This window comes from Pararhodobacter zhoushanensis, from assembly GCF_025949695.1.
GTDB lineage: Bacteria > Pseudomonadota > Alphaproteobacteria > Rhodobacterales > Rhodobacteraceae > Pararhodobacter > Pararhodobacter zhoushanensis_A.
On record NZ_JAPDFL010000001.1, the window covers coordinates 3,477,865 to 3,591,667 of the forward strand.

The following is a 113,803-nucleotide window of genomic DNA, read 5'->3' on the forward strand; positions in this document are numbered from 1 at the left end:
CACACCCAGCTGAACCCGGATCGGTGCGCGCGACTGCTGAAGCGCCTGCGCATCGGTGTTGGCGACGACGAAATCGACACCCTCGAGGTTCTGCTCGATCATGTTGTTGACGGCATTCCCGCCCGCTCCGCCCACACCGAAAACGGTGATCCGCGGAGTCAAATCTTTCTTCTCGGTCGCGATAAAGGTGAGTGCCATGCCTGTCCGCCTGTATTTTTCTGCCGGATTTTCCGGTCCGATGTGCTCGGGTTCGTCATCCGGTCGTTGGTGATTTGCCAGATTTACAACAATCTTAACCCGGCTGCGACTCCTCGTCATCAAAAAAACGAATCGGAACAGACAACGGGGCGATTTCCGTGCGGGAAATCGCCTGTTGCCGGGCGCAGACGCCTGAATTCAGAGCAAATTTAACGGGCTTTCGGGCGCACGCGGGCAGTCGAAAGGCTTACCAATTATCGCGGAACCACTTCATCGCGCGCTTCAGGGGACGCGCCGCAAAGCGCTGTGCCGGAATGTCGAAATCCCACCATTCGTCCTGCGGATGCGCCGCAAACTGACACAGCCCGACGATGGCCGCGTATTCCGGCCCGGTCGCGGCCTGTGGCAACCCCGGCACGCGGATCGGACGGCCCAGCCGGACCTGCGGCCCCAGAATGCGCGAGGCCATCCCGTCCAGTCCCGGCACCTGGCTGCCGCCGCCGGTCAGCACGATCTGCTGGCTGGGCAGATGGTCGAACCCGGCGATATCCAGCCGCGCGCGCACCTCTTCGAGGATCTCGGCCATGCGCGGACGCATGATGCCGATCAGCTCGCTGCGGGTGACGGTGCGGCGGTCCTTGTCCCAGTCGCCACTGTCGCCGCCGATCTCGATGCGCTGGCGGTCGTCTTGGCCCGTGGCATGCAAGCCGCCGTAGAAGGTCTTGATCCGCTCGGCGGTCGAATAGGGGATCTGCAAGCCCTTGGCGATATCGCCGGTGATGTGGTCACCGCCCAGCCGCACCGCGTCCGAAAACACCATGTGACCCTTGATGAAGATCGACAGGCTGGTGGTGCCGCCGCCCATGTCGATGGCGGCAGCGCCCAGTTCCTGCTCGTCCTCGACCAACGACGACCGTCCCGCCACATAGGACGCGGCGGCCAGCCCGGCGACTTCGACGTCGCAACGCTTGAGGCAATGCACAAGGTTCTGCACCACATCCGTATCGACGCTGAGCAGATGCATGTCGCAGCCCAGTTGCCGCCCCGCTTGGCCCCGCGGATCGGCCAGACCCGAGCGGTGATCGAGCATGAAGTTCACCGGCTGCGCGTGCAGCACTTCGCGACCCGAGCCCAGATCCGGCACCAGACAGCTATCGAGCACCTGCGCGATGTCATTCTCGGACACGCGCTCGGCCTCCAGCTCAACCAGACCCTCCAGCCCGTAGCTGCGCAGATCCCCGCCCGAGAAGGTCAGGATCGCATGATCAACCCGGGTCTGCGCCATTTTCTGCGCGTTCTGCAACGCGGTGCGCACGGCGCGCTCGGTCTCGCGCATCGCCGCGATCTCGCCGAAACGCACCCCGCGCGAACAGGTCGTTCCCGCCCCGATCACCCGGAACGCCGCCTGCCCGGCCATGGCCCCCACGCCCGAGCCTTCGCGCGGGCCGTCGGACACGCCGAATTTCAGGATCAGACAGGCAACCTTGTGGGTGCCGATGTCCATCACCGCGATAACGCCCCGCTGCATGGCTTGGCTCCGCATGCTCCGCATGGCGCGCTGCGATTGGTAGAGGTCGGTCATCGTGTGGGGGCTCCTCTTGCCAGGGTGCGGTTTCGGGTCAGTTCGGCCATCGCGTCTTGGGTCAGCCGCAGGGTCGGCCGGTCGGGGTTGCGCATGTCCACAACCGTGACATCGCGCGAAAGCAGTTGCTGGGCGCCTTCGGTCATCGCCACGACCAGCTCCAGCGCCGGGACAGCGCCCGTCGCGGGCAGCTGGATACGCTGGTTGCGGTCCAGCACCACATCCCAGCGGCGGTTGCCAACGCGAACCAGCCCGCGAATGCGCGGCAGGATCGGCGCGGCCGAGGCCAGCAGCGCGCGGGCCTCGGCAATGGCCTCGGGCGCACCGTCACCGGCAATCAGCGGCAGATCCGCACGGGCCGCGCGCGTCGCCAGACGCGCCACGCGGTGCCCGGTCGCATCGACCAGATCCAGCCCCCCGGCATTGCGCCAGACCATCGCCGGGACACGCTCGGTCACGCGCACTTCCAGCACGCCGCCGGTGCGGACCTGCAGCCAGGCGCGCTCGACCGCATCCAGTTCCTCGGCCCGGGCGCGCAACGCCCCCAGATCGAGATCCCAGCTCGACACCGGGAAACGGACCCCCAGCATCTGCGCCACCCCCTCGGCCACTTCGGGCGAGCGGGCCTGCACATCCAACGACGCAACTTCGAACATCGGCTGGTTCTGGATCGTGGTCTTGACCCCCTCGACCCATGTCACCAGCGCCGTCCGGTTCTCTTCTTGCGAGAACCATCCCCCGGCAAAGGTCGCGATCAGCATCAGCGGCAAGCCGATGCGCACAAAATGCCGCACCATCGGCGTCAGCCACAGCCGGTTCAGCCGGTACGACAGACGGCTCGGCGACGGATCGTTCACCGGACCACGCGGCTCGGCCGCATCGGGGATCGTCCACTCAAGCGACGCAATCGTCGGCGCTTCGGCCCGGTGGTCAGGCTCCAGCAGATCTGGCTCGGGCTGCACGCGGCGCACAGGCCCCGGTGCCGGACGCACCGGCCCGCGCGCGGTCACCGGCGGTGCAACCGGGTCATTCGCGGGCAGCTCTGCACGGCGCGGTGCGCGCACGGGGCGCTCAGCGTCGGGCAGCGGCGGCCAGGAATATTCCGGCATCTCATCGGGCCATTGCGCGGGCATCGGCTTGGCCGCCCGCAACACCCGCCCCGCCGCGACCGGCGGCGGCATCATTTCGTGGCGGTCCGGCCATTCACGCTGGCTGCTGTCGGCGCGACGCGGCGTGGCATCGACCCGCTCGCCCCGTGCGTCTCGGATCACCGTTGACATGAGGCATCCTCGACCAACCAGCGCATCAGCTCGGGAAAGCTGATGCCGCAATAGGCGGCCTGCTCGGGGCTAAGCGAGGTCGGCGTCATGCCGGGCTGCGTGTTGGTCTCCAACAGCACCAGCCCCGCCAAGCCGCGCGTCTCGTCCCAGCGAAAATCGGTGCGGCTCAGCCCCCGGCACCCCAGCGCCTGATGCGCGCGCAGGGCATAGTCCATGCAGGCATCGAAGATTTCCTGCGGCACCTGGGCCGGGATCACATGCGACGAGCCACCGGGCTTGTATTTCGCATCGTAATCATACCAGCCCTCGGTCACGATATCCGTCACCGTCAGCGCCCGGTCGCCCAGCACGCTGGTCGTCATCTCGCGCCCCGGCGCATAGGCTTCGACCATCACCACTTCGGGCATGGCGTCATCCAGTTGCGGCGGGCCGTTGTTCTCTTCCATCACCAGCCAGACGCCGACCGATGAACCCTCATTGAAGGGTTTGACCACATAGGGCGGTGGCAGCACATGCCGCGCGCGCACCTCGTCCTTGCAGGCCAGACGGCTCTCGACCACCGGCAATCCGGCGGCGCGGTAGGTGTCCTTGGTGCGCTGCTTGTCCATCGCCAGAGCCGAGGCCAGCACGCCCGAATGCGTATAGGGGATCTTCAGCCATTCCAGCAGACCCTGCACACAGCCGTCTTCGCCCCAACGCCCGTGCAGGGCGTTGAACACGACATCCGGCTTCATCGCGACCAGCTTTTCAGCCAGATCCCGGTCAGCATCGACCTCAACCGTTGTGTAACCGGCCTCCCGCAGCGCGATGGCGCACATATGCCCCGTCGACAGGGAAACCTCGCGCTCAGCCGAGGGTCCGCCCATCAAAACCGCTACTGTAGGGGGCGTCCTGCTCGACGTGCCCACCAACTCTGCCTCTCGTGGGGCTTTTGCCCCTTTTTTTATACGTGGAGGGCTGCTCAGGCCCCTTGATCCACGGTGCCGGGTCTATCGCCCGGTCAGTCCTGCGGCGGGGCTGCTTCGCCCAACCGCATGATTTCCCATTCTAGCGTAATCCCGCTGTTTTGGAACACCCTTTTTCGGACCTCCTCGCCCAGCCCCTCCAGATCGGCGGCCGAGGCCCCCCCGGTGTTGACCAGAAAATTCGCGTGCATCGGTGACATCTGCGCCCCGCCCCTCGTCGCGCCGCGCATGCCTGCGGCATCAATCACAGACCACGCCTTGAGGTCATGCACGTCATCGGCCCTACCGGTAGAGCTGAACCCCGCCGGATTGCGGAATGTCGACCCTGCCGTACGGTCCTTTGTCGGCTGCGAGGCATCGCGTTTTGCCAGCTGTTCGTCCATCCGCGCGGCCAGTTCAGCTGCGTCCCCCTGTGGCGCATTGAACACGGCTTCGACGATCACCCAGCCGTCGGGCAACGTCGTCTGGCGGTATTGCATCGCCAGTTCAGCCGCTTTGAGGCTGCGCGCCTCGCCGTTCCGCGTGATCACCCGCACCGACTCCAGCCGGTCGGCGACATACTGCCCATAGCAGCCCGCGTTCATCCGCACCGCGCCGCCGATGCTGCCCGGAATGGTGCGCAAGAACGTCAGATCGCTCCCCGCCTCGGCCGCCTTGCGCGCCACATGCGCATCCAGCGCCGCCGCGCCGGCAAAGACCTGGCCGCCCTCGACCCGGATGGTGTTGAACCCGCGCCCCAGCCGGATCACCACCGCCCGGATGCCGCCGTCGCGCACGATCAGGTTCGACCCCACGCCCATCGGGAACACCGCCACATCAGCCGGCAGCGCGGCCAGAAACGCCGACAGATCCTCTTCATCCGCCGGTTGAAACAGCCAATCCGCCGGACCACCGACGCGCAGCCAAGTCAGATCGGCCAGCGCCCGGTTGGGGGTCAGTGTGCCGCGGGGGTGTAGCTCAGGTCTTTCACGCAATGGCCTCATTCGTCGGAACCAGCGCTTCACAAACGCGTTCCTTCTGCAAAACACTCATAAAAGCGGTAAACATTATGCAAACCCTCCCCCCAGTTCTGCGCGCAGCGATGCCCACCCTCGTTGCGGCGGCGGTCGCTTGCTCTGTCGTTCTCATCGGCCTGAATGCCGGTGTCTATGATGGCCGGTTGATGGCCGTGGCCGTCGTCATCGGCCTGTCGGTCAACGCCGCTCTGGATCTGTGGCGCGTCTGGCAGCAGCGCGTGCCCGTCGCCGCCCAAACCACGCCAGCGCGCCAACCGCTGTCGCAGCCAGCGCCATAGGGGCGAGCAACAGCGCGCCCACGATGGTATAGCCCATGCCGTCCCATCCCTGCAGCCCCGAGCCGATCACCAGCGACACCGCCGCCGCGACCGCCAGAACCAGCCCGCCGATCATCGCGGCGCGCGGCGATGCGAACCGCGCCAAGAGCCCGCCGAGGATGCCCCCGCAACACAGCGCGCCAAAACCAAGGACCAGTATTTCCATGCGTCCTCCTCAGGTGTCAGCCGTCGAGTATGCCCGGCTTCCCCCTAAAAACAAGGCAGGCGGTTACCCCTTGGCCAACCGCCCGGGCAGCGCCTGCGCCCAGGCGCTGATCGTCCCGGCACCCAGACAGACAACCATGTCACCCGGCTGCGCCTCGGCCCGCACCAGCGCCTCAAGATCTGCCTCGCGCAAAAGCGCGTGGGCGGATTTATGGCCGTGCGCCGTGATCGCCGCGACAAGACTGTCGCGATCCACCCCGGCAATCGGCTCTTCGCCCGCCGAATAGACCTCGGCGATTGCGACGACATCGGCACCATCAAAGCAGGTGGCAAACTCATCAAAAAGCGCGCTCAGCCGCGTGAAGCGGTGCGGCTGATGCACCGCGATCACCCGCCCGGTACCGCCCAGTGCCTGCCGCGCCGCCTTGATAACGGCCGCAATTTCAACCGGATGGTGGCCGTAATCGTCGATCACCGTGACGCCGTTCACCTCCCCGACCCGCGTAAACCGCCGCCCGACCCCGGCGAACCCGGCCAGTGCGGCGCGGATGGCGTCGTCGCTCATCCCCAGATGCAAGCCCACCGCCACCGCGCTCAGCGCGTTCGAGACATTGTGATCACCCGGCATTGGAAGTGTCAGACTTTCAATTTTCCGACATTCTGCACCGTGTCCCAGCGCTACATCAAAGATTGCCTTACCCTTTTCGTACCTCAAACCCTCAGCCCGCACATCCGCGCCGCCATTGAAACCGAAGGTCACGACGTTTCGGTCATGCACCCGCTCAGCCAGAGCTGCCACTTCGGCATGGTCGGTGCACAGCACCGCAAGCCCATAGAACGGAATGCTCTGCACAAAGCGGTCGAACCCGGCGCGCAGAGCGTCGAAACTGCCCCAGTGTTCAAGATGTTCCGGGTCGATGTTGGTCACCACGGCAATCTGCGTCGGCAACAGGTTGAACGAGCCGTCGCTCTCATCCGCCTCGACCACCATCCAGTCACCCGCCCCGGCCCGCGCGTTCGAGCCGTAGGCGTGGATCACCCCGCCATTGACCACCGTCGCGTCAAACCCGCCCGCATCCAGCATCGCCGCCATCATCGTCGTCGTGGTGGTTTTGCCATGCGTGCCCGCAATGGAGATGTTGCGCCGCAACCGCATGAGTTCGGCCAGCATTTCCGCCCGCCGCACCACCGGCAGCCCCAGACGCCGCGCCTCGGCCATCTCGGGATTGCTTTGCTTGATCGCGGTCGAAGCGACGATCACCGCCGCCCCCGCCACATGCGCCGCATCGTGCCCGACATGGATCACCGCGCCCAGACCGGCCAGCCGTTCGGTGATCGCGCTGCCCTTGGCGTCCGATCCCTGCACGGCGAACCCCTCGCCCAGCAGGATTTCGGCGATGCCGGACATGCCGATCCCGCCAATGCCGATGAAATGGATCGGGCCCAGACCCGGCGGAAGCATCAAGCGCGTCATCGGAACTCTCAGTGTTCGGGGGGACCGGCGAGACGCTCGGCCAGATCGGCCAGCGCCATCGCAGCATCAGGCATGCCCAGCCGCGTTGCGGCGCGCGCCATGCGCGCGGCCGCCTGCGGGGTCGTCAGGATCGTCGAAATCGTCGCCGCCAGTGCCTCGGGCGTGAACATGCTTTCGGGCATCAACACCGCCGCCTCGGCCTCGACCAGACCGCGCGCGTTGGCCTCCTGCTCGCCGCGGATCGCAGCGGCATAGGGCACCAGAATCGACGGCCGCCCGATCACCGTCAGATCCGCCACCGTCGACGCGCCCGAGCGTGAAATCACCAGCTGTGCTTCGGAAAACCGGCGGGGGATGTCCGCGAAGAACGGCTCGACCTCGGCCGGAATGCCCGCCGCCTCATAGGCCGCCGCCACCCTGTCCAGATCCTCGGGCCGCGCCTGATGCGCCACGCGCACATGCTGGCGCAGAACGTCCGGCAAACCGGCAAGCGCCGCAGGCACCACATCCGACAGGATGCGCGCGCCCTGAGAGCCGCCGATGATCACCAGCGACATCGGATAATTGCCCGGCTCGATATAAGGCGAGGCCGCGCGTTCGCGCACCGAGCTCCGCACCGGGTTGCCGATCTGATGCCCGGCCACGCCCTTGGGCAGTACCGTCGGCCAGGTGCCGCAGGCGACAGCCGAAACGCGCTTGGCGAACAGTTCATTGACCCGGCCCAGCACGCCGTTCTGCTCATGAATCAGGCGCGGAATGCGGAGCAAACTCGCCGCGGTCAGCGCCGGAATCGACGGATAGCCGCCAAACCCCGCCACCACAGCGGGCCGGTCGGCAACCATGGTCGCGACCGCCTTGGCCACGCCGCCCAGAATGCGGAACGGCACCGCCAGCTTCGCCAGCACCCCACCCCGCGCAAAGGTCGCCGAGCCGACAACGCGCCGCGTCACCGCGTCGGGGAACCCGCCTGCATAGCGTGCACCGCGCGCATCCGTCGACAGCACCACACGCCAGCCGCGCGCCAGAAGCTCTTCAGCCAGTGCTTGCGCCGGGAACATATGCCCCCCGGTCCCCCCTGCCGCGATGACCGCAAGCGGGGCCTTTCCTGCCGGGTTAGCCATGATTATCGCCCCCGTGTTTGCATCAGATCGCCGATTTCACCCTGCGGCCGTGTGCGCGTCAAGGCCAGCAGCATGCCCACCATCAGCCCCATCGCCAGCAGCGACGAGCCGCCCTGACTGACAAAGGGCAGCGTCATCCCCTTCGCGGGCAGCAGCCGTACGGCCACGCCCATGTTGATCATCGCCTGCGCCGAGATCATCGCCACCAGCCCGGTTCCGGCCAGCCGGATGAACGGATCGCGCTCACGCGTGAGGCGCGACAGGGCGCGCAGGCAGATCACCGCGTAAAGCGTGATAATGATCAACACCATCATGAAGCCGTATTCCTCGGCCGCGACGGCGATCACAAAGTCGGTATGCGCATCGGGCAGCTGCCATTTCACCTGCCCCTCGCCCACGCCCAGACCGAACAACCCGCCCTCCTGAATGGCCGAGGTCGCATAGCCCAGCTGCGAGCGTGCATCCAGTTCTGACGACAGGAAGGCGTCAATCCGGCGCGCGAAGTGTTCCGAGAACATATAGGCGACAAACCCGCCGCTCACCGCCGCGGCGGCCAGCCCCAGAATGATCAGCATCGACGCGCCCGAGACGAAATACATCGCCCCCCAGCCGAACAGCACCAGCACCGACTGGCCGAAATCCGGCTGAATCACCAAGAGACCAACGGTCGCCAGCACAACGCCCAGCGACAACAGCCGTCCCGGCGGACCGTTCAGATCCTGCCCGGCGGCCAGCAGCCAGGCGGCGGTCACCGCCAGGCAGGGTTTGACAAATTCCGACGGCTGGACGCTGGTGAAGCCAAGGCTCAGCCAGCGCACGGCGCCCTTGCCAAAGTCGGTGCCGATCACCGGCAGTGCCAGCAGCGTCGCAAACCCAAGGCCAAAGCCCAGCACACCCCAACGGCGGATCGTTTCAGGATTACGCATCGAGACGAAGAGCATCACCGTGACGCTCAAACCCGCGTAAATCGCGTGTCGCTCGAAATAATGGAACGGGGGCAAATGGTTGCGCGCTGCCAGCGGCGGCGACGAGGCCAGGGCCAGCAGCAATCCAACTGCGACAAGCAACAGGACGCTCGAAATCGTCCAACGATCTACCGTGCGCCACCAACGCGACAACACCGGCTCGCCCACATGGGCGGGCATGCTGCCATGAACCATTTCCGTCATGGGGGTCTGCTCACTTTGCCTGTTATAAGCCCGTTTGCCGGGTCTTCAGGCAAGAATAGCGCGAATGCGGAATCTTGGCCAGAGACTTGCGATCACATCGGCGAGTCTCGGCGTTGCGGATCAGCGGCGGCGGCGCAACGTGTCGATGGTATAGACCACCAAAGCCGCCCAGATCATGGGAAACGCGACCAGTTTTGCCCCATCGAACGTCTCGCCGAACACCCATACGGCGGCCAGAAACACCAGCGTTGGCACGATATATTGCATCAAGGCCATCGTGCTCAGCGTAAGCCGTTTCGCCCCGTTGGCATACAGCATCAGCGGCACCGCTGTGATCACACCCGCCCCCATCAGCAATGCGGTCAGCCCCGCACCCGCATAGCCAAAGCTCATCGAGCCCTGCGTCCACAGCCACGCCAGATAGGCCAGCGCCACCGGGCTGAGCAGGATCACTTCCAGCGTAAACCCTTGATTTGGCCCGATTGGCAGCGCGCGCTTGAAAAAGGCATACAGCCCCCAACTGCCGGTCAACGCCAGGGAAATCAGCGGCAGACGCCCCGCCTCGACGGTCAGGACAACCACCGCCGCGACGGCAAGCGCCACGGCCAGCCCTTGCCACAGGCTCAGCCGTTCGCGCAGGAAAACGGCGGCCAGAAAGACCGAGAACAGCGGGTTGATGTAATAGCCCAGCGCCGCGTCCAGCACCTGATCGGTCTGGATCGCGTAGAGGTAAACGCCCCAGTTCACCGTGACCAGCAGCGCGGTCAGCCCGGCCATGGCCAGCAGCCGCGGCGACACCAGCGCGCGCCGCAGATCGCCGGTCCGGCCCAGCACCAGCAGGATCACCAGTGCCACCGGCACCGACCAGATCACCCGGTGCGCCAGCACCTCGACCAGCCCGACGCTGTCGAACAACGACAGATACAGCGGCAGGATGCCCCACAGCAGATAGGCCGACAGCGCCAGAAGAAACCCTTTGAGGCTGTCGCCCTCTTCGGCCAGACCCGTTTCCGCCTCAACCGCCATGCGCCCGCCCCTGATTGCCGGAAAATCCGCAGGCTTCACGCCCCGTCGCCGCCTTAGCGCCCCAGCAAGTCCTGCACAAGCGCCGCAAAAGCCTCGCCGCGTTTCTCGAAATTCGGGTATTGATCAAAGCTTGCCGCTGCCGGGGCCAGCAACACAACATCCCCCGGCTCGGCCTCTTCGGCGGCGCGCGCAACAGCCCGCTCCATCGTTTCGCAGATCTCGTGCGGCGTGTCGCCCAGCTGAAGCGCAAAGTCGCGCGCCGAGTGGCCGATCATATAGGCCTTGCGCACGGCCCCCAGATGCGGGGTCAGGGCGGCAATGCCGCCCTCTTTGCCCAGACCGCCGGCAATCCAGCGGATCTTGGGAAAGGCTTGCAGCGCCTTGGCCGCAGAATCCACATTCGTCGCCTTTGAATCGTTGACGAAAGTCACGCCATCCTTTTCGCCGATCAGCTGGCTACGGTGCGGCAGGCCTTGGAAGCTCGCCAGCCCCGCCTCGATCTGGCGCGGTGCCAACCCCAGTGCGCGCACCGCCGCATAGGCGGCGCAGGCGTTCTGGTGGTTATGAGCACCCGGTAGACCCGCCATTGGCCGCAGGTCGATCGAATGCGCCTGTTTGCCGCCGCGCCATTCCGACAAGAACCCCTTGCGCGCCGAGACTGACCAGCCCGGCCCGTTCAGCTTTTGCCCTGACGACACCCGGATCACCCGCGTATCATCGACGCTCTGCGCCAATTGGGTGGCCAGATACTGCCCTTCCCCCTCATCAACGCCAATCACCGCCCGTGCGGGCGCGCCTTCGGTGAACAGCCGCTTCTTGGCAGCGAAATAGCCACCCATGCCGCCGTGGCGGTCCAGATGATCGGGGCTCAGATTGGTGAACACCGCCACATCCGGGGCCAAGCGACGCGCAAGATCGGTCTGGTAGCTGCTGAGCTCCAGCACCACCACGCCCCCCTCGCCCGGCAACTCGATCGACAGCACGCCTGTGCCGATGTTACCCGCCATCCGCACATCGCGCCCCGCCACCGTCAGCAGATGCGCAATCAGCGCGGTGGTGGTCGATTTGCCGTTCGAGCCGGTGACGCAGATCACCTTGGGCGGCTCATCGCGATTCTCAAGCGCCTGAAAGAACAACGATATATCATTGTCCACCGGCACACCGGCCGCCAGTGCCGCTGCGATCACCGGATGCGGCGCGGGATACAGATGCGGGATCCCCGGCGAGGTGATCAGCACATCCAGCCCCTCAACCGTGCCCTGCTTGGTCAGATCAACCGTGCCGAAGCCCTCGGCATTCGCCTTTTCGCGCGCCTCGGGGCTGTCATCCCACGCGCAGACCTCAGCCCCGCCCTCCATGAGCGCCGCGCAGGTCGCCAAACCCGACCGTCCCAGCCCCAGCACGCCCACGCGCAGCCCCTGGTATCCCTCGACAGCGATCATGTTCGTCCCCGACTAGCCGTTTCGCCCGCACGCTATCCCAGCGCCGGATCAAGCGAAAGGTCTGCCCTGCGGGGCTGCGGCTGCCAGATGTTTGAGAACGCCCTCCTTCCCATGCGCAATCGTCACCCGAACCTAAGGCCCGAGGGTTAAGAATGCGTATAAGGAAGAAGGATCCCAGAACGAAAAAATCCCCCCAGAGGGGAGACTTATCATTCCAATCAAAGGAAAGTGGCGCGGTTGACGGGGCTCGAACCCGCGACCCCCGGCGTGACAGGCCGGTACTCTAACCAACTGAGCTACAACCGCGCGATGAGGGTGATCTATGGGGTCCGGCGCAGGGCGTCAAGCGTGAAAACGGCAAAACTTGCGCAAAGTTTTCCGCCCCCCGGTTCCACAAGCCCGATCGCCCTGGCGCGTGCCAAACCCCGGCCCTGACTGAATAATTCCTGCGTCGCGGCGACAACTTGCCGCCCTTGGCCTTGCCCTGTCGGCCTGCAATCATGGCTGGGGGCTTGGCGGCGCGACCGTATCGGCTCCGCAGTCGCGCGACAGCCCTATGCGGCACGTGCAACGGGATCAGGGGGCAATCGACACGGTCGCGCGCTGTGCGCCATACCGTTGATTTCACGCACCCCGGCGGGAAACAGCGCAAAAAGAAAGGCCCCATAAGGGGCCCTGAGGAAGAAAGTGGCGCGGTTGACGGGGCTCGAACCCGCGACCCCCGGCGTGACAGGCCGGTACTCTAACCAACTGAGCTACAACCGCGCATGAGGGGTGCAATACCGACACCCATCGGTGAGGTCAAGCGCCTATGTGACGGTTTTTACGCCAGCGCCCGACGGTCGCGCCAACTGCCCCAGGCCAGCACCACCAGATACGCCAGATCGGTCAGCACCAGCACTGTCCAGGGCTTGGTCGCCAAAGCGCCGGCAAAAACCGCGACCCCTACCAGCACCAGCACCGCGCGCTTGCGCGGCACGCGCCAGGCCTTGGGCGACGGGGTCGGCAGGCGCGAGATCATCAACAAACCGATTGCCGCCATATACAGCGACGACAGCACCGGCCAATGCTCGGTCTGAACCCAGCCCGAGAGCGACAGATAGACCGGCAACAGCCCCAACAGTGCCCCGGCAGGTGCCGGAACCCCGATGAAATGCGCCCGGCCCGGCGGTGGCGGCGCGTTGCGGTTCACGTTGAAACGGGCCAAGCGCAGGCAGGCGCACAGCACATAGACCAGCACCAGAAGCCAGCCGGTGCCCGGCCAGTCCTGCGCGACGAAGTGAAAGACAAAGATCCCCGGCGCGACCCCGAAGCAGACAAAATCGCTGAGCGAGATCAAGCTCGGCCCCGAAATGGCTGGACGCATTCAGCTTGCGCGCCAACAGCCCATCCATCCCGTCCATCAGGGCCGCGAGGACGATCAGCGCGGCGGCGGTCTGATACCAACCATCCAGCGCGTAGCGAATCGAGGTCAGACCGGCGCACAGCCCCAGCAACGTCACCAGATTGGGGATCAGTTGCACCAGCGGCAGCGAACGGCGGTCCGCCACCTCGCCGTCGTCGTCAGGGCGGGGCTCATCCATCATCGCTCAACGCACCTCGGCCAGACGGGCAGGCTCGCCCAGCATCAGGTCCGCCAAGACCGTTTCGCCCGCGACCATGGTCTGGCCAAGCGAGACCATCGGCTGCACGCCGTCGGGCAGGTAGACATCCAGACGGCTGCCGAATCGGATCATGCCGAACCGTTCGCCGGTCTCCAGCACCGCGCCCGGCTTGACGTCACACACGATGCGCCGCGCCACCAGACCGGCGATCTGTACCACGGCGATCTGCCGCCCGTCGGCCATCCGCACCGCAACCGAGTTGCGCTCGTTGTCCGCGCTCGCCTTGTCCAGCGAGGCATTGAAGAACTTGCCGGGACGGTAGCTGACCGCCGTGATCTCCCCAGCGATCGGCAGGCGATTCACGTGGCAATTGAACACGTTCATGAAGACACTGACCCGGGTCATCGGCGTTTCGCCCATCCCCAGTTCGACCGGCGGCACCGCCGGTTCGATCAGCGAAATAACCCCGTCGGCCGGGCTGATGATCAGCCCGTTGCGTTGCGGGGTATAGCGGTCGGGATCCCGGAAGAAATAGTAACACCAGACGGTAAGCACCACGCCGACCCAACCCAGCGGCTGCCAGATCAGGAACAACACCAACGTCACGGCGGCGAACAGCCCGATAAACGGATAGCCTTCGCGGTGAACCGGCTTGATCACCGTGGAAAGCATTGAATCGTGCGAGAGGTCGGGCATCGGGTCTCCTGTGGGCTGGCGCTTGCACCGCTATAGCCTGCAATGGGGGGCAAGGGAAAGCTCGGCGACGGCAGGGTGTTACCTCAGGAAACGTGTCAGGGACCGATCGAGTTCCCCGCTGTCGTGTCCCGTCGTTTTGCCGGTGAACGCCGGGGGGAACGCTATTGTCGCGCGCCCCGCAGCGGGTCACGCAACAGGATGCGGACCGGATCGCCGTGCAGGGCACCCCTGACCTTGCCGGCAACCGTCCCGCCGTTCGCTACCCGCCGAGGCACCCGTGCCCTGATACCCCGCTTAATGATCAGCCGCTTAAACCGTGTCTACCCAAACCACGCTCGGCTTCGCCCCTTGGCTAACCCTCAGCGCCATCAGGGCTTTCCCGGTTCCGTGGCATCTGCACCATACCGGGGAATTCCGGCAACCAGGGGATACGGCGCACGGTCCAAAGCTCATACTGCGGCACCAAAAGCTCAGCCCCCTCCATCGCGCCCAGATGAAGGTCGATCTCATCGCCGCTTTGCGCAAACACCGACGAACCGCAGCGCGGACAGAAATGCCGTCCCTCATACGATTTGGTCATTCCGGCGACCGTCACCGCCGCCTGCGCAAAAATCGCCGCCGCGAAAAACAGCGCCCCGTGATGCCGGCGGCAATCGAGGCAATGACAGATCCCCACGCGCACAGGTTCGCCCAGCGCCGTCACGCGCACATCCCCGCACTGGCAGCGTGCTGTCCAGCCGCCCATCAACCCAGCCGCGCCGCCACCAAAGCCGCTGCCTGTGCGACGGCTTCGTCGATACTCAGTTCCGAAGTATCGACCATCACCGCATCCGCTGCCGGCTTCAGCGGTGCGTCGGCCCGGCCCATATCCCTCTCATCACGCGCCACCACCTCGGCCAGCACCTGCGCCGCATCGCCGCCCACCTCCAGCCAGCGCCGATGCGCCCGCACCTCGGCACTGGCGGTGACGAACAGCTTCACCGCCGCCTCGGGGCAGATCACCGTCCCGATATCGCGCCCGTCCAGCACCGCGCCGCCCTCTCGCCGGGCGAAGTCGCGCTGAAACTGCGTCAGCGCTGCGCGCACGGCGGGAATTGCCGCGACCTTGCTTGCCGCCTCACCCGCCGCGAGGCTGCGCAGATCGTCCCGCGCCAGATCCGCCGGCGTCAGGCCCTGCGCCGCCGCCACCGGATCGCCGCCTTTCGCCCCGACCGCCCGGTACAACAACCCCGTATCCAGATGCGCCAACCCGAAGCGGTCGGCCAAAGCCTTGCTGATCGTTCCCTTGCCCGCCGCCGCCGGGCCATCCACTGCGACTGTGAAGATCATCATCACCCTCATTCGTTTCGATTTGCCTAACGCAGCCCCTGCGCGGTTGAAACCCCCGGTGCCAGCCCAATATAGCACCAACAGGAGGGACCCCATGCCCCGCAACCCCTATTACGCTGGCCCGATCACCGACCATTTCGACGGCACGCGGTTTTTCAACCCGCAGGGTCAAGGCCCGACCGGCCTTCGCGACGCGCTGCGCTGGCAGTTCGGCGGCACCCGCCAGAAATGGCCCAAACGCCTCCCCACCCCCGCCACCGTCCGTCCCGAGCCCGCCGTTGACGATCTGACCATCACCATGGTCGGCCACGCCACCCTGCTCATCCAGACCGCCGGGCTCAACCTGCTGACCGATCCAGTCTGGTCACCGCGCGCCTCACCGACCCAACTGGCCGGTCCGCGCCGGGTCATCGACCCCGGAATCGGCTTTGACGATCTGCCGCGCATCGATGCGGTGCTGCTCAGCCACAACCACTACGACCACCTCGACCTCGCCACCCTCAAACGCCTCAAGGCCGCGCATGACCCGGTGGTCATCACGCCTCTTGGCAACGACACCATCCTGCGCCCCACCGGCCTGCGTTGCCTGACCGGCGACTGGGGCGACGCCGTCGCCTTCGGCCCGCTGACGGTCCATCTCGAACCCTGCCACCACTGGTCCGCCCGCGGCACCCGCGACCGCTCCATGGCACTCTGGGCCAGCTTTGTGATCACAGGGCCACAGGGCACGATCCTGCATATCGGCGACACCGGCTTCGACGGTGGCAAACCCTACCACGGCCTCGCCGCGCGCCACGGCAAGCTGCGCGCCGCCATCCTGCCCATCGGCGCGTATGAACCCCGCTGGTTCATGCGCGCCCAGCACCAGAACCCGGCCGAAGCCCTGCACGGCTTCCAGCTCTCGGGGGCCACCTGGGGCATCGGCCACCACTGGGGCACCTTCCAGCTCACCGATGAAGCCCGCGATGCCCCCCTCGCCGCCCTCGACGAAGCCCTTGCCGAGCAGAACATCCCTGCCGACCGGTTCCGCGCCCTCGCCCCCGGCGAAGCCTGGGCCATCCCGCCTGCCTGACCCGCTCTTTGCTCGCTAAATATCCCACAGGGGGTGAGGCCGTAAGGCCGAGGGGGGCGTGAAGCCCCCCTGTGCGCGCCCGGCGCGCACCGGCGCGAGGGGGCTCGATGCCCCCGAGCGCCGGCCCTACCCGCGCCGCCGCGCCAAACTCTGCCGCGCGGCCAGCACTGCCGCCAAGGCAAACACCGCAAATTTGGCCGAGGTAAACGCGCTCGCCCCCGCCACATCGCGCAGGGCCAGCCAGTCGGGCCCACTGCCCAGCAGGCGCAGCACCCACATGTTCTCACCCCAGTCGAACGCGACATAGCTCATCGCCACCAGCACGCAAACCATGCCGAACGCCCCGCGCAGCGGCCGCATCCACCACACAAGACACAGGCCCATCAGCGGCGCAAACACCGTGTCCGTCCAGAAAATCGGCCCCTGATACAGCACATATCCGTCGGGATGCAGCGCTCGCAGATAGGCGCGCGTCTCGTGCAGATCATAGCCAAAGACGCGCAGATCAAAGGGTGGCAACCCGTCGGCGAGGGCGCTCAACTGGCGCCCCAGAACCACCGCCAGATACAGATAAACCGCCAGCATCAGCAGCGGCAGACCCCAGCTGATCGCGCGGTTCATGGGCTTAGCCGTTCGCGCGACTGATCGCGGCGCCAAGCCCCGCCATCAGCGGCTCGAACAGCGGGAACGAGGTCGCGATCGGCCCGCCATCATCCACCGTCACCGGGCGCTCCGACACCAGCCCCAGCACCAGAAACGCCATCGCAATGCGGTGGTCCAGACGGCTCTCCACCGTCGCCCCGCCCGGCACCGACGCCATTCCGTGCACGATCAGCGTGTCCGCGTCTTCCTCGATGCGCACGCCGCAGGCCTCAAGCCCGCGCGCCATGGCGTCGATGCGGTCGCTCTCCTTGACGCGCAGCTCTTTCACGCCGCGCATCACCGTCGTGCCGCCCGCCAGCGCGGCCACCACCGACAGCACCGGGAATTCGTCGATCATCGAGGCCGCGCGCTCGGGCGGGGTCTCGACCCCCTGCAGGCCCGGCGAAGAGCGCACGCGCAGATCCGCCACCGGCTCGCCACCCTCGATGCGCGGGTTCTCGAACACGATATCCGCGCCCATTTCCAGCAACGTCACATACAGCCCGTCCCGCGTCGGGTTGCGCGAGACGCCCGGCACGGTGATCTCGGACCCCGGCACCAGCAGCGCCGCGCAGACCGGAAACGCCGCCGAGGACGGATCGCGCGGCACCGCCACGCGCTGCCCCAACAGCTCGGGCTGACCTTTCAGCGTGATCACCCGGCCCTCGTCGGTCTCCTCGACTGTCACCTCGGCCCCGAAACCGCGCAGCATCCGCTCGGTGTGATCGCGCGTCGCTTCCGGTTCGATCACCACCGTCTCGCCCGGCGCGTTCAGCCCGGCCAGCAGCACCGCAGATTTCACCTGCGCCGAGGGCATCGGCAGCGTGTAGCGCACCGGCACCGGCTCGGCAGCACCCACCAGCGTCATCGGCAGACGCCCGCCCTGCCGCCCCACCGCCCGCGCGCCAAACAGCGCCAGCGGATCGGTGATGCGCGCCATCGGCCGCTTGTTCAGGCTGGCATCGCCGGTAAACGTCGCCGAAATCGGCGTCGTCGCCATCGCGCCCATGATCAGCCGCACCCCGGTGCCCGAGTTACCACAATCGATCACCTGCGCAGGCTCGGCAAACCCGCCGACGCCGACGCCCTGCACCCGCCATTCGCCCTGCCCCAGCTGGGTCACCGTCGCGCCAAAAGCCCGCATCGCGCTGGCGGTATCGAGCACATCCTGCCCCTCCAGCAGCCCCGTCACATGGGTCTCGCCCACCGAAAGCGCGCCCAGGATCAGCGCGCGGTGGCTGATCGACTTGTCGCCGGGGATCTGCGCCTCGCCCTTCAGCGGGCCAGAGCGGCGCGCAACCATCGGAATCGGGGTGTCATGGGCGGACATGGGGGAACCTCCAGCGCAAATTTCGCCCGGGTGATAGCGCAGCCGCTGCGCTCACGCCAGCCCCGCCAGGCGCAACGCCACCCCCGCCAGTGCCGCGCCAAGGATCAGCGCCCCCGGCCCGGCTTTGAGGCCGAAGGCCGCCACCAGCGCCAGCGCCGTCAGCCCGGCGGCCCACAGATCCAGCGTCGCCCAGACCGGCCAGCCGCCCACGACCTGCCCGAACAGCGCATGGATCGCAAACCACAGCGCCAGATTGGCGATCACGCCGACCACCGCCGCCGTCACCGCCGCCAAGGCCCCGGCCAGAGCGGGGTTGCCGCGCAGCCGCTCGGCATGCGGCGCGCCGGCGAAGATCCACAGAAAACACGGCGCAAAGGTCGCCCAGACGCTGACCAGCGCCGCCGCCGAGGCCAGTGCCAACCCGCCCGCGCCCCAGCCCGCCATGAAGCCCACGAACTGCGTCACCATGATCAGCGGGCCGGGCGTCGTCTCGGCCATCGCCAGCCCGTCCAGCATCTGCGGCGCGGTCAGCCAGCCGAACTGCTCGACCGCCGCCTGCGCCACCCAGGCCAGCACGGCATAGGCCCCGCCGAAAGTCAGCACCGCCATTTGGCTGAAATACACCGCCACCTGCGCCAGCACGTGATCGCGCCCCAGCACCAGAACCAGCGTCAACACCGGCCCCAGCCACAGCGCCAGCCAGACCAGCGCAACGCGCGTGGTCGACACCCGCGCCGGGGCCACGGCGACAGCCGCGCCCTTCGCCGTCAGGAACCCGACCAGTGCCGCTGCCAGCACCACCAGCGGAAACGGCACACCAAACACGAAAAGCGCGCCAAACGCCGCCACCGCAATCGCCAGCGCCCCCGCTGTTTTCAACGCCTTGCGCCCGATCCGCACCAAGGCCTGCGCGACAATCGCAATCACCGCGGCTTTCAGCCCAAAGAACACCCCGGCGATCCATCCGACATCGCCCGCCAGCACATAGACCCAGCTCAGCGCCATGATCGCCACGATGCCGGGCAGCACGAACAACCCGCCCGCCAGCATCCCGCCGCGCCAGCCGCCGCGCAGCCAGCCAATGTACGTGGCCAGCTGCATCGCCTCGGGTCCGGGCAAGAGCATGCAGAAATTGAGCGCATGCAGGAACCGCGCCTCGTCGATCCACGCCCGCGTCTCGACCAGTTCGCGGTGCATGAGGGCGATCTGCCCGGCGGGGCCGCCGAAACTCAGCAGCCCGATCTTCGCCCAGACCGCGACGTCACGCTGGCCCGCGCTCACCGTTTGCCCGTCCATGTGTGCACCTCGTCCTGTGCGTCACGCGCCCAGCGATAGAGCGCGTCATAAACCACCATCGCCGCGTCCAGCTGCGCCAGATCGTCGGTGTGCATCCGCGACAGACCCAGCGACACGGCCAGCAGCCCGGCGGCCTCGGGCGCCAGATCGGGGCGCGCGGTATCTGCGCCGCGAATGATCCGCGCCAACGTGTCCAGCGCCGGGACGGCCAGACCGAAATCCTCGATCATCGCGTCGAAACTGCACCCGTCTCCCCGGTGGCTGACGCGCACGCCCTCGATGTCAAACGGCACCGCGCCGGTCAGATCGGCCACCGCCTGCACCTCGCTGGCCCCGACGAACAGGAAAACCGCGCGCGGGTCGATGAAACGGCGGATCAGCCAGGGGCAGGCGATGCGGTCGATCTTGGGCCGGTTGCGCGTGACCCAGCGCGTTCGGCCCTGCGCGTCGGGCGCAGGCAGACAGGCCGGATCGACCAGCGGCAACCCGGCCCCGGCCCAACCCAGAAAGCCGCCGTCCAGATACTGCGCCGCGATCCCCTCGGCCCGCAGCAAACCCGCCACGCCCTGCGCGCGCTTCAGGCCTTTCTGGCACACGACGGCGACGGGCTGCGCGGGCAAGGCGCGGGCGAAAGCGACAACGTCGCCATCGCCCAGCATCACGGCGGCGGGCAAGCGGCGCGCATCCGCGCCCGCGTCATCGGCGTCGCGGACATCAACAATCAGCGGCGCGCGCGGCGTGCCGATCAGTTTCAACAACTGGTCTTGAGAATAAGCATCTGGCGCCGGCATGGGCGTTCCTTCATGGCTGATGAACTGGAACGCGATGTTCGGCTGGCGCCTCGTGAGGACGTCGCACTCCCCATCCTCAAGACATTGCGTGTTAGCCCGTATCCGTCAAGCGCGTTCATCCTTGGGGGATCCCATGACGACAAAACTGGTGATCGACGAGACCTGCGGCAGCGTGCCCAGAATCTCGGTATGGAAATGCTTGAAGGCGGCCAGATCAGCCACCTCGACCCGCAACAGATACTCGACATTTCCTGTCACATTGTGACACTCGATCACTTGCGGGGCAGCGCTGATCGCGCGCTCGAACCCCTCCTGCGCGGCCTTGGTGTGCAAGCCCAGACCGACGGACATGTAGGCGACGAAGCCGATCCCGGTCTTGGCCGGATCAAGCACCGCGCGGTACCCCTTGATCACGCCGCGCCGTTCCAGCTCCTGCACCCGGCGCAGGCAGGCAGAAGGCGACAGCCCCACGCGATCGGCCAGCTCCAGATTCGACACGCGGCCGTCGCGCGTCAACTGACGCAATATCTTGTCGCTGATTGGATCGATCTCGGTCATGGGTTGCAGAAATAGCGAACAAGACGCCCCAAAAGCAATCCCATGCCGAGATAGACACGATATCATTGCGCGACATCGTCAAGAGATCGCACCATGCCCCTGCCCGCCCCTCTGCTCACCGCCCTCGCCCTCTATGCCTTTGTCGCTTCGATCACGCCGGGGCCGAACAACCTGATGCTGCTGGCCTCGGGTGCGAATTTCGGTTTTGTGCGCACGATCCCGCATATGCTGGGCATCGCGCTCGGCTTCACGGCAATGACGGCGATCGTGGGACTTGGGTTGGCGGGGTTGTTCCTGACCTTCCCGCTAGCACGCACGGTTTTGACCGTCGCTTCCGTCGCCTATCTGCTCTGGCTTGCGTGGAAGATCGCCAACGCCGCGCCGCCGGATGCCCGCGCCCCGGCGACCGGCAAACCGATGACCGGATTGCAGGCTGCGGCCTTCCAATGGGTGAACCCGAAAGCCTGGAGCATGACGCTTACCGCCAATACCCTCTACGCGCCCAACGCCGACTGGCCCTCGGTCGCGGCGGTGGCGCTGGTGTTCGGACTGGTCAACCTGCCGTGTATTTCCAGCTGGGCGTTGATCGGCACCGCCCTGCGCAGCTGGCTGCGCAATCCGCGCGCGCTGCGGCTGTTCAACCTTGGCATGGCCGCGCTTCTGGTCGCCACCCTTTATCCAGTGTTGGCCGGGTAGCAAGAAAGGGGGCCTTGCCCCCCTCTGCGCGTGCCGCGCATTCACCCCCCAGGATATTTGGAGACAGATGATAAGGCTTTGTTAACCAAGCTTCATTTTCTGTCTGAAAATATCCACGGGGGAAGTCCAGAAGGGGGAGCGTGCTCCCCCTTCTGGCGCGGGGGCTCGGGGGGCGCGCAGCCCCCGATCTTACGCGGGGATCATGCCCTTTTCGCGCGCAATCTCCGTCATCCGCGCTTGCAGCTTTTCGAACGCGCGGACTTCGATCTGGCGGATCCGTTCGCGCGAGACGCCGTACTTGCTGCTCAGGTCTTCCAGCGTTACCGGCGGTTCGGCGAGCCGCCGTTCGGTCAGCACGTCGCGTTCGCGTTCATTGAGCACGTCCATCGCTTCCATCAGCATCGACTGCCGCGCTTCGAATTCGTCGCGCTCGGCATAGTCGCCCGCCTGATCGGCGTCGGTATCCTCAAGCCAGTCCTGCCACGAGGCCGCGCCCTCTTCCCCGCCCACCGTCACGTTGAGCGAGGCATCCGAGCCCGCCAGACGGCGGTTCATGTCGACGACTTCTTTTTCGGTGACCGACAGATCCTCGGCCAGTTTCGTCACATTCTCGGGGCGCAGATCCCCCTCTTCGATCGCGCCGATCCGGGCCTTGGCCTTGCGCAGGTTGAAGAACAGTTTCTTCTGCGCCGAGGTCGTGCCCAGCTTCACCATCGACCACGAGCGCAGGATGTATTCCTGAATCGAGGCGCGGATCCACCACATGGCATAGGTCGCCAGACGAAAGCCCTTTTCGGGATCAAAGCGTTTGACCGCCTGCATCAAGCCGACGTTGGCCTCAGAGATCACCTCGGCCTGCGGCAGCCCGTAACCGCGGTACCCCATGGCGATCTTGGCCGCCAGACGCAGGTGCGAGGTGACCAGCTTGTGCGCCGCCCCGGTGTCCTGATCTTCGACCCAACGCTTGGCGAGCATGTATTCCTCTTCCGGCTCCAGCATGGGGAACCGGCGGATTTCCTGCAGGTAGCGGTTCAGGCCCTGTTCGGGACTGGGCGCTGGAAGGCTGGCATACTCGCTCATCGGTTCTCCTCACAAGGCGGTGAGATCAGCACATAGGGTGACCAAAGCCGCGATTCAACACTCTGGCAGGCAAGTGTTAAGCGTTCGTGAACGGCTGAAACACGCTGCCTGCTGTGCCCTGTTCAACGGCCACGCCCGGTTTTTCCGTCGCTGGTCTTACAAGACCGGACTGATCGTCGCCGCACTGTTGTACAGCAGCCGCCAGCCCAATGACCAGCGCGCAACCACATCCGCGCGCACGGCCACGCTCTGCGCAAGATAGGCCTGCTGGCGCGCGCGGATCCCGGCGGTCACCCCTGCGTCCGCCAGCAGCAGCGAGTTCTCGAAGTTCAGCTCGAAACTGCGGCGGTCCAGATTGGCCGAGCCGATCAGGGCCAGCCCGCCATCCACCGTCAGCGTCTTGGCGTGCAACAGCCCCGGCGTGAATTCGTGAATGTCCACGCCCGCGCCGATCAGCGACGCATAGGCCGCGCGGCTCGCCCAGCCCACCATGCGCGAGATCGTTACGCGCAGGCAGGATCAGCACCACCCTGACGCCACGCAGCGCCGTCGCCCGCAACTGCTCCTGCAAGCCTTGGGTCGGCACGAAATAGGGCGTCGAGATCACCACCTCGTCCTGCGCCGCCGCCAGCAGCAGCCCGACCACATCGGGCACCGCATTGACCGACAGATCCGGGCCCGACCCGAACACCAGCGCCGGAAATCCGCCCGCGACCGGGGGCGCGGGCGCGGCCAGCAGGGCGGCCATGTCATCGCCGCCCTGCCCCATCCAGTCGGCGGCAAACAGCGCCTGTGTCTGCCAGACCACCGGTCCCTCGAACCGCAGCATGATGTCGACCCAAGGCCCATAGGCCGCCTTGATGGCAAAGGCGGGATCGGCGCAGTTCTGGCTGCCGACATAGGCGATCTGCCCGTCGATGACGAAGAGCTTGCGGTGATTGCGGATGTCGATCCGGCCCAGCAACAGCCGCGCCGCCGCCCAGCGCGTGCTGAACGCCACGCCCGTCTTCACGCCTGCCGCCTGCATCGCGCGGAACCTCTCGCAGCGGAGCAGCCGGCGCGAGCCCAGACCGTCGACCATCACCCGGCACACCACCCCGCGCTGCGCGGCACGCGCCAGCGCCGCCATCAGCTTGCCGCCGTTGGCATCGTCGAGCCAGATGTAGACCAGCACATGCACGCTGGACCGTGCGGCATCGATATCGGCGACCATCGCGTCAATCGCCGCATCGGAATCGCCCAGCAGGCGCGCGGTATTCCCCGGCACCGGGGCGAATCCGTTGACCACCGCACCCCGCGCGAAGGCGCCGCGCGCCTCGGCGGGCAGCGTCGCTGGCGCGTCAACGCCCGGCACCGTCACCGGCAAAGCCTTGCGGACCTTCTGCATCAGGGCCGAACGGCGACGCCCCGGCGAGACTTCGCCCAGCATCAGATACAGCAGCGCCCCAGCCACCGGGACGCCCAGAATGACCAGCATCCACGCCAACCGCGAGGCAGGCTCGCGGTCGGGCCGGGTCAGTGCGCGCAGCAAGACACCCAGCTGCAGCGTATAATGCAGCGTCAGTGTCAGCCAGACACTCATCGGGTCGCCCATGTCCGCGCCTTAACCGGCGATGGCGAAAACACCTTCGCGCACCAGACGGCGCATCATCACCGCCTGCCCCGCCTCGTCCAGATCGGCTTTCAGATCGCCGACGACGAAGGCAGGCAACAACAAGGCCTCACGCAACGCCTCCTCGACATGGGCGGGGAAGACGATCTCGGCCCCGTAGACCGACAGCGCCACCTCGTCACCGTCAACCTTGATCGCATAGATCAGATCGGGGCGGCGCTGCACCGGCGTGCCGGGTTCGATCGCCTCGGACTCGAACAGCTGGAACAGCTGGCCGGGCACCACCGGCACGCGGCGGCGGCGGTATTCATGGGCGAAACCGTCCAGCGTGCGGTCAGGGTCGATCCCTGCCATGGCGCGGGTCAGCAGGTTCTGAAACACCGTGCGCGCCTCGGCCCGCTCGAACCCCTCATTGGCATAGCCCGGCGGGACCGAGTGGCGGAACGCCGGATCCTCAAGTGCCAGCTCGGACACCGCCTCGACCAGCAGGTCGATCCAGCGCGGGGCCAGCAGGCCGGTGGTGATGTGCAGTGAAATCTCCTCCGTGGCGCGCGCATCATGCACGACGCCGCGCGGGACATAGGCCATGTCGCCCGCGTGCAGGGTGAAGGTGTCGATCAGCGCCCCGGCCTCGAACCCTTCGGGCTTGAACGCCTGACTGCGCAGCGGCAGCTTGAGCGGGCTTTCATAGATGTTCCACGTCTTGGACCCATGCACCTGCAGCACGATCACGTCGTGGCTGTCATAGTGGGTCTTGAAGCCCTGCGCGTTGTCGGGGGTGAAATAGATGTTGGTCTGCAAATCGCAGCTGAAAACCGTCTCAAGCGCCCGGCAATAGGCGGCCAGCGCGGGCACGCGCTTTTGCAACCCCGGCAGCACCATGGTCGAGCCTTCATCGAAATGCCGGACCACGCGCACCGGGTCGATGAACCCCGAGGGCATGACGAAATCATCGGCTTCCAGCGCCTTGCCCAGTTTGACCAGCTGCATCTCGTCACCGCCGACCATCGTCTGGGTCAGCACCCGGTCAATGTCGGCAACCGTCAGCAGATCGGCGTAATAGGCCGGGTCCTGGCGCCGCACGACGAGATGCTTCTTTTCAAAGTATTCGGCAAAGAATGTCGCCGGGGTAATCGGTGCGATGGCCCGGACAAAATCCGCCGGACTGGGCGCGGCCACACTATCTTTCATCATAAAACTCCCTTTTGCCCCGCCGTCCGCGGACTAGAGCTTGACCGACATTACGCCATGACCATAGCGTGACGCGTATTGATCCGTAAATGGGAGGCAAGCCACGATGACAGACGAAGCTAAAAAATCCCGAAAAACATTAAGCGAAACCGAAATCACCACCCGTCGCGGCATCGGCCGCCGTTCGCTGCTGCTGGGCGCCTTCGGCGGGGCCGCTGCCCTGACCGCAGCAACCTCGGCAATGGCGGCGTCCGACAGTGACGGCGGCAGCAATGCCGATCCGGCGGGCCGGGGCCGTTCGGGCCTGACCGACAACGGCGACGGCAGCTACGCCGACGCCGCAGGCCGGGGTCGTGGGGCTGGCGGCAACTATTCGGGGATAACCGACAGCGACAACGGCTCGGTCTATGACCAGCCGAACAATGGTCGCGGCGGCACCTGAACGGGGCGGTGACCGCACCGAGCGAACACGGAAAAGCCCGCGCCCCTGCGCGGGCTTTTTCTACACCCGTCATGGCAGTCAGAGACGGCAGCGGTCGCCGCCCGACGCTGCGCAGCAGCAAGTTAAATCCTTGACTGAATGGGTGAACTGAGGCCAATCTTGACCAGTTGATTCACGTTATTGAAAGACAAAAAACATGTCAGACGAAGCCAAGAGCAAAAAAGCCACGCTGACCGACGCCGACATCAAGACCAGCCGCGGCATTGGCCGTCGGGCGTTCTTGCTCGGCACACTCGGCGGAACCACCGCGCTGGCGGGCTGTGTAACCACCGGCATCACCGATTCAGACGTCGGCGCCTATTCCGATCCGGCAGGCGGCGGGCGTGGGACCGGGTATCGTGCCTCGGGCATCACCGATTCCGACCGTGGCTATGGTGCCGATCCCGCGGGCAACGGCCGTGGCCGCCGCTCGTGCACCGACAGCGATGTCGGCCCGCGCTTTACCGACCCCGTTGGCCGTGGCCGCCGCTGCTGAGCCTTTGGCTCAGCGCGTCAGCACATCCAGCAACGCTTGAAAATCCTGCGGGAGCGGCGACTGAAAGGTCAGCCGCTCTTTGCTTGCCGGGTGGATGAACCCCAGCGTCGCCGCATGCAGCGCCTGACGCGGGAATGCCGCCACGGCCTCGGCCCCGCCCGCAGGCAGCGCGTTGGGCGAGACCTTGCGCCGCCCGCCATAGACCGGATCGCCGACCAGCCCATGCCCGACATGCGCCATATGCACCCGGATCTGATGCGTGCGCCCTGTTTCCAGCCGACACTCCATCAGCGACACCTGCACCGGCTCGCCAAAGCTTTCGATCACCTTCGCCCGCGTCACCGCGTGGCGGCCCCGGTCGAAATACACCGCCTGTTTCTGGCGGTCGTGGCGGTGGCGGTCCAGCCGCGTGGTGATTTTCAGCACCCCGCCCGGCTCAAAGTTGATCCCCTTGATGCCCTTCAGGCGCGGATCGCCCGCATCCGGCACCCCGTTGACCAGTGCGCGGTAGAGCCGGTCCACCGTATGCGCCTCGAACTGCGCCGCCAGCCCGTGATGCGCGCGGTCGGTCTTGGCCACCACCAACAGCCCCGAGGTTTCCTTGTCGATGCGGTGCACGATGCCCGGTCGTCTGGCCCCACCGATCCCCGACAGCGTATCGCCGCAATGGTGCAACAGCGCGTTCACCAACGTGCCGCGCGGCGTGCCGGGTGCCGGGTGCACCACCATCCCCGCCGGCTTGTCGATGACGATCAGCTCGGCGTCCTCATAGACCACGCTCAGCGCAATATCCTCGGCCAGCGTCTCCAGCGCCTCGGCTGGCTCAAGGGCGATGACGATCACGTCGCCCTCGGCCACCTTCGCCTTGGTATCGCTCAGCACCACGCCCGCGCGCGACACCGCGCCCTCACCGATCAGCTTGACCAGCCGCGAGCGCGACAGCGAGGCCTCCTCTGGCACATCGCGCGCCAAGGCCTTATCAAGACGGTCGGGCGGGTTCGCGCCGATGATCACTTCGATATCCAGGGAATCCCCGTCCATGTCTTCTGATGACGACATTCCACCGCTCCCCGCAGACCTGCGTTTTCTGAAATTGCTGGTCACCACGCTCGCGGGCGTGATGATCGTCGGGCTTGTAACCATCACCGGCCTGCTTGTCACGCGGCTGTCCACACCCGCGCCGCTGCCCGTGCTGCCCGAGACGATCAGCCTGCCCGACGGCGCGACTGCCGCCGCCGTCACCTTCGCCCGCGACTGGCTGGTTGTGGTGACCGAGGGCGGCGAGGTGCTGCTTTACGGCGCGCAAGGGGGCGCGCCGGTCAGCATCACGCCCTTGCCCTGATCAGCTGCCGTAGCCGCCCGAGGTCGGCGTGACCACCGTCACCGCCTCGCCCGCCTCCAGCACCGTCTGCGCGCAGGCGGGCAGGATTTCGCGGGTGCCATTGGCGCGGCGCACCACCGTGCGCCCCGGCTGCCCGTCGCCGCCCCCCGCCAGCCCCTTGGGCGCGCGCGAACGATGCGACGACAGGATCGCGCAATCCATCCGCTCGAGGAACCGGATGGTCCGCGTCGTCCCCTCACCCGCCGACCAGCGCCCGGTGCCGCCCGAGCCATCGCGCAGCCCGAATTCCTCCAGCAGGACGGGAAAGCGCAATTCCAGCACCTCGGGATCGGTCAGCCGCGAGTTGGTCATGTGCACATGCACCCCTGACGTGCCGTCATAGCCGCGCCCGTCGTTCATCACCCCGGCGGGCGAGCCCGAGCAGATCGTCTCGTAATACTGATACGTCTCGTTGCCGAAGGTCAGGTTGTTCATCGTCCCCTGAGAGTTCGCCATCGCCCCCAGCGCGCCAAACAGCGCGTTGGTCACGTGCTGCGAGGTCTCCACATTCCCCGCCACCACCGCGCGCGGGTATTTGGGCGCAAGCATGCAGCCCTCGGGCACGATGATGGTGATGGGCCGCAGGCAGCCCGCGTTCATCGGGATCGGCGCTTCGACCATCACCCGGAACACATAGAGCACCGCCGCCCGCGTCACCGGCTCGGGCGCGTTGAAGTTATTCTCCCAAGCGTCTGACGTGCCGGTGAAATCGACTGTTGCCTGACGTTTTTCGCGGTCCACCGTGATCGCCACCTTGATCACCTGTCCGGTGTCGGTCTGGTATTCATAACGGCAATCGCTCAACCGGCCCAGCAGGCGGCGCACTTCCTCGGCGGCGTTGTCCTGCACGTGCTGCATATAAGCCTGCACAACATCCAGCCCGAAATCGCTGACCATGCGGCGCAGTTCGGTCGCGCCGCGCTCGTTGGCGGCGACTTGTGCTTTCAGATCAGCGATGTTCTGGCCGACGTTGCGCACCGGGTACGGGTGATCCAGCAGCAGATCGCGCAGCGCCTCCTCGCGGAACCCGTTCTCATCGACCATCAGGAAATTGTCGATCAGCACGCCTTCCTCATCCACCGTGGTGGCCAGCGGCGTCATCGACCCCGGCGCGGTGCCGCCGACATCGGCGTGATGCCCGCGTGAGGCCGACCAGAACAGCACCGTTTCGCCCGCGTCATCAAACACCGGCGTGACCACGGTAATGTCAGGCAAATGGGTCCCGCCATTATAAGGCGCGTTCAGCGCGAAGACCTGCCCCGGTTTGATCACCGGATTCTGCCGGATGATCGATTCGACCGAGCGATCCATCGACCCCAGATGCACCGGCATATGCGGCGCATTGGCCACCAGCGCGCCGGTCGCATCGAAGACTGCGCAGGAAAAATCAAGCCGTTCCTTGATGTTGACGGAATGGGCGGTGTTCTGCAGCGCCAGACCCATCTGTTCGGCAATGTTCATGAACAGGTTGTTGAACACCTCCAGCAAGATCGGATCAGCCTGCGCCGAGCCCGCCACCTGCGCGCGCTCGGCGGCACGGTAGCGGTGCATCTCGATGTGATCACGCGCGGTGATCTGCGCCCGCCAGCCGGGTTCAACCACCACCGTCTGGTTATCCTCGATGATCAGCGCAGGCCCTGTGATCACAGAACCACGGCTCAGATCAGCCCGCCGGAACACCCCCGCCGAATGCGCGGCACCGCCCGAGAACATCTCGACCGTAGCACCCGCCTCGGGCTTGCTTTCGACCGCCTCCTGCGCCGCTTCCTCGCCACCCTGCGCGCGCCCGTCTTCGGCTTGCAGATCAATCGCTTCCACGGTGATCTCACGCCCGTGCTGGACGAAACCGAACTGCGCTTTGTGGATCGCCTCGAACTCGGCCTGCGCCGCGGCAAGATCGCCGTCGAACGCCACCGGCAGCGCCGTGTCCGTGCCCGCATAGCGCAGCATCAGCACCGGCCGCCACGCAATCGCGTCTTCGGGCACGCCCTGCGTCACCATCTCGGCCCCGACCTGCGCGCGCAGGGCTTCGATCAGCCCCTCGATCGCGCCGCGCGACCCCTCGCCCAGCGGCTCCAGCAACGCCTGCTGACGGCTCACCGCCACCTTGGCCAGGCCGATCCCGTAAGCCGACAACAGCCCCGACAGCGGATGGATCAGCACCCGCTCCATGCCCAGCGCATCCGCCACCAGACAGGCGTGCTGCCCCCCGGCCCCGCCGAACGAGTTCAGCAGATAGCGCGTCACGTCATACCCACGCTGCACACTGATCTTCTTGACCGCGTTCGCCATGTTCTCCACGGCGATCTTGAGGAAACCCTCGGCCACCTCCTCGGCGCTCTTGCCCTCCCGTTCCGCAATCTCGGCGAATTTTTCCACCACGACCAAACGGTCCAGCGGCTCATCCTGCCCCGGCCCAAAGATCGGCGGAAAGAAATCAGGGTTCAGCTTGCCCAGCATCACATTCGCATCGGTCACCGTCAGCGGCCCGCCGCGCCGGTAGCACGCGGGCCCCGGATCGGCCCCGGCGCTGTCCGGCCCCACGCGGAACCGCCCCGGCTCGGCGTGCAGGATCGAGCCGCCACCCGCCGCCACCGTATGAATGCGCATCATCGGCGCGCGGATGCGCACGCCCGCCACCTCGGTGTCGAACGCCCGCTCATAGGCCCCGGCGCAATGGGCCACATCCGTGCTGGTCCCGCCCATGTCGAAGCCGATCACCTTGTCATGGCCCGCCAGCCGCGCCGTCTGCACCATGCCGACCACACCGCCCGCCGGCCCCGACAGGATCGCGTCCTTGCCCTGAAACGCCTCGGCCGCGGTCATCCCGCCCGAGGACATCATGAACTGCAACACCGGCCCCGGCTCGCCCGCCGGGGTCGCCCCCAGCGCGCCCGCCACCCGCGCCACATAGCGCCGCAGGATCGGGCTGAGATACGCGTCCACCACCGTGGTATCGCCGCGCCCGACCAGCTTGATCAGCGGGCTGACCTCATGGCTGACCGAGACCTGCGCAAAGCCCATCGCGCGCGCCTTGGCGGCAATCGCCGCCTCATGCTCAGGCGCTTTCCAGCTGTGTAGGGTGACGATGGCCAGCGCGTCAAAGCCGTCGGCCTTCAACGCGCGCAGCGCCGCCTCGACCCCGTCCATATCCAGCGGGATCTCGACCGCGCCATCCGCGCGCAGCCGCTCGTCCACCTCGACCACGCGGGCATAAAGCTGCTCGGGCAGGATGATTTCCTTGGCGAAAATATCGGGCCGCGCCTGATAGGCGATCTTCAGCGCATCGCGGAATCCGCGCGTGATCATGAGCGCCACGCGGTCGCCCTTGCGCTCCAAAAGCGCATTGGTCGCGACCGTCGTGCCCATCTTCACCGTGCCGATGCGCGCGGGATCAATCGTTCCCCCCAGCAAGCGGCGGATCCCCTCGATCGCGGCATCCTCATAGGCACCGGGGTTTTCCGACAGCAGTTTCAGCGGCTTGAGCACGCCGTCCGGGTCACGCCCGACCACATCGGTAAACGTGCCGCCCCGGTCGATCCAGAAATCCCAAACGCTCATGACGGCTCCTCGCTGCTGACAGACAAATCGTTGACAAATTGTCAGCGTCACGTCAAGGATTCTGTCCAGGAGGCACCCATGACTCATCCCCTCGGCCCCGTTGTCAGCTCGGCCCATCTGGCCGGTGATGCCCCCGCGCTCAGCGAACTGGAGTTCGCGCTGACCATGGCCAACCACGCCTTCCAGCGCTGGATCGTGCGCTGCATGGGCGCGGCGGGCGCGCAGCTGTCGCCGATGGAAGTGCTGATCCTGCATCAGGTTGCCCACCGCGACCGCGCCAAGACGCTGGCCGATCTGTGCCTTGTGCTCAACATCGAAGACACGCATCTGGCCAATTACGCGATCCGCAAACTGACCGCGCAGGGGCTGGTCAGCACCGAGCGCAAGGGCAAGGAAAAGGCCGTCCGCGTCACACCTGAAGGCGCGGCGCTCTGCCAGCGCTACGCCGAGATCCGCGCTTCACTGCTCAACCCCGGCGCCCTGCAGACCGAGGCGATGAGCGAACTCGCCGCGCTTCTGCGCACCCTCTCGGGCAGCTACGATCAGGCCGCCCGCGCCGCCGCCGCGCTGTAAGCCGACTGGTCAAGCCCCGGTCCGCGCCCTATCTGACGGCCAGAACCAAAGGGGGCGGCGATGCTGCGGCTATTCTGGATGATCGCGGGCGGGTTGTCGCTCGCCGTGGGCGTGGCGGGGATCGTGTTGCCGCTGGTGCCGACAACACCCCTGCTCTTGCTGGCCGCCTATTGCTTTGCCCGCTCCAGCCCCCGGCTCGAGGCGTGGCTGCTCGACCATCCCCGCCTTGGCCCCCCGATCCACCACTGGCGGGCCGAGGGCGCGATCTCGTCACGCGCCAAGACCCTCGCCATGGTCGCCATCGGCGCGGCCTTCGCGCTCAGCGTGTTCCTGCAACTGCCGGTCAAACTGCTGGTCATTCAGGGCGTGACGCTGGGCGCGGTGATCGTGTTCATCCTCACCCGCCCCACGCCGCGCCTGTCCACACATCACACCTCAGACGCTAAACCTTGACACCAGCGTGACATTTGGGTTTCGTGGCCGCCAAGAACCGCCTCGCGCGGCCAAGGGGGACACTCTGTGATCAAAGCGTTTCTTGCGCTGGCGCGCCTGCTTGACCGGCTCACGCTATGGCTGTGCATGGCGGCGGGCGGGACGCTGGTCGGCATGGTGCTGATCAACGTCGTGTTGCGCTACGGCTTTGGCTCCGGCTCGATCAAGATGCAGGATCTGGCCAGCTATTCTTTCGCCGTTTTCCTCATCCTCGCCGTGCCGCTCTGCCACGCGCGCGGCGGCCATGTCCGGGTCGAGGTGCTGGCCGAACGCATGCCCGCCCGCTACCTGCCGACCGCCGATGCGGTGGCCTGGGCGTTCTTCCTGACGCCGATATTCGGCCTGATCATCTGGGCGGGCTGGGGCGATATCGCCTTTTCGTGGCAGATCGCTGAGGGGTCGACCACGCCGGGGGCCTTGGCGGCATGTATCTGGTGAAAACCGCCCTGCCGCTGGCCGCGGCGCTGATGATCATCCAGGGCCTCGCCAACCTGCTGCGCAAGGAGACACTGGCATGAGCGGTCAGGAATGGATGCTGATCGTTCTGTTTGTCGCGCTGTTTGGTGGCATTCTGTCGGGCATTCCCGCCATGCTGGCCATCGCCGGGGTGCCCTTTGTGCTGGCGGTGATCGCGGGACAGTTCGACCTGTTCAACCTTGCCTTCCTGTCCAACTATCCCTCGCGTGTTCAGGGGGTTATGTCGAATACCCTGCTCATGGCCGTGCCGCTGTTCGTGCTGATGGGCGTGTTTCTGGAACGCGCCAATCTGGCCGAGAACATGCTGCGCGTCCTCGCCCGGCTGCTGGGCGGCTCGCCGCTGGGCATGGCGCTGTCGGTGCTGGCGTTCTCAACGATCATCGCCGCCTCGACCGGGATCATCGGGGCCACGATCGTCATGCTGGTGATGATCGCCCTGACGCCGATGCTGGAATCCGGGGTGCCCAAACGGCAGGCCGCCGGGCTGATCTGCGCTTCGGGCACGCTGGGGCAGATCATCCCGCCGTCGATCCTGCTGGTCCTCTTGGGCGACCAGATCGGCAACACCTATCTTGAGGCGCAACAGCGCGCCGGAAACTTTGCGCCGCAGCCGGTCTCTGTCGCCGATCTTTTCGCAGGCTCCATGCTGCCGGGCCTGCTGCTTGTCGGTCTTTACGCCCTGTGGCTGCTGATCACCCTGCGCCCCGGCCGCACCAAGCGGGTCGGCGTCAACGAACGCGTCTCGGGCAGCGAGATCCTCTATACCTTCCTGCCCCCCGTTCTGCTGATCCTCGCCGTCCTTGGCTCAATCCTGGGCGGTATCGCCACCGCGACCGAGGCCGCCGGTCTGGGCGCTGTCGGCGCAGGCTTGATGGCCGCCTTCGCGATCAGCAAACACAGCTGGGAACGCGCGCTGATTGCTATCGCGGGCCTGTCCGCCTTTGCCCTCGTCGCGCTCAAGGTCGCAGGCTTTGGCCGCGCCGACCTGAACACGCTGGCGGGTATGGCGGGCGTTTTCGCCGCTCTGCTCATCGCGCTGGGTGTCGTTGTCGCGCTCTGGCGGCTGATGGCCGGACGGCTGGTCCACGGCGCGATGGTCGAGACGATCAAGATCTCCGGCATGGTCTTTGGCATCGTCATCGCCGCCTCGATGCTGTCGCTGGTGTTCCGCGGCTTTGGCGGCGAGCGCGCGGTCGAGCACCTGATGCGCGAATTTCCGGGCGGCGAAATGGGCGCGCTGCTGGCGGTGATGGTGATCGTGTTTTTCCTTGGCTTCATCCTCGAGGCCGTGGAAATCATCTACATCGTCGTGCCGCTGCTCGGCCCCGCCGTGCTGGCCGGTGATATCTCGCCGGTCTGGTTCGCGGTGATGATGGCGATGAACCTGCAGACCAGCTTCCTGACCCCGCCCTTCGGCTTTGCGCTGTTCTATTTCCGATCCGTCGCGCCGCCGGGCATCACGACGATAGACATCTATCGTGGCGTGGTGCCATTTGTACTGATCCAGATCCTGGCACTGGCGCTGGTGTTCTTCTTCCCCCAGATCGCCACCTGGCTGCCCACCCTGATGTTTAACTAGGAGGACCACCCATGAAACGCAGACTGTTCCTGAAAAGCGGCGCGGGCCTTGCCGCTGCCACCACCCTCGCCGCCCCGGCCATCGCGCAAGAGCGTATCGAATGGGACATGCCGTCGAGCTTCCCCAAGGCCGCGCCCGGCGTCGGCACCAACTCGACCCGCTTTGCCGAGCTGGTCGAGAAACTGTCCTCGGGCCGGATGGTCATCACCGTCTATGGCGCGGGCGAGCTGGTGCCCCCCTTCGCGGTCGAGGATGCCGTGCAGGCGGGCAACGTGCAGATCGGCCACGGCACGCCCTATTACGCCGCGTCAAAAACCGCCGCAGCGCACTGGTTCACCGGCGTGCCCTTCGGCCTGACCGCGAACGAGCATTACGCCTGGCTGAAATGGGGTGGCGGTCAGGAAATCTGGGACAGCATCTATGCCGAGCGGAACCTGAAACCCTTCTACTCGGGCAACTCGGGCACGCAGGCGGGTGGCTGGTTCAAGAACCGCATCGAGTCGCTGGCCGACCTGCAGGGGCTGAACATGCGCATTGCCGGTCTGGGCGGCGAGATGATGCGCAAGCTGGGCGTCAACGCCATCCTGATGCCGCCGACCGAGATCTTCCAGTCGCTGCAATCGGGTGCCATCGACGCGGCCGAATGGGTTGGCCCGCTGCTCGATCAGGCCTTCGGCCTGCAGCGCATCACCAACCTGTGCTACACCCCGGCCTATGCCGAGCCCTGCGCGGCCCTGCAGGTCGTGGTGAACACCGAAGCCTGGGCGGGTCTGGCGGATGATCTGAAAGCGATTGTTGAGGCAGCCGCGCTGCAATGCTCGATGGAGACGCTGGGTCAGTTCGATTATTACAACGTCGGCGCGATGGCCTCGCTGGAAGAGGCGGGCGTCGAGTTCCTGAACTTCCCCGATGACGTCATCGCCGGGATGAAATCGGCCTGGGGCGAAGTCGTTGAAGAACAACGCGCTGCAAGCCCCGATGCGGCCCGTGTGCTGGAAAGCTATGAGGCCTATCAGGCGGGTGCCGTCGGCTATGCCAACGCCTTTGTTGGCCGCTACCTCGCCGCGCGCTAAGATATAGGTTATCCATGGAGTCGGGGGCGCAGGATCACCCTGCGCCCCCGATGCTTTGAAAGCCCTTGAGCAGGACGCGCCGATGAAACTGGTTACTTTCAACATCAACGGCGTCAAGGCCCGCACCCCGGTCATCGAGCGCTGGCTGGACGAAGCCAAACCCGATGTCGCGGTGTTTCAGGAAATCAAATCGGTTGACGAGGCCTTCCCCCGCTCGGTCATCGAAGATCGCGGCTATCAGCTGGAAACCCACGGCCAGAAGGGCTTCAACGGCGTGGCGATCCTGTCGAAACTGCCGCTGACCAATGTCACGCGCGGGCTGCCGGGCGATGAGAGCGACGAACAGGCCCGCTATATCGAGGCCGATGTGGGCGACAGCGGGTTCCGCCTCTGCGGGCTGTACCTGCCCAACGGCAACCCGGCACCGGGGCCGAAATACGACTACAAGCTGGCCTGGATGGAGCGGCTGGAAGCGCGGGCACGCGACCTGCTGGCGCGGGAGACCCCCTTCGCGCTGACCGGCGACTTCAACGTCATCCCGCAACCGGCCGACGCGGCGCGGCCTGACGCGTGGCGCGAGGACGCGCTGTTCCTGCCGCAAACCCGCGCGGCCTTCCGGCGGCTGGAACTGCTGGGGCTGTATGACGCGGTCCGGCTGCGCCATCCGGGACCGGGGATCTATTCGTTCTGGGATTATCAGGCCGGCGCGCGCCAGCGCAACGACGGCATCCGCATCGACCACTGGCTGCTGTCGCCGGGGGCCGCGGACAGGCTGCAGGACGCCTGGGTCGAGGGCGCGCCGCGCGACTGGGAGAAACCGTCGGATCACACGCCGGTCTGGGTGGATCTGGCGCTTTGAACGGGGAGGAGCGGCGCTCGCGGGCATCGAGCCCGCTCGCGCCGCGCGGGTTGCCACCCGCCCCCGCTTCAAGGGGTGCGCGCACCCCTTGAAAATCCCCTTTCACGCCTTGCCCGACGCGGGGTCTGGCTGACCCGGGTCAGTGCGTATTTTTGGCAAGATGAAGCGGCATCACCTGCCGAGTCGGCCTGCCTGCTGCGGGTGACGCCTTGCGCGGGTGATGAAATTTTCACCAAACCGTCACGCAAGCTGTTCTTCTGCCGTCACTTTTCTCCCGCGCCCGGCGCGGGCTTTTTTTGTTGTAAACGGCGGCGAATCTTGCATTCATATCTTGCATGCAGATCTTGCATACAAGATTGGAGCCCGCTCTTGGCCAATGCCAACACCATCAGTTCGCAGATCATCGACGCCATCCTGTCACAACGCCTTGCCCCCAACACCCGGCTGGGCGAGCAGGATCTGGCGGCGCTGTTCGGCTGCAGCCGCACCATCGTGCGCGAGGCGCTGGTCGATCTGGCGGCGCGCGGGATTGCCACGGTCAGCCCGCGCCGCGGCTGGTATCTGACCGAGGTCGACACCGAAAAGGCCCGCGAGCTTTACGTGGCGCGCGAGATCATCGAGACCGGCCTGCTGCGCCACCTCGCCCGGCGCAAGCAGGCGCTGCCCAGCGCCGCGCTCGATCAGATCGCCCGCCATCTGGACGCGCAGGCCGAGGCCGTCGCCGGCGATGACATCCCGCGCCGCAGCTATCTGCTGGGCGATTTCCACGTCTGTCTGGCCAACAGTCTGGGCAATTCGGTGCTGGCCGCCAATCTGCGCGACATGACCGTGCTGACCACGCTGTTCACCATGCGCCACCAGACGCCGCATGACGCCCAGCGCTCGTATGAGGAGCATGTTGCCGTCTTCGAGCCGCTGACGCGCGGCGATGCGCTGGCGGCAGAAGAAGCGATGCGCTGCCATCTGAGCACCTGGGAAGAGAAGGTCAACAAGGCGCATGATTACGCCCCCGTCTCGGCGTTGCACACGGCCCTGACGCCTGCCGCCGACCTGCGCGGCGTCAAGGTCCCGCTCACCGACACCGCCCAAAAGGAGCCGCAGCCATGACCATCCGCAACACCATGGGCTGGGTCGACAGCCTGCGCGACCGGGTTCCGACGATGGATGCCGCCGGGCTGCAGGCGCGGCGCGATCAGGGCGAAGCGCTGACCGTCATCGACCTGCGCGAGCTGCAGGAGCGGCTGGACAAGGGCGCGATCCCGGAGTCGCATCACGTCCCGCGCGGGATGCTGGAATTCTGGGCCGATCCCGCCATGGGCTATCACCGTGATTTCTTCACCGAAGACGCCGAATACGTCGTCTATTGCGCCGGGGGTGGCCGCTCGGTGCTGGCCGCGCTGGCGATGATCGAGATGGGCTATACCAAGGTCTGGCATCTGGACGAGGGGTTTGCGGGCTGGACCAAGGCCGATCTGCCCGTGGAAGACGCCGCCGCCACCGCGCGCTGGCAGCGGAAGCGCTGATCCATGCTCACCTTCGCCCTTCGCCGCGCGGTCCTTGGCGTCATCGTGCTGATGGCTGTGTCGGTCATGCTTTTCGTCGCCATCCGCTTTGTCCCCGGTGACATCGTCAACCAGCAACTGTCCGAGGCCGGCGCGGTCACGCCCGAGCTGCTGGCGCAGAAACGCGCCGAGATGGGGCTGGATCAGCCGGTGCTCACCCAGTTCGCCCAGTGGGCGGCGGGCGTGCTGCACGGCGATCTGGGCACTTCGCTTTGGACCGGGCGGCCGGTATCCGACCAGATCCGCTCGGCCATCGTGCCGACGCTGCAACTGTCGATCCTCGCCATCGCCTTTGGCTCGGTGCTGGGCATCGGCGCAGGCGTCGCCGCCTCGCTGTGGATCGGCACGCCGGGCGATGTGGCGCTGCGCATGGCCTCGACGGTGTTTCTGGCCGTACCGCAGCTGTGGCTGGGGCTGCTGACCCTGTCCGGTCTGGCCGCCATCGGCTATTACATCCCGCTGCCCTACCGCCCCTTTACCACCGACCCCTGGGCCAATGTGCAGCAGGTGATCTTCCCCGCACTCGCCCTGTCGCTGGGCGTCGCCGCGGCGCTGTCGCGGCTGACCCGTTCGGCGATGCTTGAGGTGACGGGGGCCGATTTCATCCGCGCCGCCCGCGCGCGCGGCGTGACGCCGGGGGGCATCTATGTGCGCCACGGGCTCAAGAACGCGCTGATCCCGGTGATCACCCTCTTGGGCACGCAATTTGGCAACCTGTTGTCGGGCACCGTGATCATCGAGCGGATCTTCAACATTCCCGGCCTTGGCAACCTGCTGTTCGAATCCGTCGATAACCGCGATTACCCCACCATTCAGGCCGCCGTGCTGACCTATGGCTTCATCACCATCGTCGTGAACCTGCTGGTCGACCTGTCTTACGGCGCCGTCGATCCGCGTATCCGGGAGGCCCGCTCGTGACCCTCGCCCCCTCGCCCGACGGGGTCGCGCGCCGCCCCAACCGTTTCCTCGCCATTCTGCGCGCGTTGCTGCGCGAGCCGATCGGCTGCACGGCGCTGGTGATCCTGGCCACGGTGCTGCTGCTGGCCCTGCTCGCCCCCTTGATCACCCAGTACGACCCGCTGTTTCAGGACCGCCGCGCGGTGCTCAAGGCCCCCTCGCTGGCGCATTGGTTCGGCACCGATGACATCGGGCGCGATGTGTTTTCGCGGGTGCTTTATGGCACGCGCATCTCGCTGCTGGTCGGCCTGCTGGTGGTCACCTTCACCATGCTCATCGGCGGGATGATCGGGCTGATCTCGGGTTATTTCGGCGGCTGGACCGACATGATCATCCAGCGGATTGTCGAGGCGCTGGATACCCTGCCCTCGCTGGTGCTGTCGCTGTTCATTGCCGCCATGCTCGGGCCCAGCGTGCGCAATGTGGTCATCGCGGTGACGCTGGCGCAGATCCCGCGCTTTGTGCGGGTGGTGCGCTCCGAGATGATCAAGGTCCGCGCGCAGGATTTCATCGCGGCCTCGCGCGTGATCGGCGCGTCAAGCCTGCGCATCATGCTGACCCATGGCGTGCCCAACCTGATCCCGACGATGCTGGTCATGGGCTCGCTGTCCTTCGGCATCGCCATCATGACCGAGGCCGCGCTCAGCTTTCTGGGCGTCGGCACCCCGCCGCCGAACCCGTCACTGGGCACCATGCTGGCGCAGGGCACGCGGTTCATTGGCATTGCCTCGTGGCTGATCGTGTTTCCCGGCCTGATGCTGACGATCAGCGTGCTGGCCCTGAACCTGATCGGCGACGCGCTGCGCGACGTGCTCGACCCGCGCCGCCGCTAACCCACCCCCCATAATCATAATTCCCCCAACAGGAGCCCCGATATGACCCGACATTTCCCCCTCCCACCCGCGCCGCACGCTTTGCGCGCAGCCTGCTGGCCCGTTCCCTGATGGTCGGGGCGCTTCTGGCCCTGCCACTGGGTGCCACCGCGCAGGAAACCCCGCAGTACGGCGGTCTGGTGCGCATCAACGTGCATGCCGACGCGCCCAATTTCGACCCGCTTGCCAGCACCGAATTCGCCGTGCATTCGCGGCTGGGTCTGGCGCTCAGCCAGCTGGTTGCATGGGGAACCGGCCCCGATATCGGCTATGGCGAATTCGTGCCCTCGCCGTCTCTGGCCGAAAGCTGGGAAATCTCGGACGACGGGCTGACCTACACCTTCCACTTGCGCCGGGATGTCGTCTGGCAGGATGTCGCCCCGGTTTCGGGCCGTGGCTTCACCTCGGCCGATGTGCTTGCCACCTATGAGGCGATGCGCGCGGGCGGTGTGCAGGGCGGGCTGTTGTCGGCGGTTGATACGATCAGCGCGCCGGACGATTACACCGTCGTGCTGACCCTGACCGCGCCCAATGTCGTCCTGCTGCAGAACCTCGCGCACCAGAACATGTGGATCCTGCCGACCGAGGCGTTTGACGGCGGCTATGACCGCAACACCACCGTCATCGGCACCGGCCCGTTCATCCTGACCGGTGATGAGGCGGGCGTGGCCACGACCTATGTGCGCAACCCCAGCTATTTCGGCCATGACGCGGCGGGCAACCAGCTGCCCTATCTCGATGCGGTCGAAATCACCCCGATCCGCGATTTGAACGCGCGCATCATCGCCTTCCGTTCGGGTCAGATCGACATCTGGTTCGGCCCGCTGAACCTGACGCAAATGGCGCAGATTCAGGCGCAGGTGCCCGGTTTGCAGGACATTCAGACCATTTCGAACACCCAGACCGAGATGTATCTGAACCCGGCGTTCGAGCCCTTCTCGGACATCCGCGTCCGGCAGGCGATCAACATGGCCATTGACCGCATGGCGATGGGCGAGGTGATCCGCGGCGGCGGCGCGGTCGGCGGCGTGGTCGGCCCGGCGCTGTCCACCCAGACCCTGCCCGATGCCGAGCGTATCGCGCTCTACGGCACCCCCAACGCCGAGCGCGCCCGCGAATTGCTGGCCGAGGCGGGCTACCCGGACGGCTTCACCTTCCAGTTCACCTTGCTGAACTACGGCGAGGAAATGGTGCGCGAGGGCGAATGGATCCAGCAGGATCTGGCCGATATCGGCATCACCGCCGAGATCAACATCGTCGACCGTGCAGCGGGCATGGCGCTGGGACGCGAAGGCACTTTCGAGGCCCTCTATATGGTCATGAGCCCCTTCGCCGAGGCCGACGAATACCTCTCGACCCACTACCTCCCCGGGGCGATCCGCAATTATGCCGGCGTCGATGACCCCGCGCTGACCGCGATGATCGAAGAACAGCGCACCATCGGCGATCCGGCGGCGCGTCAGGCGATGCTCTGGGACATCCAGCGCTATATCGCGGAAAACGTGCAGACCACCCTGCCCGGCTGGGCCTCGCTGCTGCTGCACCCGGCGCATGCCCGCGTGCAGGGCTGGTATCCGATGATGACGCAGGGCTTCCCCAGCCTGCGCGAAGTCTGGGTCAGCGAATGAGCCTCGCCCCGGTCAACACCCTCTCACCGGCCGCGCAGGCCGGTGACGACGCCCCGCTCCTCTGCGTTGACGGCATGGCCGTGCGCTATGGCACGCTCGAGGTCTGCTCGGACATCTCGCTGTCGGTCCAGCGGGGCCGTGCGCTGGCGCTGATCGGCGAGTCGGGTTCGGGCAAATCGGTGACGGTGCTGGCCATCACCGGCCTCTTGGGCGCGGGCGGGGCCATTGACCGGGGCTCGGTAACACTGGAGGGCGCGGAGATTTCGCGCCTTTCCGAAAAGGAACGCCGCCGCCGGGGCCTGATGGGCCGCAAGATCGGCATGATTTTCCAGAACCCCTCGCGCGCGCTGGACCCGGTGCATACCATCGGCCAGCAGCTGAACGAATCCCTGTCGCTGACCGGGCTGACCACCCGCGAGGCCCTGCGCGCCAAGGGCACCGAATGGCTGCGCCATGTCGGCCTGCCCGACCCCGAAGACGCCCTCGACCGCTACCCGCACCAGCTGTCAGGTGGCCAGCGCCAGCGCGCGATGATCGCCATCGCGCTGGCCTCGGAGCCTGAGCTGCTGATTGCCGATGAACCCACCACCGCGCTGGATGTCACCATTCAGGCGCAGGTGCTGACCCTGATCCGCCGGTTGCAGCGCGAACTCAATCTGGCGCTGGTGCTGGTGACGCACGACTTCGGCGTTGTCGCCGCGATGGCCGATGACGTCGCGGTGATGTACGCGGGTCAAGTGGTCGAAAGCGGCCCCGTGGCGCAGATCATCCGTGACCCGCGCCACCCCTACACCCGCGCCCTGCTCTCCAGCATCCCCACCGGCCTTCCCGGCGCGCGGATCGAGGCGCTGCCGGGTTCCGTCCCCTCCGCCGCCGCGATGCCCACCGGCTGCCGCTTCCACCCCCGCTGCCCGATGGCAGACGCGGGCTGCGCGCAGACCGAACCGGCGTTTCAGACGGCGTCCTATGGCCGCCTGCTGCGCTGCCTCAAAGCCGAGGAAATGACCGCCCATGTCCGCTGACCCGCTGTTTTCCCTGCGCAATGTCTCGGTCCGCTACCCCATCCGCAGCGGGTTCTTTCAGCGCGTGGTCGGCCATGTCGGCGCGGTCGAGGACGCCAGTTTCGCGCTGGAACGCGGCGAAACCCTTGCGCTGGTCGGCGAATCCGGTTGCGGCAAATCCACCCTTGGCCGCGCGATCCTGCGGCTGGAACCCATCGCCACCGGCAGCATCGACGCCGACGGCGCCAAGGACCGCAGGGCGCTGGCCCGCAAGGCGCAGGTGGTGTTTCAGGACCCGCTCGGCTCGCTCGACCCGCGCTGGACCGTCGGCAGCCTGATCGCCGAAGGCCTTGTCGTTCACGGCATCGCGCGCGGGGCCGAGCGTGACAAACAGGTCCACGCCCTGCTCGCGCAGGTCGAGCTGCCGCCCGGCACCTTCCACAAATTCCCCCACCAGCTGTCCGGCGGCCAGCAACAGCGCGTCGCCATCGCCCGCGCGCTGGCCCTGCGGCCCGAGCTGATCGTGCTGGACGAGGCGACCTCGGCCCTCGACGTCTCGGTGCAGGCGCAGATCCTCAACCTGCTGGTCGATCTGCAACGCGACTACGGCCTGACCTATCTGTTCATCAGCCATGACCTGACCGTTGTCGGCCAGTTCGCCGACCGCGTCGCAGTGATGTATCTGGGCCGCATCATGGAGCTAGGCAGTGCTGCCGATGTGCTGACCGCGCCGCAGCACCCCTATACCCGCGCCCTGCTCGCCTCGTCCCTCAAGGTCGATCCCGACGCAAGGATCGAGGACGTGCCGCTGCTCACCGGCGATGTTCCCAGCCCCCGTACCCCACCCAGCGGTTGCCGCTTTCGCACCCGCTGCCCGCTGGCCACAGCCGCCTGCGCCACGCTGACCCATCGCATGACCGGGTCCGCCTCGCGCCAGGTTGCGGCCTGCATCGCCAATGGCGACACCTAAGTTCTACAGGAAAACAACGACATGACGACCGAAACCCTCGCCCGCATCTGGACCTCGAAGATCGTCGATCTGGACGGCGTGAAGATCCGCTATCTGGACAATGGCGGCACCGGCCCGGTGGTGATCTGCCTGCACGGCACCTCGATGACCGCCCATGCCTGGGGCCATCTGGGTGCCAGCCTGAAAGACGAGGCCCGCGTCATCGCCGTCGACATGCGCGGCCACGGGGCCTCGGACCGGCCGGGGACCACCTATGCCATCGCCGAAATGGCCAGCGACATCACCAAGCTGGCTGCAAGGCTGGACCTGACCGGCATCACCCTGATCGGCTCGTCGGTCGGCAATCAGGTCGCCGTGTCCTTCGCCGCCGCCAACCCCGACCGCATCGCCGGGCTGATCCTGTCGGACCCCAGTTTTTTCTGCTCTGACAGCGAGATCGTCAAATACCTGCGCTCGCACCACACCCGCCAGCGTACCTACAAGACGCGGGAACAGGCCGAGGCCTACGCCATGGCCCTGCCCCAGCGCAAAGGGTTGAGCCTTGCCATGCACCACATGGCGATGGAGGGCGACTTCCGTCAGGAACCCGACGGCCAGTGGAGCTGGGCCTACGACCTGCTCGCGATCACCAAGGTGTTTTTGAACCTGTCCACCGACCAATCCGCCGATATCGCCGCGATCAAGGCCCCGGTGCTGGTGCTGAACGCCGACCGCTCGAACGTGCTGTCGGGCACGCAGGCGGCCGACCTGACCGCCGCCTTCGCCAAGGCCCGGCTCGAGGTGATCACGGATTCAAACCACACCATCTGGGGCGATCAACCCGTTGTTCTGGCGCAAAAAACCCGCGACTTCCTTGCCGCCTTGCCGCGCGTCTGATGGCCATCGGGAACAGCCAGATGGACCGCTACGAAACCCTGCGCGCGGGCTATGACCCGCGCACCCCGCCGACCTTCAATTTCGGCACCGATGTTGTTGACGCCTTCGCCGCCGACACGGCCCGCAACGCCGCCGCGCCCGCGCTGATCTGGTGCAACGCGGCGGGGGCCGAGCGGTGCTACAGCTTTGCCGAGATCGCCACCCTCAGCGACCGGCTTGCCGCCGCGCTCAAGCGGCGCGGGGTGCAGCAGGGCGACCGGGTGCTGATCATGCTGCCGCGCGTGCCCGCGTGGCAGATCGCCATGGTCGCCGCGCTCAAACTGGGTGCGATCGCCATTCCCTGCGTGACCATGCTGTCCGAAAAGGACATCGCTTACCGGCTGGAAAACTCGGGCGCGCGGGCGGTGATCACCACGCAGGCGGAAATCGGCAAGTTCACCGCCACCGCCCCCGGCACGCTGTGCATCGCCACCGACCCCGCGCTGCCGCCCGATGTGCCCGGCCCCCGCGCCCCCGCACCGGAGGGCTGGGACGCGCTGGAGCCGATGCTGGCCGAAGACCCCGGCACTTTCCTTGCCGCCACCGTAGCCGCCGAAGACCCGGCGCTGATCTTCTACACCTCGGGCTCCACCGGCCTGCCCAAAGGTGTCACCCATTCCGCCCGCGCCCTGCACGCGTGGCGCGGCTCGGCCGAGCATTGGCTCGACCTTGGCCCCACGGACGTGATGTTCTGCACCGCCGACACCGGCTGGTCCAAGGCTGGCACCGCCATTCTGTTCGGGCCCTGGAGCCGGGGCGCGACCGTTTTGTTCTACGACGGCCCCTTCGATCCGGCCTACCGGCTCGATCTGCTCACCCGCCACGGCGTCACCGTCTATTGCGCCGCCGCGACCGAGCTGCGCCGCCTTGTGGCGCTTGACCTCAGCCAGCACCCGCTGCCCGCCCTGCGCCTGACGGTTTCTGCCGGTGAAAGCCTGAACCCGCCGGTGATGGATGCCTGGACGGCGATGACCGGCCGCCCGGTGCTGGAAGCCTACGGGCTAACCGAAACCCTGATGCTGGTCGCCAATTACCGCGACACGGGCATCCGCGCCGGATCCATGGGCCGCCCGCTGCCCGGCGTCACGCTGGATCTGATCACCGCCCAAGGCACCCTCGCCGCCCCCGGAGAGACCGGCCAGATCGCCCTGCGCCTGCCCAGCGCGCATCTGATGCTGGGCTACTGGCAAGACCCCGAGCGCACCGCCAAGACGCTGCAAACCCTTGACGGCGTGACCTATTTCCTGACCTCGGACAACGCCCGTGCCGATGCCGACGGCTACCTCTACTACGAGGGACGCGGCGATGACGTGATCAACTCCGCAGGCTACCGCATCGGCCCGCAAGAGGTGGAAAACGCCCTCGTCTCGCACCCCGCCGTGCGCGAAGCCGCCGCCGTGCCCAGCCCCGACCTTGAGCGGGGTGAGGTGGTCAAGGCCTTCGTCGTCCTGCATGACGGCCACAACGGCAGCCCCGATCTGGCCCGCGCGCTGCAGGATTTTGTCAAATCCGCCACCGCCCCCTACAAATACCCCCGCCGCATCGAATTCGTGTCCGACCTGCCCAAGAACGCCGTCGGCAAGATCCAGCGCCGCGTCTTGCGCCAGCAGGAACTCGACGCCGCCCAAGCCCCCAAGGCCCCCCAATGAAAGACGCCCCCATGCCCCCCATGATCAGCGATCCCGTTCATGACGTTGTGATCTCGCGGTCGGTCAAGGTGAAAGCCCGTGACGGCGTGTTGCTGTCGGTCGACATCTACCGCCCGGCCAAGGACGGCGAGCCGCTGCCCGGCCCCTTCCCGGCGGTCGTCACCCGCTCGCCCTATGACACGCGCTCGGGCAAGGGGCCGTCCGGTCAGGCGGGCAATGGCGAGTATTTCGCCAAGCGCGGCTATCTCTATCTCGTGCAGGACGCCCGGGGCCGCTACGAGTCTGAGGGTGATTTCATCCTGCTCGACCAGGACGGCGAGGATGGCTATGACGTCATCGAATGGCTGGCCGCCCGCCCCTATTGCGACGGCAACATCGGCACGCAAGGCTCGTCGCTCAGGGCCTGGAACCAGAACGCCACCGCCCTGCTGCGCCCGCCGCATCTGAAAGCGATGTGGGTGAACCAGGGCGGCTCGAACGGGCTGACCTCGGCCATCCGCCACAACGGCGCGTTCGAGATGCGCTGGTTCGGCTGGGCCGTCACCAACGGCATCCACGCGCAGGAAGCCCATGCCGACCCCGCGATCCAGACCGCCATGGTCCGCAATGCGGAAACCATGTACGACTGGTTCTGCCGCCTGCCGTGGTCCGAGGGCAACTCACCGCTCGCCCCCCTGCCCAACTGGGAAAAATGGGCGCTGGATCTCTACCGCAACGGCGATGATGGCCCGTTCTGGCGCAACCCCAGCCGCAATTTCGCGCCCTACCGCGACCGCTCGGCCGACATCCCCACCGTCTACGCCGGCGCGTGGTACGACAGCTACGCCCGCGCCTCGATCGAGAATTTCCTCGCCATGGATGCCCGCGCCAGCCACCAATACCTCATGATGGGCGCAGGCGTGCACGGGGGCCCCAATTTCGACAACCGCCTGACCGGTCAGGTCGACATGGGCCCCGGTGCCCCGATCAAGGGCAACCTTGAGCGTGACCGCAAACAGATGATGCTGCGCTTTTTCGACCGCTTCCTGAAGGGCGATGAAACCGCATGGGTCGATCAGCCCAAGGTGCGCTATGTCCGCATGGGCGGCGACGGCGGCAAGAACGCCGCCGGTCAGTTGCTGCACGGCGCCCAATGGGTCGCCGATACGCAATGGCCCCCCACCGGGGTTCAGCCGCAGGACTGGTTCCTGCACCCCGGTGCCGCGCTCAGCCGTGACCCTGCCCCGGCCTCGCCCCCCAGCACCCTGACCTATGAACCCGCACACCCGATGCCGACGGTTGCCGGCAACGTCTCGTCGATGACGCAGAACCTGCCGCCCTTCGCCCGCATGATGCGCACGGGCGATCCGATCACCCTGCGCCAAAGCATCGTGCTGCAGGGTGCTGCCGACCAAGTCACCCATGACGGCATGTTCGCCGAACCGCCCTACGGCGATCTGGCCGACCGCCCCGACACGCTGGTCTTCACCACCGCGCCCTTCGAGGCCGAAACCGAAATCACCGGCGTGCCCGAGGTCGAGATTTTCCTGTCCTCGGACGCGCCGGACACCGACATCTTCGTCATGCTGCAAGACCTCTACCCGGTGTCCGACACATGGCCCACCGGCTACCGGCTGAACCTGTGCGACAGCATCTTCCGCGTCCGCTACCGCGACGGGTTCGACAGGCCCACGATGATGGAGCCGGGCAAGGTGGTGCGCGTGCGCTTCCCGCTCTACCCGATTTCCAACGCGTTCCAGCCCGGCCACCGGCTGCGCGTGCTGGTGTCGTCCTCGTCCTTCCCGCGCTTTGACCCCAACCCGAACACCGGCGAGTCGTTGGGCCGTCACACCCACACCCGCATCGCCGTCAACGCCATCCACCATGACCCGGCGCATCCCTCGCGCCTTATCCTGCCCATACGAGGCTGACCATGCAGGCGCTCACCACCCAGGTCACGCGGCTCGCGCCGACCTTCACAGCGGTTTCCGACGCGATCTGGGCCACGCCCGAACTGTGCTACGCCGAGCACCGCTCGGTCGCAGCGCAGATCGACGCCTTGGCGGCACAGGGCTTTGCCATCACCCGGAACATCGCCGGGCTGGACACCGCCTTTACCGCCGACTGGGGCACCGACGGGCCGGTGATCGCCTTTCTGGGCGAGTTTGACGCCCTGCCCGGCCTCAGCCAGCAGGCGGGCCTCGCCAAACCCCTCGCGGTCGAGGACGGCGGCAACGGCCACGGCTGCGGCCATAACCTGCTGGGCGCGGCCTCGATGCTGGCCGCCTCGGCGCTGGCGGCCCGATTGCGCGACACCGGCATTGCCGCGCGCGTGCGATACTACGGGTGCCCGGCAGAAGAAGGCGGCTGGGGCAAGGTGCGCATGGTCGCCGCCGGGGCGTTTGACGACGCGCAGGTCGGCATCGGCTGGCATCCGGGCACCTATAACGCCGTGCGCGCCCGCGCCACGCTGGCCGTCGCCAACCGCCGCTACCGCTTCACCGGACGCGCCGCCCATGCCGCCATGTCCCCGCATCTGGGCCGTTCCGCGCTGGATGCGGTCGAATTGATGAACGTCGGCGCGAACTACCTGCGCGAACACATGCCGCAAGAGGCCCGCCTGCACTACGCCGCCACCGACGCGGGCGGCAGCGCGCCCAATGTCGTGCAGGCCCGCGCCGAATCCCTGTACATGATCCGCGCGCCCGAACTGGACGACCTGCACGCGCTGATCGCCCGCGTCGATGATGTGGCGCGCGGGGCCGCGCTGATGACCGGCACGCAGGTCGAGATCATCGGCGAGGGCGGCGCGGCCAATGTGCTGCCCAATGCGGCACTCTGCGCTGTCATGCATCAGGCGATGCTGGCCTTGGGAACGCTCAACTTTGCCCGCGACGAGCTGGCCTTTGCCCAAGCCATCCGCGACAGCCTCGGCGATACCGCCGCCGCCGACCGCCGCGCCCAGACAGAAGGCGACGCGCTGCTGCCACAGGGCCACGGGCGGCTGCCGCTGCACAGCGGCTTGCGCTGTTTCAGCGGGCGGATCGAACAGGGCACCGGCTCGACCGATGTCGGTGATGTCAGCTGGCAGATCCCGGTGGTCGAGGCTGCGCTGGCCACCTGGGCCGTTGGTACGCCCAGCCACACATGGCAGGCCGTCGCCCAGGGCCGCAGCTCGGCCGCGCACCGCGCGATGATCCGCGCGGCCAATGTCATGGCCCATACCGCGCTGACGCTGATCCAGCAGCCCGGCGCGATCGCACAGGCACAGGACGAACTGGCCCGGCGGCGCGGCGGACGGCCCTATGTGCCCGTCCTGCCCGACGCCGCCTGAGGACTCAGATCACCGCCGTCGGGTCTTCGAACCCCTGCGGCACGATCAGGTTGTGACGGCCCAGCGCCTTCACATCCCGCTCGCCACACAGCGCCATGGTCTTGTCCAGCTCGGCATGGATGATCTCCAGCGCCTTGGTCACGCCCGCCTCGCCCATCGCGCCCAGCCCGTAGACGAACGAGCGCCCGATGAACGTCGATTTCGCGCCCATCGCCACCGCCTTGAGCACGTCCTGACCCGAGCGGATGCCGCTGTCCAGATGCACTTCGGTGGTATCCCCCACCGCATCCAGAATCGACGGCAGCATGCGGATCGACGAATGCGCGCCGTCCAGCTGCCGCCCACCGTGGTTCGACACCACAATCGCCTCGGCCCCGATCTTTTGCGCCATGATCGCGTCCTCGGCATCGTTGATCCCCTTCAGGATCAGCTTGCCGCCCCACATGTCGCGCAGTTTCTCGATCTTGGCCCAGGTCAGCTGCAAATCGAACTGCTCCGCCGTCCAGGCCCCCAGCGACGCCGGATCGCCCACCCCCGTGGCGTGGCCGACGATATTGCCAAAGAACCGCCGCTTGGTGCCCAGCATGCCAAGGCCCCATTGCACCTTGGTCGCCAGATTGATCATCGTCGGGATCGTCAGCTTGGGCGGCGCACTCAGACCGTTTTTCAGATCCTTGTGCCGCTGGCCCAGCAATTGCAGATCCAGCGTCAGCACCAGCGCCGAGCAGCCGGCATCCTTGGCCCGCTGCAGGATGCGGCGCACGAAATCCTCGTCCTTCATCACATAAAGCTGGAACCAGAACGGCTTGGTCGTGTGCGCGGCCACATCCTCGATCGAGCAGATCGACATTGTCGACAGCGTGAACGGCACGCCGAATTTTTCCGCCGCCTTCGCCGCCAGAATTTCGCCATCCGCGTGCTGCATGCCGGTCAGGCCCACCGGCGCCAGTGCCACCGGCATCGCCACCTTTTGGCCGATCATCTCGGTCTCGGTCGTGCGGTTGGACATATCCACCGCCACGCGCTGGCGCAGGTGGATCTTGGCGAAATCGCTGGTATTTTGGCGGAAGGTCTGCTCGGTCCAGCTGCCGGATTCGCAGTAATCATAGAACATCCGCGGTGCCCGCCGCTGGTAGATCTGGCGCAGATCCTCGATGGTGGTGATGACGGGCATGGCGCAGTCCTCCGCAAATTGGTCAGAATTTCTTACCGCCTCGACGCGAGTCGCGCAAGCGGAGACGATAGTTCACAGGCAAACGAATCTTGCCCCAAGCCCCCCTTTGCCCTATCTGACGCGTACTCCAGGAACGGGAATTTTCCAATGGCACACAAGGTCTTCATTGATGGCGAAGTCGGCACCACCGGCCTGCAGATCCGCGAGCGGCTGCAAGCGCGGGGCGACATCACGCTGATTCAGGTCGACCCCGCCCGCCGAAAAGACCCCGCCGCCCGGGCCGACGCGCTGGCCGAGGCCGATGTGGCGATCCTGTGCCTGCCCGACGACGCCGCGCGCGAAGCCGCAGCGCTGTCCGCCCCGCATGGCACAAGGCTGATCGACGCCTCGACTGCACACCGCATCGCGCCCGACTGGGTGTTCGGCTTTCCGGAAATGGCCGCAGGCCAGCGCGCCGCCGTGGCGCAGGCCACCCGTGTGTCGAACCCCGGCTGCTGGTCCACCTGCGCCATCGCCCTGATCCGCCCGCTGGTCGAGGCCGGTCTCATCGACCCGGCCAATCCGCCGGCGATTTCCGGCGTTTCGGGCTACACCGGCGGCGGCAAGGCGATGATCGCGGAATATGAAAGCGGCGATGTTAGCGGCTCGTTCCTCTACGGCGCGACCCAACAGCACAAACACCTGCCCGAGATCCAGACCCACGGCCTGCTGTCGACCGTGCCGGTTTTCGTGCCCTCGGTCGGTCATTATGCTCAGGGCATGGCTGTCGCCGTCCATGTGCGCGATCTGGGCGAGGCCGGGTTCAAAGCCGCCGAAGACGCGCTGCAAGCCGCCTATGAGAACGAGCGTTTCATCGCCCTTGTCGTTGCCGAAACCCACGAACCCCGCGTCTGGCCCGAGCGTCTCAATGGCACCAACCGGCTGGAACTTTCGGTCCACGGCAACGCCAAAACGGGTGCCGCCACGCTGATCGCCGTGCTCGACAACCTTGGCAAGGGCGCCTCGGGCGCGGCGGTGCAGAACCTCAACATCATGCTCGGCGTGGACGAAGCCGCCGGGCTTTAACCCAAAAGGGGGAAAGACGATGGCACGCGCACTCTGGCAGGGGCAGGTCATTGCCCAGACCGACACGCCTGTGATGTTCGACAACAACGTCTATTTCCCGCCCGAGGCGCTGAACCGCGACTTCTTCAGCGCCTCGGACCACACCTCGCTCTGCCCCTGGAAGGGCACGGCGTCCTATTACACCCTCACCCATGGCAACGCGGTCAGCGCCAACGCCGCCTGGGTCTACCGCGACCCGCTGCCCAAGGCCGAGGCGATCCGCGATCACGTCGCCTTCTGGCGCGATGTGACGGTCGAACCTTAGGCGTTCGCCCCTGCATCGGGATCGCCCGTAGCGACCGCGCCTTGACGCCCGGCACACCGTTCCGCGTGATCGCCACAACCGGGGCACCGCCCTGCTGGGCATCGGCAAAGCTCCCGCCCCCGCAAGTCTTGCAGAGCTGGTTCTGGATGGATCTGCCGGACAGGTATTCGGCCAGACTGTCCCCGCCCGTCAGCCGGGTAAATGTCTCGCGCGTGGCAATGGCCTGCACAAAGCCCATCCGCTCGCAGGCAAAGCTCCCGCCCCCGCAGGCCTTGCAGAACTGCCGCTGGATGATCTTCTTGCCGGACAGGTATCCGGTCAGACTGTCCCCGCCCCTCAGCCGGGTAAATGTCTCGCGCGGGGCCATGGCCTGCACAAAGCCCGTCCGCGCATAGGAAAAGCTCCCGCCGCCCCAAGTCTTGCAGAACTGCCGCTGGATGATCTTCTTGCCGGACAGGTATCCGGCCAGACTGTCCCCGCCCGTCAGCCGGGTAAATGTCTCGCGCGCGGCCATGGTCAGCACAGAACCTTTCCACGCACAGTCAAAGCTCCCGCTGCCCCAAGTCTTGCAGAACTGCCGCTGGATGATCTTCTTGCCGGACAAGTATCCGGTCAGACTGTCCCCGCCCGTCAGCCGGGTGAATGTCTCGTGCGGGGCCATGGCCAGTACACAGCCCGTCCGCTGGCAGCGCGAACAGCTGCAGGTGATCGCGTTGTCGCTGTCGACGTCGGTCTCATGGCATACGGTGCCGCACTGGTAGCCGCCGGTGTCCTGCTTCGACGCCATCGCCTCCATTGTCGGCGCGCAGCCGCCAACCGCACGATGACCGCCACCCCACTTGCCGCAACATGGTCTTCCCCGTCGCGGCCCGGCTGCGGCATTGGGCGCAAAGCTTGCAAGGACGCGTTGGCAGCGATGAGATCGCGATCCGCTGGAGAGGATCAAGCGGGGCGCCGGTCGCTGCAACCCGGCTGCTCCTTGCCGTCAGAAGTCCGCGCATGCTGGAAGGCTTGCCGGTAACTTCCCCGCGCGCGACGGGTCCACAACACGGGTGATCCCGACCAAATGAAGCCCGCCCAGACCGGCAGACTTGCCGGTCACCTCCCCGCGCGCGGGCGGAACGAGGCCAGAGATTGCGCGACCGAGCCTGGGAGAACCCCGTTTCACCGGCGGCAAAGCGCAGCGCGTTGGATCGAAGGGACCGGCAGCACTGGACGGTCCCGCTGGAATTGCCACGCCCCAGCCCAACAGCGCTGACGTCGCCGCTGCCCATTCGGCACCGCAAGGTTCACCTGAGCAGACTGCGCCGATACCCCGACGGTCACGCTTACCTCTCTTCCCTATCCTCCTGCCTTGTCGTTGCACCCACGTCGTCCCCTCCGACAGACGCCCCCACGACCCGTCGCCAACCATCTGCGCCCGTTCTCGCACCGTGCCGCCCCCAGCACGGCGATCGCGCCTGAGCAGACAATCGACCGGCGTATGACGCGCAACCCGGTACACAGACCTTAACCCGCCAATTCTTGCGACTTCGTTAAACGCCCCCTGCCAAGACCCGCGCACCCTCGGGACATCCTTGCCAAATGGTTAACGCAAACCGCCAACCCCTTGTTTCCAATCACCCCAGCCCCCTGTCCCATCAGGGGACACCGCCAAAAAAATCGGGCCCCCGTTTGGGAGCCCGACCTTTGTTCACAGATCTTGACGGGTGTCAGCCCACCAGACCGCCATCCTCGCGCGTCACCGCCACCACCGACGAGCGCGGCACGCCGTTGCCGGTGGGCCAGGTGCCGCCCGGGTGCTGGATGCCGACGAACATCGTGCGGCGATCCTCGGACCAGCACAGGCCGGTCACTTCCGAGCCGTTCGGCCCGGTCAGGAAGCGGGCCATCGCGCCGGTTGCCGGATCACCGGCCAGCATCTGGTTGTTGCCCTGACCGGCAAAGTCACCCTCGTTGCTGTCGTCGCCGTCGGTCTGCACCCAGAGCAGGCCGGTCGAGTCAAACGCCATCCCGTCGGGCGAGTTGAACATGTTGCCCGCCGTCACGTTGTCCGAGCCGCCGTAAGCGTCCGAATGCACCGCCGGGTTGCCCGCCATCACATAGAGATCCCAGGCAAAGCCGGTCGCCGCGTGGTCGTCGTCATGGGGGAACCAGCGCACGATCTGGCCGTACTGGTTGGCTTCACGCGGGTTGGGGCCGCCCACCGGCGTCTCGTCGCCGCCCGCGTTGGTGCGGGTGCCGCGGCGGGTGTTGTTGGTCAGGCAGCAATAGGCCTCGACCGCGTAGGGGTTGACCGCGACCCATTCGGGCCGGTCCATCGTCGTCGCCCCCACCGCCGAGCCAGCGGTCCGCGTGAAGATCAGCAGCTCGGCCATCTCCATGCCGGTCGATTCAGGCGTCAGGGCCAGCCATTCGCCGGTCATGTCGTCGTTGAATTTGGCGGCATAGAGCGTGCCGTCATCCAACAGACCCTCGGTCGAGCCACCGGGGGTATAGACGCCGTTCGAGACGAACTTGTACAGGAACTCGCCGCGCTCATCGTCGCCCATATAGACAACAACCCGCCCGTCACGCGCCAGAACCACCTCGGCATTCTCATGCTTGAAACGGCCCAGACCGGTGTGCTTGACCGGGGTCGAGGTCGGATCGGTCGGATCAATCTCGACCACCCAGCCCGCGCGGTGCGGCTCGTTCGGCTCCTGCGTCACGTCGAAACGCGCGTCCCACTTGTGGTAGTCATAGCCCCAACCCTCGGGGTCGATGCCATAACGGGTGTAGCCGGCAGCGATCTTCTCGTCCGCCGGCATCTCACCGGTCGCGCCGAAGTAGCCGTTGAAGTTTTCTTCGCAGGTCAGATACGTGCCCCAGGGCGTCTTGCCCGAGCCACAGTTGTTCAGCGTGCCCAGCGCCTGCATCCCCGACGCATCGGCCGAGGTCTGCATCAGCGCATGGCCCGCGGCAGGCCCGGTCAGCGTCATCGGCGAGTTGTGGTGCAGGCGGCGGTTGAACGGGCTGTCCACGACAACGGACCAGCCGTTCTCAGTCTCGGCGATCTCCATCACCGACACACCCTGCAACTGCTGCAGCTTGAGAACGTCCTCGGCATTGGCCGGAACCCCCTCTTGCGCGGCGGGCAGGTTGATGTCGTTGTTGGTGTATTCCTGGTTGATCGCGATCAGCTGATGACCGCGGAACGAGAAGGTCTCCATCCCGTCGGTGTTCTCACCAAACACGCGGTCCGACCCGGCAACCGGGCCACCCTCGGCCACATCGTAGCCCTGGGCGTCCGAGAACAGCGCATCGCCCCAGCTGACCAGCACCTGAGAGCGGTAACCAGCGGGCACATGCACCACGCCATCGGTCTGCGCGTCGATCGGGGTGAAGGGGAAGCGCGCGGTGGTCGAGGCCAGCGCGCTGCGCCCGCTCAACATCCCGGTGCCCATCACCATGGCGCCCGAGCCAAAGGCCAGCACACCGCGCAGGAAACCCCGGCGGTTCAAGGCGCTCTCGACCACACGGTCAAAATCATTCTCAGGAGAGCGCGGGAAGTTCAGCTCGTCCCACTCGTCGGCGGAGAGTTTGGTCTTGTCGGTCATCGTGGCTATCCGTTTCTTGCGTTGGCTGCACGGGGTCAGTCGCGCATCGGATAGGCGAGTCGTGAAACGGGGAGGTGACAGGAGGGTGACAGGTTTGTGACGGGGGGCTTTGGGGCCGAAGCGGACCTTCGTGCCACGCGCGGCGAACGGCCGCATCGAGCCCAACATTGACCGATGCTGCAAACGCAACGAATGTCCGCAACAGTGTTACGTTTCTGATAAGGGATCACGTCGTCCGGTTTAGTATTCTTGGTGCCAAACCACGTTACCTTCCCGGTCAATGTAGGAGTAGCGGTCCAAAGAATTTCCATCTGCCGGATATCTTACACGGGCCAATCCGTGTTGAAACGGATGGTCAGAATTGAACTGCGCAGCGATGGCAGCTTCTCCTGATAAATCCAGATAACCCGAAACTTTGCCCAGTCTGAAGCTTGCACGACCATCATGGAAATCTCCGGTTTGCATTTCGGGTTTGAACCAGCGGGGTCGCCCTGAAACTCCCGGCATCACGGGCCGACCGTCTGGATATAAGTACATGGAACCTTTGCAGGCGTCATTGATACGTACTACGCCGCCGGACAGCCTTGGGATTACGATTGGGAGCGTTGGCGACGAGAAGGTCATTGGAAGCTGGCCGATGACCGCCGTCGAGGCGACGTCATAAACGTCGGCATGGCTCTGATCAGACTTGGCGACAATCCAAAGTCCGTCCTCTACAGTGGGCAGAAAAAATGGATCGTCAATCTGGAAACTACGCGGAAACACGGGTGAGCCTTCATAGGTCAGGATGTTTGCTGCACCATCTTTCACGACAGTAACATAAGGGTCTGTTTGCGATAGAGAAATTCTATCATAGATCGGCGGAATGATAACCTGGCCCTCGTGATTCATCAGTCCCCTCTTTTCAGTCGCCTTCGGACTTTTCGAGAATACGTAGAATCCGTTCATGGCTTTTGAGATATACGCCTCAAATGCGATGGAACCATCGATCCGCATCGCGTAATAGCGGGTCTCGCCAAGGAAATAAAATTCACGCCCATCGAGCTTCCAAAGCTCTTGATTGCCGGCATCCACTTCATGCACCACACCAAAAATACCGTGCGCGTCAGGTGCTGCGAAATTAATCGGCTGATGATCCTTTGGAAACTCGAAAACCGTTTCACCGCCTTCATCAATAACGATAGGCTGCTTTGCCCCCGGGCGCTGGACGACAGTATACCCAGCGTCAGAAAAGACTTTTCTCTGATACAAGACCGTGTTCAGGAATTGCGGCTCTATCTTTACGTTCCCTTGCCGATCCATAAAACCCATAAGGGGTTTCCAGAAATCTGAGGTCTTGCGGAGTATCGCGAACAGGGGCATGAACTGTTTCCTTCTAGATCAGTGAAGCGGCGCGACACTCGGCTTGTTCCTTCCAATCAATCGCTAGCCGGGAGGTCCAACGCAAGAGTGATTGATATTAGCCGCGCCGTGATCTCGAAGCCGTCGTTCGAAAAGGCGCCGTGAAAGCTCAGTTTGTCCCGCGCTGCGGACGTGGGAACCCTTTGCAGCGAACCACGGCTTTCCACCCGAAACGGACCTTGAGGCGACTCAAGACAGCGCGGTGCGGGACGGCATGGTGGCTTTGGCGAAAGAGGTATCGTTCGACCTTGGAGGCGCATGCGACATCGCCTTCCTCCGCAGCGTCATGACCGCGCACTATCCCCAGGCTGTGATCGTTGCCACGGGCCTGAACGCAACGGGACCCGACAACGTCGACACGTCGCCGCTGGCTGGGGTCGCCTTGAAGGGATCTTACGGTGACGTGATCGCACTGGCCGCCGTCATGGTCCTGAGCGGTCGGCTCGCATCTGGCACACAGCGATTGCGTCCAGTATTGGTCAGGTGCGTTTTGCTCAAGACTGCGCAGAGTTGCAGAAGCTGGCGCGGGGCAATCCAGTGCACTTTCGATAGGGACATTCCCGATGACCGATCTTGAAACGACTACCATCTCCTTGGACATCGCGTCTGAGAGCGATCTGCCGCGTTTTCGCAGGGATCTGCAGGAGGCTTTTGCAATCGCTGCCGTTGAGGCCTTCGGGCCGCTGCGCGACGGGCCGATCCCGTCGGACGCGGACGTGTCGGCATCCTTCACGGCACCGGGCGCCGTGGTGCATCGCATTCTGTTGAATGGACAGTGGGTTGGCGGGGCTGTGGTCTCGATCGATGAAGAGAGCAATCATAACTCGCTCGATCTGTTTTACGTGCAGGCGGGCGACATCGGACGCGGCATCGGACGCCGGGCTTGGAGCGCGATCGAGGCCCTCTATCCCCAGACGCAGGTCTGGACGACGGTCACGCCCTGTTTCGAGCGACGCAATATCCACTTCTACGTGAATGTCTGTGGCTTCCACATCGTCGAATACCACCATGCGGGCAATCCTGACCCGTCGTCGCAGGGATCCAGCGACGATATGAGTGACGATGAAATGTTCAGGTTCGAGAAGCGCGTTCAGCCCGCGCAAGATGCCAAGGCAATGGGGACGGACAGTCCTTAAGCGGACAGGGCCAAGTTGGGCGGCGGGAACAGGGCCGACAGGTGCCGGCAAGGCTTGCGTTTACGCCCGCATCATTCGGACAGCACACGTCAATACGGATCGCAGCGACTCTGCCGCTTCGCGCCCAAACATACATCGCAAGTCCAGTGCCGCCAGACCTCGTCGCCCCCATCACCGATGCAGGCCACCCCGGGGGACATTCCCTAGGAAACCCTTAACGCCCCCCGCTAACCCCTTGATCTGACACACCCCGCCAAGCTGTCCCATCGTGGGACCAGGCTCTCACCCCCGGTGCGCGCCCTCGGCCAGCGAGGCGACGAAAGCCAGCACGTCTGCGACCGATTTCCCCGCGCCGATCTCTTTCACGATCGCCGAGCCGACCACGCAGCCATCCGCGACCGAGGCGATGCTCTGCGCCGTCTCGGGGGTCGAGATGCCGAAGCCCACGATCACCGGCAGATCCGTCGCCGCCTTGATCCGGGCGACCTCAGGCGCAACATCGCTTGCCTGCGCCGCCGCCGCCCCGGTGGTCCCGGTGACCGACACGTAATAGACAAACCCGGACGTGTTCTGCAGCACCTTGGGCAGCCGCTTGTCGTCGGTCGTCGGCGTCGCCAGCCGGATGAAGTTCATCCCCGCCGCCTGCGCGGGCAGGCACAGCTCGCTGTCTTCTTCGGGCGGCAGGTCGACCACGATCAGCCCGTCGATGCCAGCGAGGACCGCGTCGGCCAGAAACCGGTCCACACCGCGCGCATAGATCGGGTTGTAGTAGCCCATCAGCACGATCGGGGTGGTCGCATCCCCGGACCGGAAAGCGCGGACCATATCCAGCACCTTGTCCATCGTCATGCCGCCATCCAGCGCGCGCTGACCGGCCAGCTGGATCGTCGAGCCATCCGCCATCGGGTCGGTAAAGGGCATGCCCAGCTCGATGATATCCACCCCCGCGCCGGGCAGGCCCTGCATGACCTTGAGCGAGGTCTCGGTGTCCGGGTCGCCGCCCATCATGTAAGCCACGAATGCCTTGCGCTTCTCGGCGCGCAGGCGGGCGAATGTCTCGTCGATCCTGGTCATAGCAGTCCCCGTCCTTGAACGTCTGAGGGCTTGCACGGGCGGGCGGCGGAAATCAAGGGGTCAGCACGCCCCGCCCCGCGTGAAACCCCTTGGAAAGGCGCCCGCCCCTCGCGTATGAGGCCAGCATGGCCATACCCCCCGCCCCCGACCTGCCCCGGATCGTTACCGAGATCGCTGCCGAAATGGCCGCCGAGACCGACCGCGGCGTGGTTGCCGATTACATCCCGCAGCTGGCCGGCGTGCGGCCCGATCAGTTCGGGCTGGCGGTGGCGACGGCGGATGGCCAGCTGATCGCTGCGGGCGACACAGGGGTGCCCTTCTCGATCCAGAGCGTGTCCAAGGTGTTCACGCTGGCACTGGCTCTCGGACGGCACGGCAACGCGGTGTGGGAGCGGGTGGGGCGTGAGCCTTCGGGCGATCCGTTCAACTCTATCGTGCAGCTGGAACACGAGCGCGGACGCCCACGCAATCCCTTCATCAACGCCGGGGCCATTGCGGTCACCGACGCCATCCTGTCGCAGTATGCCCCCAAGGAAGCGCTTGGCGAAATCCTGCGCTTCATCCGCTTTCTGGCGGGCGACGACGACATCGCCATCGACCCCGCCGTGGCCCGTTCGGAAAAGCAGACCGGCTTTCGCAACGTCGCGCTGGCGAATTTCATGCGCAGCTATGGCATCGTCACCGGCCAGCCCGACAAGGTGCTGGGCGTCTACTTCCATCACTGTGCGATTGCGATGAGCGTGCGCCAGCTGGCGATGGCCGGGCGCTTTCTGGCCTTTGACGGGCGACTGGCCCCCGACGGGCGGCGCGCGGTCTCGGCCCGGATGGCGCGTCAGATCAACGCGCTGATGCTGACCTGTGGGCATTACGACGGCTCGGGCGACTTCGCCTTTCGCGTGGGCCTGCCGGGTAAAAGCGGCGTCGGCGGCGGTATCCTCGCCGTCGCGCCGGGGCGGGCGTCCATCGGCTGCTGGTCGCCGGGGCTCAACACCATCGGCAACTCGCAACTGGCCTCCCGCGCGCTGGAGCGTCTCGCCCGGCGCACCGGCTGGTCGGTCTTTGCCGCACGCTGAGCCCCCTTGCATCCGCGCGCGCGCGGGGGCATCCAAGGCGCATGGACTGGGTCAAAATCATACATATCCTCTGCGTCATGGGCTGGATGACCTCCATCTTCGCCGTGCCGCGCGCGCTGATCTACTGGAAGCGTGAATGGGCGCAGCTGGGGGCCTTTGGGCCCTTGGGCGATCTGACGATCCGCCTGTACCGCTTTTCCGCCGGGCTGGGGGTGATCGCCCTGATCACCGGGCTGTGGATGGCGTGGTGGATCTGGAGCTTCGCGCCCTGGACGCATCTGAAGATCACGCTGGTGGCGCTGCTGGCCGCGCATTACGTCTATACAGGGATGATGGTGATGCGGGCAAAACGCGGCGAATTCCGCGAAAGCGACCTGTTTTTGCGCATCTTCAACGAGGTCAGCGTGATCGGCGTCATCGCGATCCTGTGGGTCGTGGTGGTCAAACCCTTCTGATCGCCAACGCGGGCTTGCCGCCCGACGCCTCAGGCCCTAGAAGCGCAGCCGATACAGGACGCCGGAGGGTGAGAGATGGGTTTCAAGATGGGCATCGTGGGTCTGCCGAATGTCGGCAAGTCGACCCTGTTCAATGCACTGACCAGAACGGCGGCGGCGCAGGCTGCCAACTTCCCCTTCTGCACGATCGAGCCCAATGTGGGCGAGGTCGCGGTGCCGGATGACCGGCTCGACAAGCTGGCGGCGATTGCCGGATCCAAAGCGATCATCCCGACGCGGATGACCTTTGTCGACATCGCCGGTCTGGTGCGCGGCGCGTCCAAGGGGAGGGCCTGGGCAACCAGTTCCTCGCCAATATCCGCGAATGCGATTCCATCGCCCATGTGCTGCGCTGCTTTGAAGATGGCGACATCACCCATGTCGAAGGCCGGATCGACCCGGTGGCGGATGCCGAGACCATCGAGACCGAGCTGATGCTCGCCGATCTGGAAAGCATCGAACGCCGCCGCGCCAACCTCGCGCGCAAGATCAAGGGCAACGACAAGGACGCCGCCGATCAGGACCGCCTGCTCGCCGTTGCTCAGGCCGCGCTGGAAGCGGGCCGCCCGGCCCGCAGCGTGAGCGTCGCCGCCGATGACGCCCGCGCCTGGCGGCTGTTGCAGCTGCTGACGTCCAAGCCCGTGCTCTTTGTGTGCAACGTCGAGGAAAGCGCGGCCTCCACAGGGAACTCGCAGACCGAGCGCGTCGCCAAAATGGCGCAGGAGCAAGGTGCCGGAATCGTGGTCATTTCGGCCAAGATCGAGGAAGAGATCAGCCAGCTTGACGGCGAAGAAGCCGAAATGTTCCTGGACGAAATGGGTCTGGAAGAAGCCGGTCTCGACCGCCTGATCCGCGCGGGCTACGAACTGCTTGGCCTGCAGACCTATTTCACGGTCGGCCCGAAAGAGGCCCGCGCCTGGACGATCACCAAGGGCACGCTGGCCCCGGGGGCGGCAGGCGTCATCCACGGCGACTTCGAGAAGGGCTTCATCCGTTCGGAAACCATCGCCTATGCCGATTACATCGCCTACAAGGGCGAAAGCGGCGCCAAGGAAGCGGGCAAGTTCCGGGTTGAGGGCAAGACTTACGAGGTCAAGGACGGCGACGTCCTGCACTTCCTGTTCAACGCCTGATCCAGAAGAGCAGGCAGGGGGGCCTTGCCCCCTCTTGGCCTGACGGCCAATTCACCCCCCAGGATATTTAAGGACAGATGATAAGGGTTCGTTAACCCTGTTTCATTTTCTGTCTGAAAGTATCCACGGGGGGATTTTCAAGGGGGCGCGTGCGTCCCCCTTGAACGGGGCGCGGGGCTGGCCCCGCGCGGCGCGAGCCCCCTCGATGGGGGCGAGCGCCGCGCCTCGCTGGTCCTTGACGCGACCAATCGTCGGGGAGTCACCCCACGAGACCTAACGTCAAGCCGCCCGATCGGGTCGGGTTTTGGCATTGTTGCACCCACAACCGACTGCTACCCCTGAAGTTGTGCGCCCGCACAGATTTCGCATGCCGTCTGCAGGAGGTTCCCTTGTTCCCACGTCCGACCCGCGCGCTTTTCGCGCTCTGCGCTGCCCTGTGTGCGGCCTCACCCGCCCTTGCCCAGACGCCAGCCCGCTTTCCGGCGATCCCCGAAGCGCAGATCGAAGCGGCGTTGAACAACGCCTATTGCGGGAACACGATCACCACAATCTCGCGCACTGTTGGCCAGATCGAGGGTTGGCGGGGGTATGCAATGCTGCTGTGTGACCCCCAGAACGAACCGGCTGGCGTTTTCGTGGCCTGGATGCAGACCAACGGCCGGCGCGAGTTCGTCCCGACTTCGGCGGACGGTGTCCCTTTCCGGATGCCAAGTTCGCCCACGGTCAATGACGGCAATCAGCAATCTCAGGCCACCTATTTCGTGACCCGCCTTCGCAACAACGTCGCGATTTGCTACTTCGCGCGCGCCAATAGCCGCACGGCGCCCTTCACCGCCAGCTTCTGTTGGTACGTCGATGCGCAGGGTAATGTGATCGACCGGCGCTGAGCGCTGGACCGGGGCCGCTCTGCGGCCCCTGCCCTTACTCGGCTGCCTTCAGCTCGAACCCGCGGGCGATCATGTCCGAGGGTTCGACCGGATACTCACCCGAGAAGCAGGCGTCGCAGAACTGCGGCGTCGATTTCGAGCGCCCCTCAGCCTCACCCGCCGCGCGGTAAAGACCGTCGAGCGAGATGAACTTCAGGCTTTCAACACCGATGAAGGCGCGCATTTCTTCTTCGCTCATCCGCGCGGCCAGCAGTTTTGAGCGCTCTGGCGTATCGACGCCGTAAAAGCACGGCCACATCGTCGGCGGCGAGGCGATGCGGAAGTGGACCTCGGCCGCGCCGGCCTCAAGGATCATTTCCTTGATCTTCAGGCTGGTCGTGCCGCGCACCACCGAATCGTCGACCAGCACCACGCGCTTGCCCTTGATCAACGCGCGGTTCACGTTGAGTTTCAGGCGCACGCCCATGTTGCGGATCTGCTCGGAGGGCTCGATGAACGTGCGGCCCATGTACTGGTTGCGGATGATCCCCATGGCGAAGGGGATGCCCGATTCCTGACTGTAGCCGATGGCCGCCGGGGTGCCCGGATCGGGCACAGGGCAGACCAGATCGGCATCGACCGGGGCTTCGCGGGCCAGTTCCACACCGATCTGACGGCGGGTTTCATAGACCGAGCGCCCGCCGATGATGCTGTCGGGGCGCGAGAAATAGACCTGTTCGAAGATGCAGAAACGCGGCGAGGTGCGCTCGAAAGGCCGCGAGGACACGACGCCCTTGTGATCGATGACCACCATCTCGCCCGGCTCGATCTCGCGGAGGAACTCGGCACCGATGATGTCGAGCGCGCAGGTTTCCGAGGCCAGCGCAAAGCCGTCGCCGATCTTGCCCAGCACCAGCGGGCGCACGCCCAGCTTGTCGCGCACGCCGATCAGTTTGGTGCGCGTCATGGCGATGACCGAGAAGGCCCCTTCGCAACGCCGCAGCGCATCTTTCAGGCGTTCGGCGTGCGTGCGCTGGATCGAGCGCGCCATCAGGTGGATGATGCATTCCGAATCGCTGGACGACTGGAAGATCGAGCCGCGCTCGATCAGTTCCTTGCGGATTGCCTCGGCGTTGGTGATGTTGCCGTTATGCGCAATCGCAGCACCACCCATCGAGAATTCGCCAAAGAACGGCTGCACATCGCGGATCGCGGTGTTGCCCTTCGAGCCCGCCGTGGAATAGCGCACATGGCCGATACCGATCGAACCCGGCAGCGTTTCCATCAGCTTGGCCGAGGTGAAGTTGTCGCGCACCAGCCCGAAGCGGTGAGCAGACTGAAAGCCACGGTCGGCACTGTGGGTAATGATGCCACCCGCCTCCTGTCCCCGGTGCTGCAGCGCGTGCAGGCCTAGGGCGACAAAATTGGCGGCGTCCTGAACATTCACGGCTCCGAAGACACCGCATTCTTCTGTCAGCTTGTCATCGTCAAAGGGATGGCTGAGCCAAGGCTGCATGGTTGGGTCCCCATTGCTGCGTTGCGCACCCTTTAGGCGCTTGGCCCTTCGGGGGCAAGAGCCAAGCGGGGCTGCCAGAGCCTTTTGCGACGGCGGTGTGACGGATGCTCAGGTGTTGAGCGCGCGGCGCATCTGATCGGCAAGCGGGCCGTTTCCCCGCCCCTCCAAAGCGCCCGCCACACCCGCGATATCGGCGGCGCTGCGGTTCTGGTTCAGCTTGGATTTGGCGTCGATCCGGGTGACGGTCAGCTGAAAGGCGACGATCTTGCCCAGCAGGTCGGTCAGAAACGCGCCCGGTGCATCGCCCATCTTCCACGCCTGCGCGCCGTTGGTGGCTTTCTCGTGTTTTGCCGTCAGCAGCGCCACGGCGCGGCGCTTGTCCTTTTCGGCATGCGACCATGTGAGCGTCGCATGGACGTGCACGACCTGATAGTTCCACGTCGGCACGGCTTTGTGCGTCTCGGCCTTGGACGGATACCAGTTGGGACTGACATAGCCGTCCCCGGCGCGGAAGATCGCCAGTACCTCGGCGCCGTCCGCCAGCACCTCGTGCAGCGGGTTGGCCAGCGCGACATGGCCCACAAACCCCTCACCATCGCGCATCAGGGGCAGATGGTTGGCATCCAGCCCCGCCGCCGTCTGCGTGACCAGAACAGCCAGCGGGTTGTCGTGCATCAGGCGCTCGATTTCAGCGGCGTCGGATTCGGTGAAATGCGCTGGCGTGTACATGCGATCCTCTCAGGCCCTGCGCCACGTTAGCCGCCGGCTGCTTCAAGCGAAAGCGCCAAGCGGCCATTCTGGACAGCGCGGCGGGCCGTCCCTATCGTGGCCGCCCCTGCCCGAGCCATCGAGATATGCCCGCGTGACCCCTCCCCGCCCCCTGATCGTTGTCACCGCCCTGCTGTCGCTGGTCGTCCTGGTCAATCTGTGGATCTTTGCCCGGTTCACCGTTGATGATGCCTTCATCACTTGGCGCTACGGCCAGAACCTGATCGCACACGGGATCTGGGCGTATAACCCCGATGGGTTCGATCTGACGCAGGCCTATACCAACCCGGTCTTCGCGGCGCTCTCGATTCTGCCAGCGGCGATGGGCTGGGACATGGTGCTCAGTTTCAAACTGCTCTCGCTGCTGACACTGGCGGGCATCGGCGCGCTGTTGCTGCGCGAGGCCGGTGAGAAAGCCCGCATGGCCTTTGTGCTGGTGCTCGGTCTGGCCATCCCTGCCAGCATCGCGCATGCATTTTCGGGGTTGGAGACATGGCTTTACGGCGGGACGCTGGCGCTGTTCTTCATCTACGCCGAGCAGCGCAAATGGACGCAGGCCCTGCTCTGCGTGCTGCTGTTGGTATTGACCCGGCCCGAGGCATGGTTGCTGTTCGCCCTCTACCCCGTGATGCTGCTGACAACGCGGCCCGCGCGCGCCATAGCGCTGCGACACGGCGCGGCATTGGGGTTGATGGCGACGGGGTATTTCGGCTTTCATCTGTGGTACTTTGGCGAGGCCCTGCCCAATACCTATTTCATCAAATCCGGCGACGGCTTCAACCCGGCGCAGGCGCTGCGCATCCTGCCGTATGTCCTGCCCGCGCTGGCGGTGCAGGTCTGGGGTAACCGGCGCACCGGGCTGGGTTTGCTGCTCTATTTCGGCGCGGTCGGCTATAGCTATGCGTCGTCAGACCTGTTGATGAATTACCTGCAACGCTTTGCGTTCCAGATCGCGCTGCCGATGGCGTTGTATCTGGGGTGGGCGGTGTCGCGCGCGCCGGTGGGGCAGGCCCGGCGCGGGTGGCTTACCCTGTGGGTGGCGGTCTATCTGGCCGCTTTTGGCGTCCATACCCGCAGCCTTGGCGATCACCTTGGCATCGCCAACTATTACCCCCGCCTGCTGGACAGTCATGTCGCCCTGGGCCGCGCGCTGAACGCCCTCTCGGCGCAGGGCGCGGTTGCCAGCTTTGCCCTCGGCGATGCTGGCGCGGCGGCCTATCACGCGGATATCCGCGCGCTGGATACGATTGGCCTGACCAGTCATCTGGTCGCGCGTGACGGGCTGACCTTGGCGGTCGTGCAGGCCTATGCCCCCGATGTGGTGGCGTTCTTCGCAACGGCTGAGGGGGTGCGCGATCTGCCCGATCGCCATGCGGCCCTGTGGGCCTATGTCGCCGAGACCGGCATGACCGAGCAATGCGAACTGGTCTGGGCGCGGCAATACACGCTGCGGCTTTTCACCCGCAGCCCCCTGCCCGCCTTGTCCGACGCCTGCGCGCATAGTGCCGCGGCGAATGGCACCGATGAGCTGCGCTATGCGCTGCGCGCGCTGCGCCAGCCGCCGTGGACGTATTGGCACGAGTAAGCCGCGCAACGAAAAACGCGGCCCCGAGGGACCGCGTTTTCCAAACTGTAACCAGCAATCAGCGCTTGGAGAACTGGAAGCTGCGGCGTGCTTTGCGCTTGCCGTATTTCTTGCGTTCCACCACGCGGCTGTCGCGGGTCAGGAAGCCAGCGGCTTTCAGCACAGCGCGAAGGCTGGGATCGTACAGCTGCAGAGCTTTCGACACGCCGTGTTTCACAGCGCCCGACTGGCCCGACAAACCACCACCGACCACGGTCGCGAACACGTCGAACTGGCCGACGGTGTTGGTGATCTGGAACGGCTGCTTCAGGATCATCTGCAGAACCGGACGCGCGAAATACGCGTTGATGTCCTTGCCGTTGACGACAACTTTGCCCGAGCCCGGCTTGATCCAGACGCGCGCAATGGCGTCTTTGCGTTTGCCGGTGGCATAGGCGCGGCCCAGCGAGTCGCGCTGCGGGGTACGGGGGCGGCAGCTTCGGCACCGTCAGCGTCATACGCGACAGCGGCCGAGGAAGCGGCAGCACCGGCGACAGCGTCTTTCAACGCGTCGAGGGATTTGATCTCATCGGCCATGATCAAGCGCTCCGGGTGTTCTTCGGGTTCATCGACGCGACGTCGAGGACGGTCGGCTGCTGTGCCTCATGCGGATGCTCGGCACCGGCGTAGACACGCAGGTTGGTCATCTGCTGACGGCCAAGGCTGTTGCGCGAAATCATGCGCTCGACGGCCTTGATCACAACACGCTCGGGGTGGGCGCTTTCCAGCACCTGCTCTGCCGTGCGGAACTTGATCCCGCCCGGGTGGCCGGTGTGCCAGTAGTAGCGTTTGTCGGCGCGCTTGTTGCCGGTCATCTGCACCTTGTCGGCGTTGATGATGATCACGTTGTCGCCCATATCCATGTGCGGCGTGAACGTCGGCTTGTTTTTGCCGCGCAGGATGGAGGCAACGATCGTCGCGAGGCGGCCCAGAACGACGCCTTCAGCGTCGATCAGGATCCACTTCTTGTCGATCTCCGCCGGTTTTGCGGTGTAGGTTTTCATGGTCCAGCCCTGAAAGAGAGAAGGGATTCGACCCCGGGGAAGATCCCGGCGCCGGATGGCCGTGTTCTAGCGGATTGCGGGTGCAGGTCAAGAGGCAGCCTTTCGCATTTACAAAGCAAAAACAATGCGTTGCGAAATAGGTATTATATTACCCCAAGATTTTGCCCTGTGAATCCCCGTCCTGCGCCCCGTCTGCGTCATTCTCGGCCCAGGGAATCCTGTGGTGATCGAATCCCCGGTGCAGCGTTGGCTTGACCACGGCGAAATACGGCGACAGGTCAAAGTCGCGCGGCACGATGAGCGAGGCATGCCGCTGATGCCAGACCGCGCCCAGCGGCCGCCCGGTCGGCGTGCGCAGCATCTCGATCTTGGGCAGCACCGGGTAGTCGACCGACTGGAACGCCTGCGCGATCAGCGACGAACAGATCGCCCGCGTCGGATCGCCCGACCCGAGGGTCAGCAACCGCCGCCGCCAGCGCACCGGGACCGGCGGCGTGGGGAACAGATAGCGCGCAAGGTCGATGACGTTGCGGGTGTCATAGGTAATGCCGATCCGCGTGCTCATGAAATCGGCGACCGCCTGGCGTTCATCGACCGACAGCCCGGCGGCGCGGCACAGACGGGTGTTGAACAGCGTGTATTTCGACAGCGGCACCTGATGGCAGCCATCCTGTATCGTCACCTCGACCAGGTCGACCCGTCCCTCGCCCGAGGTCAGATCGCGCACACAAAGCGCCGCATGCGACCATGTGCTTTGCGTCAGGTACTTGATCGCCGTCGAAACCCGCGCACGACCTTCGACCAGCAGCACGTCGCCGACGCGGATCGCCGCGGCCAGCGCCGCCGCGTCCTGAGAGATGACCGGCTGATCGCTCGGCTGGTCGCGTTCCAGAAACCGGCCCAGAAAATGACCAAGGCGCTCGAACATTCTGCCGCCCTCCTCCGATCAGCGCAGTTTGGGCGGGCGGCTGGGGTCCATCCCCGGAGCGCTGCCCGGCGTCACGACCTGCTCATCGGGCATCGCATAGGGGGCAGGCGACAGCGTCAGGCCAACGGCGGCAATCGCCGCCATCGCCCGCTCGGGCGGGAAGACCACATCCAGCGAGCCCGCCTCCAGCCCCGACAGCGCCAGCGCCTCGGCCACGGCGCGGGCGACGGCGGGCTGATCGGCATCGGGCAGCCCGGCCAGCGCCAGCACATGCCCGCGCGCCCCGCCCTGCCATTGCACCCCGGCCAGCACCGTCTGCGCAAGGCCCGGCGTGCCGGACAGCCGACGCTCCAGCGCCGCGACCAGCGGCAGGCGCATCGCGTCGGGCAGATTGGGCGGCGCGAAGCCTTCGGGCACCGCCTGCCCTTCGCTGGGCGCGGGGCCTGACAGCGTGTCGGACAGCCAGTCGATCGACTCGGGCGACATCAGCGCGGCATGGGGCGCGTCGGCGTTGAGCATCAGCGACAGCCCCTCGCCCGCCTCGGCCAGCATCGCCACCAGCACCCGCCCCGGCAGCGCGGCGTACGCCGCTGCCTCGCCGGCGAAGCCCGCCAGCCGCAACTCGCTGTCGAACGCCAGCACGGCGCGGACATCGGACAAGTCGAACACCTTGGGCATCATCGCGCCGCCGGCGATCTCTTCGGTGAGCAGCACAAAGATCTCGGCCCGGCTCAGCTCGGCATGAAAGGCCAGCCGCGCGGTGGTCTCGGCTGCGCTGTCTTCCGGTGCTGCGGCCAGCTGTTGCAGCGCGGCGTCCAGATCGGTCTGCGGCAGGTCGGTATCAGTCATGAGGTCTGTGGCCTTGTCGTGGCGGCGGGCGTGCCGGTCCCGGCGGATTTCAGCGCTTACACGCTCAAAGTAAACCCCGCATTACCCGGTGACACCGGGGAACACGCAGTTTTCACTACCGTCTTTTGCCCAATTACGTCATAATAAGGCCCAGATCCCGGCCTCTTACTCGGCCGCAAGAAAAGCCTGTTGAGCCCTGTCCGTCACACAGACACCTTGGGGCCTTACCAATCCGGGCAGGCAGTCGAGGCACGCGCAATGCTGGAGTTCTACAACGTCAGCAAATCCTTCTGGACCGGGAAAACCCGCAAGGTGATCCTGCATGAAGCGTCATTCCGCATCGAGCTGGGGCATTCGGTGGGCATTCTGGCCCCCAACGGCTCGGGCAAGACAACGCTGATCAACATGATGGCCGGGCTGGAAAAGCCCGATGAAGGCCAGATCACCCGCAATTGCCGCGTGTCCTTTCCGCTTGGCTTCATGGGTGGCATCAATTCGCGTCACACCGCCACGGAAAACGCCCGCTATATCGCCCGGCTGTATCAGCTTGACCCCGACGAGGTTGAGGCTTTCTGTCGCTGGATCTGCGATATCGGCGATTACTTCGACATGGCGGTGGGCACCTATAGCCAGGGCATGCGGTCACGTTTTGCCTTTGCCCTGATGCTGGCGATCGAATTCGACCTGTATCTGGTGGATGAGGGGATGCCGGCCACCACCGACGTCGCCTTCAACCGCCGCGCGGGCGCCATCTTGAAGGAACGGCTGGAGCAAGCCACCGTCCTGATCGTCTCGCATCAGGCCGAGACGCTGGAGAAATACTGCAAATCGGCGGCGGTCCTGCGGGACGGCCAGCTCAATTTCTACGACACGTTGGAAGAAGCAAAAGCGCTCTATGACTACGAAACCCAAAGCTAGGCGATTCCGGCTCAAGCTGGGCGACGACACGGCGGGCGCGCTGCGCACCAATGTCGCGCCGCAACGTGCCGAGAGTTCGACGCCCGCCCGGACAGCGCAGCCCACGGCTGCGGCACCGACCGCGCAAGGCGGGGGGCAAACCCCAGCCCGCCCTGCCGCGCCTCAACCCGCCGCTGCACAGGCTGCCCCGGCGCAGCCCGCCACCCCCGCGCGCCCCCCGGCGCAACCCGCCGCCGCAGGACAACAACCGACAGCCCGTCCCGCCGCGCCCGCCACGACCCCGCCGCAAGCAGCGCGGACAGGGTCGGCCCCGGCACCCAGCGACGCGCTCTTTGAAGACGGCAAGCCCACAGCCGAAACGACCAAGCGCGAAACGCCTGAGAACGCTGCCGCTGCGCAGGGCGACAGTCGTGGCCCCCGGGACGAGGACCTGAGCGGTCGTCAGCTGCGGATGGCGATGCGCGTCGCCCAGCGCAACGGGATCAAGGCGACCTCGGGCATCGACGCCGTGCGCCAGCTGCGCCAGCAGGGCATCGACCCGTTCGAGCGCTCGACGCTGATGGAGATGATCAAGGAAGAAGGCTCGAAAAGCCACGCGCTGACCACGACCGAGCAGCCCAAGCTGCCCAAGGCCTACCGTCAGCCCTCGCCGCCTGCCAAGATCGACGCCCCGGCCCCTGACGCCCAGCGCAAGCTGGAAATCTCGCATATCCAGAAGGACATCGCCCGCCGCCGCCGCCGCCGTATGGCGCTACTGGCGGCGCGGCTTTCGGTGTTTGTGCTGCTGCCGACGCTGGTTGCAGCGTGGTATTACTACATGATCGCCACGCCGCTCTATGCGACGAATTCCGAATTCGTCATCCAGCAGGTCGATGGCCAGTCAGGCGGCGGTGGCGGTGGTCTGGCGTCGCTCATGGGCGGCGCGAGCGGCGCGTCGTTGTCGGATTCCGTCACGGTGCAGAGCTTTTTGCAATCGCGTGACGCCATGCGAAGGCTCAACGAAGAAGAAGGGTTCAAGGCCTATTTCCAGCAGGATCTGATCGACCCGCTGCGCCGCCTGACGCCCGATACGACCGATGAAGCCGCGTACCGGCTGTATCAGGACATGGTGCGGGTCAGCTATGACCCGACGGAGGGCATCATCCGCATGGAGGTGATCGCCGCCGATCCGCAAACCAGCGAACGCTTTGCCCGTGCGCTGGTGTCCTATGCCGAACAGATGGTCGATCAACTGACCCAGCGGGTGCGCGACAGCCAGATGGCCGACGCGCAGGAAAGCGTGCAGATGGCCGAGCAGCGGATGCGCGAGGCACAACAGCGCGTGCTTGACCTGCAGGAGAGCTATCAGATGCTCTCGTCCGAGGTCGAGGTCTCGCTGCTGACCCAACAGATCAGCAACCTTGACAGCCTGCTCAATCAGGAGCGGCTCAGCCTGTCCGACCTGCGCGCCAACGCCCGCCCGAACCCGGCCCGGCTGGAACAGGCCGAACGGCGGGTGGCAACGCTGGAACGCCAGATCGCCGCGCTGCGCGCCAGCCTGACACAGGGCAGCGACGGCACGCAGTCGATCGCCCAGCTGCAACGCGAGCAGACGATGGCGGAAAGCGACGTGGCCACCCGGCAGATGCTGCTGGCGCAGGCCATGCAGCAGCTGGAAGGCGCGCGGATCGAGGCGAACCGTCAGGTGCGGTATCTGTCGCCGGGCGTAAGTCCGGTTGCGCCGGATGAGGCAACCTATCCGCGCGCGTTCGAAAACACGGCGCTGGCGTTTTTGATCTTTGCCGGGATCTACCTGATGGTCTCGATGACCTCGGCCATCCTGCGCGAACAGGTCACCGGGTGACCCGCAGGGTGCGCTGAAGCGCACCCTACCCTAACTGGCGCGGGCGTAACCCTACGGGGGTAGGGTGCGCTTCAGCGCACCGTTGCGCATGGGCAATAAGACCTAAAACCACCGCGCGCGCCCCAGCCCCACGACAGCATTCCCCGTTCCGTCACACAGCAGAACGCCTGTTCCGCCCGCGCCCCCCTGCATGGACGGATGATCCGGCCCCGCGCCGTCACCGCCGGGGCCTTGCCCTTGCCAGCGTGACCCGGTGGTGCCACATCGCGCGGTAACATTGCATTCATTGACGGAGACGCGCTCATGAACCGCTTCGCTCTGGCTACGGCCCTTGTGACCACCCTTGCCCCCATCGCCGCCTTCGCCACCCCCGAAGGCTGGAGCCGCCTGATGGAGCCCGCGCAGCTGAACACGCTGCTGGACGAATACGGCGACGAGATCCGCGTTGTGCAGATCACCGGCGAATACGGCGAAGGCCATATCCCCGGCTCGGGCTGGTCGCCCTATGCCTCGTGGCGCTCGGATATGCCCAACCCCGGCGCATTGCGCGATCTGGGCCACCTGACGACGATCGTGCAGGAACTGGGGATCGACACCGACACGCCCGTCGTCGTGGTTCACGCAGGTCGCGATGCCACCGACATGGGCGCGGCGGCGCGGGTCTACTGGACCCTGCGCTCGATGGGGATCGAAGACCTGGCCCTGCTCAACGGTGGTCTGACCGCCTGGACGCAAGCGGGCCTGCCGACCGAGACGGCTGATGTGTCGTTCTTCCCCTCGGAGTATGAGGGCGTCTGGCTCAACGACTGGCGCGCCACCACCGAAGAGGTCGCCGCCGCCTCGGCCAGTGGCAGCGCCACCCTGCTCGACGCCCGCCCCGAGGGTTTCTTTGACGGCCTGACCTGGTCGGTCGCCGCCCCCGGCACGGTGCACGGGGCCGAGAGCCTTGAGTATTCCGATTTCTTCGACGGCAGCCGTCTGGTCGGCGCCGAGGATATCCGCCGCATCGCCGCCGAAACCGGCTTCACCGATGACACCACCACGGTGAGCTTCTGCAACACCGGCCATTGGGCCGCGATCAACTGGTTCGCGCTGAGCGAGGTCGCTGGCTACGGCGACGTGCGTCTCTATGCCGAAAGCATGGCCGAATACGCCGACGGCGAGCGTCCGCTTGACCACGCGCCCAACCGTCTGCAATACGCATGGCGTGCTTCGACCAACTGGATTGCGGATCTGTTCTGATGACTTTGAAACGGATTGGACTGGTCGTGTTCGCCCTCCTTCTGGTGGGCGGCGCGGCTTTGGCGGCGGGGCCGCGTGCCGGGCTTTTGATGGCCATCGGCATCGGCTTTGGCCTGACGCTTGAAGGGCTGCGCTTCGGCTTTGCCGGCCCGTGGCGGATGATGGTTGTCGACCGCGATGCGCGCGGGCTGATCGCGCAATTCCTCGCCATCGCGCTGACGGCGGCGGTCGCCTTTCCGCTGCTGGCAGCCAATCCGCTGGAACTGTCCCCCGCTCATGCGCCGATCGGCATCGGCATGGTGCTGGGTGCCTTTGTCTTTGGCGCGGCGATGCAACTGGTGATGGGCTGTGGCTCGGGCACGCTGGTGAACGCAGGCTCGGGCAATATGGTCGGGCTTGTGGCGCTGGTCGGCTTTGTTGCGGGCGCGTTTCTGGGCACGCTGAACGCCGGTTTCTGGGCCAGCCTTGGGCAATTCCCGCTGATCTCGGCGCAGTCGATGGCCGGTGGCATCGGCGGGCTGTGGCTGACGCTGGCGGGCCTTGCCGTGCTGGCCGTGGGCTTCGGCCTGCGCGCCGCCCCCGGCAAGCGCCGCCCCCCGGCGCGCCTGCTGCTGGCCGCAGCCCTGCTGGCCGCGCTGGCCATCGCCAATCTGGTCGTCGCTGGCCAGACGTGGGGCATCGTCTATGGTCTGGGCCTGTGGGGCGCAAAAATCGCCACCGGGCTGGGCGTTGATCTGAGCACCACCGCGTTCTGGGCCGCCCCGGCCAATGCCGCACGGCTGGATGCCAGCATCCTGACCGACGTGACCTCGCTCACCGACATCGGCCTGATCCTGGGCGCGTTTCTGGTCATGCGCTGGCGCAAGGCCCCCGGCGCGCCCGCCGCGCCGCTGGCCCCGCGAGGCTGGGTGCTGGTGCTGATCGCGGGCATCGTGCTGGGCTATTCCAGCCGCATGGCCTTTGGCTGCAACGTCGGCGCGTTCTTTTCGGGGATCTCGACCGGCTCGCTGCATGGCTGGGCGTGGTTTGTGGCGGCCTTCATCGGCTCGGCGCTGGGGCTCAAACTGCGCCCCTTCGTGCTGATCCCGGCACGTCAGGCGGTGGCTGCATGACCCGCCCCGTCGTCGCCTCGCTCGCATTGGCTGCCGTCGCGGCGCTCGTCCTGTGGGACGCCGCGGCGCAGGGCCTGCCTGAGCCCTTCCGCTTCCCCGCCGCCATCGCGCTGGGATCGGGTGCTGCCCCAACCGGGGCGCATTGCACGGCCAACTGACGCGGACTCAACCGGCAAGAGAACGCCCATTTGAACCGTAGCACCCCTTCGCCCGACGTATTGTCACTGGCACCAGCTAGCCCCCAAGGCTAGGCTGGTGCCGATCATTTCGCTTAGGGAGTTTTCAATGCGCATGATAAAAGCCGCCGCTCTGGTCGGGGCTCTGGCCCTGTCGGGTTGTATCGACGTTGACATGACCGCCACCATTGACGGCGCAGACAGCGCCACGGTGAGCGGCAACATGACCGTCCAGCGGCAGATGTTGGACATGATGGGCGGCGGCGAAGCCTTCTGCCCGGCCGATGAGGGCGGCACGCTGACCCTGACCGAAACCGAGGCACGCTGCGACGTGCTGAGCAGCGGCAGTTTCGCCGAGGTGTTCCAGGGCGAGCCGGGCGAACCCACGCCGACCGCCACCGATCTGGGCGACGGCACCGTGCGCGTGGTCTTCCCGCTGAGCGACATGACCGCGCAATCGGCTGAAATGCGCGCGGACCCGCAGATGTCGGCGATGATGCGCCCGATGCTCGAAGGCCACACCTTCACCATCCGCATCGCGGGGCAAGAAGTTGTCTCGTCGAACGGCACGATCTCCGAGGACGGCACCTCGGCCGCATTCACCTTCCCGCTGGTCGAGATCCTGAACCCCGACATGGTTCTGCCCGAGACCTTCGAAACCGTCGTTCGCTACTGAGCGACCCGCGATACCGATGCAAGGGGCCCCAAACGGGGCCCCTTTTTCGTGCGCTCAGCTCTCGACCGCCTGTCCGGCCAGCGCGCGCAAGGCCTTGGCGATGCGCGTAAACGAGTCCCGCGCGCCCTTGGCCATATGCCGCGCGCGCAGATAGCCGTGGACCATGCCCGGCTCCTCGACCAGCGACACCGCGACACCCGCTTCGGCCAGCCGCGCGGCGTATTCCACACCGCTTGAGGCCAGCGGATCGGCCTCGGCGGTGAAGATCGCGGTCGGCGGCAGATCGCCGTATTCCTCGGCGTCCATCGGCCGTGCGGTCACATCGCCCACCGGCACCGGGCCGCCATAGCGCACCGTCTCATAAAACTCGCACTCGGCTGCCGTCAGCATCGGCGCATGGGCGTGGCGGGTGAAACTGGGCATGGTCTTGTCGCCGCCCAGGCCGGGATAGATCAGCACTTGCCCGGCAACATCGCCGGGCCGCGCTGCACTCACCGAGGCCGCCAATGTCCCGCCCGCGCTGTCGCCCGCCAGCACCTTGGGGCCTTTGACCGCATCGACCACGGCCAGACAATCGTCATAGGCGGCGGGGTGGATGTGTTCCGGCACCAGCCGGTAGTCGACGGCGATCATCACCAGCTGCGCCTGCTCGGCCAGTTCGGCCACGATGGCGTCATGGCTCTCCAGACCGCCGACGACGAAGCCGCCGCCGTGGAAATAGATCCCCGTCACGCCGGGCCGCGCCACCGAGGGCGTGTAGCGGCGGCAAGAGACCCCGGCGATGCTGACATCCTCGGCCGTCAGGCCCGCCGGATGTGGCTGGTCGAACTCGGCGCACATCGCATTGTAATAGTCGCGCTGCTGCGCAATCGAGGCCTCAACAGCATCGGCGGGATAGGCAGCCAGCGTCTTGTCGATGAAGGCGCGGATGTCGGCGGGCAGCCAGCTGTAGTCGGTGAGGGGTTTCATGGGGTCTCTCCAAGGGTATCACGCAGGGTAGCGATCAGCTTGCGCCAGACGGCGCGGTGTCGGTTACGGTAATGGATCGCGGCATAGATCGGCTGGGTCAAGACCGGCGCGTCGGCCACCAGTTGCGCCGTCCCGCGTTCGACCAGCCGCCGGGCGACGCGGTCTTCCTGATAGCCCGCCACGCCCAGCGACAGGATCATCCCGCGCACGGTCGCGCCCTGCCCGGCGGCCAGTTCGGGCGCCGCCAGATGGGGCAGAAGCGCGTCATGGCTGCGGGTGAAGGCAGGCGAGAGGTTGGCCAGCGCGTAACGCTCGGGCGTCACCTGATCCAGCCGGGTCAGCCCGGCCTCAGGCGGCGCGACCATGCGGTAGGACAGCTCGCCCAGCGTCTCGAAATGGATGTCGGGCGACGGCTGCGGCGTGAAGATCAGCGCCAGATCCAGGCCGCCCCCCTGCACATCGCGGCACATCTGCGCGGAGTAATCGGCCTCGATATAGAACGCGGCCTGCGGCAACAGCGCGCGCAACCGCGCGATCCAGCGCGCCGGGTCTTCGGCGGCAAGGTCGTTCTGCAGGCCCAGCCGCAGCGTCATCGCCTGCCCGCCCGCGCCCCGCGCTGCCGCGCGCGCCTCGACCATCGCGTGGCGCAAGGCGCGCGCATGCGGCTCGAACCGCAGGCCTTCAGTCGTCAGCTCGCACCCGGCGCGCGACCGGCGCAGCACCGACACGCCCAGCGACCGCTCCAGCGCGGCAATGCGGCCCGAGACGGTGGATTGCGTCACCCCCAGCCGCTCGGCCGAGCGGTGAAAGCTGCGCGTTTCACACAGGTCCAGAAAAGTGTCGATCTGCTCGGGTTGCATGGTGATGACGCTATGCCCGCGCGCCCGCCGCGCCAAGGGGCTGTCCGATCCTGACCCCCGGTGTACCGCGCTTCTTTGCTCTCTAAATATCCCGGGGGGCGGGCCGGAACGGCCCGGTGGGGGGCAGCGCCCCCCGCGCGGCGCGAGCCCCCTCGATGGGGGCGAGCGCCGCCGCTACCTCTCCAGCACCGCGTCGATCACCCCCGAGGCCGCCACCGTCGCCGCCCCCAGCCGCTCCAGCAGCGCCTTGATCGTCGCCGACCCCGTCTCGCGCAGCAGGAAGCCACAGGCCCCTTCGCCCAGCGCCTCGGGATCGGTGATGCGTTCCGCCAGCAGCCGCAGGCAGCATTGTACGCGCCAGAGCAGTCGGTAGCCCGCCAGCAACGCCTCCGCCGCGTCACCCGCGATCAGCCCCGCGCGTTTGCCCGCCGCGATCTGCGCTTCGACCCGCCGCGCCGGGGACGCCGCCTGCAGGGCCAGCATCTGCGCCAGCAGCTCGATATCCTGCAACCGTCCCGGCCCGTCCTTGGCCTCCAGCGCGCCCTGCCCGGGCTTGGCGGCTTTCAGCCGTCCGCGCATGTCGGCGACGTCCCTGGCCACGTCCGCGCCACCCGCCTTCTGCGCCAGCAGCTCGACGCGGAAGGCTTCAACCTCGTCGGCCAGGTCACTCGACCCCGCCACCCGCCGAGCGCGGGTCAGGGCGAGGTGTTCCCAGGTCCAGGCCTCGGTCTGCTGATAGCTCTTGAATGCCTCCAGCGAGGTCGCCACCGGCCCCTGCCGCCCCGAGGGCCGCAGCCGCATGTCCACCTCGTAAAGCTGCCCCTGCGCCATCGGGGCCGACAGCGCCGTCACCAGCGCCTGGGTCAGGCGGGCGTAATAGGGTCGTGCCGCCAGCGGACGCGGGCCGTCCGAGGTTTCCTGCCCCGCCGCGTCATAGATCACGATCAGGTCCAGATCCGACGCCGCATTCAGCCGCCCCGCCCCCAGTGATCCCATCCCCAGCACCACCGCCCCGCGCCCCGGCTTGGGCCCGTGTTTGCGGGCGAAATCAGCGGTGACGGCGGGCCAGACGGCGGCGATCACCGCATCGGCCAGCGCGGCGTATTGCCCGCCCGCCTCGGCGGCGTCGATCAGGCCGCGCAGGTGATGCACCCCGATGCGGAAATGCCATTCCTTCATCCAGACCCGCGCCGCATCAAGCTTGCGCTCATAATCCCCCGCAGCCTCAAGCTTGGTGGTCAGATCCGCCGTCAGCGCCGCCGCTCCCGGCCAGTCGGCAAAGAACCCGCCGCCGATCACCGCGTCGAACACCCCCGCGTTGCGTGCCAGATACTGGCCCAGCACCGACGAGGTGGTCAGGATGTCGATCAGCAGGTCAATCAGCGTCGGATTGGCCTCGAACAGCGAAAACAGCTGCACCCCGGCGGGCAGGCCTGACAGGAAATGGTCAAAGCCGACGATCGCCTCGTCCGGCGTGGCCGAGCGCAAGAGCCGCGTGAGGATATCAGGCTCAAGCCGGGTGAAGATCTCCTGTGCACGGGCCGAGCGCAGGGCGGGATACGAGCGCCAGCCGCGCACGATGTTGCGCTGCTGATCGCTGAGTTCGGGGCGCGGCGTGGCCTCGCCGGGTTGGAAGAAGTCCTCGGTCAGCGCCGCGACCCGTTCCAGCCGCCCGCGCAAACCGCGCAGATAGGCATCGGTGTCGCCCTCGCCCTCGAACCGGGCAATGCGGTCCCAGTTTTCGCGGGTATTGGGCAGGATCTGCGTCTGCGTGTCGTGGACCATTTGCAGCCGGTGCTCCAGCTGCCGGTGATCGCGGTAGAGCGCCGTCAACTCCTGCGCGACGCTTTCGGGCACCCAGCCCTTGGCCGCCAGCGCCGCCAGCCCGCCCACCGTATCGCGGCGGCGCAGGTCGGTGTCACGGCCCCCGGCGATCAGCTGGCGGGTCTGGGTGAAGAACTCGATCTCGCGGATGCCGCCCTGCCCCAACTTCAGGTTATGCCCATCGAGCACCAGCGCGCCCGCCAGCCCCTTGTGTTCGCGGATACGGCGGATCATCTCATGCGCGTCCTGAATCGACGCAAAATCCAGATGCCGCCGCCAGACGAAGGGTCGCAGCACCTCCTGAAATTTCTCGCCCGCCATCAGGTCGCCCGCGCAGGGCCGCGCCTTGATCCACGCCGCACGTTCCCACGTCCGCCCGAGGCTCTCGTAATACCGCTCGGCCGCTTCCATCGAGATGCACACCGGCGTCACGCTGGCATCGGGCCGCAGGCGCAGATCGGTGCGGAACACATAGCCTTCGCCCGTCGGGTCGTTGAGCATCGCCGCCATCTTGCGCGTGGCGCGGATGAAGGCCTGACGCGCCTCGACCCACGTATCAGGCTCAAAGCGGCTCTCGTCAAAGAGGCAGATCAGGTCGATGTCGGACGAGTAGTTCAACTCGCCCGCACCCATCTTGCCCATGGCGAAGACCACCATGCCCGCGCCGTTTTCCTCATCCCCCGGTTCGGCACCGGGGATCTTGCCGCGGCGGATCTCCTCGGCCAGATGCGTGGCCAGCGCGCGCTGCACGGCGGTATCGGCAAGGCGGGTGAGCGCACCGGTAACCTGTTCCAGCGACCACACGCCGCCCAGATCGGCCAGCGCCGCCAACAGCCCCACCCGCCGTTTGGCGCGGCGCAGGGCCGAGCCGGTCGCAGCGGGCCCATCCGGGGTCAGCGCACCCAGCACGCCGTCCAGCGCCGCCTCGGGCGACGTGGCGAGCGCCGCGCGCAGCCAGTCCTGTTCCTGCCCCATGATCTGCTTGAGAAACGGGCTGCACCCCGCCGCGCCCGCCAGCAGGCCGCGCAGCTCGGGCGCAAGATCGGCGAAGCTTTCGGCGATGTCACGCCCGGCGGCGGGATCGAAGGGCAAGGGCGAGCGGGTGAGTCGGTGCGCGAAATCATTCATAGGGTGATTAGCCATCGGGCAGCGGCTGAGGTCAACGCCAGCCCTCAGGCCAGCACGGCATCTTCGCCGTCGCTCTGCCACCGGGCCTGCCGCGCAAGACCCTGCGCCACCACGACAAACCCGTGGATCGCCGCCCCCCGGTCCCGGCGCAGCACCGCGTCGCTGATCTGCACCGCCGTAAACCCCGCCGCCGCCAGCACGCCCTCGACGTAGTCCCGCGAATGGGCAAAGCGGCGGCTTTCGCGCAGGGTCAGCGGCGCCTCGCCCGCCTCAACCGTAAAGGCCAACACGCCCTCAGGCGTCAGCGACCCGGCGCACCACGCGACGATCCGCTCCAGCGCGCCAAGGTAGACGAAAACATCGGCTGCAAGGATCAGATCATACTGCGCGCCCAGTTCCAGCTCGGCCAGATCGGCCTTGTCCAGCTGGTCATAGACCCCCTTCGCCTGCGCCTGCGCCAGCATCGCCGCCGACAGATCGCAGCCCTCCAGCCAGCCGACAGCACCGCGAAACGCCTCACCGGCCAGCCCGGTGCCACAGCCCAGATCCATCGCGCGGGCAAAATGCCGCCCGCTGAGCGCGGCCTGCAGCAGATCGGGCGCGCGGTAGTCCAGTTTCTCCACCAGCGCGGTGTCGAACTTGGCGGCGTATTGGTCGAACAGCGTCTCGACAAAGGCGGCGGGCAGCGTCTCGATCACCGGCACCCGGCGCGCCAGATCGCGCTTGATCCCCGCGCCCAGCCGGTCGGCCGGGTCCAGCGCCAAGGCCCGCTCCCATGCGGTAGAAGCGGCATCAAGCGCGCCCGCTCCCTCGTGCCACTCGCCCAGACGGAACCAGCCCGCGGCCCAGTCGGGCACCCGCTCCAACGCCTCGGTCAACAGCTCGATCGCCGCCGCCAGATCACCCGCCGCCGCCAGCCCTTCGGCAAAGGCAAACCGCCGATCCACGATCAGGTCGCCCGAGGACGCGCCCCACGCTGCCATTCTCACGCTTTCAAAGGGGATCGGCCGTTGGCCAGCTGGCCGCACGACGGACCCGAGCACAGCGCCCGGCCCGTCAGGCCCGCGTTGCAAGCGCTGCGATACGGCGGCGCAAGGCCAGCCGTCAAGAGGGATCGCAGGCTTTGCCGCCTCGTCACGCTTGTCTTGACGCGCGCGCGTGTCACAGTGGCAGCGGGAGGAGCGATCATGCGCAAATTTTTCAAGAGATTGGGCTGGGTGCTGCTGGCGCTCATAGTGCTGGCCGCCGCTGTGGGCTTCTGGAAGCGCGAGGATCTGACGCGGCTGATGGCGGTCAATTCGCTGTTCGCCGAGGACCGCATCGTGCAGAATTTCTCGCATATGGACACGCTGTTCCACAGCGCCCCCATGCAGGGCGGCACGCCCTCGGTCCTGCCGCAGGGCACGCAAGCGCAGATGCCCGAGGGGTTCGATGCGTGGCAAGAGGCGCGCCATGTGACCGCCACGGTGGTCTTGCACGATGGCGCGCTGGTGTATGAGAATTACCGTCTCGGCACCGAGCCGCAGGATCTGCGCGTCTCGTGGTCGGTGGCGAAAAGTGCGCTGTCGTTGCTGCTGGGCACGCTGGTCGCCGATGGCACGATCCCCGATCTGGACGCCCCGGTGACGCAATACGCGCCCGAACTGCGCGGCTCGGCCTATGAGAGCGCCAGCATCCGCAACGTGCTGAACATGGCCTCGGGCGTGGCGTTCAACGAGGACTATCTCGACTTCTGGTCCGACATCAACCGCATGGGCCGGGTGCTGGCACTGGGCGGCTCGATGGACGGGTTCTCGGCCGGGCAGACCGGGCGCATCGCCCCGCCGGGCACCGAATGGCATTATGTGTCGATTGATACGCATGTGATCAGCATGGTGATCCGCGGGGCCACGGGCCGCTCGATCCCCGATCTGATGCAGGAACGCCTGTTCATCCCGCTGGGGCTGGAACGCGCGCCTTATTACGTGACCGACGGCCACGGCGTCGCCTTTGTGCTGGGCGGGCTGAACCTGACGACGCGCGACTATGCGCGGCTGGGTCAGCTGGTCGAGCAGGGTGGCGTCTGGCAGGGCCGCCAGATCATCCCCGCCGATTGGGTTGCCGTGTCCACCGCCGCCAGCGCGCCGGGCGATGTCGGCTATGGCTATCAGTGGTGGATCCCCCCGCGGCTGCGCCGGGTGAGGTCTACGCGCGCGGCGTCTATGGTCAGTTCATCTGGATCGACCGCGACCGCGATGTGGTGATCGCCGTGAACAGTGCCGACCGCGCGTTCCGCGAACCGGGGGTCATGGACGCCAACATCGCCATGCTCCGCGCCATTGCCGACAGTCTTTCACCGCAGGCCACACCCCAGCCCGAGGAATAGCCAATGTCCGGCATGCCCCCGGTGGCCCACACGGCATGCCTAAGGGCATGTGATCTGGGGCGGGCTTTCGATCTGTGCTAGGCTGCGCGCCAAAGCCCGCAACGGCAAAAGGAGACACCATGCCCGACGCTTCACTCAACGTGCTGGGCGGAGCGCTGGAAGCCTGCTCACTGGACCCGGTGACCGGCTTCTATCGCAACGGCTGCTGCGACACCGGCGACGAGGATACCGGTCGTCACACCGTCTGCGCCGAGATGACGGCCGAGTTTCTGGCCTTCTCCAAGTACCTCGGCAATGACCTGAGCACCCCGCGCCCCGAATACGGCTTTGCCGGGCTCAAGCCCGGCGACCAGTGGTGCTTGTGCGCCGCGCGCTTCCTGCAGGCCCATGACGAAGGTGCCGCCCCGCGTGTCCGCCTGCGCGCCACCCACCTTGCCACGCTGGCCATCGTCCCGCTGGACGTGCTGCAAAGCTGCGCCGTGGATGAGGGCAGCGGCCTGTGACCATGTGTCTCTTGCACCAACGCAGGGCGCGGCGCAGATACCGTGCATGATACCGCCCCGTTTCGACATCACCCCTGAACAGATCGACGCCGTCGTCGCCGAGTTCTACGCGCTCATCCGCCAGCATCCGGGCCTTGGGCCGGTCTTTGCCGCCCATGTCACCGACTGGCCCGCGCATGAGGCCAGGATCGCCGGCTTCTGGCGCAACGCGATCCTGTTTGAGCGCAGCTATGACGGCAATCCGATGCTGGTGCACAAGGCCGCCGGCAACGTCCGGCCCGGCATGTTCTCCCCCTGGCTCGGCCTGTTCGAACTGGCGCTCAACCGCCAGCTCCCCCCGACATCGCCAAGGCCTGGCTCACGCTGGCCGAACGCATCGGCACCAGCCTGCGCGCCGGTCTGGTCGAGCGCCACAACGACGGCCCGCCGATCCTGCGCTGACATAAAAAAGGGCACCGAACGGCGCCTCTTCTTTGCTCTGAAAATATCCCGGGGGCGGGCCTGCAAGGCCCGGCGGGGGCAGCGCCCCCGAGCGGGCCGAGGGGCTCGATGCCCCCGAGGCCCGCCACCGCCAGCCTCAGACCTTCATCTCAAAGCCCAGATGCTTGGCCACGGTGAAGATGTCCTTGTCGCCGCGCCCCGAGAGGTTCACCACGATGATGTGGTCCTTGGGCAGACCCGGTGCGATCTTGGCGACATGGGCCATCGCATGCGCGCTTTCCAGCGCCGGGATGATGCCCTCGGTCCGGCACAGCTGCTGGAAGGCTTCCAGCGCCTCGTCATCGGTGATCGAGACATATTCGGCCCGGCCGATGTCGTGCAGCCATGAATGTTCCGGCCCGATGCCGGGATAATCCAGACCCGCCGAAATCGAGTGTCCCTCAAGGATCTGGCCGTCCGCGTCCTGCAGCAGATACGTCCGGTTGCCGTGCAGCACGCCGGGGCGTCCGCCGGTCAGCGAGGCGCAATGCTCCATGCGGTCGTCGACGCCGTGGCCCCCGGCCTCGACCCCGATGATGCGCACCGATTCGTCATCGAGGAACGGGTGGAACAGCCCCATCGCGTTCGAGCCACCGCCAACACAGGCGACGATGGTGTCGGGCAGACGGCCGACGCCTTCCTGCTCTTCCAGCTGCCAGCGGGTTTCCTTGCCGATGATCGACTGGAAATCGCGCACCATCGCCGGATAGGGGTGCGGACCGGCCACGGTGCCGATGCAATAGAACGTGTCGCGCACGTTGGTCACCCAATCGCGCAGCGCATCGTTCATCGCGTCTTTCAGCGTACCGCGACCGCTGGTGACGGGAATCACCTCGGCCCCCAGCAGGCGCATGCGGAACACGTTGGGGGCCTGACGTTCGGCGTCGGTAGCGCCCATGTAGACGATGCACTTCAGCCCGAACTTGGCGCAGACGGTGGCCGTGGCCACGCCGTGCTGGCCCGCGCCGGTTTCGGCGATGATCCGGGTCTTGCCCATGCGGCGTGCCAGAATGATCTGGCCCAGCACGTTGTTGATCTTGTGGGCGCCGGTGTGGTTCAGCTCTTCGCGCTTGAGGTAAACCTTGGCCCCGCCCAGCTCATCCGTCAGGCGCTGCGCCAGATACAGCGGCGAGGGGCGGCCCACATAGTTTTTCCACAGATCGTCCATCTCGGCCCAGAATGTCGGGTCGGTCTTGGCGAACTCGTAGCGTTCCTCAAGTTCAAGGATCAGCGGCATCAGCGTTTCCGAGACGAAACGTCCACCAAAGATACCGAACCGCCCCGCATCATCGGGGCCGCTCATGAAGGAATTTTTCAGGTCATCAGGCATGGGGATCCCCCTCGTGGCTTGTCTCTGCCTACTCTGTTCCGCCTGCCTCCTGCAACATGGCAATGACATCCGCAAAGCGCTCTTCGGGGTCAAAGGCCAGATTACCGGGGTCATGGGTGCTTTGAGGACGCGCGCCGTTCGCACGGGTCCGCGTCAGGTCGTGACGCAAGCGCGCCAGCGGGGTCAGCCCACCGCTGTCTTGGCCGTTTGGATCGGCGCCTGCGTCCAGAACGACGCGCAGCACCGCGACCTGCGCGCTTCGCGCCGCGCGGTGGCACAGGGTTTCCCACCCTTCGGCGTTGGGCCAGCGGGTCTGCGCTGACAGCCCGTTGTCAAGCAGCCAGGCGAGAACCTGCGGACGCGGCGGACGCATGGCGCGGTCGGCCAGCCGTCGCAGATCTGGCGTCAGATCAGCGCCTCCGTCAACCATCGCCTGCAGCACGTCAGGACTGGGGCACGAGCCAAACGCCAGAACAGGCCGTCGGCTGGACCCTGCAAGCGGGCGCACGCCCGTGCTGTCTGCCTGCGGGGCGGCTGCGCTGACAACGGGGCTGACGTTGGGATCGGCACCGCGCGACAGGGCACGGCGCACGCCCTCGGCATCGCAGGTGCTGAGCGCGCTGCGCAGCGCGGCGTCCAGCGCGGGCGGGCTGCGTGCCTTCTCGAGGCTGCAATAGGCAACCAACCCGCCCGCCGTCACCCCCACCCCTACCAGAACGATCACAACAGATGACAACCGCCGCGACGGGCGTTCCCCTTCAGGGCCTTGCACCGGGCCTTTTTTCCGGTCTTGCGTCATGCGGCCCACGGTAGCGCCGCGCCGACAGGGTTCAACCCCCGGTCCGGTAACTCTTTTCACCCGCGTGGCACTCTTTTGGCGGATAATCCGCCGTACGCCGGAAAAACTTCACAGCTGCGTGAAACTATCTGAACACGCGCGCGTTATCACCTGTAACCCGCGCAAGACGGTCCCCGCACTCTGGAGTCCCTCATGGCCCACCGCCTTCTCGTCCTCCCCATCATCGCCCTGCTCGCGCAGGGGGCGCTGGCGGCGTCTCCCGCGCGCAGCACGCAGGCCAGCGGCTCGGTCGCCACGGCCTCGATCACCATGGGCCTTACCGGTACGCTCGTCATGACGCCGCGTGTTCCCGATGCATCGCTTGATGAGGCAGCGAAAGACCGCGCGCTCACGGATCTGTGAGCGTCGCGTGTTGAAACCGTAGCGCGCCTCTCCTGTTGGTTTGGCAAGGCACCGGTACTCGGCAGCCAGTCCAGACTGATGAGGTTTCCCATGCGTTTGATCCTGACACTCTCGACCGCCGCGCTTGTGGCGGGCACTGCCGCCTCTGCGCAGACCGCCATTGGCCTGACAGGCGACAGCACGTTGGTGGTGATCGACACAACAACCGCAACGGTGACGGATACCGTCGAGCTGACCTCGGGCCGGCTGCTGGGCATCGACTGGCGGCCCAATACCGAGCAACTGATCGGCGTGACCAATGACTGGCAAGTGGTCAACATCGACTGGCGCACGGGCAGAGATCAGCACCATCGTCAATGTGAACGAGCGCCTGCCAATCGAAGACGGCGTGCCGGTGATTGTCGAGATCAACCCGCAAGCCGATGCCTTGCGCTTCATGTCCGGTACGGTCAACCAGCGTGTCGATCTGACGTCGGGCGCGGTCGAGATGGACGGGCCGCTCAGCTTTGACCCGCAGGGAGAGCACAACACCCAGACCCCGATGGTCGTGGGCAGCGCCTATCTCAACAGCGTCGGCCGTCCGACCGAGACGGCGATGTACAACATCGACACCGAGATGAGCGCGCTCTTGATGCAGAGCCCGCCGAATGACGGCACCAATGTTGTGATCGGGATGCTGGGCGAACAGCTGTCGGGGCCTGTCGGCTTTGACATTGCAAGTTCGGCCGAGGGGGAAAACACCGCGTGGCTGGCGGCGAATGGCGCGCTCAATGTCGTGGATCTTGAAACCGGGGCCGTCACGCAGTCGTGGGAACTGCAAGGCGTCGACGGTGAGATCCGCGATCTGGCGATCGTTCCGACGCCCTGACCGTGTGCCGCGAAGCCCGCCCGCGTCAGCCCTTCGCGGCTGCCGTGAAGCGGGCAATCGCGTCGGCGTCCTTGACGCCCGGCGCGCTTTCAACGCCCGACGAGACATCGACCTGCGTCGCCCCGGTGAGCAGTATCGCCTCGCGCACATTGTCCGGCGTCAGCCCCCCGGCCAGCATCCACGGCACCGGCCAGCGCCGCCCCGCGATCAGGCGCCAGTCAAACGCCAGCCCGTTGCCGCCCGGCAGCACGGCATCGCGCGGCGGTTTGGCATCGACCAGCAGCATGTCGGCCACGCTGCCATAGGTGGTCAGCGCGTCCAGATCCTCGGGCCCGGCAACCCCGACCGCCTTCATCACCGGCAACCCGTGACGGGCGCGCAGTTCGGCCACGCGCTCGGGCGATTCTGTGCCGTGCAGTTGCAGGATATCCAGCGGAACCTCGGCCAGAACAGCATCCAGCAGCGCGTCATCCGGATTGACGAACAGCCCGACACGCGCCAGCCCGACCGGCGACGCCAGCGACAGGTCGCGCGCTTGCGCGATGCTCACCGCGCGGGGGGATTTGGGGAAAAACACCAGCCCGCCATAGGCGGCCTGCGCGGCAACCACGGCGTCAATGTCCTGCGGCCGGGTCAGCCCGCAGATCTTCACTCGGATCGCAGACATCGCGGACTCACGCGTCCTTGTCGTCAAGGATCGCCAGCACCTGATCGCGCGGCGCGGTGCTGGTGGTGTTGGCTGGCGCGGCGGGCGTTGTGCCCGCGTTGACCCGCGCCAGTTCTTTTTGCGCCTTCTTGCCCTCAACCCGCTGGCCACGCTCGCGCAGCCATTCCCAGATCAGGCCCAGCACCAGACCAAGCCCGACGGCCAGCCCGACGATCACAAACAGCGGCAAGGTCAGCGCGTAACCAAACCCGATGAAAGCAGTCACGGTATCGGGCCACAGGGCCAGCGTCACCGGGTCACGGTTGGCCAGCGCCACGGTGACACAGAGCAGCAGGATGATGGCAAGAAAGGCGTAGCGTAGGTATTTCATAGGGTCAGATCAGGGCTCCAGCCCGTTCAGCCGGTCACGCAACAGCTTGCCGGTCTTAAAGAAGGGGACGCATTTTTCCTCGACCTCGACGGTATCGCCGGTTCGCGGATTACGCCCAACCCTCGCATCTCTTTGTTTGACCGAGAATGCGCCAAAACCGCGCAACTCGACCCGCTCGCCGCGCGAGAGCGCCTCGATGATCTCGTCAAAAAAGGTGTTAACAATTCGCTCAACGTCCCGCTGGTAAAGGTGCGGGTTGGCTTCGGCTAGTTTCTGGATCAGCTCTGAACGGATCATTGCCTCCCCCCAGGTGGCACATAGTTGAAAAAATGATGCCTTTTCAGGACACCGCGAAGTCTTGTCGACTATAGGACTTTCAAACACACACACAACGAAAACTGCACGAATCCGCATGTTTGCGCCGTCAAATCTCGTTTGGCAGGCATTTGCCCCGCAGAGCGCTGTCGCTTTTGTGACGTTGCGTCGCGAGATCGTTTCCCAAAAACGCGAAGGGCCCCGCTTTCGCGGGGCCCTGTGCTTGTTTTGGCAACCGAAGCTTAGGTGCGGTCGCGCAGAGCGGCGCCGAGGATGTCGCCCAGCGACGCACCGGCATCCGACGAGCCGTACTGTTCCACGGCTTCTTTCTCTTCGGCGATCTCGCGGGCTTTGATCGACAGGCCCAGCTTGCGGGTCTTCGAATCAACCGAGGTCACACGCACGTCCAGCTTGTCGCCGACGCCGAAGCGCTCAGGACGCTGGTCGACGCGGTCACGGGCCAGATCCGACCGACGGATGAAGGATTTCATGCCGTTGTAGTCGACCTCGATGCCGCCTTCTTCGATCATCGTGACTTCGACCGTGATGATCGAGCCGCGCTTCACGCCGTCAACGGCTTCCGAGAAGGTGTCGGCGCCCAGAGCCTTGATCGACAGCGAGATACGCTCGCGCTCGACGTCGACTTCCAGAACGGCGGCCTGCACCACGTCGCCCTTGCGGTACTGCTGGATGGCTTCTTCGCCGCGCTGATCCCACGACAGGTCCGACAGGTGGACCATGCCGTCGATATCGCCGTCGAGGCCGATGAACAGACCGAATTCGGTGATGTTCTTGACTTCGCCTTCGATACCCGAACCAGCGGGGTGCGATTCAGCAAACACTTCCCACGGGTTGCGTTGGGTCTGCTTGAGGCCCAGCGACACGCGGCGCTTGGCGCTGTCGATTTCCAGCACCATGACTTCGACTTCTTGCGAGGTCGAGACGATCTTGCCGGGGTGCACGTTCTTCTTGGTCCAGCTCATTTCCGAGACGTGGACCAGACCTTCGACACCCGGCTCCAGCTCGACGAACGCGCCGTAATCGGTGATGTTGGTCACGCGGCCCTTGTGGACCGACGCCAGAGGATAGCTGGCCTCGACCGAATCCCACGGATCGGCTTGCAGCTGCTTGATGCCCAGGCTGATGCGGTGGGTTTCCTTGTTGATCTTGATGACCTGAACCTTGAGGCTCTGGCCGATCGACAGGACTTCGGACGGGTGGTTGATGCGGCGCCAGGCCATATCGGTGACGTGCAGCAGGCCATCAACGCCGCCGAGGTCAACGAAGGCACCGTATTCGGTGATGTTCTTGACCACACCATCCAGCACCTGACCTTCGGCCAGTTTGCCGATGACTTCAGCACGCTGTTCGGCGCGGCTCTCTTCCAGAATGGCGCGGCGCGAGACAACGATGTTGCCACGGCGACGGTCCATTTTCAGGATCTGGAACGGCTGCTTCAGACCCATCAGCGGGCCGGCATCGCGCACGGGGCGCACATCGACCTGGCTGCCGGGCAGGAAGGCCACAGCACCGCCCAGATCGACGGTGAAGCCGCCTTTGACGCGGCCAAAGATCGCGCCTTCGACACGCTCTTCTTTTTCGTAAGCTTTTTCCAGACGGTCCCAGGCGGCTTCGCGGCGGGCCTTCTCACGGCTCACAACGGCTTCGCCACGGGCGTTTTCGACGCGCTCGAGGTAAACCTCGACTTCGTCGCCGACTTCAACCTCGGGGGCTTCGCCCGGGTTTGCGAATTCTTTCAGGTCGACGCGACCTTCCATCTTGTAGCCCACGTCGATAATGGCTTGGCCCGCCTCGATGGCGATGACCCTGCCTTTGACAACCGTCCCTTCAGAGGGGGTGTCAATTTCAAAGCTCTCTTCAAGAAGAGCTTCGAATTCAGCCATGCTGTTAGCGCTCATGTATGTCAGTTCCTTTGGGTCTGTTTCACTGGCCAGACGGTTGGCTCCGCCGGTCTTATCCTGCCCGTTCAAGAAAGCCGAAAGCGGGCGCCAGAACGGACGCCCGTTGCAAGCTCGCCTCGGGATGGGGCGGGCTATAGACCGAATGTGCCCGGCTGGCAAGCGTTCCGGCCTTGTTTTGCGGGGTGCGGAGTCCCTTGACGGCCTCAGGCAGCTTGCGCACCGTATCGGCGTGGCGAACTAGGGGGTCAAAATGCGCGAGATCCACTTTGAACCGGACGGGATGGGTGCTGTCAGCACTGTTTGCGCTGTTCATGCTGGGGGCCTCGGTCGCGCCCAAGCTGCTGGGCCTGCCCGTGGCCACGCAGACACTGACCGATCTGGGCTGGCCCGATGCGCCGGTGCTGCTGATCGGCGGGCTCGAACTGCTCTGCACCCTGCTCTATTTGTGGCCCGCCACCAGCGTTCTGGGCGCGGTTTTGATGATGGCGATCCTTGGCGGCGCGATCACCACGCAGTTGCGCGCGGGCTCGCCCCTGGCCAGCCACACGCTGTTCGGCATCTATCTGGGTGTGCTGATGTGGGCCGGGCTCTGGCTGCGCAGCCCGGCCTTGCGGCGGTTGTTCCCGCTGCGGCGCGGCTGACAACGACCCCTTCCCGACTGCGTGAGCGCAGGCCCGGCAGGACTAGGCACACGCCCGCTTGCTGCTAAGCTGCCCGCCGAGGGAGGAACTACCATGACCATCTATACGAGCCCGTACCCGGATGTAGCGATCCGCGACATCAGCATCACCGAGTACGTTTTCAACGGCATAGCCCCCGAGGCCACCGTGCTGATCGACGGCCCCACCGGGCGCACGGTGACCGGCGCGCAGTTTGTGGCCGGGGTCAAGGCACTGGCCGGCGGGCTGACGGCGCGCGGCTACGCGCCGGGCGGGTGCGTCGCGCTGATGGCCCCCAATATCCCCGAGTTCTGCACCGTCTTTCATGCCGTCGCCTGGGCGGGTGGCACCGTGACCACGGTAAACCCGACCTACACCGCGCCGGAGCTGCGTCACCAGCTGATCGACGCGGGTGCCGAACTGCTGGTGACCATTGCGCCTTTCCTCGACACGGCCAAGGCGGCGGTTGAGGGCACGCGGGTGCGCGAAATCATCCTGATCGGTCCGGATGTCGGCGAAACGCGTGGCCTTGCCGCCTTCATGGGCCAGCCGCTGGCCAGACAGGCCCCCGTTGATCTGGACGATCATGTCGTCTGCCTGCCCTATTCCTCGGGCACCACCGGATTGCCCAAGGGTGTGATGCTGACCCATCGCAACCTGAGTGTGAACATGGCGCAATCGCTGGCTCTGGCCCCGCTGGTCGAGCGCGAGCACACCGTCGCCTTCCTGCCGTTCTTCCATATCTACGGGCTGCAGGTGTTGATGAACTTCTACCTCGGCTCGGGCGGGACATTGGTCACGGTGCCACGCTTCGACCTCGAGCAGTTCCTGACGCTTTGCCAACAGCACCGCACACCGCGCATGTGGGTGGTGCCGCCGGTGGCGCTGGCGCTGGCCAAGCATCCCATCGTCGACCGCTTCGATCTTTCGGCACTGGTGCAGGTCAACTCAGCCGCCGCGCCTTTGGGGGCCGAGGTGGCCGACGCCATGGGCACCCGCCTGAACACCGCCGCGACGCAGGGTTACGGCATGACCGAGGCCAGCCCCGTCACCCATATCACCCCGCGCGGCAAGGGGCGCGCCGGGGCGTCGGGCGTGACGATCCCCAACACCCAGTGCCGCATCGTGGACCCTGTCACGCTGCGCGATCTGCCGACCGGCGAGGATGGCGAGATCTGGGTGAAGGGGCCGCAGGTGATGAAAGGGTATCTGGGCAACCCCAAAGCCACCGCCGAGACCATCGTTGACGGCTGGCTGCGCACCGGCGACATCGGGCATTTCGATGCCGATGGCTACCTGTTCATCACCGACCGGCTGAAAGAACTGATCAAAGTCAAGGGGTTCCAGGTCGCCCCGGCCGAGCTGGAGGCGCTGCTGCTGACCCATCCCGCAATCGCCGATGCCGCTGTCATCGGCGTCAAGGACGCCGAGGCAGGCGAAGTGCCGATGGCGTTCATCGTCGCAGCCAGCGCGCCGACACTGGCCGAGGTACAGGCGTTCCTCGACCCGCAGGTGTCGCATTACAAGCAGATCAAGCGGCTTGAGGTGGTGGACGCGATCCCGAAATCCGCCTCGGGCAAGATCCTGCGCCGCTTGCTGCGCGACAGGATGGCCGAGAGTGCGTGACGCAAAAGGGGCGCGGCATCCGCGCCCCTGCCCCGGCTTACAACCGAAACAACCCCAACGCGTCGACCACCGCGCGGTGCGTGTCTTGCGTTCGCGCCCGCGCCATTTCGGTCCCCTGCCGGATCACGTCGAGCACATGGCCCGGATCGCGCGCGAGTTCCGCCCGCCGCGCGCGGATCGGCCCGATCAGCGCCTGCAGGACGCCGTCCAACCGCCGCTTGATCACCTCGTCGCCCAGCCCGCCGCGCTGATACTGCGCCTTGAGCGCCGCGACCCCGGTGTGATCCTCGTCAAACGCGTCAAGGTAGGTGAACACCACATTCCCCTCCACCCGCCCCGGATCGCTCACCCGCAGGTGCCCCGGATCGGTGAACATCGCCCTGACCGCCGCCGCGATCTGGTCCGGCGAGGCCGACAGCGCAATCGCATTGCCGCCCGACTTCGACATCTTCGCCTTGCCGTCGATCCCCGGCAGCCGCCCGGCCTTGGGGATCACCGCCCGCGCCTCGGGCAGCACCGACTGGCCCGCCACCGCGTTGATCCGGCGCACGATCTCGTTGGTCTGTTCGATCAGCGGTGCCTGATCCTCGCCCACCGGCACCACGGTGGCGCGAAACCCGGTGATATCCGCCGCCTGCGCGGCCGGATAACACAGGAACCCCGCCGGAATATCGCGGCCAAAGCCGCGCGCGCGGATTTCGTCCTTGATCGTCGGATTGCGCTCCAGCCGCGCAACGGTGACGAAGTTCAGATACAGCATCGACAATTCGGCCAGCGCGGGCAGATGCGATTGCAGGCAGATGGTGGATTTCGCCGGATCAATCCCCACCGCCAGATAGTCCAGCGCCACCTCCAGCACGCTGCGGCGCACCTTGTCGGGGTCATGGGCGTTGTCGGTCAGCGCCTGCGTGTCGGCCAGCAGCAGGAACTGCTCGTGGCTGTCTTGCCTCTCAAGCCGGGTTTTCAGCGAACCGGCATAGTGGCCGATGTGCAAGGGGCCGGTTGTGCGGTCGCCGGTCAGGATAACGGGTTTGGTCATGGTCTCTCCTTGGGGATAAGAGACCGCCGCCGAAGGGGGAGCACAGATGCAAAAGGCCGCCCATGGCGGCGGCCTTGTCGTGACAGGATAGGTTTCAAAACCTGTGTCGCAAGCCGCCTTGTCAGGAGGCCAGCCGCCAGGTGTTGGAAATGCGCGTTACCCGTGTCATGCGCGCAGCCCTAGCGCAGGGCCGCGCGCCGCGCAAGCGCGCTCAGCAAAAGCGCTCGGGCCCGATCCATTGCGTCACGTCATAGCGGTCGCCATGCGCCCAGCCGACCGGCAGCACCGCGTCGATACGCGCCAGCGCCTCGGCCGACAGCGTGATCTCGGCGCCGCGCAGGCATTCGGCGAAATGCGCGGTCGAGCGGGTGCCGGGGATCGGCAGGATATGCTCGCCCCGCGTCAGCAGCCACGCGTTCGCCAGCGCCGCCGCCGGCTCGCCCATCTCGGCGGCCAAAGCGCGGAAGGCGTCGGTGATCTTCAGGTTCGCCACAAGGTTCTCACCCACAAAGCGCGGGTTGCTGTGCAGAAAGGCGATGTCGCCGATCCGGTCCGGGCGCACCGGATTGTCGGTCAGCATCGACCGCCCGACCGGCGAGAACGCCACCAGCGACGTGCCCAGCTCGGCGCAGGCCTGCACCAGCCCCAGATCGGGCGCGCGGGTCTGCAGGCTGTATTCCGACTGCACCGCATCAATCGGCGTCACCGCTGCGGCACGGCGCAAGGACGCTGGCGCGATTTCCGAGAACCCGACGGCCCGCGTCTTGCCCGAGGCGCGCAGCTTCGCCAGCGTCTCGGCCACCTCTTCAATCGGGCGATCCGCTTCGCGGCGATGGACGTAGAACAGATCCACATGGTCCACGCCCAGTTTCTCAAGGCTTTTGTCCAGCTCAGCCTCAAGATGCGCAGCACTGTTGTCGATCAGCCGCTTGCCCTCGGCATCACGGCTGATCGCGGCCTTGGTGGCGATGACGAACTCACCGCGCGCGCCGGGATTCCTGGCCAGATAGCTGCCCATCCACCGCTCGGACCGGCCCATGCCATACACGTTCGAGGTGTCGAAATGTGTCACCCCCCGCTCACGCATCATATCCAGAATGGCATGCGAGGCCGCTTCATCGGTCGGCCCGTAGAAATCGGCAAAGGACATCGCCCCATAGCCGATGGCCGAAACCTCGATCCCCGACGATCCCAATTTGCGCGTCTTCATGGCAGTCTCCGCTTTGCTGTTGCCCTTTACCTGCGGCCTTGGCGACGCGGGGTCAAGCCCATGACCCCGCAGCAAGCGCCGCGTCGCGGCACCGCGCCCCATCATCTGTCGATAAATATCCTGGGGGGTGAATTTGCGCAGCAAAGAGGGGGGCAAGGCCCCCTTCTTCCAGTCCCGCGCTGTCAGAACCCGCTCAGAGCTGTTCCATCACCGCGTCCGACGCTTCGAAATTCGCGGTGACGGTCTGCACGTCATCGTCGTCTTCCAGCGCGTCGATCAGCTTCATCAGCTTCTGCATGCCGTCCAGATCCAGCTCTGTCGTGGTCTGCGGCTTCCAGACCAGCTTGGTCGACTCCGACTCGCCCAAAGCGGCCTCCAACGCGGTCGAGACCTCGTTCACGTCCTCGAATTCGCACCAGATGACGTGCTCATCGTCCGAGCTTTCGACGTCTGACGCCCCGGCGTCGATCGCCGCTTCCATCACCGCATCGACGCTGCCGATCTTGGCGGGATAGACGATCTGTCCCATCCGATCGAACATGAACCCGACCGAGCCGGTTTCACCCAGATTGCCGCCGTTCTTGGCGAAAATCGAGCGCACGTTCGACGCGGTGCGGTTGCGGTTGTCGGTCATTGTCTCGACGATCACCGCCACGCCATTGGGGCCATAGCCCTCGTAGCGGATTTCCTCATAGGCATCCGCATCGCCGCCGATGGCTTTCTTGATCGCGCGTTCGATGTTGTCCTTGGGCATCGACTGCGATTTGGCTTCCTTGACCGCCAGCCGCAGGCGCGGGTTCTTGTCGGGGTCAGGGTCGCCCATCTTGGCAGCGACGGTGATTTCCTTCGAGAACTTCGAGAACATCTTCGAGCGCGCAGCATCCTGCCGGCCCTTGCGATGCTGGATGTTGGCCCATTTTGAGTGGCCTGCCATGGTCGTCTCCGATAATCGTGATCGGGCAGGCTATAGTGCAGTCAGACGCTTGCTGGCAAGTCCGGCCTGCGATCCTCGTTATTTTGCGGCCGTTATACGGCGCGAACGCAAACACCCCGGGCTGTGCCCGGGGTGTGGAAATCAATCATCAGCCTGTAAAGCGCCGCGAAATCAGGCCGCGCGGGCTACCAGCACTTCACCGACCTGCTTGGCGGCGCCGGCTTCGTCGATGCCCGAAACGGCCGCGACTTCGCGGGTCAGGCGCTCGAGTGCGGCTTCATAAAGCTGACGCTCGGAGTATGACTGCTCGCGCTGGTCGTCGGTGCGGTGCAGGTCGCGCACGACTTCGGCGATGGCCAGCAGGTCGCCCGAGTTGATCTTTTGTTCATATTCCTGCGCGCGACGCGACCACATGGCGCGCTTGACGCGGGCTTTGCCTTTGAGCGTGGCCAGAGCCTTGGACACGATGTCGGGCGAGCTGAGCGAGCGCATACCGACGGCCGTGGCCTTGTCGGTCGGCACGCGCAGCGTCATCTTGTCCTTCTCGAACGAGATGACGAAAAGTTCGAGCTGCATCCCGGCGATTTCACGCTCTTCGATCGAGACGATCTGGCCGACCCCATGGGCCGGGTAGACAACAAACTCGTTCGGGCGGAATTCGGCCTTGCGGGTCTTGCTCATGCTGGGCTTCCTCAAGTTGGGCCGGATTTCAGCGACAGAGACACCCACGGGAAGCGTCGTTTCCCGCCGGATCAATCACTGAGGCCAAAAAAAACATCGCACAGGCGAGCAGCACTGCGGATGCCGGGCAGATCATTGTTGTGGCACTCTTGTAACACAAAAATGGCCCGAATCAAAGCACGTAATAAAACGTCCGCTGCACAGCAGCGTGACTATGGGCGCCTTCAGGCACCGCACGTGCATTCCGTTGCGTCAGCTGCCCTCGCCCGGCTTTTCCGAGAAGTATTTGGACAGCTTGTCGGCTTCACCGTCGCGATCGGACGCGTCGGGCAGTGGCTCGCGGCGCTGGGTGATCACCGGCCAGACCTCGGCATATTTGCGGTTCAGCTCGACCCAGCTTTCCAGCCCCGGCTCGGTATCCGGGCAGATCGCGTCCGCCGGGCATTCCGGCTCGCAGACGCCGCAGTCGATGCACTCATCCGGGTGGATGACGAGGAAATTTTCGCCCTCATAGAAGCAGTCGACGGGGCAGACCTCGACGCAGTCGGTGTACTTGCAGGCAATGCAGTTGTCGATCACGACATAGGTCATGGCTGATCTCGCAGTTAACTCGATGCGGACTTAACGTCCTTGGGACGATCAATCAAGGCAGGTCGGGCATGTTGCGGCAAAGCAACCGCGATCCGGCCGTTGATTGCGCGCTGTCAGCCCTCACCGCCCCGCAAAGCATCCAGCGTGCGACGTGCCTTGCCGGTGGGTCGCCCGCCCTGATCGGCGTGCGGACGGCTGGCGCGCTCGGCGGCGCGGGCGGCGATTTCCTCGGCTGTGGGGGGTGGTGTCAGGTCGTCATACAGCGCCTGCGCCTCAGGCGCCGGACCGCGCCGCAGGCCGGGGGCCAGCACCCGCACAACGCGGACCTGATGGCCCTGCGCGAAGGTCAGCACGTCGCCGTGTTTGACCGCCGTCGAGGGTTTGGCGACCGGCTGGCCATTGACCCGCATGGACCCGCCACAGGCCCCGGCGGCGAGGCTGCGCGATTTGAAGAATCGCGCGTGCCACAGCCATTTGTCCAGCCTGATCGGGCCCTCGCCTAAGCGAAGGCCCGTATCCGCGCTCACTTCTTGTCCTTCAGCCCCATCAACGCGGCGGCGAAGGGGTTGTCGGGGTCGATCTTGTCACGCTTGCGCTCGGGGCCCGAGGTAAAGCTGCGCGGCTGCTGGTTGTCGCGGCGCTGATCGCGCTCGCCGTCCCGCTTGCCACCGAACTTCCCGCCGGGCTTGCCGCCCTTGGGCCGGTCGTTCCGCTCGCCCTGAGGCTTGCCGTCACGACGCGGACGATCCCCCCGCGGGGCGTCGCCGTCACGCTTTTCGCGCGGGGCACGCTCGCCCTGCGGCGCAGCAGCATCGCGGGGCTGACCCTGCGGTGCGGCCTGATCACGGGTCTGATCGCGGCCCTGATCCCGGCGGGGACCACGGCGCGGACCATCGTTGCGGGCCGGGCGGGTACGGGGCGACCAGCGGAAGGTGTAGAACACCTCCATCTCTTCGGGCGCGACCGCCGGAGCGGCAGCTTCGGCCTCGGCGTCACCTTCAGCCACCGGCTCATCGGCGGCAGGGGCTTCAGCCTCTTCGACGATGATATGCGACGCGTCGGCTTGTGCCTTGGCTTTCGCCGCGATCTCTTCGGCGGTGGCCTCAGAGCTGGGCGCCGGGCGCTGCTTGACGCGCTCGCCGCGCTCGGCGGCATAGCCCAGACCCTGCATGAGGTCGGCGAACTGCTCCAGCGTCATGCCGGTGATCGACAGCATCTCTGCCGCTGCCTCGAACCCGGCACGGGCGTCGCGGGTGCGCACCAGATCGGCCAGACGTTCCAGCATGTCGATGCGGATCGCGCGCGACCCGGCAGGCCGATAGCCCGACAGGGTGTAATGCTCGACCGGCACATCGGGGATGTTGGGGATCGTCACCAGACCCGGAGGCGGGCTTTCGGGGAAGGTATCCAGACCCTGTGCCAGCGACCACAGAACCAGCCGCAGGCGGGTCGGTGCGGGTTTCAGCAGCGCGGGCAGGAAGATGGTGAACTGACCGAAGCGCACGCCGTGCTTGCGCAGCATCCCGCGCGATTCCTGATCCAGCGCCTTCACGTCCTCGGCCACGCCGTCGCGCGGCAGGACGCCCAAGCTTTCGACCAGCCGGAACGCAAAGCCGCGTGCCATGCCCGACAGCGTCTCATCGCGCTGCAGGTTCGACAGCGGCTCGAACAAGGCAGAGACCTTGCGGTCGATGAAATGCTGCAACCGGCGACGCACCTTGTCGGCGACATCGGTCCCTGCTTCGTCATCGACGAACGCCACGACTTGCGGGCGCAGCGGGTCCGAACCCGCGACCAGCTTGCCCACCGCTTCAGAGCCCCACATCAGGCCACCCTGCTCGGTGAAGTCCATCTCGGTATCGGGCGCGTTATAGAACTTGTCCGCGCGCAGATTGAACGCCGGGGCGAGAGCCGCCACAGCGGCCTGGCGCAACGTGCGCGCCTCTTCGGTGGACTCCGTCTTGTCCTGACGGAACCGGAATCCTTCAAGACGGCCGATGAACTCGCCCTCGACCGTCACTTCGCCCTTGTCATTCACCTCGGCCACAAGGCTCTCCTTCTGGTTCAACCGCCGCAACAACACACTGGTGCGCCGGTCAACAAATGCTGCGGTCAGACGCGCGTGCAGCGCATCTGACAGCCGGTCTTCTACAGCGCGAGTCTCGCCGCGCCAATGGCTTTCGTCATCAACCCATCCCGCACGCTGTGCAACATAGGTCCACGTCCGGATAAAGGCCAATCTTCGCGACAAGGTATCAATGTCGCCTTCGACCCGGTCGATCCCCTTGATCGCCCGCGCCAGCCAGTCGGTCGGTATGCGCCCGCCGTCATGCACGAACTCGAAGAGCCGCGCCAGAAGGCTGGTGTGCTCAGTATGCGAGATTCGCGGAAATCGGGAATACGGCAAATGTCCCACAGCAGGCGAACGTCCTTGGCATGGCGGATGCGTGCCGAAACCTCTGGCATCGCCGCCAAGGTTTTCAGCGCCATGAGATCGTCTGCCTCACGCACGCGGGTCAGCCATTCGTCCTGCGTGTGTTGCTCAAGGCTGCTGATCAGCCGGTCCGCCGTGCCGAACTCCAGCCGCGTATTGCGCCAGTGGAGTTTGCGGATCGGCAAGAAACGGTGTGTCTCGATCGCCTCAACAACCTCAGGATGCAAGGGCCGCGCCTCGCCGGTCACGCCAAAACTGCCCTCGGCCGTGTGGCGCCCGGCCCGCCCGGCGATCTGCGCCAGCTCGTCAGGGTTCAGCTGCCGCATCCGCCGCCCGTCGAATTTCGACGTGCCGGCAAAGGCGACATGGCGGATGTCGAGGTTCAGCCCCATGCCAATCGCATCGGTCGCCACCAGATAATCCACATCGCCGTTCTGATAGAGATCCACCTGCGCGTTGCGCGTCCGGGGGCTGAGCGCGCCCATGACGATGGCGCAACCGCCCTTCTGGCGGCGGATCAGCTCGGCGATGGCATAGACGTTTTCCACCGAAAACGCGACGATGGCAGACCGGGCGGGCATCCGGGCGATTTTCTTCGACCCCGAATAGGTCAGCGTCGACAACCGCTCGCGCCGCACGAATTGCGCCCCCGGCACCAGCGCGGCAATCGCCCCGCGCATGGTGTCCGAACCCAGAAACAGCGTCTCCAGCAACCCGCGCGCGTTCAGCAGCCGGTCCGTGAACACATGCCCCCGGTCCGGATCAGCGCAGAGCTGAATCTCGTCGATGGCGATGAAATCCGCACCGATTTCCAGCGGCATCGCCTCGGTCGTGCAGACCCAGTACTGGGTGCGCTCGGGCACGATGCGCTCTTCGCCGGTGACCAGCGCCACCACCGAGGGGCCGCGCAGCGCCACGATGCGGTCATAAACCTCGCGCGCCAGAAGGCGCAGCGGCAGGCCGATGACGCCGGTGCGGTGGCCCAGCATTCTCTCGATGGCGTAATGGGTCTTGCCGGTGTTGGTGGGTCCCAATACCGCAGTCACCCGGCCCTTGCTGTTCATACGGAAATGCCTCTGCGGCGGTTGCCTGCGCCCGACGACCTAAAGCGCCTGCCCGGCCGAGGCAAGCGCGAGCCGCGCAACAGCGTCAATCACGCTCTGCTGGTGCGGGTTGACGGCGAGAGAGGCCTCATAGGCAGCCAGCGCATCCTCGGGCCGCTCGAGTGATTCGAGAATCATCGCAAGCCCGGCCAGTGCGCCGAAGTGATGCGGATTGAGCCGCAGCACCTGCTCGATATCCGCCAGCGATTGCCCCATCCGGTTGGCAAGGAAATACGCCGTCGCGCGGCCATTCCACGCCTCGGCAAAGGCGGGGTCATAGTCGATCACGGCGCTGAAATGGTCGATCGCTTCAGTGGCCTGCCCGGCCTGCAAGGCAGTCTGGCCGCGCTGGAACAGATAATCGATGGTCGCCGAGCCCGATTGCGCCCATTCGCGCAGGATCTGACGCTCGATGCGCATCCAGCCTTCTTCGTCGGGATCGGCCAGTTGCTCCAGCAAAACCGTCATCTCGGTGCGATCTTGTTCTGCGAAAACCGGCCACGCCAACGCGATTGACGTTAACGTAAAGGTTGCCGCCACGACAGGATTGAGGAAGGAGAGCCGCTGCTTCATACTGGCCAGAATAGCGCACCCTCGGCAAAAGGCGAGGGGTCCCGGACAGCCCGTCCCTACCCACCGATCACGATCAGGATACGAACACATGAGCGACATCATCGAAAAAGCCGTCGAGGCCCTGTCCGCCAAGGTCTCCAGCTTTGACGGCTCGGCGAAATTCGTCATCGCGGACGAAGGCTCGATCATTCTGGACAACGCCGGTGTGCGCGCCGGGGATGACGAAACCGACGTGACGCTGACCGCCTCGGCCGAGACGTTCGAGGGCATGATGAACGGCGACGTCAACCCGACGATGGCCTTCATGCAGGGCAAGCTGAAGATCGACGGCTCGATGAGCGACGCGATGAAGCTGGCCTCGGTTCTGGGCTGAGATTGCCATGGCCGGCCTGACCCCCGCGCCGCTGGCCGAGTGCGGCGCCCCTGACACCGGGCGCGCGTATTGGGTGACGGCGGCGGACGGGGTGCAGATCCGGCTGGCGCATTGGCCCGGCGCGCGGCATGTGCTGATCCTGCCGGGCCGCACGGAATACATCGAGAAATACGGCGAACTGGTGCGCGATCTGGGCGCGGCGGGCTGGGGCGCGCTGGTCGTTGACTGGCGCGGTCAGGGGCTGGCCGACCGGGCGCTCAGTGACCCGCTGTGCGGCCATGTCAGCGACTTCGCCGAGTTCCAGCGCGATCTCGACGCAGTGCTGGCGGTGGCCAAGACGCTGGCGCCCGGTCCCCTGCCCTGGATCGCGCATTCCATGGGTGGTTGCATCGCCCTGCGCGGGCTGATGCGCGGCAAGACCCCGGCCGCCGTGGCCTTCAGCGCACCGATGCTGGGGCTGCCCCTGCCCCCGGTGCAAGCTGCCCTGCTGCGCCTCGTGACACCCCTCGCGCGCTTGGTCGGGGCCGACGGCGGCTATGCCCCGACCACCGGCCCGACCTACGGCCTGACGAGCATGGGTTTTGGCGAAAACAACCTGACCACCGACCGCGCCCAGTTCGACCGCATGAAGGCGCAGGTTCTGGGGGATGCGCGGCTCAGTCTCGGCGGGCCATCGCTGCGCTGGATGGGCGCCGCGCTAAAGGAAATTGCGGCGCTCGCTCCGCTACCCGCCCCTGCGGTGCCCGCCCTCTTTGGCTTGGGCAGCGACGACACCATCGTCGCCCACCCGGCGATCCGCGCGCGGGTCACGGGATGGCCCGACGCTGCGTTGATCGACTACCCCGGCGCCAGGCATGAGTTGCTGATGGAACGCCCAGAGGTCCGCGACGACTTCCTCGCCCGGATCCTGACGCTGTTCGCGCGGCACGGGGGTTAAGAAGGGGGGCCTCGGCCCCCTCTTCAGCTAAAGCCGAATTCACCCCCGAGGATACTTGAAGACAGAAAATGCAGGCGCGCGTTAACCTTAACGCAAGGTTTCATGCCGAGATTGGTGGAGCGGTACAGGCAGGGATGCCGATGACCGTGACAGGAAATGGCACCCCGCACCGACAGGCGCGGGGTGTTATCATTTTCTGTCTGAAAATATCCTCGGGGGATCCCAAAGGGGGTGGAAAACCCCCTTTGGGCAGGGGGTGCGGGGGGCGGCAGCCCCCCGCCCTGCTCCGCTTAAGCCAGCGCCCCCTCAGGCGTGATTCGCGTCTTGCCGCCCAGCCACGGATGCAGTGCAGCGGGCAGCGTGACCGAGCCGTCGGCCTGCTGGCCATTCTCCAGCACCGCGATCAGGCAGCGCCCGACGGCCAGCCCCGACCCGTTCAGCGTCGCCAGAAACTCGGGCTTGCCGCCACCCTCAGGCCGGAAGCGGCCGTTCATGCGGCGGGCCTGAAACTGGCCGCAGGTCGAGCACGAGGAAATCTCGCGGTAAGTGTTCTGCCCCGGCAACCACACTTCGATGTCATGGGTTTTCTGGCTGCCAAAGCCCATGTCGCCGGTACAGAGCACCACCGTGCGATAGGGCAGTTCCAGCTTTTCCAGAATCGCCTGGGCGCAGGCCGTCATGCGCTCGTGCTCGGCCAGCGCCTGATCGGGATGGCACAGGGTGACCATCTCGACTTTCTCGAACTGGTGCTGGCGCAGGATGCCCGTGGTGTCCTTGCCCGCCGAGCCTGCCTCGGAGCGGAAGCAATGGGTATGCGCGGTCATGCGCACCGGCAGCGCGGCACCATCGAGGATCTCGCCGGCGGCGAAGTTGGTCATGGTGACCTCGGACGTCGGGATCAGCCACCAGCCGTTGGTCGTTTCGTAGCTGTCCTCGGCGAATTTGGGCAGGTTCCCGGTGCCGTACATCGCCTCGGGTTTGACCAGAACCGGGGTCCAACATTCCAAGAGGTCATGCTCGGTCGTGTGCGTATCGATCATGAACTGCGCCAACGCCCGGTGGACGCGGGCCACGGCCCCCTTGAGCACCATGAAGCGAGAGCCAGACAGTTTCGCCGCCGTCGCCAGATCAAGCCCGGGCTTCACGCCCGCGATGTCGAAATGCTCGACCGGTGCGAAATCCAGCGCGCGCGGGGTGCCCCAGCGGCGGATCTCAACGTTGTCGGCCTCGTCCTTGCCGTCCGGCACACCGTCCAGCGGCAGGTTCGGGATGACCTCGAGCGCGGCGGTCAGCCTGACGTCTTCCTCGCCCGCTTCGACGCCCAGCCGCGCGATCTCGGCCTTTTTCTCGGCCACCAGCGCGCGCAGGCGCTCGAATTCGGCGTCATCGCCCTTGGCCTTGGCCGCGCCGACTTCCTTGGAGGCCCGGTTCTGCTCGGCCTGCGCGGTTTCGGCGGCCAGGATCTTTGCCCGGCGCGCTTCGTCCAGGGCCAACAGCCCGGCCGAGAGCGGTGCCAGACCCCGGCGGGCCAGGGCGGCGTCAAAGGCTTGCGGGTTCTCGCGGATGGCGCGGATGTCGTGCATGGTCGTCCTCAGGTCTGGATCGCGCCATGATATGCACCAAAGCGCCGCGCGGGAAAAGACCGAGGTTTCTTTGCACGGTCCGTGAACCGAACCGGCTGGCCGAGGCACTCTATAGCGACCCCAAGGATGGACCGCATGTCGCAGGAAAAACGCAAAGCCCTGATCGCCTATCACGCCGCCGGAGCGCGGCTGGGGCGCGCCGGTGACTTCGCGGCCCTGGTGCGGCTGTGCGATCCGGTGCTGCGCGCCCACGCGCGGCGGCTGTGTGATGATGCCGAGACGGCGCGCGACATCGTGCAGGACGCGTGGATCGCCCTTGCCCGCGCCCTGCCCGGTCTGCGCGACGAGGGCGCGTTCCTCGCCTTTGCGCTGCGCATCGTGACGCGGACGGCGGCGCGGGACCTGCGGCGCAAGCTCAGGCGGCGACAGGCCGATGACGGCTTCGCGCAGGCGCAACCCGTTGACACCGCAGGCCCCGATGGGGCGGTCGAAACCGGTGCCTTGCAGGCGGCAATCGCCGCGCTGCCCCCGCATCAGCGCGCGGCGCTGGCGCTGTTTTACCTTGAAGGGCTAAGCGTCGCTGACGTCGCCCAAGCCCTCGATATCCCGCCGGGCACCGTCAAGACCCGGCTCATGCATGCCCGCGCCCGGCTGAGGGCGGTGTTGGAAGGAGACGACGATGGACAATCTTGACCGAATGATCGCCGAGGCGCTGGCCGACGACGACACCGCCCCCGTAGACCCCGGCTATTTCGCGCTGGTCTTCAGCATCTTCGGGGGCCGCACCGGCTGGACCACTTGGGTGGTGATGGTCGTGCAGGTGGTGATGTTTATTGCCGCCGTCTGGGCCGGCTGGCATTTTTACACCGCGACCGAAGCCGTGGCCGCGCTCAAATGGGGTCTCAGTGCCGCGACACTGGCGATCGTTGCGACGCAGCTGAAAATGGCGCTGATGCCGGTGATGCAGGCAAACCGCGTGCTGCTGGCGCTGCGGCGGCTGGAACTGCGGCTGGCGCAAGGTCGCTGAGCGCCCATGAAGCGTAGCCAGCGCGCCTCGCCGCCGCGCTTTCGCACCGCCTGGCCCTGAAACAAACCGCATGCGCACCCACGCGCTTGCACCCCGCGCCCGGCGCGGCTAAACCGGCCCCGTTCCTGCCGGAGAAACCCATGTCCACCATCGACATCGAGACCGCGCGCCGCGTGGCGAAACTCGCCCGCATTCGTGTGCCCGAAGAGAACCTGCCGCAGCTGGCCGACCAGCTGTCCGGCATCCTGTCTTTCATGGAGCAGCTCAACGAGGTTGACGTCGACGGCATCGAACCGATGACCTCGGTCACGCCGATGCGCCTGAAGCGGCGTCAGGACGTCGTGACCGACGGCAACATGCAGGCCAAGATCCTGTCGAATGCTCCCGATGCCCGCGAGGGTTTCTTTGCCGTGCCGAAGGTGGTGGAATGACCCTCAATACCCTGACCATCGCCGAAGCCCGCGACCGTCTGCGCCGCCGCGAGGTCACCTCGGTCGAGCTGACGCAGGCCTGCCTGAGCGCCATCGACGGCGCCGGGGCGCTGAACGCCTTTGTCCACCACACGCCCGACATCGCGCTGGAACGCGCCGCCGCCGCTGATGCGCGGCTGCAAGCCGGTGACGCCCCTGCCATGTGCGGCATCCCGGTCGGCATCAAGGATCTGTTCTGCACGGCGGGCGTGCCCTCGCAAGCGGCGTCGAACATCCTCAAGGGCTTTGTGCCCGAGTATGAATCGACCGTCTCGGGCCAGCTGCGCGACGCGGGCGCGGTGATGCTGGGCAAGCTGAACATGGACGAATTCGCCATGGGCTCGTCCAACGAATCCTCAAGCTACGGCGCGGCGGTCAACCCGTGGCGGCGCGGCGATGATGCCACCCCGCTCACCCCCGGTGGCTCGTCGGGCGGCTCGGCGGCGGCGGTGGCGGCTGACCTGTGCCTTGGCGCGACCGGCACCGACACGGGCGGCTCGATCCGCCAACCCGCCGCCTTCACCGGCACCGTCGGCATCAAGCCGACCTATGGCCGCTGCTCGCGCTGGGGTGTGGTCGCCTTCGCCTCGTCGCTGGATCAGGCCGGGCCCATGACCAAAACCGTGCGCGACGCCGCGATCATGCTGGGCGCGATGGCGGGCCATGACGCCAAGGATTCCACCAGCGCCGATATCGCCGTGCCCGATTTCGAGGCCGCGCTGACCGGCGACATCCGTGGCCAGACCATCGGCATTCCGCGTGAATACCGCATGGATGGCATGCCGACCGAGATCGCCAGGCTCTGGGACGACGGCACCGCGATGCTCAAGGACGCGGGTGCCCGGATCGTCGACATCTCGCTGCCGCACACCAAATACGCCCTGCCCGCCTATTACGTCATCGCCCCGGCCGAAGCTTCGTCGAACCTCGCGCGCTACGACGGCGTGCGCTATGGCCACCGCGCCACGCTGGCAGCAGGCGACGGCATCACCGAGATGTATGAAAAGACCCGCGCCGAGGGCTTCGGCCCCGAGGTGCAACGCCGCATCATGGTCGGCACCTATGTGCTGTCCGCGGGCTTCTATGACGCCTATTACAACCGCGCGCGCCGCGTCCGCGCGCTGATCAAGCGCGACTTTGACGAGGCCTTCGCGGCTGGCGTGGATTGCATCCTGACCCCGGCCACCCCCTCGGCCGCCTTTGGCTTGGGCGAAATGGCCGATGCGGACCCGGTCGCGATGTACCTCAACGATGTGTTCACCGTGACCGTGAACCTCGCCGGTCTGCCCGGTATCGCACTGCCAACGGGTCTGGACACGCGCGGGTTGCCGCTGGGCCTGCAGCTGATCGGCAAGCCCTGGGGTGAGGCCGACTTGCTCAACACCGCGCATGTTCTTGAGTCCGCTGCCGGATTTGTTTCCAAACCCGGAAAATGGTGGTAATCTGCTCAAAAAAGAAGAACCGAGCAGAGGCAGATATGCGGATTTTGGCACTGGCAGGCCCTTTGGCCCTGCTGGGTCTGGCGGGTTGCTCCGCTGGCCCTGACACCTATGCGACCATGACCAACGGCGTCGGATTCGGCAATTACCAACGGTATCTGCACGAGCGCGAGTCCGCCCGCAGCAGTGCCGCGCCCTATTCCGTCCCGCCCGAGGTGGCACAGCCCGCGATCCTGCCGCCAAGCGCCATGCCGTCCGCCGCGCCGTCGACGCTCGACGCCGTGCCCCAGCGCCCGCGTCCGGTGCAAACGGCGGCGGCGCCCTTCGGCCAACCGGCCCCCACCGCCGCGCCGATCAACACGCAGACCCTCGCCCCTGTCGCCGCCGCTCCCTTGGTCGCTCCCTTGGCCGCGCCGGTGCAGACCGCCGCGCTGCAACCGGCACAGCAACCCGCGCCCCAACCGCAAGACGCCGCGCTCCGCACGGTTCACACCGGCGCCGGCTTCGGCACCACCCCGGCCTTTGAAGCGGGCGAGACCACCCGCCCCGGCGTGTCGAACGAGCAGAGCTTCGAGGCCGTCTCGGCCCGCGAAACCATTGCCAGTGACCGCGAACGTCTGGCGCGCCAGCGCGCTCAGTATCAGGTGATCGAGGTCAGTTCGGTCCCCGCCCCCTCTGAGCACGGCGGCCCCAATATCGTCGCCTATGCACTCAGCGTCTCGCACGCGCCGGGGACAGAAGTTTACCGCCGGATCAATCCCTTGCGTTGGTCGCGCTGGGAAAATGCCTGTCTGCAGTACCGCAATCAGGATGCCGCGCAATCCGCCTTCCTTGCCGAGGGCGGCCCCGAGCGCGACCGCAACAACCTCGACCCCGATGGCGATGGCTACGCCTGCTGGTGGGACCCCACCCCGCTGCGCCAGGCCCTCGCCAGCCGCTGAGATGCCATCCGCTGAGCCGATCGCGTATCCCTCGCCGAATTTCGGGCCGCGCCGAAACGGGTTGCGGCCCGACCTCGTCGTGATCCACTTCACCGAAATGCGCTCGGCACAAGCGGCGCTGGATCGGCTCTGCGATCCTTCGGCCGAGGTTTCGGCGCATTACCTGATCGGGCGCAACGGGCAGCTTTGGCAGTTGGTGGACGAACCCTTGCGCGCCTGGCACGCGGGCGCGGGCGCATGGCAGGGGCGCGAGGATGTGAACTCGCGCTCCATCGGCATCGAGCTGGACAATGACGGCCAGACCCCCTTCTCCGCGCCGCTGATGGCGCGGCTCGAGGCGCTTCTGCCCGGCATCCTTGCCCGCTGGTCCATCCCGCCCTCGGGCGTGATTGCCCATTCCGACATGGCCCCTGCCCGCAAGATCGACCCCGGCCCGCGCTTCGACTGGCAACGCCTTGCCCGGCAACGACTTGCGCTCTGGCCCGATACAGCGGGTGACCCGGATGTCGCGCTGAAAACATCCCTCGACGCAATCGGCTACCCTGATGTGGCCCCCGATCTGCGCCTCGCAGCCTTCCGCCTGCGCTTCCGTGCCAACCATCAAGGCCCCGAAGACACCACGGACCGATCCCGTGCCAGCGCCGTCGCAGACGCTCTTATGTTGGAAAAGTGATATTTTCTGGCCTGAAGGCACCCTTTTCCTTCGGTTCAATATCGGAAAAGGAATGCCTGACCTTATCCAACTTTATGCTGGAAATATCCCGGGGGGACGCGCGCAGCGCGGTGGGGGGCAGCGCCCCCAAGCAGGGCGCAAGCCCTGCGCAAAGCAGGCGGGGGCGCGGCGGGGCCTTGCGCCCCGCCGCGCCCCCGCCACCCCCTTCAATGCAACCGGGCCCGGATCCGCCGCAGCGCAAGCCAGACAGCCCCCACGACCAGCGGCGTCAGGATCGCGGCCACGCCGGTCTTGTGCAGCCCCACCGGCTCGGCCAGGGGCAGCACCACATTGGCCAGCAACCCCACCGCGTAATAGCTGATCGCCACCACCGACAGCCCCTCGACGGTGTGCTGCAGCCGCAGTTGCAGATCCGCCCGCCGGTCCATGCTCTGCAGCAACGCCTGGCTCTGCGCCGAGCGCGCCACCTCCACCTGCGTCGACAACAGCCGCCCGGCGCGCATCGCACGGTCGGACAGCAGCGCCAGCCGGCTCTCCGCCGCCTTCACCGTCCGCATCGCCGGATCCCAGCGGCGCCGCATGAATTCCGCCAGCGTCTGCCGCCCGTCAAACCGCGTCTCGCGCAGCACCCCGATGCGGTCATGCACGATCGCCTCGTAGGCCCGCGTCGCCCCGAACCGGAAGGACGAGGCCATCTCAAGCCGCTCCAGCTTGGCCGAGACCCCCATCAACCCGTCCAGCACCGAGTCCGCCCTGCTTGCCCCGCCGCCCATCTCGGCCTGAAGCTCGGACAGTCGCCGTTCCAGCACCGCCATCTCGCCGCTCACCTGCCGCGCCCGCGCAAGGCCAAGCATCGACATCGCCCGGTACATCTCGATTTCGCACAGCCGCTGCACCACCCGCCCGACGCGCTGTGCGCCGGTCCCGGGCCGCGCGAAGATCGCCATGCGCACATGCCCCGCCGGATCAATGCGGAAGTCCGAGGCAACGATGGCCGCCTCGTCCAGCACAAAAGCCACCGCCAGACTTTCCCCGACGAACCAGTCGTCCAGCTTGCGGCGCAGCGCGGCCAGATCGCACGCCGCCCCGCTGAGCGGCATTTCCTCGATCCGAAACAGGATCGACGTCACGCGGACCCCCGGCGCCTTGTCCAGCCAGTCGGCGGGAAACACATCGAAGGCCGCCGGGTCAAACGGCCGGTCGCTCACCCTGTCCGAAAAGCCGACCCAGGTGGTGAACTCGGTGTGGTTTTCCCATTTCACCCCGTGCCGCCCGGCCTGCGTTGCATGATGCGTCGCCTCCGGAGCCGGATGCGCAGCGCCATGCCGGTCGAGCAGGTCCAGCAGATGCGCGCGGTCCGCCTCCCGGTCCCGCGCCGCTGCGTCCTGTGCCGGTTTCAGCGCCAGAAACACCGCCGTGGCGGGCACCGGGATGACCGGCGACGGGCGGGCATGCAGCTCGTTGGTCAGCGCGTAGCGCAGCGGGTGGTCCTGGATCGGGGGCATGGCAGATCGCTGTCTCGCAAGGGATTTTGGCCACTAAGGACCATCCCCGGGTGCAAGAAAAGCGTCACAAACGCCGCATCGGCTCTCAGGCGCGGTGTGCGACAGTATCCTTGCAAACGCGCAACAAGTCCCGGCCTATCCGCGATCAAACAGCCCTTTGAGCGCCGTCGCCGTCACCACGCTGACCGAGGGCTTGCGCCCCATGCGGAACGGCAGCGGACGGCACAGCTCCATCGCCGCCAGCCCGACGCGCGCCGTCAGCGCGCCGTTCACCACCCCCTCGCCAAAGCGGCGCGAGAGTTTGGACAAAAGCCCACCCCCGGCGACCGAGCCGATCAGGTCATCGCCCACCGCCACCACGCCCGTCGCCATCAGATGCACCGCGACCGAGCGCGCCAGCCGCCAGTTGCCAAAGGCACCGGGCCTGCCGCCATAGATCTCGGCAATCCGCCGGATCATGCGCAGATTGGCGGTCAGCGCCGCCGCGACATCGGCAAAGGCCAGCGGGATCAACGCCGTCGCCATCGCCACCTGCCGCGCCGCGCTCTGGATTTCCATCTGCGCGCGGGCATCCAGCCCGATGAGCAGATGCGCCTCGGCCCCCTCAATCACCGCCTCGGCATCGAGCGCCTCAAGCGTCGGGTCTGCCGCGTTGTAGAGGCCCGCCACCGAGGCCGCCACCGCCCGTGCCTCGGCCAGATCGCCGCTGCCCAGCGCCAGCTCCGCCCGGCCGCGCAGCGCGTCCAGTCGCTTCACGCGCCGATAGCCCAGCGCCTCGCGCCCGGCCCACAGGACCAGCGCCAGCAGCAGCACCGCCGACAAAACGGCAGCCAGCCAGCCCAGCACCGGCACCCGCTCGACCAGCCGCGCCGCAAAATCATAGGCCGCGACGCCCAGCACCAGCGAGACCAGCGCCGACCCCGCCCAAAGCGCCCAGCGCCCCGGCCCCGAGCCACCCCCCGCGCCATCCCAGCCACCGCCATCTGCATGGCGTGACCGTCGGGCGCGTCAATCTCGGGGGCCGCGCCGACATCGACAGGCGGCTCGCTGGCGTCGAGTTCGATCAGGATCGGTCGGTGGTCGCTCATCTCTGCCTCCTCAGACCAGCTTGTCGCCGATCAGGAATTCCGCCGCCGAATCCAGCCGGATATGCGGCAGCCCCATGCCCGGCGACCGGCTCAGCACCGGCGGCGCGAAATGCATCACGCCGTAATCGCCCTGCAGCCATTTCTGCGCGCCTTCGCGGGCCGGAGCCAGCAGCCGCGCTGGGTCTTCGGGCAGCATCCCGGCATTGACCGCCGCCTGCCGTCCGTCGATCAGCCGCCCGCGCACGGTGTCGATCTCCTGCCCACCATGGCTGCGCGTTTCCTCGACCGTGGCGCGCAGGGCGGCGATGGACATCGCCACCGTTTCCGCGCCCGAGAACCGCGCCCGGTCGCGCGCCTCGCGCAGCATCGCCTCGGCCAGCGCGGTCAGGCGGGGGTGCTGGCTGTGGTGCAGATGGTCGGCCTTGGTCGCGGCGAAGAGGATCTTCTCGACGCGCTTGCCCCTGAGCAGGGATGAGAAGAACCCATTGGCACCCGGCCTGAAACTCGCCAGCACCTCGGCCATCGCGCGGCGCTGATCTTCCAGCGCCATCGGGCCGCGGTGGACCGCCTCCAGCACGTCGATCAGCACCACCTGCCGGTCGATACGGGCGAAATGCGTCTCAAAGAACGGGCGGATCACCTGCGTCTTGTAGCCCTCGAACCGCCGCGCCATCTCACGCCACAGGCTGCCGCGCTTGCCCTCGGCCCCCGGAAGCGGGGCGAAGGTCAGCACCGGCGAGCCCGCCAGATCGCCGGGCAGCAGGAACCGGCCCGGCGTGCAGTCGGACCAGCCATTCTCGCGCGCTTGGGTCAGATAGCCGGTGAACAGCCGCGCCAGTTCCTGCGCCTGGCTCTCATCGTGCCTCGCTTGTGCATCGACGCCGTCCAGCGCCGCCCGGAACGCCGACGCCTCAGCGCGCAGCGGCAGACGGGCCAGCACCTCGGCCGACCAGTCGGCATAGCTCTTGCCCATCAGACCCAGATCGAGCAGCCATTCGCCGGGATAATCGACGATATCCAGATGCAGCTTGCGGGGGCCGCCAAGGCCGCCCAACAGCCCGGTACGATCCAGCCGGAACGACAGGCGCAGTTCGCTGACCGCCCGCGTCCCATCCGGCCAGCGCGGGCTGTCGCCGGTGAGCGAGGCCAGATGCGCCTCATAGTCGAACCGCGGCAGGGTCATGTCGGGCTGCGGCTGAAGGTAAGCACCCCGGATCAAGCCGCGCTGCACGGCGCGCAGCCGCTGCATGCGGCCCGGTTCCATCAGGTTATGCACCAGCGCCGAGATGAACACGGTCTTTCCCGCCCGGCTCAGGCCGGTCACGCCCAGCCGCAGCACGGGCTCGAAGAACGCCTCGGACACCGTGTCACCCACGGTCTCGATGGATTGGGCGATCCGTCCGGCGATGGCGTTGATCAAAGGGCAGGCTCCGGGGTTGTGTCGGTCACACAATAGGCATCGCAGAGGCGGTTTTGAAGGGCACCCCCTTGCCGAGCCGCGCAACTGACCGTTAGGTGCAGGCTATGAACACGCTTCTTTCCATTGGGCACGGATATTCGGGCCGCGCAACCGAGGCCGCACTGGGGCCGGACTGGCGGGTGCTGGGCACCTCGCGCAAACCGGGGGCAGCAGTGCTGTGGCCCGATCAGGCGGCCGAGGCGCTGGCGCAGGCGACGCATGTGATCTCATGGGTATCACCGGACGACAGCGACCCGGTGCTGCCGGTGCTGCGCGATCTGCCCGCGCCGCGGCTGGCATGGATCGGCTATGCCTCGGCCACCAGCCTTTACGGCGATGCCGACGGTGCGTGGATTGATGAAAGCGCCCCCGACCAACCGACAACCGAACGCGGCTTTGCCCGCCAGCAGGCCGAGCGCGACTGGCAAGCCTTTGCCGACGCGCGCGGCGTGCCGCTGGCGCTGCTCAGGATCGCCGGGATCTACGGCCCGGGACGCTCGGCGCTGGACGCGCTGCGGCAAGGGCGCGCGCACCGGGTGGTGAAAGCGGGGCAGGTGTTCAACCGCATCCACGTCACCGATCTGGGCCGCATCGCCGCCGCCGCCGCGCAGGCCTGCCTTGCCGGGCCGCTGATCCTGTCCGACAATGAACCGGCCCCCATGGCCGATGTCACCACCTTCGCCGCCGGGCTGCTGGGCGTCACCCCGCCGCCGCTGGTCGATTTCGAGAGCGCCGACCTCTCGCCCATGGCCCGCAGCTTTTACGCCGAAAACAAACGCCTTCGCTCAAGACGCCTTGGCCCTGAGCTGGGTGTAAGCCTGCGCTACCCCGACTACCGAACCGGCCTGAGTGCGATCCATACCCAAACCGCCTGACCGCTTATCATCTGTCCTTAAATATCCTGGGGGGTGAATTGGCCGTCAGGCCAAGAGGGGGGCAAGGCCCCCCTTCCCCCGCCAACCCACGAGCCGCCGATGCCCCGTTATGCCTTTCTCATCGAATACTTTGGTGCACCGTTCAATGGCTGGCAGCGGCAGGATGGCCAACCGACGGTGCAGCAGGCCATCGAGGAAGCGCTTGGCAAGATCGAACCCGCCGAGCCGCGCATCGCTGCCGCCGGGCGCACGGACACCGGGGTGCATGCGACCGGACAGGTCGCCCATGCCGATCTGACCCGCCCCTGGACACCC

Annotated in this window: 107 protein-coding genes, 2 tRNA genes and 4 pseudogenes (2 of these 113 running past the window's edge); 52 read left to right on the plus strand and 61 right to left on the minus strand. The window is 66.3% G+C overall.

Annotated elements, in window-relative coordinates; all coding sequences use genetic code 11:
* The 18 genes and pseudogenes from ftsZ to OKW52_RS17310 all read right to left on the minus strand — a co-directional run.
* Positions 1–198, minus strand: partial view of a cell division protein FtsZ gene (gene ftsZ / locus OKW52_RS17225; protein WP_264506809.1) — the 5' end (the start) only. The gene continues 1,602 nt to the left of window position 1, outside the view; 198 of the gene's 1,800 nt are visible here — the first part of the coding sequence; its start codon is at positions 196–198; its stop codon lies beyond the left edge, outside the window.
* A gap of 247 nt (positions 199–445) precedes the next feature.
* Positions 446–1,780: a cell division protein FtsA gene (gene ftsA, locus OKW52_RS17230; RefSeq protein WP_264506810.1), complete on the minus strand. Its 1,335-nt coding sequence runs from the start codon at positions 1,778–1,780 to the stop codon at positions 446–448.
* On the minus strand, positions 1,777–3,060 hold the full coding sequence (locus OKW52_RS17235) for a cell division protein FtsQ/DivIB (protein ID WP_264506811.1): 1,284 nt from the start codon (positions 3,058–3,060) through the stop codon (positions 1,777–1,779). Before OKW52_RS17235 ends, ftsA begins: the two co-directional genes overlap by 4 nt.
* The gene (locus OKW52_RS17240; RefSeq protein ID WP_264417384.1) at positions 3,048–3,926 is read right to left on the minus strand and encodes a D-alanine--D-alanine ligase; all 879 of its coding nucleotides are present in this window, start codon (positions 3,924–3,926) and stop codon (positions 3,048–3,050) included. The genes OKW52_RS17235 and OKW52_RS17240 overlap by 13 nt, the downstream gene beginning before the upstream one ends.
* Before the next feature lie 134 nt (positions 3,927–4,060).
* On the minus strand, positions 4,061–4,999 hold the full coding sequence (murB, locus tag OKW52_RS17245) for a UDP-N-acetylmuramate dehydrogenase (RefSeq protein WP_264506812.1): 939 nt from the start codon (positions 4,997–4,999) through the stop codon (positions 4,061–4,063).
* 219 nt (positions 5,000–5,218) lie between these two features.
* Complete coding sequence (locus OKW52_RS17250) at positions 5,219–5,524, minus strand: hypothetical protein (protein ID WP_264417385.1); 306 nt, start codon at positions 5,522–5,524, stop codon at positions 5,219–5,221.
* 63 nt (positions 5,525–5,587) lie between these two features.
* Positions 5,588–6,997: a UDP-N-acetylmuramate--L-alanine ligase gene (gene murC, locus OKW52_RS17255; RefSeq protein ID WP_264506813.1), complete on the minus strand. Its 1,410-nt coding sequence runs from the start codon at positions 6,995–6,997 to the stop codon at positions 5,588–5,590.
* 8 nt (positions 6,998–7,005) lie between these two features.
* Positions 7,006–8,118, minus strand: a complete 1,113-nt coding sequence (locus OKW52_RS17260) for a UDP-N-acetylglucosamine--N-acetylmuramyl-(pentapeptide) pyrophosphoryl-undecaprenol N-acetylglucosamine transferase (protein WP_264506814.1) — start codon at positions 8,116–8,118, stop codon at positions 7,006–7,008.
* 2 nt (positions 8,119–8,120) lie between these two features.
* Positions 8,121–9,287, minus strand: coding sequence for an FtsW/RodA/SpoVE family cell cycle protein (locus OKW52_RS17265; protein WP_264417390.1), 1,167 nt, complete (start codon positions 9,285–9,287; stop codon positions 8,121–8,123).
* Between the two features lie 120 nt (positions 9,288–9,407).
* On the minus strand, positions 9,408–10,313 hold the full coding sequence (gene rarD, locus OKW52_RS17270) for an EamA family transporter RarD (RefSeq protein ID WP_264417391.1): 906 nt from the start codon (positions 10,311–10,313) through the stop codon (positions 9,408–9,410).
* Between the two features lie 53 nt (positions 10,314–10,366).
* Complete coding sequence (gene murD / locus OKW52_RS17275; RefSeq protein ID WP_264417392.1) at positions 10,367–11,755, minus strand: UDP-N-acetylmuramoyl-L-alanine--D-glutamate ligase; 1,389 nt, start codon at positions 11,753–11,755, stop codon at positions 10,367–10,369.
* A gap of 229 nt (positions 11,756–11,984) precedes the next feature.
* Positions 11,985–12,061, minus strand: a tRNA-Asp gene (locus OKW52_RS17280).
* Between the two features lie 382 nt (positions 12,062–12,443).
* Positions 12,444–12,520: transfer RNA gene (locus OKW52_RS17285), tRNA-Asp, on the minus strand.
* A gap of 58 nt (positions 12,521–12,578) precedes the next feature.
* On the minus strand, positions 12,579–13,094 hold the full coding sequence (locus OKW52_RS17290; protein ID WP_264507756.1) for a CDP-alcohol phosphatidyltransferase family protein: 516 nt from the start codon (positions 13,092–13,094) through the stop codon (positions 12,579–12,581).
* 55 nt (positions 13,095–13,149) lie between these two features.
* A pseudogene (locus tag OKW52_RS17295) lies at positions 13,150–13,341 on the minus strand (CDP-alcohol phosphatidyltransferase family protein); the annotation flags it as partial.
* A 3-nt stretch (positions 13,342–13,344) separates the two neighbouring features.
* Positions 13,345–14,055, minus strand: a complete 711-nt coding sequence (locus OKW52_RS17300; protein ID WP_264506815.1) for a phosphatidylserine decarboxylase — start codon at positions 14,053–14,055, stop codon at positions 13,345–13,347.
* 352 nt (positions 14,056–14,407) lie between these two features.
* On the minus strand, positions 14,408–14,800 hold the full coding sequence (locus tag OKW52_RS17305) for a GFA family protein (protein WP_264506816.1): 393 nt from the start codon (positions 14,798–14,800) through the stop codon (positions 14,408–14,410).
* Entirely contained in the window at positions 14,800–15,384 is a 585-nt protein-coding gene (locus tag OKW52_RS17310; RefSeq protein ID WP_264506817.1) for a (d)CMP kinase, read from the minus strand. Before OKW52_RS17310 ends, OKW52_RS17305 begins: the two co-directional genes overlap by 1 nt.
* A gap of 94 nt (positions 15,385–15,478) precedes the next feature.
* Here OKW52_RS17310 and OKW52_RS17315 point away from each other — a divergent pair, with 94 nt between their 5' ends.
* On the plus strand, positions 15,479–16,456 hold the full coding sequence (locus tag OKW52_RS17315; protein ID WP_264506818.1) for an MBL fold metallo-hydrolase: 978 nt from the start codon (positions 15,479–15,481) through the stop codon (positions 16,454–16,456).
* Positions 16,457–16,582: 126 nt separating this feature from the next.
* Here the strand turns inward: OKW52_RS17315 and OKW52_RS17320 are convergent, their stop codons facing one another.
* The 5 genes from OKW52_RS17320 to OKW52_RS17340 form a co-directional block, all read right to left on the minus strand.
* Complete coding sequence (locus tag OKW52_RS17320; RefSeq protein ID WP_264506819.1) at positions 16,583–17,077, minus strand: hypothetical protein; 495 nt, start codon at positions 17,075–17,077, stop codon at positions 16,583–16,585.
* A 4-nt stretch (positions 17,078–17,081) separates the two neighbouring features.
* Positions 17,082–18,428 carry a 3-phosphoshikimate 1-carboxyvinyltransferase gene (aroA, locus tag OKW52_RS17325; RefSeq protein ID WP_264506820.1) on the minus strand — a complete coding sequence of 449 codons (1,347 nt, stop codon included), beginning with the start codon at positions 18,426–18,428 and terminating at the stop codon, positions 17,082–17,084.
* Between the two features lie 51 nt (positions 18,429–18,479).
* Entirely contained in the window at positions 18,480–19,724 is a 1,245-nt protein-coding gene (gene chrA, locus OKW52_RS17330; protein WP_264506821.1) for a chromate efflux transporter, read from the minus strand.
* Entirely contained in the window at positions 19,706–20,515 is an 810-nt protein-coding gene (locus OKW52_RS17335; RefSeq protein ID WP_264506822.1) for a sulfurtransferase/chromate resistance protein, read from the minus strand. Before OKW52_RS17335 ends, chrA begins: the two co-directional genes overlap by 19 nt.
* Before the next feature lie 105 nt (positions 20,516–20,620).
* Complete coding sequence (locus OKW52_RS17340; RefSeq protein ID WP_264506823.1) at positions 20,621–21,073, minus strand: Lrp/AsnC family transcriptional regulator; 453 nt, start codon at positions 21,071–21,073, stop codon at positions 20,621–20,623.
* 93 nt (positions 21,074–21,166) lie between these two features.
* Here OKW52_RS17340 and OKW52_RS17345 point away from each other — a divergent pair, with 93 nt between their 5' ends.
* A complete protein-coding gene (locus OKW52_RS17345) occupies positions 21,167–21,769 on the plus strand; it encodes a LysE family translocator (RefSeq protein ID WP_264417402.1) in 603 nt (200 codons plus the stop codon).
* A gap of 189 nt (positions 21,770–21,958) precedes the next feature.
* Here the strand turns inward: OKW52_RS17345 and rpoH are convergent, their stop codons facing one another.
* From rpoH to OKW52_RS17360, 3 genes are all read right to left on the minus strand, one after another.
* A complete protein-coding gene (gene rpoH / locus OKW52_RS17350) occupies positions 21,959–22,849 on the minus strand; it encodes an RNA polymerase sigma factor RpoH (RefSeq protein WP_127110560.1) in 891 nt (296 codons plus the stop codon).
* A 76-nt stretch (positions 22,850–22,925) separates the two neighbouring features.
* Positions 22,926–24,443, minus strand: coding sequence for a phospholipase D-like domain-containing protein (locus tag OKW52_RS23360; RefSeq protein WP_264506824.1), 1,518 nt, complete (start codon positions 24,441–24,443; stop codon positions 22,926–22,928).
* Between the two features lie 9 nt (positions 24,444–24,452).
* A complete protein-coding gene (locus OKW52_RS17360) occupies positions 24,453–25,652 on the minus strand; it encodes a cupin domain-containing protein (protein WP_264506825.1) in 1,200 nt (399 codons plus the stop codon).
* Positions 25,653–25,758: 106 nt separating this feature from the next.
* Between OKW52_RS17360 and OKW52_RS17365 the strand changes: the two genes are divergently transcribed.
* Together OKW52_RS17365 and OKW52_RS17370 are read left to right on the plus strand one after the other, a co-directional pair.
* The gene (locus OKW52_RS17365; RefSeq protein ID WP_264506826.1) at positions 25,759–26,094 is read left to right on the plus strand and encodes a hypothetical protein; all 336 of its coding nucleotides are present in this window, start codon (positions 25,759–25,761) and stop codon (positions 26,092–26,094) included.
* Between the two features lie 196 nt (positions 26,095–26,290).
* Entirely contained in the window at positions 26,291–26,629 is a 339-nt protein-coding gene (locus OKW52_RS17370) for a hypothetical protein (RefSeq protein WP_264506827.1), read from the plus strand.
* A 9-nt stretch (positions 26,630–26,638) separates the two neighbouring features.
* Here OKW52_RS17370 and OKW52_RS17375 read toward each other — a convergent pair whose 3' ends face one another.
* Positions 26,639–27,670 (minus strand): RluA family pseudouridine synthase, encoded by a 1,032-nt coding sequence (locus tag OKW52_RS17375; RefSeq protein ID WP_264417459.1) that lies wholly within the window; start codon positions 27,668–27,670, stop codon positions 26,639–26,641.
* On the opposite strand from OKW52_RS17375, the gene OKW52_RS17380 reads away from it, so the two are divergent.
* Entirely contained in the window at positions 27,669–27,971 is a 303-nt protein-coding gene (locus tag OKW52_RS17380) for a DUF6476 family protein (RefSeq protein WP_264506828.1), read from the plus strand. The genes OKW52_RS17375 and OKW52_RS17380 overlap by 2 nt on opposite strands.
* Here the strand turns inward: OKW52_RS17380 and OKW52_RS17385 are convergent, their stop codons facing one another.
* Positions 27,972–31,571 (minus strand): hydantoinase B/oxoprolinase family protein, encoded by a 3,600-nt coding sequence (locus OKW52_RS17385; protein WP_264506829.1) that lies wholly within the window; start codon positions 31,569–31,571, stop codon positions 27,972–27,974. It abuts the gene before it with no gap.
* Positions 31,572–31,649: 78 nt separating this feature from the next.
* Here OKW52_RS17385 and OKW52_RS17390 point away from each other — a divergent pair, with 78 nt between their 5' ends.
* From OKW52_RS17390 to OKW52_RS17470, 17 genes are all read left to right on the plus strand, one after another.
* The gene (locus OKW52_RS17390; RefSeq protein WP_264417410.1) at positions 31,650–32,144 is read left to right on the plus strand and encodes a winged helix DNA-binding protein; all 495 of its coding nucleotides are present in this window, start codon (positions 31,650–31,652) and stop codon (positions 32,142–32,144) included.
* A gap of 60 nt (positions 32,145–32,204) precedes the next feature.
* A complete protein-coding gene (locus OKW52_RS17395; RefSeq protein WP_264417411.1) occupies positions 32,205–32,597 on the plus strand; it encodes a YbaN family protein in 393 nt (130 codons plus the stop codon).
* Between the two features lie 66 nt (positions 32,598–32,663).
* Complete coding sequence (locus OKW52_RS17400; RefSeq protein ID WP_264417412.1) at positions 32,664–33,074, plus strand: TRAP transporter small permease subunit; 411 nt, start codon at positions 32,664–32,666, stop codon at positions 33,072–33,074.
* A gap of 76 nt (positions 33,075–33,150) precedes the next feature.
* Positions 33,151–34,692: a TRAP transporter large permease gene (locus tag OKW52_RS17405; RefSeq protein ID WP_264506830.1), complete on the plus strand. Its 1,542-nt coding sequence runs from the start codon at positions 33,151–33,153 to the stop codon at positions 34,690–34,692.
* Positions 34,693–34,703: 11 nt separating this feature from the next.
* Positions 34,704–35,765, plus strand: a complete 1,062-nt coding sequence (locus tag OKW52_RS17410; protein ID WP_264417417.1) for a TRAP transporter substrate-binding protein — start codon at positions 34,704–34,706, stop codon at positions 35,763–35,765.
* A gap of 82 nt (positions 35,766–35,847) precedes the next feature.
* Entirely contained in the window at positions 35,848–36,624 is a 777-nt protein-coding gene (gene xth, locus OKW52_RS17415; protein WP_264506831.1) for an exodeoxyribonuclease III, read from the plus strand.
* A gap of 369 nt (positions 36,625–36,993) precedes the next feature.
* Positions 36,994–37,731 carry a GntR family transcriptional regulator gene (locus OKW52_RS17420; RefSeq protein ID WP_264417419.1) on the plus strand — a complete coding sequence of 246 codons (738 nt, stop codon included), beginning with the start codon at positions 36,994–36,996 and terminating at the stop codon, positions 37,729–37,731.
* Positions 37,728–38,147 carry a rhodanese-like domain-containing protein gene (locus OKW52_RS17425; protein ID WP_264506832.1) on the plus strand — a complete coding sequence of 140 codons (420 nt, stop codon included), beginning with the start codon at positions 37,728–37,730 and terminating at the stop codon, positions 38,145–38,147. The genes OKW52_RS17420 and OKW52_RS17425 overlap by 4 nt, the downstream gene beginning before the upstream one ends.
* A gap of 3 nt (positions 38,148–38,150) precedes the next feature.
* Complete coding sequence (locus OKW52_RS17430) at positions 38,151–39,104, plus strand: ABC transporter permease (RefSeq protein ID WP_264506833.1); 954 nt, start codon at positions 38,151–38,153, stop codon at positions 39,102–39,104.
* Positions 39,101–39,976 carry an ABC transporter permease gene (locus OKW52_RS17435; RefSeq protein ID WP_264417423.1) on the plus strand — a complete coding sequence of 292 codons (876 nt, stop codon included), beginning with the start codon at positions 39,101–39,103 and terminating at the stop codon, positions 39,974–39,976. The genes OKW52_RS17430 and OKW52_RS17435 overlap by 4 nt, the downstream gene beginning before the upstream one ends.
* Before the next feature lie 110 nt (positions 39,977–40,086).
* A complete protein-coding gene (locus tag OKW52_RS17440) occupies positions 40,087–41,643 on the plus strand; it encodes an ABC transporter substrate-binding protein (protein ID WP_264506834.1) in 1,557 nt (518 codons plus the stop codon).
* Positions 41,640–42,665 carry an ABC transporter ATP-binding protein gene (locus OKW52_RS17445; RefSeq protein WP_264506835.1) on the plus strand — a complete coding sequence of 342 codons (1,026 nt, stop codon included), beginning with the start codon at positions 41,640–41,642 and terminating at the stop codon, positions 42,663–42,665. The genes OKW52_RS17440 and OKW52_RS17445 overlap by 4 nt, the downstream gene beginning before the upstream one ends.
* Positions 42,655–43,614: an ABC transporter ATP-binding protein gene (locus tag OKW52_RS17450; RefSeq protein ID WP_264417428.1), complete on the plus strand. Its 960-nt coding sequence runs from the start codon at positions 42,655–42,657 to the stop codon at positions 43,612–43,614. Before OKW52_RS17445 ends, OKW52_RS17450 begins: the two co-directional genes overlap by 11 nt.
* Positions 43,615–43,635: 21 nt before the next feature.
* Complete coding sequence (locus OKW52_RS17455; RefSeq protein WP_264506836.1) at positions 43,636–44,490, plus strand: alpha/beta fold hydrolase; 855 nt, start codon at positions 43,636–43,638, stop codon at positions 44,488–44,490.
* Positions 44,491–44,510: 20 nt separating this feature from the next.
* Positions 44,511–46,178, plus strand: coding sequence for an acyl-CoA synthetase (locus tag OKW52_RS17460; protein ID WP_264417430.1), 1,668 nt, complete (start codon positions 44,511–44,513; stop codon positions 46,176–46,178).
* 11 nt (positions 46,179–46,189) lie between these two features.
* A complete protein-coding gene (locus OKW52_RS17465; RefSeq protein WP_264506837.1) occupies positions 46,190–48,088 on the plus strand; it encodes a CocE/NonD family hydrolase in 1,899 nt (632 codons plus the stop codon).
* Positions 48,089–48,090: 2 nt separating this feature from the next.
* Positions 48,091–49,491: an amidohydrolase gene (locus OKW52_RS17470; protein WP_264506838.1), complete on the plus strand. Its 1,401-nt coding sequence runs from the start codon at positions 48,091–48,093 to the stop codon at positions 49,489–49,491.
* A 4-nt stretch (positions 49,492–49,495) separates the two neighbouring features.
* Here OKW52_RS17470 and OKW52_RS17475 read toward each other — a convergent pair whose 3' ends face one another.
* Positions 49,496–50,665 (minus strand): alpha-hydroxy acid oxidase, encoded by a 1,170-nt coding sequence (locus OKW52_RS17475; RefSeq protein ID WP_264506839.1) that lies wholly within the window; start codon positions 50,663–50,665, stop codon positions 49,496–49,498.
* A 147-nt stretch (positions 50,666–50,812) separates the two neighbouring features.
* Between OKW52_RS17475 and argC the strand changes: the two genes are divergently transcribed.
* Together argC and OKW52_RS17485 are read left to right on the plus strand one after the other, a co-directional pair.
* Positions 50,813–51,730, plus strand: a complete 918-nt coding sequence (argC, locus tag OKW52_RS17480) for an N-acetyl-gamma-glutamyl-phosphate reductase (RefSeq protein ID WP_264417434.1) — start codon at positions 50,813–50,815, stop codon at positions 51,728–51,730.
* Between the two features lie 19 nt (positions 51,731–51,749).
* Positions 51,750–52,034: a DUF427 domain-containing protein gene (locus OKW52_RS17485; protein WP_264506840.1), complete on the plus strand. Its 285-nt coding sequence runs from the start codon at positions 51,750–51,752 to the stop codon at positions 52,032–52,034.
* On the opposite strand, the gene OKW52_RS17490 is transcribed toward OKW52_RS17485, so the two are convergent.
* From OKW52_RS17490 to OKW52_RS17500, 3 genes are all read right to left on the minus strand, one after another.
* On the minus strand, positions 51,934–52,821 hold the full coding sequence (locus OKW52_RS17490) for a GFA family protein (RefSeq protein WP_264506841.1): 888 nt from the start codon (positions 52,819–52,821) through the stop codon (positions 51,934–51,936). The genes OKW52_RS17485 and OKW52_RS17490 overlap by 101 nt on opposite strands.
* A gap of 925 nt (positions 52,822–53,746) precedes the next feature.
* Complete coding sequence (locus OKW52_RS17495) at positions 53,747–55,633, minus strand: PhoX family protein (protein ID WP_264506842.1); 1,887 nt, start codon at positions 55,631–55,633, stop codon at positions 53,747–53,749.
* Between the two features lie 240 nt (positions 55,634–55,873).
* Positions 55,874–56,995, minus strand: a complete 1,122-nt coding sequence (locus OKW52_RS17500; RefSeq protein WP_264417439.1) for a WG repeat-containing protein — start codon at positions 56,993–56,995, stop codon at positions 55,874–55,876.
* Positions 56,996–57,597: 602 nt separating this feature from the next.
* Here OKW52_RS17500 and OKW52_RS17505 point away from each other — a divergent pair.
* Complete coding sequence (locus tag OKW52_RS17505; RefSeq protein ID WP_264506843.1) at positions 57,598–58,170, plus strand: GNAT family N-acetyltransferase; 573 nt, start codon at positions 57,598–57,600, stop codon at positions 58,168–58,170.
* 282 nt (positions 58,171–58,452) lie between these two features.
* Here OKW52_RS17505 and trpA read toward each other — a convergent pair whose 3' ends face one another.
* Entirely contained in the window at positions 58,453–59,244 is a 792-nt protein-coding gene (trpA, locus tag OKW52_RS17510) for a tryptophan synthase subunit alpha (RefSeq protein WP_264417441.1), read from the minus strand.
* 125 nt (positions 59,245–59,369) lie between these two features.
* Here trpA and OKW52_RS17515 point away from each other — a divergent pair, with 125 nt between their 5' ends.
* From OKW52_RS17515 to OKW52_RS17530, 4 genes and pseudogenes are all read left to right on the plus strand, one after another.
* A complete protein-coding gene (locus tag OKW52_RS17515) occupies positions 59,370–60,317 on the plus strand; it encodes a glutaminase (RefSeq protein WP_264506844.1) in 948 nt (315 codons plus the stop codon).
* A gap of 41 nt (positions 60,318–60,358) precedes the next feature.
* The gene (locus OKW52_RS17520; RefSeq protein WP_264417442.1) at positions 60,359–60,772 is read left to right on the plus strand and encodes a CopD family protein; all 414 of its coding nucleotides are present in this window, start codon (positions 60,359–60,361) and stop codon (positions 60,770–60,772) included.
* A 75-nt stretch (positions 60,773–60,847) separates the two neighbouring features.
* Positions 60,848–61,944: pseudogene (ychF, locus tag OKW52_RS17525) on the plus strand (redox-regulated ATPase YchF).
* Between the two features lie 389 nt (positions 61,945–62,333).
* Positions 62,334–62,831: a hypothetical protein gene (locus OKW52_RS17530; RefSeq protein WP_264417444.1), complete on the plus strand. Its 498-nt coding sequence runs from the start codon at positions 62,334–62,336 to the stop codon at positions 62,829–62,831.
* Between the two features lie 34 nt (positions 62,832–62,865).
* On the opposite strand, the gene purF is transcribed toward OKW52_RS17530, so the two are convergent.
* Together purF and OKW52_RS17540 are read right to left on the minus strand one after the other, a co-directional pair.
* Entirely contained in the window at positions 62,866–64,326 is a 1,461-nt protein-coding gene (purF, locus tag OKW52_RS17535) for an amidophosphoribosyltransferase (protein WP_264506845.1), read from the minus strand.
* A 108-nt stretch (positions 64,327–64,434) separates the two neighbouring features.
* Complete coding sequence (locus OKW52_RS17540) at positions 64,435–65,055, minus strand: FMN-binding negative transcriptional regulator (protein WP_264417445.1); 621 nt, start codon at positions 65,053–65,055, stop codon at positions 64,435–64,437.
* Positions 65,056–65,188: 133 nt separating this feature from the next.
* On the opposite strand from OKW52_RS17540, the gene OKW52_RS17545 reads away from it, so the two are divergent.
* A complete protein-coding gene (locus OKW52_RS17545) occupies positions 65,189–66,679 on the plus strand; it encodes a hypothetical protein (protein WP_264417446.1) in 1,491 nt (496 codons plus the stop codon).
* Between the two features lie 58 nt (positions 66,680–66,737).
* Here OKW52_RS17545 and rpsI read toward each other — a convergent pair.
* From rpsI to OKW52_RS17565, 4 genes and pseudogenes are all read right to left on the minus strand, one after another.
* A pseudogene (gene rpsI, locus OKW52_RS17550) lies at positions 66,738–67,255 on the minus strand (30S ribosomal protein S9).
* 2 nt (positions 67,256–67,257) lie between these two features.
* Positions 67,258–67,722, minus strand: coding sequence for a 50S ribosomal protein L13 (gene rplM, locus OKW52_RS17555; RefSeq protein ID WP_127105944.1), 465 nt, complete (start codon positions 67,720–67,722; stop codon positions 67,258–67,260).
* Positions 67,723–67,870: 148 nt separating this feature from the next.
* The gene (locus OKW52_RS17560) at positions 67,871–68,650 is read right to left on the minus strand and encodes a YiiX/YebB-like N1pC/P60 family cysteine hydrolase (RefSeq protein WP_264506846.1); all 780 of its coding nucleotides are present in this window, start codon (positions 68,648–68,650) and stop codon (positions 67,871–67,873) included.
* 18 nt (positions 68,651–68,668) lie between these two features.
* Entirely contained in the window at positions 68,669–69,499 is an 831-nt protein-coding gene (locus tag OKW52_RS17565; RefSeq protein WP_264506847.1) for an SseB family protein, read from the minus strand.
* A 258-nt stretch (positions 69,500–69,757) separates the two neighbouring features.
* On the opposite strand from OKW52_RS17565, the gene OKW52_RS17570 reads away from it, so the two are divergent.
* The 6 genes from OKW52_RS17570 to OKW52_RS17595 all read left to right on the plus strand — a co-directional run bounded on the left by OKW52_RS17570 (position 69,758) and on the right by OKW52_RS17595 (position 75,466).
* Positions 69,758–70,417, plus strand: coding sequence for an ABC transporter ATP-binding protein (locus OKW52_RS17570; protein WP_264506848.1), 660 nt, complete (start codon positions 69,758–69,760; stop codon positions 70,415–70,417).
* On the plus strand, positions 70,395–72,260 hold the full coding sequence (locus tag OKW52_RS17575) for a capsule biosynthesis protein (protein WP_264506849.1): 1,866 nt from the start codon (positions 70,395–70,397) through the stop codon (positions 72,258–72,260). Before OKW52_RS17570 ends, OKW52_RS17575 begins: the two co-directional genes overlap by 23 nt.
* 303 nt (positions 72,261–72,563) lie before the next feature.
* The gene (locus tag OKW52_RS17580; RefSeq protein WP_264506850.1) at positions 72,564–73,502 is read left to right on the plus strand and encodes a sulfurtransferase; all 939 of its coding nucleotides are present in this window, start codon (positions 72,564–72,566) and stop codon (positions 73,500–73,502) included.
* Positions 73,502–74,614, plus strand: coding sequence for a YeeE/YedE family protein (locus tag OKW52_RS17585; protein ID WP_264506851.1), 1,113 nt, complete (start codon positions 73,502–73,504; stop codon positions 74,612–74,614). Before OKW52_RS17580 ends, OKW52_RS17585 begins: the two co-directional genes overlap by 1 nt.
* The gene (locus OKW52_RS17590) at positions 74,611–74,772 is read left to right on the plus strand and encodes a hypothetical protein (RefSeq protein ID WP_164736608.1); all 162 of its coding nucleotides are present in this window, start codon (positions 74,611–74,613) and stop codon (positions 74,770–74,772) included. Before OKW52_RS17585 ends, OKW52_RS17590 begins: the two co-directional genes overlap by 4 nt.
* 127 nt (positions 74,773–74,899) lie before the next feature.
* Entirely contained in the window at positions 74,900–75,466 is a 567-nt protein-coding gene (locus OKW52_RS17595; RefSeq protein WP_264506852.1) for a hypothetical protein, read from the plus strand.
* A gap of 54 nt (positions 75,467–75,520) precedes the next feature.
* On the opposite strand, the gene OKW52_RS17600 is transcribed toward OKW52_RS17595, so the two are convergent.
* The 4 genes from OKW52_RS17600 to OKW52_RS17615 all read right to left on the minus strand — a co-directional run bounded on the left by OKW52_RS17600 (position 75,521) and on the right by OKW52_RS17615 (position 81,230).
* The gene (locus OKW52_RS17600; RefSeq protein WP_264506853.1) at positions 75,521–76,435 is read right to left on the minus strand and encodes an alpha/beta hydrolase fold domain-containing protein; all 915 of its coding nucleotides are present in this window, start codon (positions 76,433–76,435) and stop codon (positions 75,521–75,523) included.
* Positions 76,432–77,331: a LysR family transcriptional regulator gene (locus tag OKW52_RS17605; RefSeq protein ID WP_264506854.1), complete on the minus strand. Its 900-nt coding sequence runs from the start codon at positions 77,329–77,331 to the stop codon at positions 76,432–76,434. The genes OKW52_RS17600 and OKW52_RS17605 overlap by 4 nt, the downstream gene beginning before the upstream one ends.
* Before the next feature lie 138 nt (positions 77,332–77,469).
* A complete protein-coding gene (locus tag OKW52_RS17610; RefSeq protein ID WP_264506855.1) occupies positions 77,470–80,247 on the minus strand; it encodes a [protein-PII] uridylyltransferase family protein in 2,778 nt (925 codons plus the stop codon).
* Positions 80,248–80,291: 44 nt separating this feature from the next.
* Positions 80,292–81,230, minus strand: a complete 939-nt coding sequence (locus OKW52_RS17615; protein WP_264506856.1) for a methyltransferase — start codon at positions 81,228–81,230, stop codon at positions 80,292–80,294.
* A 204-nt stretch (positions 81,231–81,434) separates the two neighbouring features.
* On the opposite strand from OKW52_RS17615, the gene OKW52_RS17620 reads away from it, so the two are divergent.
* Positions 81,435–82,490 (plus strand): serine hydrolase domain-containing protein, encoded by a 1,056-nt coding sequence (locus tag OKW52_RS17620; protein WP_406622282.1) that lies wholly within the window; start codon positions 81,435–81,437, stop codon positions 82,488–82,490.
* 241 nt (positions 82,491–82,731) lie between these two features.
* Positions 82,732–83,115, plus strand: a complete 384-nt coding sequence (locus tag OKW52_RS17625; protein ID WP_127105918.1) for a DUF2237 family protein — start codon at positions 82,732–82,734, stop codon at positions 83,113–83,115.
* Positions 83,116–83,692: 577 nt separating this feature from the next.
* Here OKW52_RS17625 and trpB read toward each other — a convergent pair.
* Together trpB and OKW52_RS17640 are read right to left on the minus strand one after the other, a co-directional pair.
* Positions 83,693–84,925 (minus strand): tryptophan synthase subunit beta, encoded by a 1,233-nt coding sequence (trpB, locus tag OKW52_RS17635; protein WP_264506857.1) that lies wholly within the window; start codon positions 84,923–84,925, stop codon positions 83,693–83,695.
* A 28-nt stretch (positions 84,926–84,953) separates the two neighbouring features.
* A complete protein-coding gene (locus tag OKW52_RS17640) occupies positions 84,954–85,649 on the minus strand; it encodes an ankyrin repeat domain-containing protein (protein WP_264506858.1) in 696 nt (231 codons plus the stop codon).
* A 267-nt stretch (positions 85,650–85,916) separates the two neighbouring features.
* Between OKW52_RS17640 and OKW52_RS17645 the strand changes: the two genes are divergently transcribed.
* The gene (locus OKW52_RS17645) at positions 85,917–86,126 is read left to right on the plus strand and encodes a hypothetical protein (protein ID WP_264506859.1); all 210 of its coding nucleotides are present in this window, start codon (positions 85,917–85,919) and stop codon (positions 86,124–86,126) included.
* A gap of 298 nt (positions 86,127–86,424) precedes the next feature.
* Positions 86,425–86,994: a DUF4394 domain-containing protein gene (locus OKW52_RS17650; protein WP_264506860.1), complete on the plus strand. Its 570-nt coding sequence runs from the start codon at positions 86,425–86,427 to the stop codon at positions 86,992–86,994.
* A gap of 25 nt (positions 86,995–87,019) precedes the next feature.
* Here OKW52_RS17650 and OKW52_RS17655 read toward each other — a convergent pair whose 3' ends face one another.
* The 4 genes from OKW52_RS17655 to rpsA form a co-directional block, all read right to left on the minus strand.
* A complete protein-coding gene (locus tag OKW52_RS17655) occupies positions 87,020–87,661 on the minus strand; it encodes a phosphoribosylanthranilate isomerase (RefSeq protein WP_264506861.1) in 642 nt (213 codons plus the stop codon).
* 7 nt (positions 87,662–87,668) lie between these two features.
* On the minus strand, positions 87,669–88,031 hold the full coding sequence (locus OKW52_RS17660; protein ID WP_264506862.1) for a LapA family protein: 363 nt from the start codon (positions 88,029–88,031) through the stop codon (positions 87,669–87,671).
* A 9-nt stretch (positions 88,032–88,040) separates the two neighbouring features.
* Positions 88,041–88,328 carry an integration host factor subunit beta gene (gene ihfB, locus OKW52_RS17665; protein WP_127105902.1) on the minus strand — a complete coding sequence of 96 codons (288 nt, stop codon included), beginning with the start codon at positions 88,326–88,328 and terminating at the stop codon, positions 88,041–88,043.
* A gap of 260 nt (positions 88,329–88,588) precedes the next feature.
* Positions 88,589–90,265, minus strand: coding sequence for a 30S ribosomal protein S1 (gene rpsA, locus OKW52_RS17670; protein ID WP_127105900.1), 1,677 nt, complete (start codon positions 90,263–90,265; stop codon positions 88,589–88,591).
* 287 nt (positions 90,266–90,552) lie between these two features.
* Between rpsA and OKW52_RS17675 the strand changes: the two genes are divergently transcribed.
* Positions 90,553–90,909, plus strand: coding sequence for a DoxX family protein (locus tag OKW52_RS17675; RefSeq protein ID WP_264506863.1), 357 nt, complete (start codon positions 90,553–90,555; stop codon positions 90,907–90,909).
* Positions 90,910–91,002: 93 nt separating this feature from the next.
* Complete coding sequence (locus OKW52_RS17680) at positions 91,003–92,553, plus strand: AMP-binding protein (protein WP_264506864.1); 1,551 nt, start codon at positions 91,003–91,005, stop codon at positions 92,551–92,553.
* Between the two features lie 37 nt (positions 92,554–92,590).
* Here the strand turns inward: OKW52_RS17680 and trpS are convergent, their stop codons facing one another.
* The 8 genes and pseudogenes from trpS to OKW52_RS17720 all read right to left on the minus strand — a co-directional run bounded on the left by trpS (position 92,591) and on the right by OKW52_RS17720 (position 101,013).
* On the minus strand, positions 92,591–93,592 hold the full coding sequence (trpS, locus tag OKW52_RS17685) for a tryptophan--tRNA ligase (RefSeq protein ID WP_264506865.1): 1,002 nt from the start codon (positions 93,590–93,592) through the stop codon (positions 92,591–92,593).
* Positions 93,593–93,803: 211 nt separating this feature from the next.
* Positions 93,804–94,802, minus strand: a complete 999-nt coding sequence (locus tag OKW52_RS17690) for an aldo/keto reductase (protein ID WP_264506866.1) — start codon at positions 94,800–94,802, stop codon at positions 93,804–93,806.
* A 193-nt stretch (positions 94,803–94,995) separates the two neighbouring features.
* The gene (locus OKW52_RS17695; protein WP_264506867.1) at positions 94,996–95,736 is read right to left on the minus strand and encodes a YebC/PmpR family DNA-binding transcriptional regulator; all 741 of its coding nucleotides are present in this window, start codon (positions 95,734–95,736) and stop codon (positions 94,996–94,998) included.
* A gap of 171 nt (positions 95,737–95,907) precedes the next feature.
* Positions 95,908–96,417, minus strand: coding sequence for a CarD family transcriptional regulator (locus OKW52_RS17700; RefSeq protein WP_127105888.1), 510 nt, complete (start codon positions 96,415–96,417; stop codon positions 95,908–95,910).
* A gap of 252 nt (positions 96,418–96,669) precedes the next feature.
* Positions 96,670–97,008, minus strand: coding sequence for a ferredoxin FdxA (gene fdxA / locus OKW52_RS17705; protein WP_264506868.1), 339 nt, complete (start codon positions 97,006–97,008; stop codon positions 96,670–96,672).
* A 113-nt stretch (positions 97,009–97,121) separates the two neighbouring features.
* The gene (locus tag OKW52_RS17710; RefSeq protein WP_264506869.1) at positions 97,122–97,535 is read right to left on the minus strand and encodes an RNA-binding S4 domain-containing protein; all 414 of its coding nucleotides are present in this window, start codon (positions 97,533–97,535) and stop codon (positions 97,122–97,124) included.
* A pseudogene (locus OKW52_RS17715) lies at positions 97,532–100,506 on the minus strand (helicase-related protein). Before OKW52_RS17715 ends, OKW52_RS17710 begins: the two are co-directional and overlap by 4 nt.
* Before the next feature lie 39 nt (positions 100,507–100,545).
* On the minus strand, positions 100,546–101,013 hold the full coding sequence (locus OKW52_RS17720) for a tetratricopeptide repeat protein (RefSeq protein WP_264506870.1): 468 nt from the start codon (positions 101,011–101,013) through the stop codon (positions 100,546–100,548).
* 193 nt (positions 101,014–101,206) lie between these two features.
* Between OKW52_RS17720 and OKW52_RS17725 the strand changes: the two genes are divergently transcribed.
* Both OKW52_RS17725 and OKW52_RS17730 read left to right on the plus strand, forming a co-directional pair.
* Positions 101,207–101,491: an SCP2 sterol-binding domain-containing protein gene (locus tag OKW52_RS17725; RefSeq protein WP_264506871.1), complete on the plus strand. Its 285-nt coding sequence runs from the start codon at positions 101,207–101,209 to the stop codon at positions 101,489–101,491.
* Between the two features lie 7 nt (positions 101,492–101,498).
* Positions 101,499–102,428 carry an alpha/beta fold hydrolase gene (locus OKW52_RS17730; RefSeq protein ID WP_264506872.1) on the plus strand — a complete coding sequence of 310 codons (930 nt, stop codon included), beginning with the start codon at positions 101,499–101,501 and terminating at the stop codon, positions 102,426–102,428.
* Positions 102,429–102,718: 290 nt separating this feature from the next.
* Here OKW52_RS17730 and serS read toward each other — a convergent pair whose 3' ends face one another.
* The gene (gene serS / locus OKW52_RS17735) at positions 102,719–104,011 is read right to left on the minus strand and encodes a serine--tRNA ligase (protein ID WP_264506873.1); all 1,293 of its coding nucleotides are present in this window, start codon (positions 104,009–104,011) and stop codon (positions 102,719–102,721) included.
* 135 nt (positions 104,012–104,146) lie between these two features.
* Between serS and OKW52_RS17740 the strand changes: the two genes are divergently transcribed.
* From OKW52_RS17740 to OKW52_RS17765, 6 genes are all read left to right on the plus strand, one after another.
* Positions 104,147–104,704 (plus strand): RNA polymerase sigma factor, encoded by a 558-nt coding sequence (locus OKW52_RS17740; RefSeq protein ID WP_264506874.1) that lies wholly within the window; start codon positions 104,147–104,149, stop codon positions 104,702–104,704.
* A complete protein-coding gene (locus tag OKW52_RS17745) occupies positions 104,691–105,038 on the plus strand; it encodes a DUF6768 family protein (RefSeq protein ID WP_264506875.1) in 348 nt (115 codons plus the stop codon). Before OKW52_RS17740 ends, OKW52_RS17745 begins: the two co-directional genes overlap by 14 nt.
* A gap of 140 nt (positions 105,039–105,178) precedes the next feature.
* On the plus strand, positions 105,179–105,469 hold the full coding sequence (gatC, locus tag OKW52_RS17750; protein WP_264506876.1) for an Asp-tRNA(Asn)/Glu-tRNA(Gln) amidotransferase subunit GatC: 291 nt from the start codon (positions 105,179–105,181) through the stop codon (positions 105,467–105,469).
* Positions 105,466–106,950 carry an Asp-tRNA(Asn)/Glu-tRNA(Gln) amidotransferase subunit GatA gene (gatA, locus tag OKW52_RS17755; protein WP_264506877.1) on the plus strand — a complete coding sequence of 495 codons (1,485 nt, stop codon included), beginning with the start codon at positions 105,466–105,468 and terminating at the stop codon, positions 106,948–106,950. Before gatC ends, gatA begins: the two co-directional genes overlap by 4 nt.
* A gap of 35 nt (positions 106,951–106,985) precedes the next feature.
* The gene (locus OKW52_RS17760) at positions 106,986–107,888 is read left to right on the plus strand and encodes a hypothetical protein (protein ID WP_264506878.1); all 903 of its coding nucleotides are present in this window, start codon (positions 106,986–106,988) and stop codon (positions 107,886–107,888) included.
* 1 nt (position 107,889) lies between these two features.
* Positions 107,890–108,561: an N-acetylmuramoyl-L-alanine amidase gene (locus OKW52_RS17765; protein WP_264506879.1), complete on the plus strand. Its 672-nt coding sequence runs from the start codon at positions 107,890–107,892 to the stop codon at positions 108,559–108,561.
* Positions 108,562–108,767: 206 nt separating this feature from the next.
* Here OKW52_RS17765 and OKW52_RS17770 read toward each other — a convergent pair whose 3' ends face one another.
* The 3 genes from OKW52_RS17770 to OKW52_RS17780 form a co-directional block, all read right to left on the minus strand.
* The gene (locus OKW52_RS17770; protein ID WP_264506880.1) at positions 108,768–110,066 is read right to left on the minus strand and encodes a DUF3422 family protein; all 1,299 of its coding nucleotides are present in this window, start codon (positions 110,064–110,066) and stop codon (positions 108,768–108,770) included.
* Positions 110,067–110,201: 135 nt separating this feature from the next.
* Complete coding sequence (locus tag OKW52_RS17775; RefSeq protein WP_264506881.1) at positions 110,202–110,966, minus strand: TIGR01620 family protein; 765 nt, start codon at positions 110,964–110,966, stop codon at positions 110,202–110,204.
* Between the two features lie 198 nt (positions 110,967–111,164).
* Positions 111,165–112,574 carry a YcjX family GTP-binding protein gene (locus OKW52_RS17780; RefSeq protein WP_264506882.1) on the minus strand — a complete coding sequence of 470 codons (1,410 nt, stop codon included), beginning with the start codon at positions 112,572–112,574 and terminating at the stop codon, positions 111,165–111,167.
* Between the two features lie 104 nt (positions 112,575–112,678).
* Between OKW52_RS17780 and OKW52_RS17785 the strand changes: the two genes are divergently transcribed.
* Both OKW52_RS17785 and truA read left to right on the plus strand, forming a co-directional pair.
* The gene (locus OKW52_RS17785; protein ID WP_264506883.1) at positions 112,679–113,488 is read left to right on the plus strand and encodes a Rossmann-fold NAD(P)-binding domain-containing protein; all 810 of its coding nucleotides are present in this window, start codon (positions 112,679–112,681) and stop codon (positions 113,486–113,488) included.
* Between the two features lie 99 nt (positions 113,489–113,587).
* Positions 113,588–113,803, plus strand: the 5' end (the start) of a protein-coding gene (truA, locus tag OKW52_RS17790) for a tRNA pseudouridine(38-40) synthase TruA (protein ID WP_264506884.1). Its footprint extends 555 nt past the window's final position; only the first 216 of its 771 coding nucleotides appear in the window; its start codon is at positions 113,588–113,590; its stop codon lies off the right edge, out of view.

Coding starts and splice junctions, on each gene's coding strand:
- OKW52_RS17430 (WP_264506833.1), top strand. CDS start 38,151: ATGCTCACCTTCGCCCTTCGCCGCGCGGTCCTTGGCGTCATCGTGCTG.
- OKW52_RS17300 (WP_264506815.1), bottom strand. CDS start 14,055: ATGCCCGACCTCTCGCACGATTCAATGCTTTCCACGGTGATCAAGCCG.
- OKW52_RS17405 (WP_264506830.1), top strand. CDS start 33,151: ATGAGCGGTCAGGAATGGATGCTGATCGTTCTGTTTGTCGCGCTGTTT.
- trpA (WP_264417441.1), bottom strand. CDS start 59,244: ATGACCAGGATCGACGAGACATTCGCCCGCCTGCGCGCCGAGAAGCGC.
- OKW52_RS17385 (WP_264506829.1), bottom strand. CDS start 31,571: ATGAGCGTTTGGGATTTCTGGATCGACCGGGGCGGCACGTTTACCGAT.
- OKW52_RS17720 (WP_264506870.1), bottom strand. CDS start 101,013: ATGACGGTTTTGCTGGAGCAACTGGCCGATCCCGACGAAGAAGGCTGG.
- OKW52_RS17265 (WP_264417390.1), bottom strand. CDS start 9,287: ATGACGGAAATGGTTCATGGCAGCATGCCCGCCCATGTGGGCGAGCCG.
- OKW52_RS17745 (WP_264506875.1), top strand. CDS start 104,691: ATGGACAATCTTGACCGAATGATCGCCGAGGCGCTGGCCGACGACGAC.
- OKW52_RS17375 (WP_264417459.1), bottom strand. CDS start 27,670: ATGGACGGGGATTCCCTGGATATCGAAGTGATCATCGGCGCGAACCCG.
- OKW52_RS17370 (WP_264506827.1), top strand. CDS start 26,291: ATGTCAGACGAAGCCAAGAGCAAAAAAGCCACGCTGACCGACGCCGAC.
- OKW52_RS17395 (WP_264417411.1), top strand. CDS start 32,205: ATGCTGCGGCTATTCTGGATGATCGCGGGCGGGTTGTCGCTCGCCGTG.
- OKW52_RS17595 (WP_264506852.1), top strand. CDS start 74,900: ATGCGCATGATAAAAGCCGCCGCTCTGGTCGGGGCTCTGGCCCTGTCG.
- OKW52_RS17590 (WP_164736608.1), top strand. CDS start 74,611: ATGACCCGCCCCGTCGTCGCCTCGCTCGCATTGGCTGCCGTCGCGGCG.
- OKW52_RS17460 (WP_264417430.1), top strand. CDS start 44,511: ATGGACCGCTACGAAACCCTGCGCGCGGGCTATGACCCGCGCACCCCG.
- murC (WP_264506813.1), bottom strand. CDS start 6,997: ATGACGCGCTTGATGCTTCCGCCGGGTCTGGGCCCGATCCATTTCATC.
- OKW52_RS23360 (WP_264506824.1), bottom strand. CDS start 24,443: ATGGGCGACCCGATGAGTGTCTGGCTGACACTGACGCTGCATTATACG.
- OKW52_RS17770 (WP_264506880.1), bottom strand. CDS start 110,066: ATGCCCCCGATCCAGGACCACCCGCTGCGCTACGCGCTGACCAACGAG.
- OKW52_RS17520 (WP_264417442.1), top strand. CDS start 60,359: ATGGACTGGGTCAAAATCATACATATCCTCTGCGTCATGGGCTGGATG.
- OKW52_RS17610 (WP_264506855.1), bottom strand. CDS start 80,247: ATGAATGATTTCGCGCACCGACTCACCCGCTCGCCCTTGCCCTTCGAT.
- OKW52_RS17725 (WP_264506871.1), top strand. CDS start 101,207: ATGAGCGACATCATCGAAAAAGCCGTCGAGGCCCTGTCCGCCAAGGTC.
- gatC (WP_264506876.1), top strand. CDS start 105,179: ATGTCCACCATCGACATCGAGACCGCGCGCCGCGTGGCGAAACTCGCC.
- purF (WP_264506845.1), bottom strand. CDS start 64,326: ATGCAGCCTTGGCTCAGCCATCCCTTTGACGATGACAAGCTGACAGAA.
- OKW52_RS17360 (WP_264506825.1), bottom strand. CDS start 25,652: ATGAAAGATAGTGTGGCCGCGCCCAGTCCGGCGGATTTTGTCCGGGCC.
- OKW52_RS17310 (WP_264506817.1), bottom strand. CDS start 15,384: ATGATCTTCACAGTCGCAGTGGATGGCCCGGCGGCGGCGGGCAAGGGA.
- OKW52_RS17490 (WP_264506841.1), bottom strand. CDS start 52,821: ATGGCGTCGAAGCAGGACACCGGCGGCTACCAGTGCGGCACCGTATGC.
- OKW52_RS17580 (WP_264506850.1), top strand. CDS start 72,564: ATGAACCGCTTCGCTCTGGCTACGGCCCTTGTGACCACCCTTGCCCCC.
- OKW52_RS17740 (WP_264506874.1), top strand. CDS start 104,147: ATGTCGCAGGAAAAACGCAAAGCCCTGATCGCCTATCACGCCGCCGGA.
- OKW52_RS17585 (WP_264506851.1), top strand. CDS start 73,502: ATGACTTTGAAACGGATTGGACTGGTCGTGTTCGCCCTCCTTCTGGTG.
- rplM (WP_127105944.1), bottom strand. CDS start 67,722: ATGAAAACCTACACCGCAAAACCGGCGGAGATCGACAAGAAGTGGATC.
- aroA (WP_264506820.1), bottom strand. CDS start 18,428: ATGTCCGCCCATGACACCCCGATTCCGATGGTTGCGCGCCGCTCTGGC.
- OKW52_RS17560 (WP_264506846.1), bottom strand. CDS start 68,650: ATGTTCGAGCGCCTTGGTCATTTTCTGGGCCGGTTTCTGGAACGCGAC.
- OKW52_RS17305 (WP_264506816.1), bottom strand. CDS start 14,800: ATGGGCGGCTGGACAGCACGCTGCCAGTGCGGGGATGTGCGCGTGACG.
- OKW52_RS17250 (WP_264417385.1), bottom strand. CDS start 5,524: ATGGAAATACTGGTCCTTGGTTTTGGCGCGCTGTGTTGCGGGGGCATC.
- OKW52_RS17785 (WP_264506883.1), top strand. CDS start 112,679: ATGAACACGCTTCTTTCCATTGGGCACGGATATTCGGGCCGCGCAACC.
- murD (WP_264417392.1), bottom strand. CDS start 11,755: ATGATCGCTGTCGAGGGATACCAGGGGCTGCGCGTGGGCGTGCTGGGG.
- rpoH (WP_127110560.1), bottom strand. CDS start 22,849: ATGAGCGAGTATGCCAGCCTTCCAGCGCCCAGTCCCGAACAGGGCCTG.
- OKW52_RS17235 (WP_264506811.1), bottom strand. CDS start 3,060: ATGTCAACGGTGATCCGAGACGCACGGGGCGAGCGGGTCGATGCCACG.
- argC (WP_264417434.1), top strand. CDS start 50,813: ATGGCACACAAGGTCTTCATTGATGGCGAAGTCGGCACCACCGGCCTG.
- OKW52_RS17470 (WP_264506838.1), top strand. CDS start 48,091: ATGCAGGCGCTCACCACCCAGGTCACGCGGCTCGCGCCGACCTTCACA.
- rarD (WP_264417391.1), bottom strand. CDS start 10,313: ATGGCGGTTGAGGCGGAAACGGGTCTGGCCGAAGAGGGCGACAGCCTC.
- OKW52_RS17320 (WP_264506819.1), bottom strand. CDS start 17,077: ATGAACCGCGCGATCAGCTGGGGTCTGCCGCTGCTGATGCTGGCGGTT.
- OKW52_RS17440 (WP_264506834.1), top strand. CDS start 40,087: ATGGTCGGGGCGCTTCTGGCCCTGCCACTGGGTGCCACCGCGCAGGAA.
- OKW52_RS17660 (WP_264506862.1), bottom strand. CDS start 88,031: ATGAAATACCTACGCTACGCCTTTCTTGCCATCATCCTGCTGCTCTGT.
- OKW52_RS17475 (WP_264506839.1), bottom strand. CDS start 50,665: ATGCCCGTCATCACCACCATCGAGGATCTGCGCCAGATCTACCAGCGG.
- OKW52_RS17765 (WP_264506879.1), top strand. CDS start 107,890: ATGCCATCCGCTGAGCCGATCGCGTATCCCTCGCCGAATTTCGGGCCG.
- OKW52_RS17695 (WP_264506867.1), bottom strand. CDS start 95,736: ATGGCAGGCCACTCAAAATGGGCCAACATCCAGCATCGCAAGGGCCGG.
- OKW52_RS17505 (WP_264506843.1), top strand. CDS start 57,598: ATGACCGATCTTGAAACGACTACCATCTCCTTGGACATCGCGTCTGAG.
- OKW52_RS17425 (WP_264506832.1), top strand. CDS start 37,728: ATGACCATCCGCAACACCATGGGCTGGGTCGACAGCCTGCGCGACCGG.
- OKW52_RS17760 (WP_264506878.1), top strand. CDS start 106,986: ATGCGGATTTTGGCACTGGCAGGCCCTTTGGCCCTGCTGGGTCTGGCG.
- OKW52_RS17645 (WP_264506859.1), top strand. CDS start 85,917: ATGGCCCACCGCCTTCTCGTCCTCCCCATCATCGCCCTGCTCGCGCAG.
- trpS (WP_264506865.1), bottom strand. CDS start 93,592: ATGACCAAACCCGTTATCCTGACCGGCGACCGCACAACCGGCCCCTTG.
- OKW52_RS17730 (WP_264506872.1), top strand. CDS start 101,499: ATGGCCGGCCTGACCCCCGCGCCGCTGGCCGAGTGCGGCGCCCCTGAC.
- OKW52_RS17240 (WP_264417384.1), bottom strand. CDS start 3,926: ATGGGCGGACCCTCGGCTGAGCGCGAGGTTTCCCTGTCGACGGGGCAT.
- fdxA (WP_264506868.1), bottom strand. CDS start 97,008: ATGACCTATGTCGTGATCGACAACTGCATTGCCTGCAAGTACACCGAC.
- rpsA (WP_127105900.1), bottom strand. CDS start 90,265: ATGAGCGCTAACAGCATGGCTGAATTCGAAGCTCTTCTTGAAGAGAGC.
- OKW52_RS17410 (WP_264417417.1), top strand. CDS start 34,704: ATGAAACGCAGACTGTTCCTGAAAAGCGGCGCGGGCCTTGCCGCTGCC.
- OKW52_RS17700 (WP_127105888.1), bottom strand. CDS start 96,417: ATGAGCAAGACCCGCAAGGCCGAATTCCGCCCGAACGAGTTTGTTGTC.
- ftsA (WP_264506810.1), bottom strand. CDS start 1,780: ATGACCGACCTCTACCAATCGCAGCGCGCCATGCGGAGCATGCGGAGC.
- OKW52_RS17575 (WP_264506849.1), top strand. CDS start 70,395: ATGACTACGAAACCCAAAGCTAGGCGATTCCGGCTCAAGCTGGGCGAC.
- OKW52_RS17615 (WP_264506856.1), bottom strand. CDS start 81,230: ATGGCAGCGTGGGGCGCGTCCTCGGGCGACCTGATCGTGGATCGGCGG.
- OKW52_RS17340 (WP_264506823.1), bottom strand. CDS start 21,073: ATGACCGAGATCGATCCAATCAGCGACAAGATATTGCGTCAGTTGACG.
- OKW52_RS17465 (WP_264506837.1), top strand. CDS start 46,190: ATGCCCCCCATGATCAGCGATCCCGTTCATGACGTTGTGATCTCGCGG.
- OKW52_RS17625 (WP_127105918.1), top strand. CDS start 82,732: ATGCCCGACGCTTCACTCAACGTGCTGGGCGGAGCGCTGGAAGCCTGC.
- xth (WP_264506831.1), top strand. CDS start 35,848: ATGAAACTGGTTACTTTCAACATCAACGGCGTCAAGGCCCGCACCCCG.
- gatA (WP_264506877.1), top strand. CDS start 105,466: ATGACCCTCAATACCCTGACCATCGCCGAAGCCCGCGACCGTCTGCGC.
- OKW52_RS17450 (WP_264417428.1), top strand. CDS start 42,655: ATGTCCGCTGACCCGCTGTTTTCCCTGCGCAATGTCTCGGTCCGCTAC.
- OKW52_RS17680 (WP_264506864.1), top strand. CDS start 91,003: ATGACCATCTATACGAGCCCGTACCCGGATGTAGCGATCCGCGACATC.
- OKW52_RS17335 (WP_264506822.1), bottom strand. CDS start 20,515: ATGCCGGCGCCAGATGCTTATTCTCAAGACCAGTTGTTGAAACTGATC.
- OKW52_RS17455 (WP_264506836.1), top strand. CDS start 43,636: ATGACGACCGAAACCCTCGCCCGCATCTGGACCTCGAAGATCGTCGAT.
- OKW52_RS17365 (WP_264506826.1), top strand. CDS start 25,759: ATGACAGACGAAGCTAAAAAATCCCGAAAAACATTAAGCGAAACCGAA.
- OKW52_RS17380 (WP_264506828.1), top strand. CDS start 27,669: ATGTCTTCTGATGACGACATTCCACCGCTCCCCGCAGACCTGCGTTTT.
- OKW52_RS17390 (WP_264417410.1), top strand. CDS start 31,650: ATGACTCATCCCCTCGGCCCCGTTGTCAGCTCGGCCCATCTGGCCGGT.
- OKW52_RS17345 (WP_264417402.1), top strand. CDS start 21,167: ATGCCCCTGCCCGCCCCTCTGCTCACCGCCCTCGCCCTCTATGCCTTT.
- OKW52_RS17565 (WP_264506847.1), bottom strand. CDS start 69,499: ATGACTGATACCGACCTGCCGCAGACCGATCTGGACGCCGCGCTGCAA.
- ihfB (WP_127105902.1), bottom strand. CDS start 88,328: ATGATCCGTTCAGAGCTGATCCAGAAACTAGCCGAAGCCAACCCGCAC.
- OKW52_RS17500 (WP_264417439.1), bottom strand. CDS start 56,995: ATGCCCCTGTTCGCGATACTCCGCAAGACCTCAGATTTCTGGAAACCC.
- OKW52_RS17515 (WP_264506844.1), top strand. CDS start 59,370: ATGGCCATACCCCCCGCCCCCGACCTGCCCCGGATCGTTACCGAGATC.
- OKW52_RS17540 (WP_264417445.1), bottom strand. CDS start 65,055: ATGTACACGCCAGCGCATTTCACCGAATCCGACGCCGCTGAAATCGAG.
- OKW52_RS17570 (WP_264506848.1), top strand. CDS start 69,758: ATGCTGGAGTTCTACAACGTCAGCAAATCCTTCTGGACCGGGAAAACC.
- OKW52_RS17655 (WP_264506861.1), bottom strand. CDS start 87,661: ATGTCTGCGATCCGAGTGAAGATCTGCGGGCTGACCCGGCCGCAGGAC.
- OKW52_RS17650 (WP_264506860.1), top strand. CDS start 86,425: ATGACTGGCAAGTGGTCAACATCGACTGGCGCACGGGCAGAGATCAGC.
- serS (WP_264506873.1), bottom strand. CDS start 104,011: ATGCACGACATCCGCGCCATCCGCGAGAACCCGCAAGCCTTTGACGCC.
- OKW52_RS17495 (WP_264506842.1), bottom strand. CDS start 55,633: ATGACCGACAAGACCAAACTCTCCGCCGACGAGTGGGACGAGCTGAAC.
- OKW52_RS17260 (WP_264506814.1), bottom strand. CDS start 8,118: ATGGCTAACCCGGCAGGAAAGGCCCCGCTTGCGGTCATCGCGGCAGGG.
- chrA (WP_264506821.1), bottom strand. CDS start 19,724: ATGGACGGGCAAACGGTGAGCGCGGGCCAGCGTGACGTCGCGGTCTGG.
- trpB (WP_264506857.1), bottom strand. CDS start 84,925: ATGCCTGATGACCTGAAAAATTCCTTCATGAGCGGCCCCGATGATGCG.
- OKW52_RS17690 (WP_264506866.1), bottom strand. CDS start 94,802: ATGAAGACGCGCAAATTGGGATCGTCGGGGATCGAGGTTTCGGCCATC.
- OKW52_RS17485 (WP_264506840.1), top strand. CDS start 51,750: ATGGCACGCGCACTCTGGCAGGGGCAGGTCATTGCCCAGACCGACACG.
- OKW52_RS17445 (WP_264506835.1), top strand. CDS start 41,640: ATGAGCCTCGCCCCGGTCAACACCCTCTCACCGGCCGCGCAGGCCGGT.
- OKW52_RS17600 (WP_264506853.1), bottom strand. CDS start 76,435: ATGAAACCCCTCACCGACTACAGCTGGCTGCCCGCCGACATCCGCGCC.
- OKW52_RS17620 (WP_406622282.1), top strand. CDS start 81,435: ATGCGCAAATTTTTCAAGAGATTGGGCTGGGTGCTGCTGGCGCTCATA.
- OKW52_RS17315 (WP_264506818.1), top strand. CDS start 15,479: ATGCCCCGCAACCCCTATTACGCTGGCCCGATCACCGACCATTTCGAC.